Here is a 115,343-nt window from a genome sequence, read left to right on the forward strand (position 1 = left end):
TCGGGGAGAAAAAAGCACCCGTCACCGAAGCTCCGAAGATGAACGGGGTTACCATCATGTACGAAGACGACGATGTGATCGTGATCGAGAAAGCGTCCGGCCTGCTCTCGATTGCAACGGAGAAAGAAACGGAGCAGTTGACCGCCTACCGCCAGTTGATGGACCACGTGCGACGAGACAACCCGCAGAATCGAATCTTCGTCGTCCACCGTCTGGACCGTGATACATCCGGTGTCATGATGTTCGCGAAAAGCCAAGAGATGAAAGAAAAACTGCAAGACACCTGGAACGAGAGCGTCCAAGAGCGGACGTACATCGCCTTGGTCGAAGGCCAAGTGAAACGCAAGGAAGGCACGATTTCCTCCTGGCTGAAAGAAACCAAGACCCTCATGGTCTATTCCAGCCCGACCCCGAACGGCGGGCAGCACGCGGTGACGCATTACAAGCTGTTGAAAGCCAACAAGAACTACTCGTTGCTTGAGGTGAACTTGGAAACGGGCCGCAAGAACCAAATCCGGGTCCATATGCAAGACATCGGCCACCCGATCGTGAACGACAAGAAGTACGGCGCGAAGGGCAAGTCGATTGCGCGACTTGGTCTGCACGCCCGAGTTCTGGCATTCGTGCATCCGAGAACGGAGAAACTGATGCGCTTCGAAACGAGCATCCCGAAGATGTTCATGGGGCCGTTTCGGGAATAGTGTGCTAATATATCCCAAAAAGGGTACAAAGACTAATTAAGATTAGTCTTTGTACCCTTTTTGGGTTGTGTTAACTATTGATCGAGCCGGACGAGGACTTCTCCAATTGAAGCTTAATTTTCTGATTCCCTACAGAAATTTCTACAAATGATCCAAGTGGCATTTTCTCTCTCCACGAACTGAAGCTTCCTTCCCATGCATGACCATTGGTATTCGAAACCATTTCAGTATCGAAAGAATATGTTTTTCCCTGTAGGTCAGCAATGGAAAAATCTTTACGAGAAAGAGCTTTACCGGAACCATCCATGAAAACGGTAAGACCATTGCTATCCAAGGTAGCTTTTTCAACACGTACTGTGCTTCCGTCCATCATCATTGCTTCAATAGGCTGCGTTAGAACATAACTCGTGCTCTGTTCTTCTGTTGCTTCGCTACGGTGGTCAGTGAGTCTGAATGAGACAACAACAAGAAGAACAAGCAAGGCCATCATAGGAAGAAATAAGTACTTCCTTTTCAAAAGAGCACCCCCTAGGGAAACTAGTGAACATCAGTGTACCATATTTTGTAAGATAAATAAATAACATATTTTGTGTTGAAGAGAAGAACAACGAAAAAGTCGATGACACACAGTATGACTTTAATTCCTTGTATGTTTTTTACGCAAAGCGTATTCAGTGAATTAAGCTATTTCCCAAAATATAGTTGACAGTTTTCCAGTCGATTGATAATATTTGGAATACCAACCAATGTTGGATATTTTTTACAAAACGGAGGAATATGGAAATGAAAAAGAAAGTCATGACTCTTGCTCTGATCGCCACCATGATGGGGACTACCACTGCGTCGTTTGCAACTGGTATTGGCAATGGAAACACAATAGCATCGAACCTTACAGCAGATGAACAATCCTTTGCTACCAAGCAAGGTTTCGGTTTCACTGCACAAGAATTTTTGAGCCCGAATGTACAAGCATTCGTTAAAGAAACGAAGAAACAAAGCGATGCACGTACGGCCCTGTACAACAAAATCAAAAACGATCCGGACTTTGAATTGATCGCTGACAACGGAAATGGTCTCTTCGCTTACACCTATTCCAAAAATGTGAAGACCGATGCTGACCGTGATCGCTTCTTCAAAAAGGCAAATAGCCTGACCGCACAGTCCCAAACGGTTGAGAAGTGGCAGAATACCGGTCTCTACACCCCGACTGACACGAGCAAAGGGTATATTGAAACCCACTTTACAGATACGGTTACTGACACAGATTTCGGCTCTCCGGAAAAGTTGACCGCAAATGGTTACGGTACGGTTCAATATTTCAAGAGTGGTGGTAGCTACACCTATTGGGATACTCTCTCGTCGATTACGGATACCCTGAATATTACCTATGATAGTGTAGCAAGTACGTCCAGCGTTGCTGTGACCGGTGGTGGTAGTTTGACCGGCCCGAGTGGCAGCGGAACAGTAACGTTTAGCTCGACAAAGACCCCGACTGTTGCATCCATCAGCATTAAATGGCCGGATAAAGGTACCTACAACTACTACAACAAATCGTATGGTGATTTCGTTGTATCCGCTCCGAATATCACGAACTATGAACACAGTGCGAGCTCGATCGCAACGGTAGGCGGCAACCATATTTCTGCAAATGCATACGCATCGACCAGCATCTGGTAGAAAGATATTTTTTGATTGAAAATCTTTTTAACAAAACTAACATACTGCTGCTTCATCTTGCAGCAGTATGTTAGTTTATTTTGATAGGGGTGTATGACGATGTACAGAAAAAAGGGAATAACCGTTGCTGCATCTGTGGCATTCATAGCTATGCTAGGGACTGGATTTGCCCTTAAGGATTCTCTTTTCCCGGCTTATGCAGAGATGAGTGACGTGGATGTTAATTTGACCTCGACTTCTATAGAATCTACGATTGTCAACCGAGAACTTGTAAAAAAACTAGTGGGTATGTCCTACTATGAGAACCAAATCCCGATTCAGTTCAGCAACATTGGACTTTCTGACTCTTCTGTTAATTTGTATACTTTATATTGGACGTTGGATATTATGGACCAGCTTGGACAACCATTACCTGTCAGTGAATTGGAGAAGTTTACTCAAGACTTGAATATTTCAAAGAAAACGGAAAGCATTCCGGAAGTGATGCGGAATAATTACCAAGCTGGTATTGCTAATCGCTTAGAACTCGGTGATAGTGACAAGGGAAAGTATGTAGATGAACTGATGGGTCATTATGATGACGTGGATCATCTATTCTATTTTTCCAGCAAAGACGAAGATGTTACAGGAAAGTTGAGCACAACTCTTGAAGTTATTTCAACCTTAAAAACGATGGGTATACCCCTTGATAAAAAGCAAGAAATTGTAGATAAATGCCTACAGCTCTATAACAATGATGAGAATTTTCCTGAGCATAAACCGATCGAGTCCATGGGGAAGGGGGCAGTACTGATTTCGATTTTGAAAGAACTTGGATATACTGCAAGCGATTTTAAAGGTCAGCTCGTAGATCGAAGTAATTGGCTCACGGAGCTCAACCAGAATCCTACAGGATACATACACCCAAGTGACATGTCCGCTATTCTTTATGTACACGAAATGATCACAGTCAACGAGTTTTTCGGTACGTCTTATCAAGTTCCAAAAGCAATGCTGGATGACTCCTTGCGAAATAGTAGTTATGACAAAGATGGCAAAGAGTTTATTGTTGAACCATTAATTGTTTCTAAGGCGATGGCTGTTTACAAAAAATTCGATTACCCATTTCCTTTTCTCGATCAAGTTAAAGCCTATGTAAAAGATATGTCCTCTACTGGCTATAACAAAAATGGAGTCGTATCTGAGAATATGCGAGAAAATTATTACGGAATTGCATTAGCTAAAAAGTTTGGCTATGCATTTGACGAAAAAGCAATGACTCATTTTCTTGAAAATACCTACCAGACTCAGGTAGAAGAGAACAGTTCAATCAGTGGATATAACAAACTGGATAACATCTATTGTCTGGTATTAAGTTACCAAGCCATGGGGATGGAGCTGAAAGATACCAGTATAATCTCTCAGGCAGTAGTTCGTTATTTGCAAGACTATGATGTTGTGGATCCTACGAAATACGGTGAAAGTTTGAATACTTTCGATACGGGTTTCAAGATTTTGTCCTTGCTGCATGAGAAAATACCGACGGATCTAAATAAAAAGACTGTCGAGTTAATAGAAAGTCTAGACAATGATCAGCAAATCTACAACACGATGAAGGTGAACAAAGTATATAATCTGATCAATTGTGTTGGGTATGAGAACCAACATTCAAAGGAGATAATTTCGAAGGTAATGGAAACGTTGAATAAATTGAAAATTGAGGGGGCCTACAAATCAAAAGTTGCTGCTGATTTGCCCGATATCGTCTCCACGTGCGAGGCAGTGCAAGTTCTTAAGAGTCGAAATCAATTCAATGATGTGCAACGGCAGGAAGTAAGGGAATACTTGAAATCTATTTTCCCGTCAAGTGATTCTACTGATTCAAACAGTAACGCAACAACATGGCCAAATCTGATGCAGCTCTATTATGAGTGTTTGCTGTCTTCCTATTAAAAGGAGGGGATGGGGAATGGTGAAGACGAAACTATCATTCCTAACAATATTAGGTACCGCACTCGTGTTTGTGCTGATCGTGGGAACTAGTGCATGGACAGTCTTTGCATTTTCCAAGGATGGGAAAGAAATGACTGCTCAGAACATGGAAATCAGAAGATACCTTGGTCTCGATCAGAACGAGTACAAGGAATTTACAGGGAAAGGTGTAACAGTAGCCATTCTTGACTCTGGAATTGAGTTTCATAATGACATTCCTAGAGACAAAGTCGTATTATTTAAGGATTTTGTAAAAGGTCAGGAAGCTCCGTATGATGATTATGGGCACGGTACATTTATTGCTGGGATCATCGGAGCCAATGGAAAGCTAAAGGGTTTGGCTGAGAATAGCAAACTTGTTGTGGCTAAAGTTCTAGACGAAAATGGAAAAACAGATGCGAAAACCTTACAAAAGGGGATAGAATGGATCATCGACAACAAAGAAAAACAGAACATAAGAGTTGTGAATATTTCCATAGGAATGGATTCCAGTTATTTCAACTTAAATGTAGACGAAGACCCTATTTATAAGGACTTAAAAATACTCAGGGATATGGGGACAGTTATTATTTGTTCAGCAGGAAATGATGGGCCAAAAGAGAATACGATCTTATATCCTGCGCTCAGTCAAGACGTAATAACTGTCGGTTCCGTGAATGCACAGCGGACGATGGAACATGAGGATGATACAATATCTGTTACTTCAAGTCGGGGGTCCTCCGATTTGCAACCCAATAAACCAGATCTTGTCGCGATGGGGGTCGATGTGACATCTCTGGATTTCCGGAAACGTGACGGTTTGACCACCGATTCTGGATCCTCTTACTCAGCAGCAATCGTTTCGGGAGTGGCCGCGGTACTAATAGAGAAGTACCCTGAAAACTCTGCGTCTTCAGTAGAAATGATAATTAGAAATAGCGTTACGACAGTGCATAGTGCTGAGTCACCAAGTCAAGGACATGGAGAAATATATTTTGCTGACCGTAGATAATATATCAAATTCAAAAAAAGCACCGGGTATCATTGACTCCGGTGCTTTTTTTGATGGTTATAGAAACTAAAGAGTGTGCTGATAGTGCTTGTTCCACTCTTCCCAACGTTGCCATGGCCATTCCATTGGGATGTCGTTGAGGATCGAAGACAGGATGTCCAGATGCACATGCCACCCTGCCATGAACGAGGCGAGTGCATCGGGTTTATCGAAGGTGTGCGTCAAGACCAGCAGGGTGCCGTCCTCCGTCGCTTCCAACTCCCAGCGGACCACGGTGGCTTTTTCGTCGCCTTCGTTACACCACGTGTACACCAGCAAGTTCGGGGCTTCTGCGTGTTGTACAACGCCGAGCATCACAGAGTCTGTGTTCTGAAACCGCAGCTCGTACTTCCCACCGGCAACCAGCTCAACGTCTGCCTTTGCCAACCATTGCACCAACTTCTCCGGGTCGGTAAGCACCGCCCAGACTAGCTCCACCGGGTGCTTCAATTTCCGTTCAAACCGCACCACATACTGCTCGCCAACTTTCTCCAACATACCTTCCACGTATGACTCCTCCTCTGCGCTATCTCAATAGTACCGCAAGCGCAACTAAAAAAGACAGTGGCCGCCGAAGCGTCCCACTGTCTCTTTTTCCAATCCTATACCAGCGAAATCTTGTACTCCCGCATCCAAGCGTCCACTTGAATGATGTGGTCGTAGTAATTCTTCTCCGACATGAAGCCCGAACCCACCGGCCCGTCGTAGTACGCCATCTTGCGGACTTGCTCGCGGTCGTACAAGTCGAAGATCGGCGACGAGCTGTCCTCCACGATTTCACGCACTTTCGCCCGCACACCGTTGATGTAATTCGGGTTGTGCGTCACAGGATACGCAGTCTTGCGTCTGCGGACGACATCCTCCGGCAACACATGCGAGAACGCATCGCGCAGCAAGCCTTTTTCCACGCCGCCGTGGAACTTCATCTCCCACGGCACGTTCCACATGTACTCCACCAGTCGGTAGTCGCAGAACGGCACGCGCACTTCCAGAGACGCCGCCATACTCATGCGGTCTTTGCGGTCGAGCATGTAGGAGAGGAAGCGGGTGATGTTCAGGTAAAAAATCTCCCGAGTCCGCGCATCTTCTGCCGATTCGCCCGCCAGACGCGGGACTTCGCTGAGCGCCTGTTGGTAACGCTCCGCTTTGTACTCCGCCAAATTCATCCGTGCCAGCACATCGCCACGCATCGAATCATAGATGTTGCCCCCACCGAGCGCCATCCACGGGAACGTATTCACATTGCGCATCTCCTGCACGTAGTACCACGGATACCCGCCGAACACTTCGTCCGCCGATTCACCGGATAGAGCGACGGTGACGTCCGGCTTCATTCGTTTGAACAGGGTGTACAGCGAAGTCTCGATATCTCCCGTCGCCGGCAAGTCGCGGGCGCGCATCGGCTCGTAGATGTCTTGAAGCAACTCCGGCGAGTCGAGCAAGATGATGTGGTGGTTCGTCTCGGACGAGTCCGCCACTTTTTTCGCCCACGGGGCGTCGAGGTCGCGGTGCAGGGGGTTGGCTTTGAAGTCGCGGTCTTCGTCCACGAATTGCAGGGAGTAGGTGTCGAGCTGACGACCCTCTTCACGGAACGCACGAGCTGCAATCGCCGAGACACCGCTGGAATCGAGACCGCCCGAAAGCATCGTGGAGATCGGAACATCGGACACGAGTTGGCGGGTGACAGCATCCTCCAACAGTTCTCGTACTTGCTGGACAGTCGTCGCGTAATCCGCCGTATGCTCCCGGCTTTCCAACTTCCAATATTGGGTGACCCGCACACCATTGCGAGTGACGAGGAGCGTATGCCCCGGCAAAAGTTCAGACACGCCGCGATACACACCATGCCCCGGCGTGCGGAAAACTCCCATGCTGAGCAACTCCGTCAAACCGTCTTGATCCAACTCCGGCTTGACGAGCGGATTGGCCAACAGCGCTTTGATCTCCGACCCGAACAGGAACGAACTCCCGCGCTGTGCATAGAACATCGGCTTCACCCCGAGGTGGTCACGTCCGAGGAACAACGTCTGCTCGTTCTCATCCCAAATTGCAAACGCGAAGATCCCGTTGAATTTCTCCACACAAGCCGGACCCCATTCGATGTAAGAACGCAGCAGCACCTCCGTATCCGAACGCGATTCAAACACATGCCCCCGCGTCTCCAACTCCTGGCGCAGTTCGCGGAAGTTGTACAGCTCGCCGTTGTATGTAATCGCGTACGTGCGTTCACCCAACTTGCGCACCATCGGCTGAACCCCGCCGTTCGGGTCGATGACGATCAGACGGCGGTGCGCCAAACCCACGCGCGGTGCCAACCAGACGCCGCCTGCATCCGGCCCGCGACGTTTCAGCGTGTCGGCCATTGCTTCTACCAAAGTTCCTTGCTCCGTCAAATCACGTTGCCAATCCAACCAACCGGTGATTCCGCACATTTAGATCGATCTCCCTTCGAAAGTAACCGGATATTCTTTGACCGCTGTGAAAAGCGGGTAGGGCGTCGGCTCGATTTTGGTACCCTCCACGAGGGCGATGTTGCCCAATCGTCTCAAAATCGTCTCCAACGCAATCTGCGCTTCCAATCTCGCAAGCGGTGCCCCGAGACAGAAGTGGTTCCCGAATCCAAACGTGATGTGCGCATTCGGATGGCGGGTCGGATCGAACACATCCGGATGGGCAAACTTCGCGCCGTCACGGTTCGCCGACGCCATCCAGACGTTGACCAACTGGCCCTCGCGAATCACTTGCCCGCGAAGTTCCACATCCATCGTGGCCCGACGGGTGAGACGCGGGACGGAGGGGTAGAAGCGCAGCGTTTCTTCCACAAAGCCCGGGATGAGATGCGGTTCTTCCAGCAGACGCTCTTGGAACTGCGGTTGCTCGCTCAACACGCGAACCATCGCGGTGATGAGGTTCGTCGTCGTCTCGTGCCCGGCGACCAGCAACGTGGTCAAAAAGCGCAGAATCTGATCTTCATCCAACACCTGCTTCTCGGCATTCGCATACCAGAGCACCGAGATCAAATCTTCCGTCGGCTGTTCCTTGCGCATCTGCAAGTGCTGGCGGAAGTAGTCGTTCAACGTGTCACGGGCATGGAGACGCTGTGCCTGCACGCGTTTGTAGGTCTCTTCGGAACTGTCGGTCACTCCCGTAACCAGCGTGTCGGACAGTTCCTTGAAATACAGGCGGTCTGTCGTCGGAATCCCGAGCAGTTCCGCGATGACCATCACCGGCAACGGAGCCGCGACGTCGTACACGGTGTTCATGCGACCTTGCTCCTGCACCGCATCGAGCAAAAAATTCAGAATCTCGTAGATGCGCGGTGCCACATCGGCAACCGCTTTCGGTGTGAACACGCCGTTCACCAACTCGCGAAAATCTTGGTGACGCGGCGGATCAACGGTGATGATGTTTTCCGTATTGGTGTTGTCGCGGTTGAAATTGGACGAGAAGGTCTTCGGGTCTTTCAAGATGCGAACGCAATCTTCGTAGAGAAACGCGTCCCACGTTCCGTAGGTCTCGTCGAATCGCAACGGCGTGTTCTCGCGCAGCGTTTTCAAGATCGGAAACGGGTTCGCCCGCTTCTCTTCGGTGTTAAACTCCTCAAGCGGCGGGATGAAACTGGCACCGCGTGTTTGGGCTACTTGTTTCGATTCCATGAAATTGTCTTCCTCCTCCTACAACGATAATGGATTACATTTTTATTTTTATTATAAGTTTCGTGTCCCTAATTACAACCGACAGAATCCGGCGAAATGTCGAATAAACAACAGATTTCCTCAATCTGTCGAGCAACTGCGAAATAAACAACAGATAGACACCATGTTGATTTTGCGATATAAGAGTAGGTATTCACTTTGACAGACCCGACAGGAGGACGGAACTTTGGAAGAAAAACTCGACGCCCGCATCAAACGCTCTCGCCAACTCTTGCGCGAAGCTTTGGTCACCTTAATTGAAGAAAAAGGATACGAACGCCTCACCGTCCGCGACATCACCGACCGAGCGGCGCTCAACCGCTCGACGTTTTACCTGCACTACCAAGACAAGGAAGACTTGCTCCGCCAAACGGCCAAGGAAGTGTTGGACGAACTGCGCGCCTGCTTTCAAACCCCCGAGCCGATTCCGCTGAAGGACGACATCTCGCCGACGCTGATCTCCCTCTTCGAACACGTCGAGCAGAACGGCGACTTCTATCAGGTGATGCTCAGCGAGAAAGGCTTCCCGCGTTTCCAGTTCTATCTGGAAAAAGTCATGATCGACTCGCTCAAGGGACGCCAAGACCTGCTGCAACCGCAAGGGGAGTTGGCGGTGCCGTTCGATTTTTTCCTGCATTACATCGCCTCGGCACACACGGGGATGATCGCGTGGTGGCTTGGGCAAGACAGGCCGTACTCGCCGAAATACATGGCGACCCAATTGACCCGCCTCATTCGTTCCACCGCCCAAGCGTTGCGATAAAAAAGCAAAGTCTTCCAACTTGTAGTCCACAGGTTTACAATGAAGTTGACGGCAATACGAGGGGAGTGGAAAGGATGGTTGAAAAATTTTCTGTGCCGATCCCGACTCATGAGGCAGAACGAACGATTCGCGTCTACCTGCCGAAAAGCTACGAAGCGGGAGACAGGCGCTATCCGGTTCTCTATGCGCATGACGGGCAAAACCTCTTTCACGATGCAGACGCAACGGGTGGAGTGTCTCTGGGCTTGGAAGCGTATTTTGATACGCACGGCGTGGAGATGATCGTCGTCGGCATCGACTCCGTACCGGGCGAACAGCGAATTATCGACTATTATGCGTGGGCACACGGGGAGTTCAGTCAGCGCATCTTGGGAGAGGCGTGTACGTTGCCCGCCAAGGGAGAAGCGTACATCGACTTCATCGTGCAGGACTTGAAACCGTTGATCGACCGGAAGTATCGGACTCTTGAAAACTCGACGGCGATGGCGGGGATTTCGTCAGGCGGTTCGATTTCGATGTATGCGGCCTGTGCGTACCCGCACATTTTCAAACGGATCGCCGGGTTTTCCAATGCGTTTTACCGCAACCAAGAAGGCATAGAGGACTTCGTGCGGGACTCCGACTTGTCGCTTCTGGAAAACGTCTACTTGGATTGTGGAGCGCAGGAAGGCAAGGGCGAGGAGGAGATCGCGCAGATCTTCCTCGGCTCGAACCGATCTGTCTACGAGATCTTGAAACAGAAGTTCCCACAGGCAAGATTCCGAGTGGTGGAGGACGGGGAGCACAGCTATGAGCATTTCAAAAAACGTGCTCCGGAAGTGTTGGCCTCTTTGTTTGAGGACATCCTGTGAGTGGATGAAAAAAGGAGGACCTCAAAGCCCATGAAAATCGGGTTTCGCACGATCAAAACGGCAGTGGGCAGCGCACTGTCCATCTATGTCGCTTCCTATCTTGGATTGGAGTTCTACTCGTTTGCCGGAATCTTGACGATGCTCTGCTTGCGGGAGACGGTGAAGCGTTCCTTTCGCGATGCGTGGGAGCGCTTCGTTGCGTGCTTGATCGGGATCGCCTTTGCGGTGCTCGCGTTTCACCTGTTCGGGTTCCACCCGTGGGTCATCGGGCTGATCTTGCTGTTCCTCATCCCGACGTCGGTGATGTTGAAAGTGCAAGGCAGCGTCCTCACCGCGTGTGTCATCATCCTGCATATGTTCATGTCGGAGCACGTCGGCGTGTCGATGGTGCTCAACGAATTGAAACTGGTCGCCGTCGGGATCGGAGCGGCGTTGTTGATGAATTCCTACATGCCAAACCGCGAGAAAGAACTGGTGCGGCTGCAAAAGCAAATCGAGGGAAACTTCAAGAGCATTTTTCAACAGATTGCACGCTTCTTGCGGGAGGGTGCGACCGATTGGGAAGGGCGCGAGATCACGGAAACGGTGGACATCTTGCGCGATGCGTTGAAGCTGGCGTTGGAGGATATTGAAAACCACGTGCTCCGCGAGGAGACCGGCTATTATGCGTACTTCCTCATGCGCAGTCGCCAGTTTGAGATCATCCAGCGGATTATGCTGACCCTCTCGCCCTTGGAAGGCTCCTACGAACAAGGCCGTCAGATCGCCGACTACCTTGACGAGATGTCGGTCCACATCGCCCCCGGTACGCGGGAGATGACCCAAGGCCGCCTCGACTCCTTGGCCCGCCTCCAAGACGAGTTCAAAAAAGCAGACCTGCCCCAGAACCGGCATGAGTTTGAGAATCGCGCCGCCCTCTTGCACTTCATTCATGACATGGAACGATATTTGAAGATCAAGCAGAAGTGGTTGATTCGGGACAAGCGGTAGACGTCTGTGACGAAGATGTGAAAAGAGACCCCCTTCGCGAAGAAGTGGGGTCTTTTTTTGTTGGGCACAAAGAAAAATCAAATTCTTCTCCCCCATACTGAAGTCAACACCCCAACACAACCAAAAACCTCTAAGGAGTGACGAATACATGAAACCGAAACAATGGGTCCCTTGGATCATCCGCCTGGGCAGCGTCGCCCTCGTCTCCGTCTTGACGGGGCAGATCACGACGGCGAACGTCAACCATAACGACAATCAAACTGCGATCAACGAAAAAGAAAATGTCAACGGAAATCAAAGCACACCCGATCCCAACGGCTCGACGATCGACGACGGTTTGAACGGCACCGACGGCTACATCGGCGGCGATGACAGGACCATCGATCCCGGTCAAAACTTTGGAAGCAACAACTCCCAAGGCTCGTCCGGCTTCACCCGACCGAACCGAGGCGGAGGCAACAACACCCGTACGCACGGGTCTTGAGAAAAAGGAGGCAGACCGACATGACCCAACAGAATTTTTCCTTTCGCGCCATGAACACCAACGTGGAAATCTGCTTCCTCCCCGCAAATTCTATGGAAGATTCTGAATTCACCGCGCTGATGACCGACGTGCAGTTCCTCTTCGAACAAGTCGAGGACACCTGCTCCCGCTTCCGTCCCGACAGCGAGTTGTCCCGCCTCAACGAAATGGCGGCGCAAACCAATCGGGCGGAGAACTGGTTCCCCGTCTCGACGTTGCTCTGCGACCTCCTCATCGCAGCGGAGGAAGCCTACCACGACACAGACGGAATCTTCAACCCCGGTCTGCTTCGCCATCTGCAAACGGCAGGCTACGATCTTTCCTTTGAAAAGCTCCAACCGCAACCCATGAAAAAAAGCGAAGCCCTGCTCACCGCACCCGGTCTTCCTTTTCACCTGAACGCCAAACACAAAACGATCTCCCTCCAACCTCACGCCCAACTCGATTTAGGAGGCATCGCCAAAGGTTGGACCGTTGACCGTGCCGTCGCACATCTGCGCCGATTCGGAGCCGGATTCGTCAATGCAGGCGGTGACTTGCGCGTCTTCGGTCAAACGAAGGAACCGTGGAACATCGGAGTTGAGGACCCGTTCGCACCTGACCGGGACGTTGCGAGCTTGCAGATGTCATCGGGGGCTCTGGCGACTTCCTCCACCGTCAAACGCCGCTGGCAGCAGGGCAGTATCTGGCAACATCACCTGCTCGATTCCACAACCGGCCGTCCGTCCACGTCTGCGATTGCAACGGCCACCGTAACGGCCCCGACCGCCGTCCAAGCAGACGTCTGGGCCAAAACCGTACTGTTTCTCGGCCCCGAACGAGGCGCAGACTTCCTGCGTCGTCGAAACCAACAGGGCGTCGTCGTCCACCACACTCGAAACGTGCAATTTGTAAAATAAGGAGGTCTCCCCGTGAACACGATACTTTCGTTCTACCACGTCAGCTTGCCCGCTTGGGTTGACGCTTGGACCTTAACTCGGTCGGCGGGCATCGGCGGCTACGTGCTGCTGACCCTCTCCGTGCTCGTCGGTCTCTACCAATCCATCCGCACCAAACAGGGCAAACCGGCTCCGATCGCCGCTGCCGCCCACGTCTCGATGGCGCGCTGGTCGCTGTATCTGGTGCTGGTCCACCTGATCTTGCTCGCGTTTGACAGCTATTCGAACTACTCGTGGTCCGAACTGCTCATCCCGTTCACCTCGCATTTGGAACCGATCCCGATGGCATTTGGCATCATCGCGGGCTACCTGCTTCTCTTCACAATGGTCACCACCGAATTGCGAACCAAAATCGGACAGAAAGCATGGAAGAAACTCCACATGGCAAGCCCGATTCTCTACCTGCTCTCCACCGTCCACGGCATCGCAAACGGCACCGACACCGGTTCGTACCTCCCGATGTACATCGCAAGCAGCCTCAGCGTCATCCTCATGCTCGTCATCCGCTTCGGCTTCGCAGGCAAATCCAAAAAAACCGCAGAAGCCTCATAAAAAGAGACGCATTCCCTCACGAAGGGAACGCGTCTTTTTTTGCTAGAGTCATTTAGACGACAACTTCTTCGACCACCACAGGACGCAACGCCTTCGTTTCATCTACATACACAAACGCATCGTACCTTTCCGCCATATTCGACGGCACATAATTCCCGCGCTCATACTCAGGGTAGTAGACCACGCCAATCGCACGATGCCCGACGGTGGTTTGGAACAGGGGATTCTCCGGCCCGAGGAAGAGAATTTGGTTGTGAGCTCCTGCTCTGTGCATCAAGTCTTCCCAGGAATTATGGATCGCTTTGGGGACGGGCATCACTTGCAGGGGAGCGCCCCATTCGCGAGCGGCGATGACCGTGCCGCGGTGAGTACCGAATCCGATCGCATAGCAGTTTTCGCGCCCGTATTGCTCGCGGACCAACTGCCCGACGTTGACCATGCCTTCGCTTGCCATATCGGTCGCCCGTGCATCGCCGATGTGCGTGTTGTGCTCCCAGATGATCGCTTTCGCCCCCGTGCCGTGGAAGCGCATCAACTGGTTCAACGCCTCGACCATATGCGTATCGCGGATGTTCCACGAGTCGTTGCCGCCGCGCACCATCGAGCGGTAGTAGCGCTCCGCATTCACCGCGACCATCGCGTTCAACTCGGCACTCAACTCCGCTTCGCTCTCCACTCGTCCGTTGAAACGGCGCTCTTGCAACGAAGTCAGGAGTTTGACGACTTCCTCCTCGCACGTTTCATGCAGATACGCCGCCGCCATGCCATACGTCTGTCCTTCGCGCGAGTAGGGCTCGAAGCAGGCGAACGCACGCTTCGCTTTGAACAGCTCGGGGGAGTTCGTCTCCTCCAGATACTTCAAGACTTCCTCCATCGACTCCCACAGGCTGTACATATCCAGTCCGTAGAAGCCTACGCGTTTTGATTCGTCGCGGTTCGCATTGAACCCGCGCATCCACTTCCCGAGTTCCATCACTTCTTGGTTCGCCCACATCCACGTCGGCCAGCGGTTGAAGGCACCGACAGCTTCGCGCACGGAACCGGGTGCGCCGGAGGTGTTTTTTACGTATTGGTTGAGGCTGTAGCAAGAGGGCCAGTCGCCTTCGACGCCGATGAAGTTGAACCCCTTGCGTTCGATGAGGCGCTTACTCAGCTCCATCCGCAAGCTGTAAAACTCCGAAGTCCCGTGCGACGCTTCGCCCAGCATCACGATCTGCGCATCTCCAATTGCATCCACCAACTCATCGAGATCGTCGTGCGAGTCGAGACGGAGGGAGTGGTTGCGAATTTCTTCAACGATGTCGTGTTTGTTCATTCTGCATCCCTGTCTTTCCATTTGAATTGACAGTGAAAGTATGTCCGTTCCGTGCTACAATCCATGTACTTGGAAATGTTGGGAGGCATCAACATGATGACGTACCGACTGGAGCGTTTTTTGCCGAAGATCGAAGCGTTGCCCGCTCACGGCAAGCTGCGGCAGGAGGACTTGTTGACGCCGGCGTTTCGACTTCAACAGCAGGGAAGTGTGGAGATCTACTACGCCCCGCACAACGACTACATCAACACGGCGGCCAAAGTCTGCATCGTCGGCATCACGCCGGGCTGGCAGCAGATGGAGCTCTCGTTTCGTCAGGTGCGCGATGACCTGCAAGCCCAAACCTTCTCCCTCGACGAGATCGCCCGCCGCGCCAAGGAAGTTGCCGGACTTGCAGGCACGATGCGCAAGAACGTCATCGAGATGCTGGACGACCTCGGGCTTCCTGAAAAAGTGGGCGTCCCAACGGCAGCCCACCTTTTTTCAGACCGGCGCGACTTGCTGCATACCACGTCGCTGATCCACGACCCCGTGTTCGTCAAAGGCCGCAACTACACCGGACACACACCGCAGATTGCGTCGACTCCCATCTTGAAAACCTACGCCTATGAGAAGTTTCCGCATGAATGGAAGCAACTCACGCACAACCCGCTCCTCATCCCGTTAGGAAAAAGCGTCGCGGACATTCTCGCGACCCTCATCGACGAGGGCGTGCTCGATCGGGAGCGCTGTCTGCTCGGTTTTCCCCACCCCTCAGGCGCCAACGGGCATCGTAAGACGCAATTTGCGCAGGTCAAAGAACAGTTACAGATTCAACTAGAGACTTTTTTTCTGCGAGATTGCAAAGTATAATGATGCCAGTATGATGGGAGGAAGATCAGTGAGGAAGCAACGGATCTTGTTCATTGGCGCAGGACGAATGGCGGAAGCGATTTTTGCCGGTGTATTGCGTACACAGAAGGACTACATAGAGGAGATCGTCGTCGCGAACCGCTCAGACCTTGCGCGGCTTCACGCGATGCGCGACCAATACGGCGTCAGCGTCACCACCGATTGGCGAGACGCTGTTGCCAAAGCGGATGTCGTGTTGCTTGCGATGCCGCCGCAGAACCATCGCGATGTGCTGACTCAACTCGCACCCTACATCAAGGGCCAGTTGGTGATGACCGTCGCCGCCGGGATTGGAATCGGACTGCTTGAAGAAACGCTTCCCGCAGGCACGCCCGTCGTCTGGATCATGCCGAACACCGCAGCGGGCATCGGAGAGTCGATCACCCTGTTCACCTGCGGACGACACGTCGAGGACAAGCAGCGCGACGTGCTGAACATGGTCCTCGCAGGAATCGGCGAAGCGGTAGAATGCACAGAACAACAAGTACACGATCTCACCGCCATTACCGGCAGTGCTCCGGCGTTTCTCTATCGAATGGTCGAGGAGCTGGAACTTTCGGCACAAGGATACGGCATGGCACCGGAAACAGCGCGCCGCATGGTCGCCCAGATGATCTACGGATCGGCGGCGATGCTGAAAACGGGCGCAGACCCTGCCGATTTGCGAGACAGTGTGACAACGCCGGGCGGTGCGACGGCAGCGGGGCTTCGCGTGATGGACGAGCGTCGTTTTTCTGAAATGATGCAAGGTGCAGTCGAAGCCACCAATGCCCGCGCCCGCGAGATGGCGAACGAATAAACGAGGAGGCTCAACCGACACCATGAGCGACCAAGACAAAAACATTGATATGATGCGCAAACTCGTCGAAGCCAAGAAAGCCAAGAGCGCAGGCCAACGCGGCCTCGGACGCGCCGACAAAGACATTCAGGCCAAAGCGATGAAAGTCACCAAGCAACATAAAAAAGGCGGACTCTTCGACGGCAAATAAGCCGCATCAGAAGCCCGCAGGCACACCGAAAAACGGAGAGCAGAGAAGATGGAGGCGAGTGTCATGAAAAATATTTTTTCCGGGATTCAACCCAGTGGCATGATTACGCTGGGCAACTACTTGGGTGCGATGAAGCAGTTCCTCGCGTTGCAAGAGCAAGAGAATTGCTTTTTCTGTATCGTCAACCAGCATGCGATCACCCTCCCGCAAGACCCGGCCGACCTGCGTCGCAACACCCGCAGTCTCGCGGCGCTGTACGTCGCCATCGGCCTCGATCCGGAAAAAGTCGTCCTGTTCGTTCAGTCCGACGTTGCGGCGCACGTCAAACTCGGCTGGATCATGCAGACGATTTCCTACGTCGGCGAACTGGAACGCATGACTCAGTTCAAAGACAAAGCACGCGGTCGTGAAGAGTCGATCCCGGCAGGTCTCTTGACCTATCCGCCGTTGATGGCTGCCGACATCTTGCTTTACCAGACGGACGTCGTGCCGGTCGGCGACGACCAGAAGCAACACATCGAGTTGACCCGCGACTTGGCACAGCGTTTCAACAACCGCTTCGGCGAAGTGTTCACCATCCCGGACATCCAACTGCCAAGCGTTGGCGGACGCATCATGTCCTTGCAAGAGCCGACGAAAAAAATGTCCAAGTCCGACCCGAACCAGCAGTCGTTCCTGTCGCTACTCGATTCGGAAGCGGACATCGTGAAGAAAATCAAGCGCGCGCAAACGGACTCCGACAACGCGATCCGCTTTGACAAAGAAAACAAACCGGGCATCTCGAACCTGCTCTCCATCTACTCGCTGCTTGCAGGCCGCAAGTTGGAGGAGATCGAAGCCGAGTACTCCGGCAAGACCTACGGCGCGCTCAAGGGCGACCTCGCCGAGCTCGTCCTCTCCGAACTGAAACCGATCCAAGAGCGCTACCACAACCTCGTCGAATCGTCCCAACTCGACGACATCCTCGACGCAGGTGCCGCCAAAGCGAACGAAGTCGCCAACGCCACCCTCGACAAAGTCGAACAAGCTGTCGGCCTCAGCCGCAAGTAAAAAAAACCTCGGCACCGTCTGGTGACCGAGGTTTTTCTTTTTACTTAATCCGCTCCAACGGCCAGCAATGCGTCACGATCTCCTTCGCAAAGTACGCCTTCGGACCTTCCAACGGCTGGGGCAGACCTGCCGCTTCAAACAGTTGGTTCTCCTGAATCTCCACCTCTGCATGCTGCAACGGCCACTTCCCATGCTCAATATCTCCACGGAACACAGACCCTTGCTCATCAGTCGAGAACAGAGAGAAGCGCTCCGTCAACCATGCATGAAGCGACCCCGCCTCCGCCATAAACACATCGGACGTCGGACGGTACGTACACGAGAAGTTCGCCGCCGGACCGTCGCCCCCGCGCACATTGTGGAATTCAAACACCCCGTCATTTTCCTCCAACGAGATACTCGCATCGTAATAGGGCAGATGGTACATCAACTTCGCCATCACCGACCCCAACCAAGAGTCGGCATCAATGCTGAAGAAATACACCCCCGGACGACCGTCCACCACCACATACGTCCGCAAATTCAACTCGCCAAAGTGCATCGAGAGAAAGTCCGGCTCAAGACGCAGTCGAATCCGCTTCATATAAAAAGGCACCACCGAGACGTACGCTCGACCTTCATACACGTCCAACTCCATCCCCTTGGGAATGTGCGGACGCAACGCCTCCGGGTCGAACGCATAATGCAAGAAGCACAGATTCTCCCAATCCTGCAACATCGTCCACGGCTTGTGCCGTTCGACGTCACCCTCGGTAAATGTCCCGTTAAATTCCTGATCAACTTCACGACTCATCGGGTATCTCTCCCCATTTTCAACGTAAAATACTTACAAATTGATCTTATCACAACATTCACTTCTAATGGTACAATGGAAATACCACCCAGAAAAAGGAGAGGATACATATGAAGAAAACCGCTCTCGTCCTTGGCGGCACCCGCTTTTTTGGCAAGCATCTCGTAGAATCCTTGTTGGAACAGGGCATCGACGTCACCGTCGCAACCCGCGGTCAAAGCGAGGACTCCTTCGGTGATCGTGTTACGCGTCTGACCGTCGACCGCCTCGACCGCGACTCGCTCGCGTCCGCTCTGGAAGGCAAGTCCTACGACCTCGTTTACGACCAGATCTGCTACGGCCCGACCGATGCGCAAAACGCCGTCGATGTCCTGAGCGGCAAAGTCGGCCGTTATGTATTTACGTCGACCCTGTCCGTCTACGATGCAACCGGAGAGATTTGGTCCGAATCAGGCTTCGCCCCGTGCACCTACGATATCAAATACGGCCCGTACACCGAGTTTTCGTACACCGAAGGCAAACGCCTCGCCGAAGCCGTGTTCTTCCAAAAAGCGGACTTCCCCGTCGTCGCCGTCCGCATCCCGATCGTCGTCGGGCTCGACGACTACACCCGCCGTCTGCACTTCCACGTCGAGCATGTCGCTCAAGAAGTTGCGTTTGAGATGCCGAACCTCGATGCGGAAATGAACTTCATCACCTCGCAAGAAGCGGGCAACTTCATCGCTTGGTGCGGAACGGCCGACATCAAGGGCCCGGTCAACGCCTGTGCCAACGGCACGATTGCCATGCGCGACCTGCTCGCCCTGATCGAAGAGACCACCGGCAAAAAAGCACTCGTCCAAGCGGGTGCCGAGGGCTCTCCCTATGGAGTCCCGACCACGTGGGCGATGAACACCGCCAAAGCGCAAAACGCCGGCTACACCTTCACCAACTTGAACGACTGGCTCCCGCAACTCGTGCGCGACCTCGCCGCCGGGAAGTAAAAAGCAAAGCCCTCGTCCGCATGACGGACGGGGGCTTTTTTTTCCTCCTCTTCCACATGGGTTTGGTGATTTCAGGGAATCACAATAGGTACTATCTACCCGAGGAGGAGCGACCGATGAGAAGATCGTTGACGACGCTTTCGGCGATGTTGATCGCCTTGACCACGCTGTACGTCCCGGCCTCCACAACGCACGCGGCCGTGCCGACCCAGCAACCGCCCGTTGAAATTCGCGACTTCGCCGTCGCCGAGCCGACCGGGGGAAGCAACGCTCCCGGCTATCGCAAACGCGACGAAGTGCCCGCCAAATACAAATGGAACCTTCAAAGCATCTACCCGTCCCAATCCGCTTGGGAGCAAGACTGCAAAAAAGTCGAAGCCCTGCTCCGCGACTTCGGCCGCTATCGGGGCCACTTGAAAAATCCCGCGCAAGTCAAAGCGATGCTCGACAACTACGCCGTGCTCAGCCGCGTGTTTGACAAAGTCCACGTCTACGCCAAGCTGAGTTTTGACACCAACACGGGCGACTCCAAACTCCAAGCCTTAAACGAACGCGCCGAAAAACTCGCCACCCTCGTCGGCGAGAAAACCTCTTGGGTGATGCCGGAACTCTGTGCGATTTCGGAAGGGGAGGTCAAGACAATTTTTGCCGACCCGAAGCTCGCCGCCTACAAGCCGTTCCTCGAAGACGCGCTGAAAACCAAACCGCACACCCTCTCCCAAGAGATGGAGTCTGTCCTCGCGCAAACGCACCCTCTGGCGAAGGCTCCTGAGAAAATCTACACGATGTTGCAAAAAGACATCCTCTTTCCCACCCTTCGCACCAAGGACGGACACGATATCCATCTGACGCCCGGCAATTATTCGGCGATCATGCAACAGGACGACCGCGAGCTTCGCAAGAACGCGTATGAACTCTACAACCGCGTGATTGAGCATTACCAAGACACGTACTCCTCCACGTTCTCTGCCGAAGTGCAAGCCAACAACTTCGCCGCCCGCGTTCACAAGTACGACTCCGCGCTGGAAGCCAGCCTCATACCCAACGGCATCCCGACCGACGTGTACGACCAACTGCTGAACACCGTACACAAAAACCTGCCCCTGCTCCAACGCTACATGGACTTGAAACGCCAACTGCTCGGCCTCGACCAACTCCACGTCTACGATCTCTACCTGCCCATCTCGTCGCATGACCAACGCTACATCCCGTTTGAAGAAGCAAAAGGCATGGTGCTCGAAGGGCTCAAACCGCTGGGCGACGACTATGTGGACGTTTTGAAAAAAGCGTTCGACTCCAACTGGATCGACGTCTACTCCACAGAAGACAAGCGGGGCGGAGGCTACCAGTGGGGATGTTATGACACCCATCCGTTCGTGCTGTTGAACTACCAAGGGCATTATGACGATGTCTCGACGGTGGCGCATGAACTGGGGCATGCGATGCAGTCGTACTATACCCAGCAGAAGCAGCCGTATCTCTATTCCGGTTATCCGATCTTCACGGCGGAAGTGGCGTCGACGATGAATGAGACGTTGATGTTCAAGTCGCTGTACAAGCACGCGACGACCCGAGATGACAAGCTCTACCTCCTGCACCAATACCTCGAAACGTTCGTCGGCACGCTGTTCCGCCAAGCGCAGTTTGCGGAATTCGAGAAGATCGCCCATGAGAAGGAGCAGAAGGGAGAAGCGTTGACCGCCGAAACCCTCAAAGCTCTCTACCTCGACATTCACAAAAAGTACTTCGGCAACACGCTCGTCGCCGATCCGGAAGTGGGCATGCAATGGTCGAGGGTGCCGCACTTCTACTACGGTTTTTACGTGTACCAATACGCGACGAGCTTTGCGGCGTCCACAGCGCTTGCCAAACAAGTACTGGAAGAGGGGCAACCGGCGGTTGCGCGCATCCGCGAAAACTTCCTCGCCGCCGGTTCCTCCAAGCCCCCGCTCCAAATCCTCAAGGACGCCGGCGTCGACATGTCCACGCCCAAGCCCATTGAGCAAGCGATGAAAGTCTTCGAAGAACAGTTGAACGAAATGGAGAAACTCATCAAAGAAAAAAAGAAATAGACGAGCTGTATGAACGCAGAACGCATTTGAAAAAAGGCGATTGAGCACAAGCGCTCAATCGCCTTTTATCTGGGGAAGTTGATGCCGTTGATCTTGGAAAAGTTCAATCCATGCTTGAAGCACGGGGGACTTGGCTTTGCGTTTCGGGTAGATCAAGTAGGCGTTGCGGGTGGGAATGGGCTGACGGGGACGGAAGGGTAGTTTTTTCACAATGCCTTGCGCTTCCAAGTCGTCGGCGATGTGTTGAAGCAGGAACCCGATGCCTTCTCCCGCACGAATGGCATGAACCAGCAACTGTGTATCATCCACTTGAAACCCATGCAGAAACCCCGTCCCGACCTCCGAGTCGTACCACTCCGAGAACGGCGAGCCCCAGTTCATGAAGAGAAACGGCAGGTCGGGCAAAATCTCCGGCGGTATCACATCCACCCCCGGATCAAAGTCCGGCGGGCCGACCAACACGATGGAGTCCCGATACAACGGTTGTACCTCAATCTCCGGATGATGCGGCGGCAAATACACCAGCCCGAGATCGATCAGCCCGTCGAACATCCGCCGCGCGATATCATCGGAGTGCCCCGTTATCGTGCGCAACGCCACTTCAGGATGGCGTCTGCGAAACTCAAACAGCAACGGATACAACGTAAATTGCCAGATCGAACTGAGCGCCCCCACCGTGAAGCGTTCATCGAATTTGCCTTGCAAGTACGTCGACAATTCCCCCTCGCGCAGCAGATCGAGCGCCCGTTGCAAGTAAGGCTGCAACGTAAGTCCTGCGGGCGTCAACTCCACACGGCGCGAATCGCGTGTGAACAACGGCTTGCCGATTGTTTCTTCCAAGAGCTTGATGCGCGTGGTAATTGTCGACTGCGCGACATGGAGTTGCTCTGCGGCGCGGGTGAAGCTTTTCGTCTGGGCGATGGCGAGAAAAGCGCGGATCTGGTCGAGTTCCATGAACGGGTGGGAAGCCTCCTTGAATCAAGTTTTTGAATAGAACCTATTCAATAGTTTCGTTTTACGAATGGACTCTCCTCCTTGTACGATGGGAGGCGAGGTGATGCATCATGGGTTTGAAGCCCCTTTCATGGATTCGCAGTTTTCCGCAGGGGATACCGTTGACGCTGGTGAACATCCTGCTGATGTCGCTCGGTTTTTATGCGCTGATTCCGTATCTTTCGTACTACTTGACGCATAGTTTAGGATGGACGGCTTTTTTAGCGGGCGTGTTGTTGATGACACGGCAGCTCAGCCAGCAAGGTCTGACGTTTTTGACCGGGATGGTGGGAGATCGGCTCGGCTATAAGCGGTTGATGGTCTGGGGGATGGTCGTGCGCGGCATCGGGTTTGCGATGTTCGGGTTGACCGACCATCCGATCGGATTGATCGCTGCGGCGGCGGTGTCCGGGTTCGGCGGAGCGATGTTCGAGCCGACGCGCGATGCGGTGCTGACGGCGCTTTCGGAACCTGCCGACCTCAGTCGGGTCTATGCAGCCCGCAAAGTTTTTGCACAAGCAGGGCTTGCGCTGTCCGCTCCGCTGAGCGCACTGCTGATCAACCTCGACTTCCGCCTGTTGTCGTTTGCGTGCGGCTTGTTGTTTTTCGGGGCGGCGTTGCTCACCCAGATTCGCATGCCGTCCGTGTATGCGCAGAGCAAGCCGTTGCCGTTCCTCTCGATGTGGAGGATCGTGCTTCGTGATAAACCGTTTTTGTTGTTCGTCCTCCTCATGTGCGGTCATTACTTCATGTCGATGCAGTCTTTTTTGACGATTCCGATGCAGGTCATCGCCATCACGGGCGACGTGCGGGCCGTGTCGCTGGTCAATCTGATCATGGCGTGTCTGATCATGCTCTTGCAAGTTCCCGTCAACCGCCGTCTGCGCGGGGTCGAGCTTCTCACACAGATGCGCATCGGGCTTGCGTGTACGGCATCCGGCTTGGTGGTGCTGGGATTTGCGCACGGGTTGCCGCTGTTCTTGGTCGGATTTCTGATCTTCTCGCTGGGGACGATGATCGTGGAACCTGCAAGTTCGGAGTTGACCGCGCGATTGGCGGATCAGGAAGTGTACGGCACCTACTTCGGTGTTGCGTCTGTTGCCATGGCGCTCGGCGGCGGGTTCAGTCAAGGTGCAGGCGGGTGGTTGTTCCAAACGGGAGGAGATCTCGGGTTTCCGATGCTTGTCTTTGTCTGCGGAGGAGGAGCTGGATTGTTGGCGATTCTGGGGATTGGCTTGCTTGCTCGAAATCTTCAGTCAAGAGGCTCCTTTTTCGAACATAGTTTGCTATGATGGGAGATGCGGTTAAGCTGTAGACGGGAAGGAGTTGTAGATCACCATGATCGACGTATTCGTCTACGGGTCGGTGCTCGCGGGCGAGCGGAACCACCACCATATCGCCCCGTTTTTGAAAGCGGTCCAACCGGGATCGGTACGCGGCCGGTTGTATGACACCGGCAACGGGTATCCGGCCCTCATCCTCGACGACGTGAACGGCTATGAAGTTGTCGGCGAGTGGTACCTGATCACGGGCGCCGGATTGAAAAAGTTCGACGAACTCGAGGAGTATTTCGGCCCGAGCCACGCGGACAATGAGTACGAACGGGTGCATGTGAAAGACATGAGCCATCATCGTTCCGGCTGGGTGTACGTCTGGACGGACGACCGAGGCTGTCAGGAGGTCACCAGTGGTTCGTGGCGCAAACATCTGGGACGCGAGTAGAGCACGACCGGGCAAGCGATTTCAGAGCGGCCCGCAATGAAAAAAGTCACGACCTGCAAGACAGGGTCGTGACTTTTTTTACTAGATGAGTTTCGAGAGTTGCCCGATGTCGCGCACAGTTACGGCGACTTCCTCAAGGGCTGCCGCGATCTCTTGCGTGGCGGCCGATTGGGTGCGAACTTTGCCCTCCGCTTCGTGGATCAAGGTTTGCACTTGGGAGAACAGCGTGTGGATGTTCTCAAGGGTCGTGCGCACATTGGTGATCGACTTGGCGGTCTCTTCGGAGAGCTTCTGCATTTCCTTGGCGACGACGGAGAAGGAACGGCCTTGCTCCCCGGCGCGCGCCGATTCGATCAGGGCGTTGAGCGAGATGAGGCGGGAGCGGTCGGCGATGTTTTTGATCAAATTCCCGACGTTGTCGATCTTCTTGATCTCGTCGTTCGTTTGGGTCACGGTCTGGAGCAGCAACGCCATGAAGTCGGACAGGCCGCCCGCGTTGTCGGCGATGTCGTGACCGGACGTGCCGATCTGCTCAAATGCGCTGTCGAGGTCTTGCAGCGACTCTTGCAGCGTGTGCTCGTTTTCCACACCCAGCGAGATGCCGATACAGCCCCCCTCGACGGGAATCGCGGTCGTCTGGCAGATGACGCCGTAGACTTCACGCGGAACCAAGCGTGAAATTTTTTCCTGATTCTGAATGACGAGAGCCGGCGTGCCTCCGGGGGTCAGGGCATCGCCCGGCCTGATCGGGATGTCAAAGCGTCCGTGGATGTCGAAGATCAGAAATTTCTCGTGGTCGGTCGCCCAGATGGCGAGGTCTTGCTTCACGAGCAATTCGGGCAAGTATTTTGCGATATGGAGATAGGAGTCCAACGTATTCATGAGAGTAAAATCCTCCTTGGTTATAAAACATAATATACAAGTAGTAAGTGTTTCTATAATTATTTGAAGAAATCCTCTTTTTATATGATTCAAATCTACATAGATTCTCATGATCCGCACCAAACCCAAGCCCATTCCATAGACTGCTCACAAGAAAGGGCATTTGCCTACTACCAGGGGGGAGTATCTGTGGAACTGACGCTCTCGCATTGGATCTACCTCGCCGTTGTGTTGTTGGTCATCCTCGGGATGTTTTTGCGTCGGGGTGTGATCGCCGTCTGTGTGGCGGGGACGGTTTTGATCGGTTGGGTGTACAAGGGCTCGTTCATCGCGGCGGGCCAGACGCTGTTCACGGCGAATTTGACGGCGGGCAAGGCGCTTTTTGACATCATTTTGATCATTGCGCTGATGATCGCCCTGCTACGTATGATGGAGAAGATCGGCGCCGATTATCTGTTGATGAAGCCGATTGGCAAACTGTTCAAAGGCCCGACGGGTGCCTATTGGGGCATCGGGGCGGTCAAGGGATTGCTCTCTGCGTTTCTCTGGCCGACTCCGGCGACGATGACCGTCGGTCCGATGCTCATCCCCGGCGCGTTGCGGGCCGGATTGCCGCTGGTCGGGATCGCGGCGGCGATGAATTTGTTCGGGCACGGTATCGCGCTCTCCGGTGACTTTGTCATTCAAGGCGCTCCGAAATTGACCGGGCAAGCGGCGGGCGTTTCCGTGTCTGACATGATCTCCGCTTCGATTCCGCTCGTAATCGTGACGGGCGTCATCGCAACCGGGCTTTCGTTCTGGCAATTGCGTCGCGATATGAAAAAAGGTCTGCTCGTCGCCGAAGTGCAAGAAGCGGAAGTCGAACGCACACAATTCTCGCTCGTCGCGAGAATTTCCGCAGGGCTCGTCCCGCTGTCGTTCCTCGCAGTTATCGTCACCACGATTTGGATGTCCCTGCGCGGCGGAGATGCGACGGCGATGATCGGCGGAGTCGGGCTGATGCTCTTGGTGTTGATGGCACTGGGGGAGTACCGCTTCCAAGCGCACAAAGTCTTAATGGAAGTGTTGCAAGAAGGCTTCAAGTTCTCGATCAAAATCTTCGCACCGGTCATCCCGATTGCGGCGTTTTTCTTTCTCGGGTCGCCTGAGATTTCACCGCTTGTGCTGGGAGATGGAGCACCGGGCTTCTTGTTTGATCTCGGCAAGGCACTTTCGACCGTCGTTCCGCTCTCGGCCGTCCCGGTCGCGATCATCATCGTTCTTGTCGGCATCATCGCGGGGCTGGACGGTTCCGGCTTCTCCGGTCTCGTCATGATCGGGACGCTCGCTCAAGCGCTGGGCACACCGGCTGGCGTCGACATCGCCGTGCTGGCAGCACTCGGTCAGATGGCTTCGATTTGGAGCGGCGGCGGCACGCTGGTCCCCTGGGGCGTACTGGACATCGCCGGGGTGACGGGCATTGATCCGGAGTCGTTAACGAGGCGAAACTTCCTGCCCGTCATGACAGGTTTGCTCGCTGCAACGGTCGTCGCGATCTTCCTCATGTAAAACACACAGATAGAGAATCGATCCACGCACATCAGTGGACGATTCTCTTTTTTAAATTATCTTCACACATGGAGCATAAGTTCATGCTAAAATAGCAGTGTAATCGAAGTAGTTTAATAATATGCCTTTGGGGGGTGCATTACTTGTTATTCAAAAAACGCTCGTTACACACCTTGCTCGCCGTGACACTCGCGTTGCCGGTACCGGCGATGCTGTTCGGGGCTCAAGCGGCGTACGCAGAGAATGCGAACGATCCGGCTCCGGTCATCGCAGCAAAAGTGGTGAATGAGAACGCAGGCAAAAAAGTATTGTTCGACAACTCGCACGGGGAGACGTCGGGCGCGGCGGACTGGGTCATCGACGGTGGCTTCTCCGACTTCGGGAATGCGCTGGCGAATGCCGGTTTCTATGTGAAGGAACTGCGCAAAACCACGCCGATCACGCTGGCAGACTTGCAACCGTACGACGTCTTCGTCGTGGCGGAAGCACAATTCCCGTTCAAACCGGCGGAACAACAAGCGTTGCTGGACTACGTAAACCAAGGCGGTTCGGTCTTCTTCGTCGCCGACCACTACAACGCAGACCGCAACAAAAACCGTTGGGACGGTTCGGAAGTCTTCAACGGCTATCGTCGCGGTGCGTGGAGCAACCCGGCGAAAGGCATGGGAGTCGAAGAAGCCGCATCGGCAGCAATGCAAGGGGTGCAAAGCTCCGATTGGCTCGCGCAGAACTTCGGCGTTCGCTTCCGTTATAATGCACTGGGCGACATCAACGCTACGAACATCGTCGCACCGGACCAAGCGTTCGGGATCACGACGGGGGTATCTGCGGTCGCGATGCACGCAGGCTCGACGATTGCGATCACCGACCCGACCAAAGCAAAAGGTCTCGTCTACCTGCCGAAAACCAACGAATCTTGGGCAAGTGCAGTTGACCAAGGCGTGTACAACGGCGGCGGTGTAGCTGAGGGCGCGTTCTCCGCCATTTCCAAGGTAGGGCTTGGCAAGGCCGCTTTCATCGGGGACTCCTCTCCGATTGAAGACGCGTCTCCGAAGTACCTTCGCGAAGAAAACGGCAAGACCAAGACAACGTATGACGGCTGGAAAGAAGTCGACGATGCGAAATACTTCACCAACCTCGTCAACTGGCTTGCGAAAAAGGAAAGCTACACCGCACTGAACCAAGTGCCGGGTCTGCAACTCGACCAACCGACGCAATTGCTGGCGATGGAAAACCCGGTCACCTCGACCGAACCGCAAGCAGAACCGTGGGCAGCGCCTGACGCAGGCTACAAATGGTGGGATTCTTCCACCTACAAACCGGGTTCCTACGGCACGACCTCTGTCGTCAACCCTCCGGCGGGCAACCCGGCGTACTCCACCGTACACCAAGCGGTCTTGCCGAATGCACAGGACTTCCAAGTGCGCGTCGTCGCGGACAACTTGACTCCGTTCGCGACCCTCAGCAACTTTAACCTCGGCATCTACTTGACCGGCGGTACGCAAATCGGTCAAGTGCAAAATGCGGACGGCACCTGGCCGACTGCATACGGCTACAGCTCTTCGTTCTCGCTGACGGCCGACTCGCTCGGTCACGCGACCAAAGACCTGACCGTCCGCGTCAAATCGGGCTCCACAGGTGCTGCGAACCTGCGCTTCCGCCAAGGTTCCAACGCTCTGAAAACCGAAGCGGTTACCTTGGGCAACGTTCCGGCTGAGCCGCTCCCGAAGGACAAACCGCCGGTTCCGGCAACCGTTTCGATCTCGGCAGCACGCGCAGGCGGCGCGAACCAACTGGTCACCGTCGAAGGCATCGTGACCACCGCTCCGGGCGCATTCGGTGGACAAGCGTTCTACATGCAAGATGCAACGGGTGGCGTCTACGTGTTCCAAAACACGGCAGGCTTCCAAGTTGGGGACAAAATCTCCATCTCCGCTACGACTTCTCTCTACAACACCGAACTGGAACTCTCCGATCCGATCAACATCGAAAAAATCGGCACGGCAGACGTCCCGGCTCCGGTCGTGGTCCCGGCTCTCAATGACCAGAACCAAGGCCAACTCGTCACCCTCCAAGCTGTGACGATCAAAAACATCATCACCGCAGCTCCGACGGGCTCCTTCGAGTTCGACGCTGTGAACGCAAACGGCTCAACTCATGTGCGTGTAGATGCTCGCACGGGTCTGACCCTCTCCGCATTCCCGTTCAAGGAAGGCCAAGTCGTCACTCTGAACGGCATCTCTGCGATCTTCAAAGGCGTGTACCAACTGAAACCGCGCGGTCTGTCCGACTTCGCCATCGTCGATACCACCGCACCGGTGACCTCGATGACGGTCAACGCAACGCCGAAGCAATCCGGCTGGTACAACCAAGATGTAGAAGCAACTCTGACGGCAACCGATGACTCCGGCGTGGATCATATCGAATACGCGCTGACTCCGGATGCTTGGCAGACCTACACCGGTCCGATCTCGTTCACCACGGAAGGCAAGAACTTCTTCCAAGTGCGTGCAGTAGACGTGTACGGCAACGTAGAAGCTCCGCAAGACCTCGTGATCGACGTGGACAAAACCGCTCCGACCGTCGACGCGCAAGCAGACAAAGCAGCAAACGAAAACGGTTGGTACAACGAAGACCTGAAAATCAACATGCAGGCGGCAGACGGCCAATCGCAGATCGATCGCACCGAATACCGCGTCAACGGCGGTGAGTGGCAAGTGGTGAACGGCAACGCGTACACGCTCTCCGTAGGCGACGAAGGCACGACCACGGTCGATGTCCGTTCCGTTGACTTTGCAGAGAACGTCTCGGACGTGAAATCGGTCATCGTGCAAATCGACCGTTCCGCTCCGACGATCTCGCTGACCCAAGACGGCGCGGCGATCCATGACGTGCTCGCAGACGGCAAGTTCTCGTTCAACTTGAACGCGACCGATGCTGTCTCCGGCGTGAAAGTCCAGACGCTGACCCTCGACGACCAAGGAATCAACTCGGGCGTTGAATTCGACGCTTCCACGCTCGCAATCGGCGTACACACCGTTCGTGCAACGGCGGTCGACGCAGCGGGCAACACCACCGGCGTTTCCTACACCTTCCTCATCAGCACAGACTTGAACACCGTGCAAAACCTGCTCAAGAAACTGGCTGTCAACGGGGAAGTGAAAAACGGCGGCATCCAGCAATCGCTCACCGCGAAGCTGAACACCGTACAATTCTTTGTCGCGAAGGGCAAGCCGGATCAAGCTGCGAAGCAACTGCAAGACCTGCAAGGCACCTTGACCAACTACGCGAACAACGGCAACGTCTCCAAGCATGCGGCAGATCTGTTGAACGCAAACCTCAACTACCTGCTGACCCACGAAATTAAATAATCATTGAAAAAAGAGGCCGAATCCCTTGTGGGACAAGGCCTCTTTTTTTGTAGGGAATTCTAAAATTCATTACAAAATTCGATTTGATTCGACAGGAAAGGATGGTAGAATAGAAGTCGTTAAAGTATTTCAATTATATGAAGTGCTATCATGGGGGAACAAAAATGAGAATGTTTCGTGGAAAAGCTTTACCGATTTTGTTAGCGCTGACGGTCGCGGCACCGGTGCAATCCTTCTGGTTGACTCCGTCCGCCCACGCAGAGGGTCCGACCGATGCGGCTCCGTACCTCAACGCGAAAGTCGTCAATGACAACGCGGGCAAGAAAGTATTGTTCGACAACTCGCACGGCGAAACGTCCGGCGCGGCCGACTGGGTCATCGACGGCGGCTTCTCCGATTTCGGCAACGCGTTGGCGAACGCAGGCTTCTATGTAAAAGAACTGCGCAAGAGCACGCCGATCACGTTGGCCGATCTGCAACCGTATGACGTGTTCGTCGTCGCGGAAGCACAGTTCCCGTTTAAACCGGCCGAACAACAAGCGATCCTCGACTACGTAAACCAAGGCGGCTCGATCTTCTTCGTCGCCGACCATTACAACGCCGACCGCAACAAAAACCGCTGGGACGGCTCGGAAGTCTTCAACGGCTACCGTCGCGGCGCATGGGCCGATCCGGCGAAAGGCATGACCACGGAAGAAGCAAATTCGGCTGCCATGACCGGCGTTCAGAGTTCCGACTGGTTGGCGAACAACTTCGGTGTCCGCTTCCGCTACAATGCTCTCGGCGACATCAACGCGAACAACATCGTGGCGCCGGAGCAAGCGTTTGGAATTACGCAGGGCGTTACCGCCGTCGCGATGCATGCGGGCGCAACGCTTGCGATTACGGACCCAAACAAAGCCAAAGGTCTCGTCTACCTCCCGACCACCAACGAAAAATGGGCCAGCGCAGTTGACCAAGGCGTCTACAACGGCGGCGGCGTGGCAGAAGGTGCCTTCTCTGCAATCTCCAAAGTAGGTCTTGGCAAGGCAGCTTTCATCGGGGACTCCTCTCCGATCGAAGACGCAACGCCGAAGTACCTGAAGGAAGAAAACGGCGGGACCAAGACGACCTACGATGGGTGGAAGGAAGTGGACGACGCGCTCTACTTCACCAACCTCGTGAACTGGCTTGGGAAAAAGGAAAGCTACACGTCGTTGTCAGAAGTTGCGGGTTTGGAGTTGGATCAACCGACGCCGACACTGCCGATGGAAGACCCGGCGACTTCGACCGAACCGCAAGCTGAACCTTGGGCGGCACCGAGTGCAGGCTACAAGTGGTGGGATGCTTCTACGTACAAGCCGGGATCTTACGGCTCAACCGTTGCAGCGCCTGTCGTTGCGACCTACTCCACGACGCACCAAGCAACTCTGCCGAATGCAGAGGACTTCCAAATTCGCATCGTCGTCGATAACATGATTCCGTATTCCACGCTGAGCAATTTCAGCTTGGGCATTTATCTGACCGGGGGTACCCAAGTCGGGTACGTGAACACCGACGGAACGTGGCCGGCAGCACCGGGCTATAGTTCTCCGTTCTCGGTGACGGCAGATTCGACGGGACACGGAACCAAAGACTTGTCCATCCGCATCAAGGCGAACACGATTGGTTCAGCGTCGATGCGTTTGAAACAAGGGAGCAACAACTTGAAAACCGAAGCGGTCAACATCGACAACGTTCCGGCTGAACCGCTTCCGGAGATCGCACAACCGGCGCTTCCGGACAAAATCTCCATCTCGGCGGCACGTGCCAAGGGCGAGAACCAACTGGTGACCGTCGAAGGCGTCGTCACGACCGCTCCGGGCAGCTTCGGCGGCCAAGCGTTCTATATGCAGGATGCAACGGGCGGCGTGTATGTGTTCCAAAGCACCACGGGCTTCCAAGTCGGGGACATCGTTTCTGTAACCGCAGGTACGTCCCTTTACAACAACGAATTGGAACTTGCTTCCCCGACGAAAATCGAGAAGACCGGCACGGCGGAAGTTCCTGCTCCGGCTGTCGTTACCTCGCTTAGCAACGACAACCAAGGTCAACTCGTCACGTTGAAAGACGCAAGTATTTCGAATATCATCGCAGCGACACCGACCGGCTCGTTTGAGTTCGACGCAACGACCGCCAACGGTGTGACCCACGTCCGTGTGGACGCACGCACCGGTTTGGTACAGACGGCATTCCCGTACACAGACGGTCAAAAAGTCGACATCACCGGCATCTCCGCGATTTTCAAAGATGCATTCCAACTGAAACCGCGCGGCCTGACCGATTTCACAGCAGTGACCACCCCGGTGGACCCGACGATCCCGGTAGATCCGACCCCGGTAGACCCGACGATCCCAGTAGACCCAACGATCCCGGTAGATCCGACCCCGGTAGACCCAACTCCGGTAGACCCAACTCCGGTAGACCCAACTCCGGTACCGTCTAAACCGACTCCGGTACCGCAAGAGGACAAATTGGTCACCAAGGGTGAGGGCAAAGCCGTCATCAACGAAACCAAGTTCGAGCAAGTCATCACCGAAGCCTTGAAAAGCGGCAACAAAGTCACCGTCGACCTCACCGGCCAAGGCAACCTGACCGAACTCAATGCCAAAGCATTCCAAGCTCTGCTCGACCAACATTCCGAATCGGTCCTGCAACTCAAGACCGACGTTGCAACCGTTTCGCTCCCGGCTGCTGACGTCAAAAAAGCGATCGAGAAACTCGGCCTCGCGCTCGACAACTCGAAAGTCTCCGTCAACGTCACCAAATTGGACGAGACTGCTGCTCTCGACGCAACCGCCAAACTGAACAAGTCCGCACTCTCGCTCATGAACCCGTTCTCCATCCAAGTCTCCGTCGCAGGTACAGACGGCAAGTCTGTCAACCTCGACCAAGTCTTCAAACCGACCGTAACCCTGCCGTCCACCGCTTCCACCGTGGCAAGCACCCACCTCGCAGGCGTCATGATCGACCCGAAAACCAAGGACGTGTACCCGGTTCCGACCCTGTTCAACACCGCAGACGGTTCCGTCCAAGCGACCTTCCAAAAGCAAAACAGCAACTTCATCTACACCGTCGTCCAAAACGACACCTCGTTCGCAGACGTCGCAGCCGATTCCTACGCATTGAATGCGATCAACACCCTCGCAAACAAATTCGTCGTCTCCGGCGTCTCCGACACAACGTTCGAACCGAACGCTCAAATTAACCGCGCCGACTTCGCCACCCTGCTGGTGCGCGCACTCGGCATTGCACCGAGCACCGCCTCTTCGACGTTCAAGGACGTCGCAGGCGACTCCTACTACGCAGCAAACGTGGAAACCGCTCGTGAACTCGGCCTGATCGCCGGCTACGAAGACGGAACCTTCCGCCCGAACCAAGAGATCTCCCGTGAAGAGATGGCCGTCATGATCTACCGCGCCCTGCAACTGACCGGCACCGCGCAAGACCTGACCGACACTCAGAAGACGCAGAACCTCGCGAACTTCCAAGACAACGGCACCATCTCCGACTGGGCGAAGGAAGCGGCAGCGTATGCGATCTCTGCAGGCATCATCCAAGGCACCGATGCAGGCCGGTTCTCTCCGAACCAGCAAGCAGACCGCGCCCAGAGCGCAACGATTCTGTTCCGCACGCTTTCGACCATGAATTACCTCAATTAGTGAAAAAAAACCTCTCCCGATTTTGGGGGAGGTTTTTTTTGTTTGCAACAGATACTATCCCCATCCTGATACCCGCATGGAGGTGCTTGAGAGAGTGAAGTTGCTACGGCTCGCTACATCGGCGTTGCTTGCTCTGACGCTGACCGTCCCGCTGATTCCCACTGCCGCTGTTCACGCAGAGGGCCCGAACGATCCGGCGCCCGTCATCAACCCGAAAGTCACCAACGAGAACAACGGCAAGAAAATCCTCTTTGACAACACGCACGGCCAGACGGCCGGAGCGGCAGACTGGGTCATCGACGGAGGCTTCTCCGATTTTGCCAACGGTCTTGCGGGCGCAGGGTACACGGTCACAGAACTGCGCAAAACCACTCCGATCACGCTCGCCGATCTCCAACCCTATGACGTGTTTATCATCGGCGAAGCGAACAACCCTTACAAAGTATCGGAACAGCAAGCCATGATCCAATACGTGCAAGGCGGCGGCTCGATCTTCTTCATCGCCGACCACTACAACGCGGACCGCAACAAAAACCGCTGGGATGCCTCTGAAGTCATGAACGGCTTCCGACGCGGCGCTTGGGACGATCCGGCGAAAGGCATGAGCACGGAGGAACGCAACTCGGCACCGATGCAAAACGTGCAGAGTTCCGACTGGCTCGCAACGAACTTCGGCGTGCGATTCCGCTACAACGCGCTGGGCGATATCGACGCGACGAACATCGTCCCGCCCGCGCAATCGTTCGGGATCACGCAGGGCGTTGGAGCTGTCGCCATGCACGCAGGTGCCACCCTGGCCATTATCGATCCGAAAAAAGCAAAGGGTCTCGTCTACTTGCCGCAAACCAACCAATCGTGGGCGAATGCAGTTGACCAAGGCGTCTATTCGGGCGGCGGTGTACCGGAGGGTCCGTTCTCTGCCATCGCCAAAGTAGGAGGGGGCAAGGCCGCATTTATCGGCGACTCCTCTCCCATCGAAGACGCGACACCGAAGTACGTCCGCGAAGAAAACGGCAAAGCAAAAACCACCTACGACGGGTGGAAAGAGGCGAACGACGCCACCTACTTCGTCAACTTGGTGAACTGGCTTGCGAAAAAAGAAACCTACACCTCCCTCGACCAAGTCGCAGGGCTTCAACTCGACCAGCCGACGGCGTTGCTCCCCATCGAGACTCCGCAGCAGACGACCGAACCGGCTGCCGAACCGTGGGCCCCGCCTGAGTCGGGTTATAAATGGTACGATCCGACGACTTTCAAAGCGGGCTCCTACGGCTCCTCGCAAGCGCCGGCCGTCAACCCGACATACTCGACCGTCAAGCAAGCCACTCTGCCGAACAACGGGCAGGAGTTCCCGATTCGTATCGTTGCCGACTCCCTCACGCCGGGCGCGACGCTCAGCAATTTCAACATCGGCATCTATCTCACGGGCGGGACGCAGATCGGCATGGTCCAAAACCCGGACGGCACCTATCCGACCAGTTATGGATACAGCCCGTCGTTCTCGCTGACAGCAGACGGATTTGGACATGCGACCCGCGATCTGACCGTCAAACTCAAACCGGGCTCAACCGGAACCGCATCTCTGCGTCTGCGCCAAGGTTCCAACGCGCTCAAAACCGAGACCGTCACGCTGGGTGACGTTCCGGCAGAAGCACTGCCCAAAGACCAACCGCCGATCCCGGCGAAAGTTACGATTGCCGAAGCGCGCAAATCGGCGGCGAACTCGATCGTCACCGTCGAAGGTGTGATTACGACCCAACCGGGCATCTTCGGCAACCAAGCGTTCTATCTCCAAGACGACACAGGCGGCTTGTACGTGTTCCAAAACACGGCGGGCTTCAACGCGGGGGACCGTGTGCAGATTTCGGCTCCCATCGTGCCGTACAACAACGAACTCGAACTCTCCACCCCGATTCATATGGAAAAAACGGGCACAGCCAACCTGCCCGCCCGAACGGTCATCACCGCGCTGAATGACCAGAACCAAGGCCAACAAGTCACCTTGCAAAACGTCATCATCAAAAACATCGTTTCTGCTGCGCCGACAGGGTCGTTCGAATTCGACGCCGTGAACGCGGCAGGTGAGACCAACCATGTCCGAGTCGATGCTCGTACAGGACTTACGCAAACGGCGTTCCCGTACAGCGAAGGTCAAATGGTCAACGTCTCCGGCGTATCTTCCATCTACAAAACGGGCTATCTCTTGCGCGTGACCTCGCCCAACGACTTTGAACGAGTCGACTCGACTCCGCCGGTCACCGCGTTTGGGCTCTCCGGCACGCCGAGTGCAAACGGCTGGTTCCGCCAAGACGTCACCGTCACGCTGACCCCCACAGACGACGAAAGCGGCGTCGCTCGCACGGAGTACCAACTGACTCCGGGTGAAGCGTTCACGCCGTACACAGCTCCCATCGTCCTGAGCGGGGAAGGTACGACGACCGTCTCGTATCGCTCCGTCGACAACAAAGGCAACGTCGAAGCGTCCAAAACCATCACCGTCAAAATTGACAAGACCGCACCGACCCTGACGCTGGAACAAAACGGCGGCCCTGCGGTACACAACGTCATGATCGACGGAACGGTTGGATTCAAGCTGACAGGCACAGACACCGGCTCCGGTGTTGCGTCCCAAACCCTGTTGCTCGACGACACCAAGCTCACTTCGATCTCGGAGACGAGTGCGATGCAACTGGGTCTTGGCGCACACCGCGTCTCGGCGACCGTCACAGACAACGCGGGCAACGTCGCCGAGCAAAACGTCACGTTCCTGATCGAAACCAGCATCCCGACGATCAAGAATCTCACGGCGCAGCTCCAAAACCAAAACGAGATCAAAAACCAAGGCATCCGCACTTCCATCGACGCCAAGTTGGACACCGCCCAAAAGTTCCTCGACAAAGGGGACAAAACCCAAGCAGCCCAACACCTGCAACAACTGAAGGACGACTTGAACAACAACGCCGCCAACGGCAACGTCACGCCAAACGCCGCGAAGATCCTGAACGCCAACATCGACTATCTGCTCAGCCGCTAGTTACAAAAAACGACCGCGTGCCTCCACGCACGCGGTCGTTTTTCTGCTGTGCGATTTGCTGGACAATTCCGGCAGGTAACTGTACATTGAGAGTATTCAAATTTCGTTACATAGATGGAGGAACTTTCATGTCCGCAAACACCGTCGAAAAATTCAACGCGCTCGTCAAGCGCATGAAGCAAATCGAAGAAGCAACCGCCGTCCTGATCTGGGACTTGCGCACAGGCGCTCCGAAAAAAGGCGTTGAGCAACGCTCCGAAGTCATCGGAATGCTCTCCGGTGACGTCTTCAAACTGAGCATCTCCGAAGAGATGGGCCAATACCTGGAAGTCCTGACCCAATCGGACGTCATGGAGTCCCTCGACGAGATCACCCGCGAGTCCGTGCTTGAACGCAAGAAGGAATACGATCGCTCGCTTAAGATCCCGCCGCAGAAGTACCAAGACTACGTCATCCTCACCGCCAAAGCCGAGTACGCATGGCAAGAAGCGAAAGCCAACAACGACTTCGACTCGTTCCGTCCGTACTTGGAAGAGATCGTCGCTACGCTTGGCGAGTTCATCGAACTGTGGGGCTATGGCAAGGACAAGTACGACACGCTGCTCGACCAATACGAGCCGGGCATGACCGTCGCCAAAATCGACGAGATCTTCCTCCCGCTGCGTGAGCGCACCGTCGCTCTCGTCAAACTCATCGCCGACAAGGAACAAGTTCGTCGCGACTTCCTCAACCAAGCCTTCCCGAAAGCAGACCAGCGCGAATTCTGCGAGTTCATCTTGCGCCAACTCGGCTATGATTTCGAAGCGGGTCGCCTCGATGAAAGCTCGCACCCGTTTGCGATCGGCCTCAACCCGGGCGACGTTCGCGTCACCACCCGATTCCGTGCGGACGACATGCAATCTTCGCTGTTTGGCACGATCCACGAGTGCGGTCATGCGATGTACGAACAGAACATCTCCGGCGACCTCGTCAACACCTACCTCGCGACGGGCGCATCGATGGGCATTCATGAATCGCAATCGCGTTTCTGGGAGAACATGATTGGCAGAAGCCTTGAATTCTGGAATCGGTACTACCAAGACCTCACCGAGCGTTTCCCGGAGCAGTTCGCGGGCGTTTCCGTCGAGGAATTCTATCGTGCGATCAACCTCGTCGAGCCGTCTCTGATTCGTGTCGACGCAGACGAATTGACCTACAACCTGCACATCATGATCCGCTACGAGATGGAGAAAGACCTGATCAACGGCGTGATTACCGTCGCCGACCTCCCGCGCATCTGGAATGAGAAAATGGAGGAGTACCTCGGCGTCCGTCCGGACAACGACACCAACGGCGTTCTGCAAGACATCCACTGGGCGGGCGGCGCGTTTGGATACTTCGCGACTTATTCGCTCGGCAACATCTACGCGGCACAATTGGAAGCGGCGATCTCCCGCGAGATCCCGAAATACAAGGAACTCGTCGCAGCGGGCGACCTGACCGAACTCAAAGCGTGGCTGACCGATAAAGTGTATCGTCACGGTAAAGCACTTAAACCGGCAGAGATCATTTACCGCGCTACCGGCGAAGAAATCAACGCGAAATACCTGATCCAATACCTCGAAAGTAAGTACCAATCCATTTACAAAATCTAACAAGTTGTTTGACAAATTGGGGAATCACTGGTATCATGAGAAATGTCTAGCAGACAGCCATTTGCCAATCTTGCTTCAACGGATGCTTGAAACAGAATTGTGAACAAGTGGTAACACCGCGTTCACATAGAACGCGCAGGAGGTATTTGAACATGCAACAAGGTACTGTAAAATGGTTCAACGCTGAAAAAGGCTACGGTTTCATCTCCGTTGAAGGCGGCGAAGACGTCTTCGTACACTACTCCGCAATCCAAGGCGATGGCTTCAAGACCCTCGAAGAAGGCCAAACCGTGAACTTCGATATTGTACAAGGCAACCGTGGCGCTCAAGCTGCGAACGTCACCAAAGCGTAAGCTTAACGCAAACCTTCTAAAGGTCTTCGGGCAACCGAAGACCTTTTTTAATACGCAGTTCATAGAAAAAGGGACGCGATCCTCCGAGGAGGGGTGCGTCCCTTTTTTGCATCTTACGGCCAGGTGTAGAGGTGGGTGAAGCTCATGCCTTGGGAAGAGCCGTAGTTGTAAGGCACGTGGTAGCGGTCGTTGTTGTGGGAGTCGATCAGCGCGTTGGCACCCGCTTGGACGATGATCGTGACATGGTCATACGTGCCGTTCCAATCCCAGTCGTAGTTGACGATGTCGCCGACCATCAGTTGGGAGTAGTCGGTGTAGGCGATGCCGCGCGACGTGTTGCGTGCCCAATCGCGCAGGCCTTGGTTGTTGACCCAGGCGTACGTCCACGCATCGTCTGCGGTGGAGCCGCCGTTGTTGCGGTAGTACCAAGACCCGTCGTCCGGTTGGCCGCCGGCGCGCAGGGATTGCGACACGAAGTTCGCACAGTCGCCGCCGACCGAGTTGAAGTTTTTGTACCCGCTGTTGTAGGAAGACCAATAGGTATCTGCGTAGTTCGCAGCCGCTTGGTGGTTGTACGTCCATGAGTAGAGCGTGTACGGTTGCGAAGTAGCTCCCGGTTGGTTCAAAGACGTCGGTTGGTAAGAGTCGAGCGGGCTTGCTTTCGGTGCAACATAGTCCGGGGACTTGGTAAGGCCCGGGCCTTCGTCATAGGAGTCCGCTTGAATCGACCAGTTGTTGCCGTCGTTGCTCAGGGTCACGTCATGCCAAGTGCCGAACTTCGAGGTGATCTCGCCGTTCGGGCCTTTGGCGACGAGGGTTTCGGTATGGTCGTCGTTGAACGGAATCCAGACGATCTCCATCTCGTCGTACGCTTTGACGGTCGCCGTCTTGCCGTTGACGGTGGTGTCGGCGATGCTCGGCGTGGACTTGATCGAGACGATCTTGCCCGGCCAAGTGGCTTGCAGTTGTTTGCGCAGCCCTTGCACGCGTTGTTGCTCATGCGCTTTCAGCTTCGAAGAAGCAACGTTGTAGTGCATGTCCAACGCATCGCCGGCAATGAAGTTGCTTCCTTGCAAAGCGGCGGAACGATCGACCAGTGTGGCTTTGACCACATCGGCCGGAGACAGACTCGCAGCGGACGCAGAGCCGGCCGTTGCAGCGGTACCCAGAACGGCACCTGCGACGAGCACTGCCAGAAGTGCTTTTTTCATAAACCAGACCTCCCAGTATTTGAGAATCATTTCTAGTATGGGACTATTTTAATTTATAAAAGATAGAATTGTCAATGTGCCGTTTTTACTTAATAACTGACTTTTGGCATATGTTTTTTTCTACTAAAGGTAGTACGATAGACGTAGTTCGATACTCAAATTTGAATAGTAAGATTGGAGGCTTCTTCACATGAGTCAACCGAAAATGCCCAATCGAGGGCTGATCATCTTCGCGATGGCGCTGGGGATGTTCATGGCTTCGTTGGACAACACGATCGTTTCCACGGCGATGCCGACGGTCGTCTCCGAACTCGGGCGGCTGGACATCTTCTCATGGGTCTTCTCCGCGTACTTGCTGACCTCCACCACGTTTATCCCGATCTTCGGTAAGCTCGCAGACCTGTATGGCAAGAAACAATTCTACTTGTTCGGCGTCGCGGTCTTCGTACTCGGCTCCTTGCTCTCCGGCATGGCAGAGTCGATGAACCAACTGATTGCGTTCCGCGCCTTGCAAGGCTTCGGGGCGGCGGCGATGATGCCGATCACGTACGCGATGCTCTACGAATCGTTCCCCAAGGAACAACGGGGCAAGATGCAGGGCATTTTCTCGGCGATCTTCGGTCTCTCCTCCGCGATTGGACCGACGATTGGCGGCTACTTCACAGATTACCTCTCCTGGCACTGGATCTTCTACGTCAACATTCCCATCGGTTTGTTCGCCTTCCTCATCATCCTCGGCCTCTACAAAAACATCAAGGTTCGCGATACCTCCCAAAAAATTGTCATCGACTACCTCGGCTCTTTCACCCTGACCCTTTCCATCTTGTCTCTCATGTACGCATTGGCTTCTGCAGGTCGTCAGTACGAGTGGGGCTCTTGGCAGATCGTCTCGCTGCTGTCCGCAGCCGTCGTTCTGCTCATCGTCTTCCTGTTCGTTGAAAAACGGGCCAAGGACCCGATCATCCCGCTCTACCTGTTCCGCAAAAACGGCGTTGTTTCGTCGAACTTCACGGCGTTCCTCATGGGAGCGGTGTTGCTCGGAGCTTCGTCCTACATTCCGCTGTTCATCCAAGGGGTTATCGGCGGCTCCGCATCCAAAGCGGGCGACTTGGTGACTCCGATGATGTTCGGTCTCATCTTCGGCTCCGGCGCTTGCGGTGCGTTGATGCAACGCATGCCGTACCGTCCGATCCAAATCGGCGCTTCGCTCGTCATGATTGTGGGCGCTTGGATGCTGTCTCAATTGAATGTAGACACGTCGAACTCGTATGTCGTCTACGCGATGATCGTGTTGGGTCTGGGCCTTGGGCCGCTGTTCCCGATTCCGATTGCGATGATGCAAGGTTCGGTAAACGAAGACCAAGTATCGATTGCGTCTTCGCTGATCACCTTCTTCCGCAACATCGGGATGGCGATGGGCATTTCCTTCCTCTCGATCATCGTCAACACCAAACTGTCCAACACGACCGATGCCGCGTTCCAGAACGCAACGCTTCCGCCGCAACAGCTCGCTCTGCTCAAAGACCCGCACTCGATCTTCTCGGAGCAAGGCCGTCAGATGATTCCGGCAGATATCTTCCACAAACTCCAAGTCGCGCTGAGCGACGGAGTCGATCTGGTCTTCTGGGCGTGTCTGTTCATCGCCGTCGGCTGTCTGATCTTGGGCTTCGTTGCGGGGAACCACTCCGAACTGAGCTACCAAAAGCGCAAAGCCGCTAAGCAACAAGGCAGCCAATCGATGTGAGAGAAGGACGAACTCCGGTACCGCTGTTGATCCTCGGCCTGCTATGCTCCGAGGACCTGCACCCCTACGAAGTGGCGCAGATTCTCAAGGAGCGGTCGATGGAGCGGGTGGTCAAGCTCAACATCGGGACGATCTACTACAACTTCGAGATGTTGCTCAAACGGGGCGACATCGCGGTGAAGGAAGTCGTCCATGACAGCCGTCGTCCGGACAAAACCGTCTACCGCATCACCGAGCAAGGACGGGAACGCTTTCAAGAGCTGTTGAAAAAGCAGTTCGAGAATGAAACCACGCAGTACCACCCGCTGTATCCGGCGCTGTTGCTGGCGCGATACGGGGAGGAAGCGGTGATCCGCAAATCCCTGCTCAAACGCCGCAAACAGCTCGCCAAGCAGATGGACCATCTGTCTCAGGAGATGTCCCGCACGGACGACCACGCCCATTGGAGCCTGGTCCACATCTTGAAAAACGGATGGTTGCACTACCAAACGGAGTTGGAATGGCTGGACGCTTTTTTGCAAGAACTGGACGAGAAACGCATCTAACCCGAGGTAGAAAAAAGGACGCCCCCACGCGGGAGGCGTCCTTTTTTTCGTACAGGTGTTACGCTTGAGCTTGTTGGGTTTCTTTCTTGTGTTGACGGCGGAAGAACAGTTCGTACATCACCGGCACGATGACCAAGGTCAGCAGGGTCGCCGTGGTCAAACCGCCGATGACGACGACCGCGAGACCGCGCGAGATCAAGTTGCCTTCTGCCGCGGTGAACGCCAGCGGGAGCAACGCGCAGATCGTGGCAAACGCCGTCATGATGATCGGGCGCAGACGAGTCTTGCCCGCTTCGATCAGCGCTTGGCGAATCGGCATGCCTTCGTCGCGGTTCTGACCCACGCGGTCGACGAGAACGATGGCGTTGGTGACGACGATCCCGATCAGCATCAGCACACCGATCATCGCGGAGATCGAGACCGGCTCGCCCGTCAAGTAGAGACCGATCAGGGCCCCCGTCGGGACGAACAGCAGCGAGGTCAAGATGACGAACGGAATTCGTGCTTGGCCGAATGTGAACAGCATGACGAGGTAGACGAGACCGACCGCGATGCCCATCGCGAGGCCGAGTTGTTGGAACGTCTTCGTCGTTTCGTCAGAGCCGCCGCCCGCCGTCAGCGAGACGCCGTCGGGGAGCTTGACGTTGTTTTTGACGTCATTTTGCACATCGGTGGAGACTTGTTGGACATTGGTTCCTTCGACGGTCGCCGAGACGCGGGCGAAAATTTTGCCGTCGTTTTTCTGAATCGCCGAGACGGTGCTGACTTGCTCAACCGTGGCGATGTCTTTGAGTTTCACGATGCCTTTGGTGCCAAACAGGGTGAGGTCTTCGAGTTCCGACTTCGAGGCGAGCGGTTTGTCGTAGGACAGTTGGACCGAGCGGTCCTGACCGTCGAGTTCCAGCGTGCCGATGGAGACCGGTCGGGTCTGGTCGGCGGTGAGGCCGAGGACCGTGTAGCCGGAAACGCCGGCGGCCGTCGCTTTGTCGTTGTCGATTTTGATGACCCATTGGGTTTGCATCTCTTGCATGTTGGACTTGATGTAGCTGAGTTCCGAGTGTTTCTTGAGTTGATCTTGAACCAACTGGGAGGCTTCAAGCAGTTTGCTTTGGTCGTTGGAGTAGAGGTCGATGTCCACGTTGTTGTTCGACGGCGGACCGCCGGAGGACATCTCTTGGACGGTGATCGTCGCTTTGTCTGACGTTTTGTTGACGATCGCTTTGATGTTCTCGTTGAGCGCTTTGACTTCGGCGGTGGTGTCTGCCGTTTCGTTCAGCGAGATGTAGTATTGGAACGTGTTTTCCTTTTTCAAGCCGGTTTGGAAGTCGCGGGAGCCGATGCCTGCGAAGACGCTTTTGATCGTGTCTTTGCGATCGCGGAGCATTTTTTCCACGTCGAGCGAGACTTCGTTGGTCTTGTCGATGACGGTGGAAGCCGGCAGGGCGACGTTTGCGATGATCGTTTTTTGCTTCTCGTTGGGCAGGAACACGAAACCGAGTTTGCCGGCCAGTGCGAAGGAGCCGAGGAGAAGCGGGATGCAGATGACGAAGACGAGCCATTTTTTGCGAAGCGAGGCTTCGATGACGCGACCGTACCAGGCTTGGAGGGCGCCTTCGCGCTCTTCATGCTTGAGTTTGGAGAACGAGAAGTTCGCCAGCACCGGAGTCAGCGTGATCGAGACGATCAGCGACGCGATCAGAGCGAAGACGATGGTCAGCGCAAACGGCAGGAAAAACTCGCCGGTGATGCCGCCGACGAATCCGAGCGGAAGGAACACAACGATCGTCGTCAGCGTCGACGAGGTGATCGCTTTGAGCATTTCGCTGGTTGCGGCGAGGGTGAGTTGTTTTTTATCGAGAAGTTCCGGGTTGTGCTTGATGCGGCGGAAGATGTTCTCGATGACGACGATGGAGTCGTCGACGACCCGCCCGACCGCGACCGCCATGCCGCCAAGCGTCATGATGTTCAAGGTGATGTTCGCTTGGGCGAGGAAGATCGAGGACACCAAGAGAGACAGCGGAATCGAGAGCACGGCGATGATCGTCGCGCGAATGTTGCGCAGGAACAGCAAGACGGCGAGCGATGCGAACAGGGCTCCGAGGAGTCCTTCACGGATCAGCGAAGAGACCGATTTTTTGATGCCGTCTGCTTGGTCGAATACGATGGAGTAGTCGATTTTGTCGTTGTACTTGTCGAGGACCGTATAGGCCTGATCGACGACGTTGACGGTGTTCGCATCTTGCTTTTTGGTTAATGCAAGCGCGATGGCGTCTTTGTCATTGAAACGCGTGATCTCCGGACGGGAGGTCTGCGTTTGGATGGTGGCGATGTCTTTGAGCAAGACGGGGGCGGGAGCACCTGCGCCCATCGGAGCTGCCGTCGCCGTCGGGACATCGAGTTTCAAATTCTCAAGTTCCGCCATCGTGGCGATTTTTTGATCCACGCGAATCGGGATCAGGATCGAGTCATTGACCACCGACCCGGCCGGCATGGAAAGGAACTTGCCTTTGATCGTCTCTTGAATCTTCGAGAGCATGAGGCCGTGCTTCAAAGCCTCCGCCTTGTTGACTTGAATGTTGACGAGTTGCGTTTCCGTCCCGCCAATCGAAACCGAGTTCACACCCGGAATCTTCTCGAGCTCCGGCTGGATGTCTTCAAGCACAGCTTGTGCATTCTGCCCGTTCTTGGCAAAAACCGCTGCATTGAGCACCGGGAACGAGCCGAACGAGAACCGCTGCACCTCCGGCTCGACCTTCTCCGGCAACTGCGCGTTGCGCATGAGGGTCTCCACCTGTTGCGTGACATCGTCCATTTGGGTCCCGATCGGGAACTCCAATTGAATCAACGCCATCGATTCAAACGATTGCGAGGACATCTTGTCGAGTCCGCTCACAGTCTTCAATTGCTTTTCAAGAACGCTGGTGACTTGCCGCTCCACATCTTCCGGCGAAGCGCCCGGATAGACGGCTGAAATCGACAATTGCGGAAACTCGATGTTCGGCAACAAATCGACCTTGAGCGTCTGGAATGAGAAGAGCCCGCCCACGATCAACAAAAACGAAAGTATGAAGATCGCCACAGGATTCTTCAACGAAATGCGGGTCAAAAAGTTCATGTCTCTGGTTCCACCCTCTCCTGAACTGTAGTACTATGTGTATAGTCACATATCGAAAGGCAACACTATCTTAGCATCCCTGTGACAACACTGCAATCATTTTGTATAATGTTTGTACACGAAATAGATGGAGAGGATTGCCAAGATGGCTCTACGATACGCAGTGCTCGGCTTGCTGTCCAAGGAACCTCTGACAGGCTACGACTTGGCACAAAAGTTCCAAACGAACATCTCTCATTTCTGGAACGCGCACCACACCCAAATCTACCGCGAACTGCAGAAACTGGAGAAAGAAGCGCTCGTCTCCTACCACCTCGTCGAACAACACGACCGCCCGGACAAAAAAGTCTACTCCCTGACCGACGACGGACTTCGCGAACTGCTCGGCTGGATGGCCGAAGCCCCCAAACCGCCCTCCATGAAAAATGAAAACCTGCTTCGCGTCTCCCTGTTCCATCTCATCCCGTCCCAACAGGCGATTCAATACCTCGAAGCCTCACGCGAAAGCCACGTCCAAATTCTCGAAGCAATGAAAAAATGGGGCACCCAACATCTTGGGAGCCCCGAACTTCCGCCCAGCCGCGACCTGATCGGAGAGACCCTGACGCTCGACTTCGGCATGCGCTTCATCCAGACGTGGATTGACTGGTGTGACCAAGCAATCCGCATGTTCCGCTCTCTCCCCGAATAGCGTAGTAGAGGACAAACTCGCAAGGGGGTGGGCGGACGTGCAACAATTGTTTCTTGCCTTGGAAATTTTGCTGGTCTCGGCCATTTTATCGGTGGACAACGCGCTGGTGATCGGCTTGGCGACCCGCCATCTCCCAAGCAATCTGCGTCAGAAGGCGATCTTCTGGGGCACGATGGGAGCGGTCGGCTTGCGTATCGTGTTGTCGCTCGTCGCTGTGATCTTGCTTAGCACACCGTATTTGAAATTGATCGGCGGTCTCTTCCTGCTCTATATTGCATTCAAGATGCTCGGCGACCACCAACAGATGAAAGACATGCGCCGGGGCGGCGGTTTGCTCCACGCGGTGTACGTCATCGTGATCGCCGATTTGGTCGTATCGGTGGACAACGTGCTGGCGATCGTCGGGATTTCCAAGGGCAACATGTGGCTCTTGCTGTTTGGCATCGCCGTCTCGATCCCGTGCATCCTCTGGGGCAGCGGGCTGATTGTCCGCTTGCTCACACGCTACCCGTGGCTGATGTACGCCGGGGTCGCCGTGTTGACCTGGACCGGATGCACGATGATCTTGGAGGAGAAAGTCGTCGCGTCCTTCGTCGAACCGCTGTCGTTGCCGGCCTACAGCTTCCACTTGGTCTCGGTCATTGCGACTTCGCTCGCCGGTTTCTGGACATCGAGACGCATCGCCGCTTAATTGGACAGGGTGACGTTGAACGGCTTGCAAGTTCCCTCATGCTCGGTGCAAACTTCAAATTGCACCGTGACGAGTCGGGCTGTGCGCAACGCGAACGTCACGACCTTCGTCGCACCGGGACCCACTTCGATCGCATCGTGTACGTCGAGGCCGATCGGTTGTGGAGCGTCCGGTGCGAATTTTATTGTGAAGTGCTCCGCGGTCGTTGCGTTGTTGTTGGTCAGGCCGAGGTTGTAGACGTAGGTGATCGTCGAGCCGGTCTCGACACGGGACACTTGCTTGAACGAGACTTCCGACGCAGACGTGGACAACGCCGCGACGGTCATCGCCACAGCGAGGAGGAGGAGCAGCGTTGCAACTCCAATCTTCGCGACCCGCGTTGGGTTGTCCGGCGTGAACAGATGTTGAAGAAAACCATACGGACAGACATTCTGACAAAACTTCGAGCGCAACTTCCACAACAACGACCCTAAAAACAAACACAGCACCACAAAAAACGCCAGCGCCATCGGCGACTGACCGTACAGAATTCCATGCAGAGCCAAGCGCGGTTCATCGAAGTACGAGATCAGCGTAAACGCGATCAACGGCGTCAACACGACGGCAACGGGCTTGTCGAGACGGCGTTTTTCCAGCGCACGCAACGCTTTTGAAACGGTGTTGTGCGGACAGAGCGTCGAGCAGAACAACCGCGCCCGAAACGTAGACAGACCTATGACCAGAAAGACGAGCAGCAAAATCGTCAAGAGCAGCGGCAACGGCTGGTCAAACGACAAGCGCTTCGTCATCCAATAATAGTGTCCACCTTGAATGTCCAATCGAAACAAATTCAGATACGGAACGATGAAAAAAAGTCCAACGATCCACCAACCGATGTTCTTGCGCAAGTTCACGAGTGAGGGTCTCCTTTCCGGGCACTCTATCCGTGGGAGGTGTTGACGATGATACGTGATGTGATCGTGGTACAGGACGCCAAAGGTCAAGAGTTGGAGTACGGGGTGGAAGCGCTCTTGGAAATGAACGACCAAAGTTATGTACTGCTCGTCAACGAGGAAGACACGCTGCTCATGAAGGTCGAAGGAGAAGGCGAGCAACAAGAACTCGTCGGCATCCCGGAACCGTATGTGCTGGAATCCTTGCTCGATGCCTACTCCATCGCCGTCGAAGCGGCCCCGGCAGAGGGCGAAGAGTAACCTCCGAAAAAAGAAGCCGTTCGGTGCCGCGCGCACCGGGCGGCTTTTTTTTCAACGCTTGCCAAACGGGTGAAAGCGCGGGAGGTTGCCCATCTGTTCGCCGTATGCGGTGACTTCCGCCAAGGCGCGTTCTTCGGCTTGGATGCGTACCCGCAGAACGATTGCGTTCAAGAGCGAGAACACCAGCGCGGTGATCGGTGCTCCAAACGCGAGCGGCAGCGTGAGCAATTCGACGGCGACCACCGTGTAGTTCGGGTGTTTCATGAATCGGTAGGGACCGCGCCGCACCGGTTCACTGCCGGGCAGGACGAAGATCCGCGTGTTCCAGAACTTCCCGAGCGAACTCAGAATCCACACGCGCAACACTTGGGCGAGGAGGAACAGAGAGAACGGCAAGAGGTACGGCGGTTGGTCCAGCCGCTCTCGTTCCAACACCTCTGCGACCAGGGAGACAAAAAACGTCGCATGCAACAGCACGATCCATCGGTAATGTTCAGCGCCCACTTCAAATCCACCAATCGCCCGCATGTAATGCGCGTTGCGGCGGGCGACGGCGAGTTCGAGGAAACGCTCGGCGAGGACGAAGGAGAAGATCAACAGAAACCAAGTCACCATTGGAGAACCACCTGCTCACAGGAGAAGCCGGGGCCAAGAGAGAGAACGAGGCCGTGCTCTCCGGGTTGATGGGAATCTTGCAGTTCTTGAGCGAGCACGAACAGGACGGTGCACGACGACATGTTGCCGTGCGTGCGCAAGATGTCGCGCGAGTGGCGGAGCATCTCGTCCGGCAATTGCAGTGCTTCTTGGTACGCTTGCAAAACTTTCATGCCGCCGGGGTGCGCGATGAACCTCGTGAGGTCTGCGCGGCCGAGCCCCTTTTCGTGAAGGAACGTCTCGATCTGTGGGCGAATTTTCGATTCGACGATCGAGGGGATGTCTTTGGAAAAAATCACTTTCAGACCTTCCTCTTGCACATCCCAGCCCATAATGTCCATCGTGTCGGGCCAGATCGTCGAGTGCGAGCCGAGCACGCGGGGCGCACCCTCCGTGAGGGCAGGGTGTTTTTTGGCTGCTTCGTCACCGAGGAGCAGGACGGCGGCACAACCGTCGGCGAACAGGGAAGTGGCGATGAGGTTGCTTTTCGAACGGTCGCCGTGCAGGAACGTCAACCCGCACAGTTCGAGGGCGCAGACCAGCACTTTTTCTTGCGGATGTGCGAGGGCGAAATCGTAGCCGCGGGCGATACCTGCCGTGCCGCCTGCACAACCAAGACCCCAAATCGGTGTACGCTTGAGGTTGGGACGCAACCCGAGTGCGTTGAAGAGGTGAGCGTCGAGACTTGGAGTTGCGAGACCGGTGGAGGAGACGAACACGAGATGGTCGATGTCCTCCGGGGCGAGGTTGGCGTTTTGCAGACATTGGGAGATGGCGCTCTCGGCGAGTTGGACGGCGTGGGTGATGTAGAGTGCGTTTTTGTCAGCGAAGGAGTGCGGATGTTCGAACCACTCCATCGGTGTGGCAAAGTGGCGACGTTCGATCTGAGCCGATTCAAAGACGGCAAGCAAGCGGTCGATATCGCGAAACGCATCGCCAAACAAGCGGCGGGCGAACTCCCGGCATTGGTCTTGGGTGATGAGATGTTCAGGAACAGCGGTTCCGATTCCGGCGATGACTGGCACGGGGAAATCCTCTCCTCAATTTTCCAGTTGTTGAGGGTAGTATGCAAAAAACCCACCGATTGTATGTACCGGCGGGTTTTCTTTGAAAGGAGTCCTAGTTCTGGAGCACGGTGAAGAGCTCCTCTTGCGACATCCCTTTTTTGAACGTATACGATTTGGGTTTGATCTGCGTATCGATCCCGCGCTCTGTCAGCGCTTGACCGAATGCCGCCTCATCGGTGATCAGACCTTTTTCCTTCAAGAAACCCGTCAACTCACTCAACGGAGCTCCGTCTTGCAACGTGAATTCAAGCGTCTCCTGAGTTGCCGGAGTTTTGGCATCCTTGGTTGCGGTCGTCCCGGCCGTCGAAGTTGCATCGGTCGGATTCCCGCCCTGTACATTCTCTTCATACTGCTGTTCCGTCATCACCACATAGCCTTTCGCTTTGGCTTCCGCTACGAGGTCCCCCGACCCGAAGCCCCAAAAAGCCAGCGTGACGAGTACGGTCACGACCGAGCCGAGCACGCCTCCAAACAGCAGACGATTCCACTCGCGGAACCGGGTTTGCACCGCGTCGATATGGTGCAATTGCCACTCCTCTCGGTAGTAGGCAAACGTCATCACACAGGCGACTTTCTTCACACGAAAGCGCACCGTGAACAAGCTCTGCCCCATCGGGGTCTGTCCGGAACGGATCACTTTTCCATTCACGGCACCCTCGATCAGCAGACGTTCCAATTCCAGATCGTCATCCGGCAATTCCTGAATCCCTTCGCGCAAAAACGCAACCTGCTTGTCCGAAAATAACCCCATCGGCAGGTCCGGGCATCCGAGGTCTTGCATGGCGGTTCGCAACGGTTTGCCAACCGTGTCTTTCAACAAGTCGATGGTTGTCATCTCTTCATCCCCCCAACTACACAATACGACAGAGAGCGACATGTTCTGTGGGTACATCTCTATAAAAAAAGGAAGTGACCCGAAAGCCACTTCCTTTTTCAACGCACATCTTAGACTTCGGTGGTGTACGGCATCAGTGCGACGACGCGGGAGTTCTTGATCGCGACGGTCACAGCGCGCTGGTGAGCTGCGCAGTTGCCGGTGATGCGGCGCGGCAGAATTTTGCCACGCTCGGAAACGTAACGGCCGAGACGACCGATGTCTTTGTAGTCAATGTGGTTCACTTTGTCTACGCAGAAGTTGCAGACTTTGCGGCGCTTGCCGCGACGCTTTTTGTTAAAACCGCCGCGCGGTTCACGATGTTCACGTTGTTCACGTTGTTCAGCCATGATTCGTTCCTCCTCGTTGGTTCGGAATTTGGGATTACTGTTCTTTGACGGTGGTCAGGTAGCGAAGCACGTTTTCGTCGATCTTGAGCAGGCGCTCAAGTTCAGCCGGAGTCGTGGTGTTCGCTTCGAAGTTCAGCAAAGCGTAGAACCCTTCACGGTTCTTGTTGATCTCGTATGCGAGACGACGCTTACCAAGCTTCGTGGTCGGAAGAACAGTGCCGCCTTCCTTCGCAACGACGCCTTCGTATTTCTCGATCGCTGCATCGCGAGCAGCTTCTTCGAGGTCCGCTTTCAGGACCAGCATAGTTTCATAGGCTCTCATCGTTAGCCCTCCTTTTGGACTTTGGCCCCGTATAGGAGCAAGGTAAAAACACAAAACCTAGTATATCAACGATCTCGCAATAGTGCAAGTCCCCATTTTCTGAAGAGGTCAGTTGTCAGACCTCTTACCCTCGTGTTACATTATATAAGGAAATAATACCTGTTCGAAAATCGTAAGCGCTTACATCTAAGGAGGCCGCCATGAGCAAGACGACGATCCGTACCTTGAATTTGAAGAATTTCACCCATGGTAACAGTGAAGAACGTGCCCGCTTTGCAGAGGAGTTTACTGCCGGTCTGATGGACTGCGGCTTTATCATCCTCGAAGGCCACGGGATCGACCCGAACCTGATTGGCAAGAATTACACCAACATCGAAGCACTCTTCGGTCAAGATCTGGAAACCAAGAGCAAGTACGGCAACATCTCCGGCGGCCAGCGCGGATACACCGGATTTGGCAAAGAACATGCGAAGAACCGCAAAGTCGGCGACCTCAAGGAATTCTGGCACGTCGGACAAGAGTTGCCGAAGGGCCATGCACTCTATGAAGACTATCCGGAGAACGTCTGGCCGGAGCAGATCCCGACCTTCCGCAAAGACTCGCTGTCGTTCTACCGTGAATTGGAGCGCGTCGCACGCAACATGCTGGAAGCGCTGGCGATTCAATTCGATCTGCGCCAAAACTTCTTCTCCGACATGATTCACGAAGGCAACTCCGTGCTGCGTATGATCCACTACCCGGCGCTTGAGCCGCACATGGACCCGGAAGCCGTTCGTGCCGCCGAGCATGAAGACATCAACTTGATCACCCTGCTCTGCTCTGCGACCGCATCCGGTCTGGAACTGCTGACCCGCGACGGCGAATGGTTGCCGATTGAAGCAGAGGAAAACCAAATCATCGTCGATGCAGGGGACATGCTCTCCCGCATCACCAACGAAGTCATCCCGGCGACCACGCACCGCGTTGTCAACCCGAAAGGCGAGAACACCTCTCGCTACTCGATGCCGTTCTTCGTCCATCCGTACTCTTCCTGTGTGCTCGACGTCATCCCGTCCTGCGTCACCGAAGAAAACCCGCAAAAATACCCGGCCATCACCGCAGGCGACTTCCTGTACCAACGCCTCGTGGAAATCGGCCTGATCAAAAAGTAGTTTTATATAGAAGAAACAAAAAAACCACGCCCCCTTCGTCATGAGGAGGGGCGTGGTTTTTTGCGTATTTTGGTGCTATTTGTATTGTTTCAAGGATTGGCGAAGGGTTTGCTCACAGATGCGGTTTTGGATGAAAGCCAGGATGAGTTCGTTTTTGGATTCGTGTTTTTTCATAAGGGCAACACTCCTCGTTTGTTCTTCTTGGTAGCAGTCTATGCCCATTTTTGCTAGATTATACGTACAGAATTCGGACGGGAGTGTCAAAATGGGTCGGTGTCGCAAAGTTCAATGAGTTCCTAGGATGGTAAAATTTTGATATACTCTTTCTATAAAAGTGCTTAGTTTGGGGGGCGAGGGTAATATCACGTATTTCGGATACCTATGCGATTCGGAATGGGGCTTGGCAGTTTGGGAGTGCCTCACAAGATTTCGCATCGAAAGTGTCGCGGTTGAAAGGTCTGCAGGCACAGACGTTAGAGGGTGCCTTCGCTTGGAAGGGAAGTGCAGCCCTAAAGTTTGCCGCCGTTTCTGATCTGATGTATGAGGACCTCCGCACGGCAGGGACGATTTTTGAACGGATCGCGGGGACGTTGAATACATTGGCGGCGCAGTTGGATCAAGTCAACCATTTGATTCAACAGTCGGAGAGTCTGCAGGGGGAGATCAATCACTTGCATCACTGCATCAACAGTACCGACGACCCGAACCAAAAAGCGTCGTACCGCAGTGAACTGCAATACTATCTTAACCGACGAGCCGCACTCATCGCCGAATCGGAAGAGATTGAACGACGAGCCAACAAAAGTGCCGAAGATGACTTCGCTGATCTTGGAAATATGGTGGAGAACTTGCATTGCTTTCGATCATATGACGGACATATTGTCATTGATCCTGAAGCTCCAATCACTGGGCTTTCAAAAGGGATTGGTAATGCAGGTGCTATTTTAGATGGGGAAAAAAGCATTACAAATGGATTGAATGGCTTTGGCGTATATCGAGTTCGTAGTGCTTCCAGGGACTATATCCTTGTGAAAAACGGTCACTTGGAAGGGATTCAAGGAACTCGTTACTACCTTTCAAATGCTCAGAACTATCCCCAAGTTATGAAATTCGCTGATCCTAAAGTAGCAACAGTTGAAGCCATGAAAGATCTAAAAGGATGGGGAACTCGTCTCGGATATCTCAGTATTGCATACGAAACGGGAGACCATTTGATAGAAAATATTCAAGAGGGAAAAAGTACAAGCCATATCGTTGCAGAAGCTACTGTGGATGTTGCGGTCGGTACTGTTTCCATGGCAACGGCCACTTACACGGGGGCGGTAGTCGGCACGATGATTGGAGGCCCACTTGGTACGATCGTGGGAGCGGCTGTGGGTGGAATTACAGGGTATTTGCTCTCTCAAGTAACGGACGGCACCTATGTGGAGGGCAAGTCAATCGGTGATCACTTGAAAGACTCTTTGGAAGAGGGAATTGATGCTGTAGGAAATCTAACAAAATGCGGGTGGGATGCTACTTGCCATGTGTTCGACTGAGGAGGGGTATGATTGAACGGGAAGATTCGATCTGATGACTTTATAGCATTTTTGAACTGGTCTGTTCCGCTTTCCTCTTTGCGAAGAAGCGTGCTGTTTCTCTTGGTTTTGTTTGTCGATATTTTCATGTTGTTGCCAATCTATATGGACCCATATGTAGAAATCTACCGAAACATTTTGCTGCCCCCGATCGCTATCATACATCTCTATGCCTTCTGGATCGTGGTTTCTCCTATCAAGCGCCAGATTGCCTCACGAATGTACATCGGTGTATTTGCCTCCTTTGTATCACTGGGGTATCTCGTATTAATTCAGAAGTTTCTCTACTCAATGGCGGGTCTTCGTTCACCACTCTACGCTATTGGAGTTGTACTGGGAGCTGCGATAGCTTTGATTGGGATGATACGCTACCTCGTTGGCAAGGTAGAAAACGAAACGTTTTTCTCCGGTAAAAATAAAGGAATGTCTGTCATTTCTCTTGCCAGCTCGTTGGGCGTGGTACTTGGTCATGTAACGCTGGGGATTTATCGCTCGCAGGTCGCTTATATGTGGGCGGCTGCTTTTTACGGGTTGAGTATTGCCATGATGTTTCTCGCGGTCGTCATGATCTATCGCTACATTCTAATCCGGCGACACCCGGAGTTGTTCATCCCTGAAAAATAATGCAAAGGAGTTAGCCTCATGACTCAACAAGTAGAAACCGATTACCTTCCGCTTGGAACCATCGTTCGGTTGCACAAAGGCACAAAGCGACTGATGATCTACGGACGTTGTCTACAAAAAGAAGAAACACATGAAGAATTCGACTACGTAGGGGTACCCTACCCGGAAGGTTACCTCAACCCTGAGAAAACCTTCGTCTTCAACCACTCCGCGATCGAAGAGGTCATCCACCTCGGTTTCGTAGACGAAGAAGAAGTGATCGCTCAAGAAATGTTCCAACGTCACCGCAAACTCATCATTGAAGTGGAAGCGTAAGTAGTCGAGTAAGATTCCCAAGGAGGCCCCACCCATGATCGAAGTTATCTATCACCCGACCTGCAGCAAGAGCAAGAAAACTCGCGAGATTTTTGCGAATACGGAAACGGTGGAGCGCAACTTGGAAGAAAACATGCTCTCCGCCGACGAAATCCTCGACATCGCCCGCACTCTGGGGCTGAAAGTTCAGGACTTGCTCCGCCCGAACTCTCCGGTCTACCAAGAGCGCCATGAGGAACTCTACGCCATGGACGAGCAAGCCCTGGCAGAACTGATCGCGACAGAACCGACGCTGGTCAAACGTCCGATTGTGAAAACCGGCAACGAACTGATCGTCGGACTCAATGAGGAAAAATTTGCGGCATTGACCCAAACACCTCGCGCATAAGATCATAGAATTGTATACGAAAACGTCGAAAAGTCACCGCAAGGTGGCTTTTTTGTTCGACATATTTCCGGGGAAATAGAGAATTGAGATACCCGATGTGACAAATTCCGTGTATACTGGGGTTGCCTTTATTTTGGACGTGGAAAGGTTGAGATCGTTGACGAAAGCGAGGGAAACGGTGCGTAAGTTCTCGTTATTTGCGCTAACTTGGCCGATTTTTATCGAAATAACACTGCAGATGTTGATGGGCAACGCCGATACGCTGATGCTCAGTCACTACTCAGATGATGCAGTCGCTGCCGTCGGGGTCGCCAACCAGTTGTTGGGGATCGTCATTGTTTTGTATGGTTTTGTCGCGATGGGGTCGGGGATTGTCGTCTCGCAGTTTCTAGGAGCCAAGGAACCGAAAAAAGCGTCGGAAGTCGCCGTCGTCGCCATCGCCGTCAACTTGATATTTGGTGTGTTTTTGAGTGCGGTCCTGTTCCTGTTTGGGGATACGTTCATGCGCTGGATGGGCCTGCCGCCGGAGTTGAACGACTTCGCGATGCAGTTCACGCATATCGTCGGCGGGTTTTCGTTTATCGGGGCCGTGATGATGACCATCGGGTCGATCATTCGCAGCCACGGTTTTACACGCGATGCGATGTATGTGACCATCGGGATGAACATCTTGAATGTGGTCGGGAACTACTTCATGTTGTTCGGCCCGTTCGATCTGCCGGTTCTGGGCGTTACCGGGGTTTCGATCTCAACAACGGTTGCGCGTACGGTCGGGTTGGTCGCCATCGCGATTTTGTTGTATAAGCGTGTCAACGGCGACTTGCCGTTTAGATCTCTGTTCAATTTCCCTCGCTATGCGCTCGCCAGCATCTTGCGCATCGGCATTCCGGCGGCGGGGGAGAACTTGTCGTACAACGCGTCGCAGGTTTTGATCACGTTCTTCATCTCGTCGCTTGGCACAGCAGCCTTGACGACGAAGGTGTACACGCAGAACATCATGATGTTTGTCTTTCTGTTCGCCATTGCCGTCGGGCAAGCAACGCAGATTATGGTCGGGCATTACGTCGGAGCCGGGCAGAAGGAAGACGCCTACCGCGCTTGTCTGCGCAGTTTGAAGCTGTCGATCGTCGTCGCGATTGTGATGGCGGCAATCTTCTCCCTCTTCCGTCACCAGTTGATGGGTTTGTTCACCACCGACTCATCGATCATCGAATTGGGTTCGAAACTGATCCTCATGACGTTGATCATCGAACCCGGTCGGACGTTCAACCTCGTCATCATCGCGTCTCTTCGTGCGGCGGGGGATGCGAAGTTCCCTGTGTACATGGGCATTCTGTCGATGTGGGGCATTTCCGCCGGGTTGTCCTACTTGCTCGGGATTCACTACGGGATGGGGCTGCTCGGCATGTGGATTGCGTTTGCAGCCGACGAATGGTTCCGCGGTCTGTTCATGCTCTGGCGCTGGCGGACTCGCAAATGGGAGCAGATGAGTTTCGTGCCTTCCTCTTCAGAGAAATCGCATGAGAAAATAGAAGCAGCCGTAACGCAGGCATAAGCGTTTTGATCGGAGGTTTGCAGATGATCGACAACAAAAGGTTGGCGGAAATCTTACTTCCATACGGCACGGTGCAAGCAGGTCATTCCCCGTTGGGGGAATGGCCTGTTCGTCGTTCCGGGCAATGGCAAATCCCGCTGGATGAGCAGTCCGTCCTGCTCGTCCCGGAAGCAAGTCTCCCTCCTACTGTTGGAGACTTGCTTGAGTTGCTGGTAGACAAGCAGGGCGGAGAGCGGGAACACGTGCAACGCTGGTTGGCGGGCACGGACGATCTCGACGCCTCAACCCTCGCTTCGCTTCTTGAAAAAATGGGCTGGCCGACATCCGTCGGAGCCCATGTCATCGCCATCGAGCGCGACTCTGGAACTCATGAACAGGGCGAGTTGGTTGACGCGGTCGAGATGTTACGTGAACTCGTGAGCGTCGAGGAGTGCGTGATTGCGACAGATGGCAAGAATAGAATCTACCTCTTGGTGCCGAACCATTTGCGAAATCACCGACATGTGCAGGCGGCGACAGAGTCGCAGTCCTCACCGGAGCGTGAGGAGGGCGTTTTTTCAGAGGAGCTTTCGGGATGGTTGGATACGCTGGGGGCTGAGCTGTTTTCGTTGTTCCGCGCCGGGTTTTCTGCACCCGTTTCAAATGGGACGAGCTTGCCGGATGCACGGCGACAAGCGACGTTTGCGCTTGAAGCCGGACGTCTCTATCAAAGCAAAGAGCGGGTACACGACTTCCGACGCCTCGGACTTTCGCGGTTGTTTCACGGGTTGTCGGCAGAAATTCAAGCGCAGTTTCTGCAGGAAGTCATGCCTGACGAAGTCTTCACGATGCTTTCTCCTGAGCTTCGCGAGACGGTCTTCGCATTTCTCGAACACGGACAGCAGGCGGCGGAAACGGCCCGTTCGCTATACATACACCGCAACACGTTGCAATACCGGCTCGACCGCATCGCAGAGCTGACCGGCTTTGACGTTCGGAAACCGCTGCAGGCGTGGACGCTTTGGGTCGCGCTGACACTGCGTCGGGCAACTTGAACAAAAGGAACGAGCAGGTTTTGTTGAACGTGCCCAATAGTAGGAAGAACCTGTACAAGATACACTAGAAGTATCAAATACATGGCTCAAGGAGTGAACTCCCTCATGGCACGCGTAGAACTCAAACACGTATATAAGCGCTACACCGGCGACGTCGTCGCGGTCAAAGACTTCCACCTCGATATCGAAGACAAGGAATTCGTCGTCATGGTCGGCCCGTCCGGTTGCGGGAAATCGACCACCCTCCGCATGATCGCAGGTCTGGAGGAAATCTCCGACGGCGAACTGTGGATTGGCGACCGCGTCGTCAACGACGTTCACCCGAAGGACCGCGACATCGCGATGGTTTTCCAAAACTACGCGCTGTACCCGCACATGAACATCTACGACAACATGGCGTTCGGTCTGAAACTGCGCAAAATCGACAAAAAGGAAATCGACCGTCGCGTTCGTGAAGCGGCGAAGATCCTCGACATCGAGCATCTGCTCGACCGCAAACCGAAGGCGCTCTCCGGCGGTCAACGCCAGCGTGTCGCTCTCGGCCGTGCCATCGTCCGCGAACCGCAAGTCTTCCTCATGGACGAACCGCTCTCCAACTTGGATGCGAAACTTCGCGTGCAAATGCGCGCAGAGATCGCGAAACTGCACCAACGTCTGCAAACCACCGTCATCTACGTTACCCATGACCAAACCGAAGCGATGACGATGGGCGACCGCATCGTCGTCATGAAGGACGGGATCATCCAACAAGTCGGCACGCCGCAAGAAATCTACAACCACCCGAACAACATCTTCGTCGCATCTTTCATCGGCTCTCCGTCGATGAACTTCGTCCGCGGCGAACTTTCCGAAGAGGGCGGCGCTCTGTTCTTCCGTGCACCGGGCCTCAACGTGAAACTTCCGGAAGGTCGCAACGCGATCTTGCGTGAAGCGGGTGTCGTCGGCAAGTCGGTCGTGCTCGGCATTCGTCCGGAGCACATCCACGACGAGCCGGTGTTCTTGGAAACCTTCCCGGATTCCAAAGTCGATGCAAGTGTCGAAGTGGTTGAGAACTTGGGTTCCGAATCATACGTCTACCTGCAAGTCGCGGGCCAATCGGTCGTCGCACGCGTAGCAGCTCGCTCCGAAGTCAAGCCGGGCATGAACTTCACCCTCGCGCTCGACATCGACAAAATCCACATCTTCAACGCTGAAACCGAGCAGACGATTTTCTAATCGCACACTCAGAGTCACTCCCCCTTGACGGAGGGGTGACTCTTTTTCATGCAAAGCCCAACAAAGGGAGATGACCATGACTGATATTCAACCGAAACCGTATTTGATCGACTCTGTTATCGGCAACGGACGCATCCTCGCGTGCTTGACTTCCACGGGGGAACTGGTTCGTGCGTTCTGGCCGACCATCGACTATGCCCAACATATCAACAAAACGCAAGCCGTACTCCGTCTCAATGGCGCTTCCGACCTGCATACTTTGAACGGGGATTCGTTCCAGCACGAGCAACGCTACGTGCAGGACACCAATGTGGTCGAGACGACCTACAACTCGGCGCCACTGCCGCTTGGAGTCGTTTCTTATGATTTCGTTGCAACAGACCTCGACGTGATCGTTCGCCAGTACCTCGTCACCAACAACGGAAGTGATGCGTTGGAAGTCGATTTGGTGTACATCACCGACTTTCATATGGAAGAGAGCCCGATTTACCAATCGGTACTTTATGACAACCAAACGCATGCGATCGGTCATTACCGCCGCAAGTATTGGGCGCTGATCGGCGGGGCGGACCGTCCGTTTGGGTTCCAAGTGGGCAATGTGGCTCACAATTTGCAGACGCGTCGTTTGAACGGGTACGGCGGAGCTTCGACTGCGCTTGGTTCGGACGGTGCGCAAGTGTTCACGGCGACGGTACAACCGGGAGAAACGGTTGAATTCCCGATCTTCATCGCCTTTGGACACAACCGTGACGAAGCGAGTGCTGCGCTGACCTCCGCTCGTGAAATCGGTGCAAACGCTCTGCGTCAACAATCTGAGCAAGCGGCGCAGGACTTCCTCGCTCGCGGACGTCAGATTTCAACAGGCATCGAGGGCGTCGATCTCATGTACCGCCGCTCGTTGTTGGTCTTCTCGCTGATGGCAGACTCTGTCTACGGCGGTTTGATTGCGGCACCGGAATTTGATCCGTTCTATACCCGTTGCGGAGGCTATGGCTATTGCTGGGGCCGCGATGCGGGCTATATCACAACGGCGATCGACATGGCGGGCTACCACGACATCGGCCGCAAGTTCTACGAATGGGCGATGAAAGCTCAAGACCCGGACGGTTCATGGGACCACCGCCATTATATGAATGGAGACCTCGCACCGGCTTGGGGCTACCAAGCGGACGAGCCGGCTTCGATTCTCTGGGGCATGTGGCAACACTTCCTGATCACCGGCGACGAAGAGTTCCTTCGCATTTGCTACCATTCGATGGAACGCGGTGCCGACCATCTGCTGTCCACGCTTGCAGACAACGGCATGCCGAAACCGAGCATGGACCTCTGGGAAGAACGCTTCGCTCAACACACGTACTCTTCGGCTGCCGTATCCGCTTCGCTGTTTGCTGTCTCCGAAGCTGCCAAACACCTCGGACACGAGGAAAAAGCGGCACAGTACGCGACGGCCGCAGAATCGATTCGCGGCGAAGTCGAGAAGTTGTTCAACGAAGACAAACAAAGCTGGTACCGCGGGATCAACCTGTTCGTTCAACCGCAAGTCTACAACGAACGCAAAGAAGCGGGCGATGGCGTTCACATCGTGCAGGATGAGCATGGGTACGACCGGTTCGTAGCAGACTATGATACAATTGTAGATGCTTCCTTGCTCGGTATGTCTTACCCGTTTGCGTTGTTTGATGCAGAGCATCCGTCTGTGACGGCGACGGCGCAAGCTGTTCGTGAACTCTGCACGCAAAAGGGCGTCGGCGGCATCCGTCGATACGAAGACGACCACTATGCAGGCGGCAACCCGTGGGTGCTCTGCTCCCTGTGGTTGGCTCTGGATGCAAACCGTCGCAACGACGCTGCAACGGTGACGGAAGTGCTCGAATGGGTGCTCGACAACCAGACGACGACCGGCCTCTTGCCGGAGCAAGTTGACAAAAATCACGGCGGCCCGGGTTGGGTCGTGCCGCTGACTTGGTCGCATGCGATGTACGTGCTGACGGTGTTGGAGCATTTCGGGAAGTAAGAAACAACGCCACATGGACGAAGAACCCATGTGGCGTCTTTTACATAGGGAGGTACGGAGAATGATGCGCAAATGGATTGGTTTGGACGTTGGCGGCACCACGATCAAGGGCGCGGCAGTGCTCGAGGACGGGACGATCGTCTATAAGGAGGAACGCCCGACAGAATCTGAGCAAGGCACCGAGCACATGCTCAATCGCATGGCAGAGTTCACCCGCGATCTCGCAAGTCTTGCGGGTTGGTCGTTTGATGACGTCGCAGGGGTTGGCGTGGGAGTTCCGGCGTTCATCGACTTCGAAACCGGATTCGTAGAACGTGCGGTCAACCTCGGCTGGTACGACGTAGCTCTCGTCGACGAATTGAAAAAGCGACTCGGAGACCATGTCCCGGTCGCCATCGAGAACGACGCCAACGCAGCGGGTCTGGGCGAAACGTGGGCGGGCGGCGGCAAAGGCTTCGCAGACGCTCTGTTTGTCACGCTTGGGACCGGCGTTGGAGGCGGTCTGCTCGTAGACGGCAAGATCGTTCACGGAGCAAACGGCATGGCGGGCGAGATCGGCCACATCACCATCGACCCGAACGGCCGCCGTTGCAACTGCGGTCGAATCGGCTGCTTGGAAACGATCTCGTCGGCCACCGGCATCGTCGCCGCAGCGCAAGAACGTGTCGCGGGAGAGAGCACAACTCTCAAAAACGAAGAAACGCTGAGCACACGCGTAGTGTTTGAACATGCTGAACGTGGAGACCGTGTTGCGCAAGAAGTCGTTTCCTACGCAATCGATCGTCTCGGTTTCGCCTTGGCGAACATCGGTTGCACGCTGAACCCGCAAGTAATCGTCGTTGGCGGCGGTGTCGCAGCGGCGGGGGAGGCGTTGCTCAACCAACTCAAGGACGCATTCGCTCGTTACGCATTGCCGCGGGTAACGGCCGGCACCGCGATCCGTCTCGCCGAGCTTGGCAACGACGCTGGCGTGATCGGCGCGGCGCTCCTGCAAGTTCGCAACTAACCAATGGCAGAGCGGACGTCCACTCGCAAACAGCTGCGTGAGGAACGGGCGGCACTGATGAAGCGCAACGACTTCAACCCGACGGTGCGGGCGCACATTCGCGAGCGCGATGGAGAACGGTGCGTGCTTTGCGGACGACCCGGACGCGAAGTTCATCACATCCTCCCGCGCGCGCAGGGAGGCTTGGGAACGGCGGACAACGGAATTTGCCTCGACAGTTCCTGCCACCACCAAGCCCATCGTCAGCCCCCTGTCGAAAAGCAACTTCATCGCTTTCGGGAACGAATCCTGCTCCCGTATTACAGTCTGTCTCATCCGTCGCAACATGTATCGGTTGAGAGGATTGAAGAACTGCGGGCTTTGCAGGAAGCGGGGCATTTGAGTTTGCTTCCTCCGCGCATACCTAAGTAAGGAGAGGATCACCATGAGAAACGAAATCGGATTGATGGAAGAGAACCTTGACAACCTCATCGGGCAGCAACTCCATCTCGAGATCAACGACCACGGGGTGTTCGACTACGACATCGTCAAACTCTTCACCCTCAACAACACCCGCTACGTGCTGGCAGAACGCATCTCCGACGAGCGCGAAGGCTATCTGATGAAACTTGACGACCTCGGCGACGACTGGTACACCCTGCTCGACATCGTAGACGATGCCGAGTGGGAAATCGCACGCGAGGCTTCCGGATACACGAAAGTCCTCCACCGCTAATCATCGAAACATCACGAAAAAAGGGAATGGGCCCCTAGAGGCTCATTCCCTTTTCTCGTTTCGCTAACACAACCACTTCAATCAGTTCTCCCAGCGTCGACACACCGCGCGCCAACGCTTGATTGACGAAACAAGACCACAACTCGGCTGTCATCTGGGCATCTCCATCAGCCGTGTGCCGCCCGCGAACGGGGATTTCGTAGAGCGCGAGCAGATCATCCAGCGTGTAGGACGAAAGTTCCGGATGCAGCCAGCAGGCGACGTCTACCGTGTCGATGACACGATGGGGGAGGTGGGCTTTGTATGTTTTTTTGAGCCCCGCGTTCAGGAAACGCATGTCGTGCCCGGCATGGTGCGCGATCAGAACGGCATCGTGGACGAACTGCAAGAACAGAAGCATCACCTCGCGCAAGGGCGGAGCACTCGCCACGTCCTCATCACGAAGTCCCGTCAACTCGACGACATGCGGGGGAATCGATTGAGCGGGATCGGGACGCACCAGGGAATGCATCCTTTTTTCCCGCACGATGTTCCCCAGCACTTCGACGGCGCCGACGGAGAGCAGCGCGTCGTTGCCGGGTTGGAACCCGGTCGTCTCCGTATCCACGACAACAAACCGCACTTCCGTCAAAGGCATCTCCCACGCCGCTTTGTTCCTCGCCTCCCGGATCGTATGTCGGAAGAGGGCTTGGGAGCTCATTTCCTCGTGCGAGGTGGACGCAAACAGCTCTTGCAACGGAGTTCGAACAAAACGGTGGAAGAACCCGAACTTATTCTGCTCCATGCCGGCTCCCTCCTCACTTCGGCTTTACAAAGTACTTCGCGGTCCGCTTCTGCAACGCCCGCACCGTTTTCAAGACGACTTTCAGATGCAACGCTTCTCCCGACGGCAACTTATCAGGACTGACATAGTTCTCCCACAGGCGAAGATGATGCAGATATTCGTAGGCATCCAAAACCGGGCGTGCCGTTTCGGCCGTCCAGATGCCGCGCAGAACCAACTCCGCGATTCGCTCACCTGTATTCGTCTGCTCAATGCCATGGGCAATCGCCCAGAGACGAACGGCGTTGACGAGCGGCAGGTACCCGCCTTCTTTGAGATGTAGCCGACCGACGTGATCTCCCCACCGTTCAATGCGGAAGCGGTCCCAAAAGTCGAGACCTGTTTTGGTGGACAGGCCGTTGTCGGCGACTTGCCATTTGAGAAACTCCATCTGTGGAATGCGTTCCACCAACCAACCTCGCAATTCTCTCGCCAGCGACTCCTCTCCATAGATCGGACGCAGGTCTGACGCGATCAAGAGATGCCGCGTGTGGCTCCAATCCGGGTAATCCGCATACTTTTGGAACTGTTCGTGCCATTCTTCGACCGTCCCGTTCCAACGCGTGTTCGCCGCCATGACGAACCCCGAGCAGAAGGGATACCCGATCTCCTCCAGCCGTGCGTTCCCGATCTCCCCCACCTGTTGAAAAAACGACCGTTCCTTCGTCCGGCCGTCCTCATCCCTCGCGAGGCTTCGGTAGACGAGCGCGTTGTCTTGGTCGGGGTGCAAGGTCAACTCGCGACGACCGCCGCTGCCGAGCAGCAACCAGCAAAAAGGGGCCGGCGGTGTGCCGAGGCCCTTTTTTTCTGCGTCGTGGAGGGCGAAGTCGAGAGCGCGGCGCATGAGCAAGTCGTGCCAGAGGTTGACGGAGGCGCAGACTTCGGCCATCGCCATCCCGCGCAACGACCACCGTTCCGCGACGTCGGCCATGCTTTCGCGGGTACGGCGGAGGTCGTGAAGACTCTCCGCCGATTCAATGCTTTGGCGAATCCAAGTCCAGGTGTACACCCGATCCAGTTGCATCGCCGATCACTCCCCGTTCGGTTACTTGACTTTCAGATACTCACCACCGTGCGGCAACTGCTCGGGGTAGCCGGACGCGCCGTGTTCGGAAACGTCGAGGCCGATGATCTCTTCTTCACGAGAGATGCGCAGGCCGACGATTTTTTTGATGGCATAGAGGACGAGGAACGAAGCGATGAAAACGAATGCGAAGGAAGCAACCAGTCCGAGCGCTTGCACGCCCAGTTGTGAAAACCCTCCGCCGTAGAACAGGCCCGGTTTGCCGACGCCCAATTTTTCCACAAGGTCGGGTGCGGCGAAGAAACCGGTGGACAGCGTGCCCCAGATCCCGGCCACACCGTGTACGGAGAAAGCGCCGACCGGGTCGTCAACTTTGGCCACACGGTCGAAGAACAACACCGAGAAGACCATGAACGTACCTGCGATCGCTCCGATGACAACGGCTGCCCACGGTTTGACATAGGCGCAAGACGCGGTGATCGCGACGAGAGCTGCGAGGACCCCGTTGAGCATGTAGCCGATGTCCGGTTTTTTCAGAACGATCCACGCGGTGAGCAGAGCGGCGACGGCACCGGCAGACGCGGCGAGGTTGGTCGTCATCGCCACGTAGGGGAAAAACGTGCCTTGCGCCATGAACGTCGAACCTGCATTGAAGCCAAACCAACCAAACCAGAGGATGATGACGCCAAGCACGGCATAGACGGTATTGTGACCCGGAATCAAGTTGGTCGTGCCGTCCTTGTTGTATTTGCCGATGCGCGGACCGAGCAACATCGCGCCAACCAGTGCGGCGACACCGCCTTGTAAGTGAACGACGGTGGAACCGGCGAAGTCTTGCATGCCCAGTTTACTGAGCCAACCGCCGCCCCAGACCCAGTGGGCGATGACCGGATAGATCAACCCGATGAACAGAGAGCCGAACACGAAGTAGACGATCAGTTTTGCACGTTCGGCGATCCCGCCCCACATGATGGCAAGCGACACGCCTGCGAATACGACTTGGAACATGAACTTGGCGCCCATCGGAACGTCTGCGAACGAGAGCGACGAGAACACGTTGCCGATGTTGTCATCCGATGTGTCGAGGAAGAATCCGTGTACGCCAATCCATGAATTGCCGTCTCCAAACGAGAAGGCAAACCCGACCGCCCAGAAGACCAGCGTTGCGATGGCGAAGCTCAGGACGTTTTTCCCGGCGATGTGTCCGGCGTTTTTCATCCGGGTGACACCGGCTTCAAGTAGTGCAAATCCTGCTTGCATCAAGAACACCAAGACGGCTGCGACCAGTACCCAGACTGCGTCGACTGCTTGGATGGCGTCTTTTACGGTCGGGTCGTCGGCGAATGCTGCACTTGGGATCGTCAACCCCGCGGTGGCCAGCGCGAGCCCCCATCTCCATTTTTTCAAGTCAATCACGCTCCTCGATGAGATGATGAAAAGTTCGTGTTATATAAGCTAACATCATTTGTTGGACTCATTGTATGCGGAAGTTCTAGAATGTTCAAATAATTAGAAAGGTGTAGGGGAGGTTGAGGTGTGGACGTAACCGTTTTCACTTTCATTTCCGCTTTTTCGCATAAAAATACATCCGGCCCCTCGTGGAGAGAGGCCGGATGTACATTGGCTTGCATGTTTAGTTGGTTTTTGAGCGGAACGACAGGGAGAGGTCGAGCGTGTGATGCACAGGATCGAACGCCGCGATGTCACTGCTTCCGTTGCCGTCGAAGTCGGTGGCAAACGCGGTGTGATCGCCGCTTGCCCACGGGCCGTAGAGGTTGTCGTGCGCTTTGAGTTGGTAGTTGCCCGTGTTGTCGAGCACTTGCCAGAGACCGCTCTCCGGGTCGTAGAGAGTGACGTCGGCAAGCCCGTCATGATTCACATCTCCGGTGAGCACTTGCGAGCTTTTTTTCAGATCGTTGAGCGTGGTTTGGAAGGTGTCGCCCCAAGATGCGTTGTTGTTGGACGTGTAGCTCATGATCCGCAGAGAGTTCACGTCTTGGCTGTAGATCAGCACATCATCCCGTTTGTCTCCGTTGAAGTCGGCAGAGCGAATGACGGCATCCAGCGGAATGTCCGAAATTTTGCGCAGGTCGGCGAAGCGGCCGTTGGAGTTCCAGACCGACCAGAGTTCACCGCCGCGACGCAGCAACAAGTCAGGGTGGGAGTCTCCATTGAGATCGGCTGTTTGTATGACATCGAATCCGCCTTGCAAGAGGCCGATCGTTTCGGCTTGTCCGAAGTTCGTTCCGGTGGAGGGGAACAGTCGGAGAGTGCCGTTGGCTTTGTCGTAGGCGATGAGGTCTTGCAGCGAATCGCCGTTCACATCTCCAAGCAGGAATTGCTCAGAGGGAGCAAACGTCGTCTTCAACCACTCCCTGGGAGCGGGTTGCGTGCGATTGCGCGGCCATTTGTAGTTTCCGGTGAACACTTGGACACGGTTTTTGTCATGCAGGACGATGTCGGCGTTGGGATTGCCGCTGACGTGCCCGACCATGATGTCAGACGACTGTGTGCCCAGTGGCAATTCGATGCGATGGGCCGGCGAAAAGGGGAGGACGTCATAGAGCGACTCCCACTGGAATCCGCGGTCTCGGAATCCCTCTACTAATAAATGCAAGTTGGATGGGTCGGTTGCTTTGTAGCGGTATTCAGGGAGTCCATTGCGAATTTGCGGTTTGCCATCGGCTCCAAGAACTCGTTCGAGGAACGGGAATTCAAGGAACGGATGGTAGTACATCGCACCTAGACCGCGAAACGTAGGCAAGCGGTCGAGAACGGCGGTGACGCTGTTGCGGTCTGTGATGTACTTCAGGGGAGCCGGGATATAAGCGGAACCGAGTGTCGGGCTTCCAAACGTATTCTGCGTTTCGTAAACTGTCATGTCTTTGAAGGAACGCAACGAGCGGTAGTCCGGTTGGTAGAGCACGCCCATGTAGGAGCGGAACACTTCCTCTTGTTCACGGTTGTCGTGGTAATGCGGCGATTCCCAGAAGCCGGGTACGAAGCCCGCTTTTTCAAAAGCAGCGAGAGAGCTCTGAATCTTATCGGATGCATATTCGGCTGTGGTCGTCTCGACGGCCCCCTCGACGTCAAATTCAAAGCCTGTCCCCGAGTCTTGGTAGTTGTCGGGGCGTTTGGCGTCTCCGTACTGGTGGGTGTAGCCGTGCATGCCGAGCACTGCTCCGTGGTTTTGGGCATCCCGGAGCAAAGCGGTAAATTGTTTGACAGTTTCGTCCGGGTTGGGGTCGTCAATTCCTTTTTCATACCAAGTTCCGTCAGGCTGAATGTGTTTGGAGCGGGCGATGGTTGCGACATGGAACGGGACGTTCTGACTTTCCAGATATTCGAAAATGGCGCGCAGCTTTCCGAGGTCGTCAAGCGTCTCGTAAGACCCGCCGGGACCGACATCTTCCAATCTCAACATCGCATGGTGCTTGTCTTGATTTGGAAACGCGTTGGTTTCGGTCGGCAGATGCAACGGAGCGAACACGACGGCGGCAAACAAAACGCCGAGTAGAATTTTTTTCATCTAAGAATCCCCTCTGCTGGTACTTCTCCTCTACCACTTTGCCTAGAAAGTGGGTTTTCGTCAAGATTTCAATGTTGGAAATTATGTGTCGTAAGAGAACAGACACATTTTAAAATAGACAAAATTTTTGTTCAAATACGGTTGACTCTAAATATTGTGTCTATTATACTAGCGTTGCACCACCAGAGAATAAGGGGTCATTTAATACGGGAGGCGATGAGATGAAGAAAAACAAGAAAAAGCACGTCGCAGCAGGTGTCGCATCAGCACTGATGGCAAGCACACTGTTGACGGGTAACGTGTTTGCAGCTCCGACGACTGACGCAGAACAACAGGTTGCATCGGTAGTTCAGGCAGACAATCATGGCGATATCGATATGAACATCGTCAATGAAGATAAACTTCTTGATTCTTTGATCAAACAAGGTCTTGTCTCGCAAGACGCTACGCAAGAAGCAAAGCAAGCAGCTCTTCAGTCTTACATCCAACTCAAGAGCAAGACTGACTTTGACGTGAAAGAGAACGATCCGTTCGCTGCTCAAGTCAAAGCACAAGATGCTGCGAAACAATCGCAGTTCAAAGGCTTCAACAACGGCCTGCTCAACGGCAACGGCAACAAAAACGGCCATTACAAAAAACAGCCGGACCCGGTTCAAGAAACCGCCTACACCGGTGCTGTTCGCAAGTCGAAAGTTCTCGTTCTCTCTGTAGAATTTTCTGACTTTGCACACAACCAAATCAAGCCGGGCGAGTCTGACAACTACTACTCCGACTACACCCTGCAACACTACGAAGACATGATCTTCGGCGACAACGGCGTAACCGGCCCGCACGGCGAGAACCTCGTTTCGCAACGTCAATTCTACCTGCAACAATCGGGCGGTACCTTCACCGTTGACGGGAAAGCGTACGGCTGGCTGAAAGTTCCGCACTCTGCAGCGTACTACGGTGCAGACAACCCGAAGGGCGGTCATGACAACGTAGCTCCGGGCGGCTCCAAGACGTTCGTGAAGGACGTGTACAACGCAGCGAAAGCGGCGGGCATTCCGCTGCAAGACTACGACCTCGAAGATCCGCACGATCTCGATGGCGACGGCATCACGAACGAGCCGGACGGCCTCGTTGACTCCCTGATGCTGATCCACTCCGGCATGGGCCAAGAAGCGGGCGGCGGCGTACAAGGCAACAACGCGATCTGGTCGCACCGTTCTGCAGTCTTCTACGATCCGGACGGTCTGGGCAAAGGTCTGCCGGGCTTCTATGACTACATGGTCATGCCGGAAGACGGCGCAACCGGCGTCTTCTCTCACGAATTCGGTCACAACCTCGGCCTGCCGGACGAGTACGACACCGTCTACTCCGGCACGGGCGAAGCGATCGGCTACTGGTCGATCATGGCATCCGGCTCTTGGGCGGGCGACATCCCGGGCGCAGAACCGACCGGCTTCTCTCCGTATGCTAAGGAATACTTCCAAGCAACTCTGGGCGGCAACTGGGCTTCTCAGAAAGTTGTAAACTGGTCTGACATCTCCACCAAAGGTTCGCAGTTCCTGCTCGACCAAGCGAACTCTCCGAACGGCCAGAACTACACCCAACTGCGCGTCAACCTGCCGCAGAAAAAATCCCCGATCCTCGCTCCGCTTTCCGGCGCGCACGATTTCTGGGGCGGCCAAGGCGATAGTGTTGAACGCAACATGGTCACCTCGCTTGACCTGACCGGCAAGACCCAAGCAGCTCTGAACTTCGATACCTGGTACAACATCGAAGACCAGTGGGACTTCGGCTTCGTCCAAGTTTCCACCGACAACGGTTCTTCTTGGAAGTCTCTTTCCAACGCAAACACCCGTTCTGACGTCAACCCGTCGTCCTTCCCGAACATCATCTCTTCCGTTCCGGGCTTCACGGGTCAATCGAACGGCTGGCAGAACGAATCCTTCGACCTGTCCCAATACGCAGGTCAGAAGATCCAACTGCGTTTCCGCTATGCAACCGACAGCGGCACCAACTACGATGGTTTCTTCGTCGACAATGTAAAAGTCACCGCAGACGGCCAAACTCTGCTCTCCGATGACGGCGACCAAGCAACCGATTCCTTCACCTACAACGGCTTTACGAAAAACGACGGCAACAAATACACCGACCACTACTACCTGATGGAATGGCGTAACCAAGCCGGTGTGGACAAAGGTCTTGCTCACATCCGCCGCGGCGCTTCCCTGATGTCTTACGATCCGGGCCTCGTCGTCTGGTACGTGGACGGTTCCTACTCCGACAACTGGACGGGCGTTCACCCGGGCGACGGTTTCCTCGGAGTCGTCGACGCGCACCTCGGCCAAAAGATGGTCTGGGACTTCGGTGCAACCGCATCTTCCCGCTACCAAGTAGCAGACGCTGCCTTCGGTCTGGCTCCGACCTCCGGTCTGAACCTGAACTACCCGGGCATCCAAACGTTGCTCTACCCGAGCCAACCGGCTCAATCGCTGTTTGACGACAGCAACTCGTACAAGAACACCTTCATGCCGGATGCAGGTCGCGCTTTGACTTCCTACGGTTTGAAAGTTCGTGTCAACGGTGCTGCAGGCGACAAATCGGTCGGCGCAGTCGTACTCTACAAATAATTCCAAAAAAAGACTCTCTCAGCTCCTGAGAGAGTTCTTTTTGTTGACTTGGTAGCCCAACTAATTTATAGAATGTGTAAAAAAATGTTGGGTTATGTCGAAAATCCAAGTATAATGGAAATATTATTAGCTGACACACATGGGGAGGGCGTTACCTTGACGATTACAGTGATCGGGACCGTTTTCGTAGACATCAAAGGCTATGCAAACGCCAAGATCAATGCGGAGTGCAAGAACGTAGGGGATATCGAGTTCGTGAGCGGCGGGGTTGGCCGCAACGTGGCAGAGGCCATTGCACGTGCAGGTGGTCAAGTAGAATTCCTGTCTTCTGTCGACGTAACGTCGCAAGGAGATGCGGTGCTGGCAGGTCTTCAAGAGATCGGCATCAGCACCAACCGCGTGGTGAAAGCGGATCGCGGCATGGGGATGTGGCTTGCAGTACTCGATCATGACGGAGATTTGGCGGCTTCGATTTCGCAGAAGCCGAACTTGCAACCGCTGGAAACGCTCCTGGAAACGCAGGGCGAAGAGATCGTCAAGAACACAGACGCCATCGTCATCGAGTTTGACCTCGCCGAGCGCGTCGTCAACAAGATTTTTGGCTGGGCGAAACAATACGGCAAGCCGGTCTACGGCATCGTTGGCAACTTAGATGTTTTGATGCAACGCAAGTCGATGATCAACGAACTGAACCTGTTCATTTGCAACAAGGCGGAAGCGGAGGAGTTCTTGGGCCTCACGCTGACTTCGCCGGAGGAATGCAAGATGGCAGCCCGTCAATTGACAATGGGCGGCCTGCAGACCGCTGTCATCACCATGGGTGAACACGGCAGCGTGTTCTACGACCGTCTGCACAACGAGTTCGGCTATGTGCCGTGCGAGTCGGTGCAGGTGGTAGACACGACGGGTGCGGGAGATTCGTTCTTCTCCGGCACGGTGTACGGTTTGGCGAACGGGTTTGGTTTGCAACAAGCGGTGGAGTGCGGTACGAACCTCGCCGCGTGGACGATCTCGTCGAAAGCGAACGTAGATCCGGAAATTCAGGTGAAAGTCCAGAATAACCCGTTGTTTCAACGTGCGCGCGTTCTGAATTAGAGGGCGGCCCAACCAGACCAGACCAGCATAAGTTCGACGCCACCTTGGTATCTTAACTGTGTGAGAGTACCATGTGGAAGGGGAATGGAATCATGACCAACCATCGCATTCACAAGGACAAGGCGTACACGTTGTTCGAACTGTCCGATCGCACCGGAATGAGAGTGGCTGAACTTCAAGAGCTGGTACATCGCGGCAAGCTTGCTTCTCATTATACTGACGACACCGAAGTCATCAACGGCAAGGACTTCCTCGAACTCGCGGAGAGCATCGAGCAAGACCAAAGCGATTTTCATCACTTTGAGTAAGCAAAGACCGCCCGGAGCGAGAAACGGGCGGTTTTTTTGCGCCCTTTTTAGCAGGAAAAGCATGAAAAAAAGAGCCCGTCAGTGGACGGACTCCTGTTCGTGTTCTTGTTGGTCTTGTGCTTTCAAACGGATGACGCCTTTGACCCCGCGGTCGACGATGCGGTTTTCGATGAGGGGGAGGACTCTGCGGGTGTCGTGTCCGGAGTTTTGCTCCAAGATCACGACCGCTTCAGGGTGTACTTCCGCGATGATCGCGATATGCCCCCAACCTCCGCCGCGCGTGCGGTCGTAGAGCAACATGTCGTCCGCTTGCGGTACCGTTGTGCCGTTTTCATATGCGACGAAATACTGCCGATGCGACGCCCAACTCCCGACGTCCTTGTTCTCCGCCACGCCCTCCCAGATGTCATACGCTCCGGGGCCGGAGTTATGAAACGGAAACGTCATGGGAAAAAGCGACGTATAAAAACGCTCCGCGTACTCGACGCACTGCGGACCGTGACGTGTGTCGATGCCCTTGTACGAATACAGACCATCTTCCAAAGGTTGCACCGCCCCGTTCGAAACCACTTCCAAAACGGTCGGCACCTTTTTCTGAAACGCGAATGGCGAAGCAACCGCCAGCATCCCCACAAACAAAAACAACCAAATGCGTCGCATCGGCAGAATTCCTCCCAGCACGTACGTCGTGCGTAGTCTCGTACATACAGTCGGAGGTAGTGTCTGCCATGTTACAACTTTTTATGAAAATCCTGTGCAAAGGGATCAGATGTGCTGTTTCAACAAAGCAATCACCTTGTCAAGTTGGTTGACGACGAACAATTCCACGGTGCCGTCGGACAGCTCCACTCGCAAGCGCTTGCGCAGGCCGCCGCCAAACAGGTCCTGCAAGTCGACCGATTTGATTTCATGAATCTCCACGCTCCAGTTCTGCCCCAAGAAGTTCGAGTCAAACTGATGCGCGACAAACGACAGCTTGTGGCTGGTCAGGTACAACTTGCCACCCACCGACCGAAACGCGTTCTGCGTCCGATTCGCCAGACATGACCACAATGTCTGCTCTCCTGCACTCGTCCAAACATCTTCCATGCAATAACTGCTCCTCAATTGTTAAATGGTTTGCGTGACAACTACCTCAGGTATTATCACACGAAACTCATTCATTTGCAATTGACAAATCACTGAATTTTTTAGTTAAACAAAACTCTCAAAACTTCAGGAGCCGCTTTGCCTTTGCGGGTCTCGATGTCCATCGTGACCGAGGTAACCACAGCGTCTGCACAGAGTTCGCCATGCTGGTTCGAGATCTCTTGTTTCAAGGAATACGAGGTGTTGCCCATGCGTTCGGGGAAGGTTTTAATCGTCAAAACGTCGCCTTGCTTGCATTCCTTACGATAATTAATGTTGATGTTAACGGTGACCGTTTGGATGCCCAGTTCGGTGAACGCATCGTAGTGCAGCCCGTTCACTTCGTACCATTCCTCACGACCCCATTCGAGGTATTCGAGATACTTGGCATTGTTCACATGCCCGTTGACGTCAATCTCCGTAGAACGGACAATAATATCGAGAGTTACTTCTCTTTGGATGTTTTGCATTGTGATCAACCTCCTCTCCTTATCCTACCATGAATGTCGGAGAGAGGTTGCGAATAGGATGGCGTAGGGGGGAGACTTGCCGATGAAAAGTTTGCGTGCCTATCTGACACTTCCAATCTGTCTCTTGATTCTCCTCGGGAGTTTGGGAGTGTCCTACTATGTCTACAAAGACACGGGACATGTCGTTCAGACTCCGAACGGAGATGAAGCGAATCCGCTGTCGTTCATGAGTGCCGCCGAATACCAGCGCGCCGAGGACTACTCGCGAATCAAAGATGCCCTTTATTTTGCAGGACAAGGCTTCCACTGGGTCGTGCTTCTGTTCGTGCTGGCAGCGGGGCTCTCGGCGAAGATGCGCGACCGTGCCACGCGGATTTTTAGATCTTCGTCCCTTGGGCAGGTCACCGTCTACACGGTGCTGTTTCAGATCGTGGTCACGTTGATCGAGATGCCGCTCGATTGGTACCGCCATGTCGTCGACGTCAACTACGGGGTCTCGAACATGACTGCGGAGGCTTGGTTCCAAGACAACTTGATCTCGCTTGGCGTCGACACCGTGATGACGATTCCGGTGATTTGGCTTGCCTGGCTGTTTTTGAAAAAAAGCCCCCGCCGTTGGTGGCTCTGGATGTGGATGGTGTCGATTCCGCTGACGGCGTTTGTCATCGTGATCCAACCGATCGTGGTCGACCCGCTCTACAATGATTTCCGACCGTTGCAGAACCAAGAGCTCAAAACGAAAATTCTCAACCTCGCCCACCAAGCGGACATCCCGAGCGACGACGTCTACGAAGTGGATATGTCGAAGAAAACCAACGCCCTCAACGCCTATGTCAACGGCATCGGGCCGAGCGCTCGAATTGTGCTGTGGGATACGACGTTGCAGAAGTTAAACGACGACGAGATCGTGTTCATCATGGGGCACGAGATGGGCCATTACGTGAAACATCATATCTTATGGGGCTTTGCGGGGACGGTGGCCGGGACGTTTGTGATGGTCTATCTGATCGCCGTTACATTCCGCCGCATCGTGCGCTGGATGGGCGAGCATTGGCACATCGAGCACGTGCACGATCTGTCGGCGGTGCCGGTCGGGTTGTTGCTGATCTCCGTGATTTCATTTGCTTCGTCTCCGCTGGAGAACTATGTGGAGCGGTACTACGAACATTCGGCAGACTCCTATGCCGTTGAAGTCACCGACAACCCGGAGTCGGGCATCCACAGTTTTCAAAAACTCGCCCGCCTGAGCCTCTCCGACCCGAACCCGCCTGAGATCGTTAAGTTTTTCCGCTACACGCACCCGACGATTTCGGAGCGGATCGAATACCTCGAAGAGCAGGAGAAAAAGCAGTGAGCATGGAAAAAACACCTCATCCGCACTAGGGCGGGTGAGGTGTTTTTTCATGAGCGGGTGAAGTTTTGATGGTGTTTTTAGAAATGGGGGGTTCGGGAGATGTGGGTTGTAACGGGAGCGGCTGTGGTGAGTGGGTTGGTTGATTTGTTCTGTATCGCGAAAGGGTGGTCGAAAGCTCGTTACTTGTGGAAGCCGGGGACGATGGTGCTTGTGATCTTCCTTGCCGTCTGGGGTGCGAATTTGTCGGGGCATGAGGTTTCGGCTTCGCAGGGATGGTTGATTGCGGGACTTCTGCTGTCTTTGGTGGGGGATGTTTTTTTGGTACTGCCAAGCGACCGCTTCATCGCGGGGTTGGCGTCTTTTCTCCTCGCGCACTTCTTTTATATCGCGGCGTTTCCGCAAGCGGTGGATGCACAGGGAAGCGGTTGGTGGGTCGCAGGCGTGCTCGTTTTGTTTGGCATCGGATATTTCGCCGTTCTTCGTCGCGGGGTTCTGAAATCGGGCGGGTACGGGCTGCTCGCGGCGGTGGTTCTCTATATTCTGGTGATTCTCGCGATGGTCTGGCGGGCGTGGCTGTCTGGACAGGGATTGATCCTCGCAGGGGCCGGTTTTTTCATGGTCTCAGACTCCATTTTGGCATGGAACCGTTTTGTAAAACCGTCGCTATTGGCGGAAGTTTCGGTCATGGCAACGTACTTTGCCGCACAAATCGTACTTGCGTGGAGCGTCTCCCTCATTTAAGACTATCTCCCTATGGTCTTTAACAATGATCAATAGTAGACTGAAAATCTACCAAACTATCAGTCTAGTTGGAGGGAGAGAGTGTACCGATGCAATTGCGTCAAGGACTCAAGCGGACGGCCGCTTGGGCATTGAGCCTCACGCTCATCTTCGGAACCTCGGGGGTCGTGATTCAACCAGCGTCTGCTGCCACTGCGCAGATTTACTCCTGGCCGACCATCCTCAGTTCGACCGAGTCGCCGAAGATGATCGTGACCAAGGGCGTCACCTACCAGAAATTCAGCTACCAAACGAGTTCAGGACCGCTTGTCCTGAACGAGACGTGGACAGACCTCAGCGACCCGAACGTCTCCGTGCGCCCCGTACTCGCGCACGACACGTTGGAGAGTGATCGAAACGAGACCACTCTTGAGATGGCGAAACGCACCGGAGCCGTGGCCGGCACCAACGGGGACTACTATGAAATCTCAGCATCCGGCATGGCGCTTGGCATGTCGACGCAGAACGGCAACTTGATTCACAGCCCGTCCGACGCCGCGGTGCTTGGCATCACGCAAGACAACAAAGTGCAGATCGGGAAGTACACGTTCACAGGTCAGATTACAGCTGCGAACAACCAAGCCAGTGCTCTGTCGGGCTTGAACGTCCACCCGACTTCATATTCGAACGGGTTGCTTCTGATGACGCGCGACCTCGGCTACTGGGAGATGTTGACCAATGCGACCGTCGTCGTCTTGGAGCGGATGCCGGACGGCGGGGAGTACAAAGTTCACGACATCTTGCCCGCTCAGACCGTCATGGAATTGCCGTATCCTGGCTATGTGAAGCTGATTGCACAGGGTTCCGACGCCATTTCATTTGTAACGGGCAACATGAAACCTGGCGACACCGTCAAGATGACATACGGCACCAACCCGGACTCTTCCAAACTCAAATTCTCGATTGGCGGCGGTCCGATTCTGCTCAAGGGCGGTACGTCGTACAACGATCCGGTGAAGCCGGACAACACGCCGAATTACAAAGGGCCGCTGACCGGCGTGGGCATCACGTCCGACGGGCAACACATGTTGCAAGTCACCGTCGACGGACGATCCAACGAGTCGATCGGATTGACATTCTCGCAGATGGCGAACTACTTCGCCGCTCGAGGCATCTCCGATGCGATGTTGCTGGACGGCGGCGGTTCCACAGACATGGTCGTGCGCCAACCCGGAGACACGACGGCGTCTGTGGCAAACGACCCGTCAGACGGCTATGAACGCCGAGTCGCCAACGGGCTGTTCGTTTTCAGCACCTCAGCTCCGGGCAAAGCCACCTACGTCACGTCCAACGACGGCCAAGCCGTAGAACTTTTCAAAACCATGACGAAAAAAATCTCCTCCTACGTGCGCGATGAGAATTACAATCCGCTCCCGAACGAATCTGTCTCCTACAAGGTCGAACCGACGACGCTCGGCACGATTTCTGCAGACGGCACGTTCACCGCAGGCAACACCGGCGGAAGCGGCACAATACGCGCAACGGCAACGAACGGAGCGACGACTTCTGTGCCTGTGACGGTGTTCGACCAAGTGGACACCTTGCAGATCTCGCCGTCCGTGCTCGACTTGGGCAATGGCGAGACACAAAGCTTCACCGTCTCGGGAACGTTCCGAGGCTCGAAGTTCGCCATGAAGCCGGAGTGGGTGAAATTCAGCACGTCGGACGCTGCACTTGGCACCGTGGATGCCCAAGGCCTCTTCACAGCCGGTGCGAAAAACGGCACGGTCACAGTGACCGCCGCCGTGGGCAACGTAACCGCCCGCGCAACTCTTGGCGTGGGCTATGTCACCAAAACGCTGAATTCGATGGCCAACAGCGGAGAGTGGTTGCTCAGCACTCGTTGGGGCAATGTCGGCGCTCTGAGTTCGACTTCGAGTCAAGTTCACGGTGACAACGCGGCGTCTCTGACGGCGAATTATTCGTTCCCGGCGGGAAGCGGGCTGAAACAGTTCGTGTTCTATCCCAAAGATGCGTTGGCAATTCCCGGCCCGAACGAACTCGCGACCGTCAACCCGATCGGCGTGGGGGCTTGGGTGTATGGAGACAACTCCAACTTGAAGATGATCGCGTCGTTTGAACGACCGGACGGCACGACGATTCAAGCGACCAACCAACCTCGAATCAATTTTAACGGGTGGAAGTTTGTGACGTTCCGCTTGCCGGACACGGCGAAGTTCCCGTTGAAACTCGACTTCCTCGACATCGTGGCAGAGAGTCCCGCGTCTGATGTACACGGCTCGCTGGCGTTCAGCACGTTGCAATCTGTGTATGCGGCACGCACGTATGCAGAGCGTCAACCCGCCCCGACCCCGACGGTCGTCACGTTTGCAGACATCCAAAACCATTGGGGTCGCTCGACGATCGAGCAACTGGCGACGAAGGGCGTCATCAGCGGCAAAGATTCGCAGCACTTCGATCCGGAAGGCAACTTGACCCGTGCCGAAGCGGTCACATTGCTCGTCCGTGCGCTCGGTCTGCAACCGCAACCTGAATTGACGGCGTCGTTCACCGACGTTTCAAAGGACGCTTGGTATGCAGGAAACGTGGGAGCGGCGGTCAAAGCGGGCATCGCCACAGGCATTGGCAACGGGCAGTTTGCACCGGAAAACCTCGTGGACCGCAACCAAGCGGCGGCGATGATCTACAACGCCCTGCACTACAAAGGCAAGACCCCGACCGGCGGCACACCGCTTGTCTTCCAAGATGCAAACCTCATCGCGTCGTGGGCGAAAGACAAAGTCGACGCCCTCACGGCGGCGAAACTTTTGAACGGCAACGGAGACGGCACGCTGTCCCCGACCAAGAACACGTCGCGCGCAGAGTCTGCCGTGATGATTCTGAATATGATGAAATACGCGGGACTGCTCAATTGAGCAAGCCGTCTGAGTAAAAAAGCACAGCTCCGCGAGGGAGCTGTGCTTTTTTTTCTATGCTTAGGAAACCCGGAACAGGTATTGGAGGTACTTCCCGATCGAATCGCGGGGCTTGCCTTGCGCCGGGGACATATGTCCATTCATACCGGGCAGAACGTTGACTTCGATGATCGTACCGCCCGTCTCGCGCATTGAAACTCCGATGTCGGGGGTACGGATGTCGAGACCCGCGACGTCGAGACCGAGGGCGCGGGCGGCTTGCAGGCAAATTTCGGCGTTCTCTGCACAGAGTTCGTCGGTGCGGTCGATGTTCATGCCGCCGGTGTATTCGTTGCCGTTCTTGCGCAGGTAGACTTGCTCACCTCGGGCGGGGATGCTGTTCTCATCATGCCCTTGTGCGGCTAGGATGCGTTGCACTTCCTCGTCGAGTTGGACGCAGAGCATCGGTTTGAACTCGTCCTTGTCCGCCGTGCGGGCAGGGTCGGCGTTGAGAGTGTGAATCAAGTCGCGTACGGTGGTGTGTCCATCTCCTACGATCTGCGGCGGAACGTTTTCTAACACGCCGACAATTTCTCCGTCGATGACCAAGACGCGATAGTCGCGGCCCGTGACTTGTCGTTGGACGAGCAAGTCACGCCCGTGTACGAGGCCGTCCTGAATCGCTTGTTCCAAGTCTTGCGGGGTGCGCACGTCCATCGTGATCCCGACGCCGCGGTTGGTGTCGACCGGTTTGACGACGACGGTGCCGAAGCGCTCCAGAAAGACAAGAGCTTCCGGCGTGAGGGACGTGACGGAGATTTCCTCCGGAACCGGCAGATCGTGACGCTGCAAAAGCGTGGAGCAGACGCGCTTGTTTTTGGTGATCAGACCGGCGACGGCAGGCAGGCGGTGAGAGCGGGTTTTGTTCACGATGATCGTGCGTTCGCCGTTGGAGAGTTCCAAGAAATCCTCTTCGCCGGCTACCAACAGATCGCAGGACAATCCAAGTTCGAGAGCTCGCTGTGTAATTAATTTATTATGCAGATTCTTCATGGATGCACCTCTAGTTAGTAAGGAATATTGAATGGACACTACCTAAAAATATAAATGAGAAAAGTTCTCACTGTCAAGGGTGGCAAAAAATCGAGAAAGCGGATATACTAAGGAAAGAGTTACTAATTTTCCCACCACGACCGAAGGAGTGATGTTAAGATGGCAAACGCTATTGTCATGCATGTAAAAAAGTATCGTGAGGTTGCAGACATCCTCTAATTTCGGATTCTGGTGTGGTTAGGGGATGCCTCTGTGACCGATTGTCGTGTTTGATCAATCTGTCACATCTCTCAGGAGGAATCCCAATTGAATTTTACAAACCTGCAAGCTCTGGGTTGGAACGAAACTTTCATGGAGCACTTCGCTCCGTTTGCAAGCAACGCTGAATTTACGGTGGCCCGTGTGGCCCTCGAACATAAACATCTCTATCGCGTCTATTCCGAACACGGCGACATGCTCGCCTCCGTCTCGGGCAAGATGCGGCATACCGCGTTTGGACGGGAGGATTACCCGGCGGTTGGCGACTGGGTTGTGATCGCCGCTCGTCCCGAAGAGGGCAAAGCGACGATTCACGGCATCTTGCCGCGCTTCTCCAAGTTCTCCCGCAAAGTCGCGGGCAACACGACCGAGGAGCAAATCGTGGCGGCGAACGTCAACACGGTATTTCTCGTGATGGCGCTCAACAACGACTTCAACATCCGTCGACTGGAACGATATCTGGTCGCAGCGTGGGAGAGCGGAGCGAATCCGGTCGTGATCTTGACCAAGATGGACCTCTGTGACGATCTGGAGGAGAAAATCTCCGAAGTCGAGAGCGTGGCGTTCGGCGTGCCGATTCACGCAACCTCGTCGGAGTTGAACCAAGGCATGGAGCAATTGGCTCCGTACGTAGGCGTTGGCAAGACGGTGGCACTGCTCGGTTCGTCAGGCGTTGGCAAGTCCACGCTGGTCAATCGCTTGTGCGGCGAGGAACGGATGGCCACAGGCGGTGTCCGCGAAGGAGACGACCGCGGGAAGCACACGACGACCTACCGCGAGTTGATCCGCATGCCGCAGGGCGGGTTGTTGATCGACACGCCGGGGATGCGCGAGTTGCAACTCTGGGAGTCGGATGAGAGTTCGCTGACCGGCAGCTTCTCCGACGTCGAGGAGATCGCCGAGAGTTGCTTCTACCGCGACTGTGAGCACCGCAAGGAGCCGGGTTGCGCCGTCCAGCAAGCGATTGCCGACGGCACGCTCAGCAACGACCGCTACCAAAGCTACGTCAAGTTGCAAAAGGAACTCGCGTACCTCGAACGCAAGAACGACATCCGCGCCCAACTCGCAGAGAAGGAACGCTGGAAGAAGATCGGCGCCGCAGGACGAGCGAATGCACGGAAAAAGTCCAGATAGTGCAAAAAAAAGACCCTCACCCGGAAACGGGGAGGGTCTTTTTTCTAGACATTTATTAAAACGGTTTGTTCGCCATGAGGTAGCCGATGGCACCGAACAGGGCGACGGCGGTGATGATGACACAAGCGTTTTCAAAGCGAAGTTTGGACATCTCGTCACGAGCAAACACTTTGTTCGTGGCGACGATGGAGTTCATGCGGCCGAGGATGACTTTTTTGACGATGAGGAAAATGAGGGCGTAGATCAGCATCGACACCAGCAACCACATTTGCAACAGGATCTGCCAACCGGCCGCCCAGATCATCGCAACGGCGGAAACCCACAGGGTGATGTCGGCTGCGCGGTCGATTTTTTTGTAAGGGCTGAGGAATTTCTGGACTTGCTCGACGGTTTTGAGCGTCGGGATATAGAACAGCACGCCGAGTTTCACCAGCACGGCGAGCAAATGGAAGACCAAGATGATATAAAACAGAGTCATGTACCCACTCTCCTCTCTCTACTCTCTATCTTACTTCATTTCGCACAAAAAAAGCAGACGGTAGAATCCGCCTGCTTCACTTTTTTTGCTACAAATTTAGCTTGTTCAAAAACTGCTTCGTCCGCTCGTGCTTCGCCGCACCGAAGATTTCCGCCGGAGGTCCTTGCTCCACGACGACACCTCCGTCGATGAACACGACTTTGTCTGCCACGTCCTCGGCAAACTTCATCTCATGCGTCACGACGACCATCGTCATGCCTTCTTGGGCGAGTTCCTTCATAACCTTCAAGACTTCTCCGACCAACTCGGGGTCGAGGGCTGAGGTAGGCTCGTCGAACAGCAAGACTTTGGGGTCCATCGCCATGGCGCGGGCGATCCCGACGCGCTGTTGCTGGCCGCCGGAGAGTTGGTGCGGGTACATGTCGGCGCGATCGGCCAAGCCGACTTTTTCCAAGAGGTGTTGGGCTTTCTCACGGGCTTCGGCCTTGCTGCGACCGAGGACGGTGATCTGGCCTTCCATGAGATTCTCCAGCGCGGTTTTGTGCGGGAAGAGGTTGTAGCTTTGGAACACCATGCCCGTTTCGCGGCGCAGGGCGAGGACTTCGCTTTTGGGAACCGACTTGTCGGGGGAGAACTCCAACGTGCGCGTGCCCAGCTCAACCGTGCCGGACGTGGGCATCTCCAACAGATTCAAACAGCGCAAAAGCGTCGTCTTGCCGGAACCGGACGGGCCGATGATGACGACCGTTTCGCCACCTTGGACCTCAAGGTCGATGCCTTTGAGGATGTGCAGGTGGTCGAACGATTTGTGCAGGTTGCGAATTTCTATCATGCCTGTTCCTCCTTACTTCGCCACGTGGCGGGAGAAGCGAACTTCCAACCAGCTTTGCAGCCACGACAGGACGGTGGAGAACAGCAGGTAGATCACGGCCGCTTCGGAATACAAAACCAACGGTTCATACGTCATCGCCGTAATCTGTTGCGCCACGCGGAACATCTCCGTCATCGTGATCGCGGCTGCCAGCGACGTGTCTTTGACCAACGAGATGAAGGAGTTGGCGAGCGGCGGGACGGCGACGCGGGTCGCTTGCGGAATGATGATGCGGCGCAGAGCTTGGCGATAAGTCATGCCGATCGAGTACGCCGCTTCCCATTGCCCGCGCGGAACCGATTGGATCGCGGCGCGGATGATCTCCGAACCGTAGGCGCCGACCGACAGGGTGAAGCCGATCACCGCAGAGGGAAACGCGGCGAGTGTGACGCCGATCGACGGGAGCCCATAAAAAATAATGAACAATTGCACGAGCAAGGGCGTCCCGCGAATGATCCACACATAAAAGGAAGCGATCCCGGAGAGAACGCGATTCCCCGACAGCCGGGCCAGCGCCGTCAACAACGCTAGCAGCAGGCCCAGCACGAAGGAGATGATCGCAAGAGGTACGGTGAACTCGACTCCGGCTTTGAGAAGCGGCCAGAACGAGGTGCTCAAAATATCGAGGATGCGTTGGGTACGGTCATCCATAGCGTCTCCGTCCCTTACTTGGAGACGTCAGCGCCGAAGTATTTTTGCGAGATCTTGAGGTAGGTGCCGTCCGATTTGATGTCGGTGAGCGCTTTGTTGACCGCGTCGACCAGTTCTTTGCTGTCTTTGCGGAACATCATGCCGTTTTTCGCGCCGTCCGCTTGCTCGTCAACTTTCTTGAGCGGGAGGTCCGGTTTTTGCTTCATCAGGTCGAGGTAGGAGAGGCCGTCGTTGACGGTTGCTTCCACGCGCTTCGAGACCAGCATGTCGATGGCCTGGTTGAAGCCTTCTACGCCGACGATCTCCGCACCGTTTTGCTTCGCGATGTCGGTCAGGTTGGAGGTGAGGGATTGCGCTGCTTTTTTCCCTTTCAGGTCGGCGAACGACTTGATGTCGGTGTTGTCTTTGGAGGTGACGAGAACGGCTTTGGAGACGATGTACGGGTCGGAGAAGTCGTACTTCTCTTGACGGTCCGGGCGGATGCCGACTTCGTTGGCGATCATGTCGAAGCGCTTGGCATCAAGACCTGCGAACATGCCGTCCCATTGGGTTTCGACGTATTGAGCTTTGACGCCGATGCGCTTCGCCACTTCGTTGGCGACTTCGATGTCGAAGCCGGTGAGGCTGCCGTCTTGGGCGTGGAACGTGTACGGTGCGTAGGTGCCTTCGGTGCCGATCTTGAGTACGCCGGCGGATTTGACTTGGTCGAGCAGGTTTTTGGAAGCGGTCGTGTCGCCCGTTTTGGTGCCGTTGTCAGACGTACCGCATGCGGTCAAGGTGAGGGAAAGTGCCAATACGGAAGTCGCGAGAAGTGCGAATTTTTTCTTCATTCTGATCTATCTCCTAGTTTTCAAATTGGATTTATGGAAATGATGTTTATGATCCTAGAGAATCGAATAGACTTTGTCAATATCTTCACCTGAAAAAATGGCAAAGATGTAAGAGGGAGCACACTCAGAATATGGAAGTTGAAGGAAATGGGAGAAGGTTGTTTAACCTGTAGATAAATGTGAGATGCAAATTTTATTTTATCATGGAAACAGGCCGTCTGTCGCCTTGAAGTCACGACAAGCACCGGCGGACGTGGTAGACTGGGTGAATTAGGAAGTGTGAGGGAGGAACCGGAGTGAAGATTGTGGACTTGGCCACCGCCAGCCGGCGGGCTGAACAACTCTGCCAAGAGCACGGCTTGGAACTGCTTGAGCAAAAAGACATCCCCTACGGCCGTCAATTCAAAGTGCGCACCGGAGGTTCCACTGCGCAGCTCAACATCTATTTCGGGAAAAAAGGGTTGAAGCTCGTGGTTCAAGGCGGAGACAACGCGACCAAAGCGGCGCTGGAAGAAGTGACCGCCGCGATGGAGGGACGGAGCGCGGGTGTTGCGTCCGGGGCTGTGAAGAAGGAGAAAAAAGCGCTCCCCGAAGTGACCGCCGTGTACGACGAACCTTGGATCGGGACGGACGAGAGTGGGAAGGGGGACTTTTTTGGCCCTCTAGTGACAGCGGGGGTTATCGTCGATCCCGAGGCTGTGCCGCTTTTGCAATCCCTTGGCGTAGACGACAGCAAGAAGATCACCGACAAAAAAATCCCCGGCATGGCCGAGGAGATTCGCAAGATTTGTTTCGGGAAGTACAAAGTCTTGCAAATCAACCCGGCGAAGTACAACGAGTTGTACGGTAAGATGAAGAACTTGAACGTGTTGCTGGCGTGGACTCATGCGGCGGTTATCGAAGACCTGCTAGAGAAGCATGACGTGAAACTCGCCATCGCGGATAAGTTTGGCGACGAGAAGTACATTAACGACAAACTGAAGACCAAGGGCAAGGGCATCCATCTGATCCAAGTCCCTAAGGCGGAACAAAACATCGCGGTCGCCGCCGCTTCGATTCTGGCGCGTGATGCACTGCTGAAGTGGAGCAATGGGGCTAAAAAGCAATATGGACTCACCCTGCCAAAAGGGGCGTCCTCACTCGTTATCCAAGCGGGGAAGTCCTACGTCAAAGAACACGGTAAGGATGCACTCGTCAACGTGGCGAAACTGCATTTTAAGACGACGGAGGACGTTTTGCTGTAGTGGAAGTGCCGACCAACTAAAAAGGCAAGCAACTGGTAGGAGTCAGTGGTTGCTTGCCTTTTCTACAAGTATCGCACAAAAGGTTATCTTAGGAGCCTTCGGTTGAAAAGATGACTAGCTTCCATCGAGATAAATAACACGAGCAAAAGTATGCCAACGGAAATAATAATTAAGTCTATTTTCTTATTATCAATATACTTAGTAATGGAACTATAGAGTGTCAGTCCAAGAATGCCCCCAACAGTATTTGTAATTACATCTGTTATATCTGTCGCTCCAATAGCGAAGATATATTGAATCAATTCAGCAGTAATGCTAAAAAGCAGTACGGAATAAAACTTAGGTAATAATCTAATTTTTTTGAAGTTTACATTCAGAAGCAAACCCAAAGGAATGAAGAATACTACATTGAATATCATTTCTCCGAAATTAATGCTACCGTCTACCTTTGAAGGAGCAGCAAATGGAACCAAGTTAAGGCTTCTATGGTGATAATCAAGTACTGACGAAATATGGAATGATAATTTGAATAACACTAACCAGATTAGTAGCACTACATATAAAGCTAGCAATCCTCTAGATACTATTTTTCCCATACAATCTCCTCTTATCCTTTTTTTTTACTAAGTATATCAAAAGTATATCCGATGTCCTAGTTGGCTTTATTCAACTAGCAAAACGAACGTAATAAAAGGACTAGCGCACAAAATGGCTTGTCCTGTTGTCTTGCGTGGATATGCCGTTGGGGGAAGACTTTTGGTGTCAACATAAAGGAATTCCCGCAGTCTGGAAGGAACCCTTTGTATGCATGTGGGAAGGGGGACTTTTTTGGCCCTCTAGTGACAGCTGGGGTCATCGTCGACCCGGAGGCAGTGCCGCTTTTGCAATCGCTTGGCGTGGACGACAGCAAGAAGATCACCGAAAAAAAAATCCCCGGTATGGCCGAGGAGATTCGCAAGATTTGTTTCGGGAAGTACAAAGTCTTGCAGATAAACCCGGCGAAGTACAACGAGCTGTACGGCAAGATGAAGAACTTGAACGTGTTGCTCGCATGGACGCATGCCGCCGTCATCGAAGACCTACTCGAAAAGCAAGACGTGAAGCTCGCCATCGCCGATAAGTTCGGCGACGAAAAGTACATCAACGACAAACTGAAGACCAAAGGCCAAGCGATCCGCCTCATCCAAGTTCCGAAGGCGGAGCAGAACATCGCGGTGGCTGCTGCTTCGATTCAGGCAAGGGATACACTGCTGAAGTGGAGCAACGGCGCGAAAAAGACCTACGGTCTCACACTCCCCAAGGGAGCTTCCTCCCTCGTAATCCAAGCGGGCAAGTCTTACGTCAAAGAACATGGCAAGGACGCACTCGCCAATGTGGCGAAACTGCATTTCAAGACGACGGAAGACGTTCTTCGTTTAGAAAGAAGTACCCCAGAAAATTGATGGGGTACTTTTTTAGTGTAAATTGCGCTTGTTATTATTTATTTTGGGGATGACAAAGCATATGATTTGGTGGTCACCATCTAAAATCATAATTAGGATCTTTATACAGTTTTTGCCTGAATGCATATATCTCTTTAAGATACCATTGCTTAAAATCAGGCTTTAGATTAGGGAGATAGTTTTCTAGAATCATTGAAGAAGATTCGATAATAAAACCTATAGTCAATGCTATGTTAGAGTTAAGTTTTTGAATACTACGAAGACTTCTAATCTCTAGATGCCCAGTAGTAGGATCTGACCATATTTTTCGTAATATGTTTGAAGCATGTGATACTTGAGAAAAACTAGGATATAAAGTGGAGTACCATTCATATCTATCTAATTCTTTAGATAACGAAGCTAAATTTTTTGGTCCTTCAAAAAGAGAATACCAGTTTGGCGGTCGGTTTCTATTTGCCTTTTTTGCCCGCAGATATTCATTATAAACCAATTGATAACGTTGAGATTCTAACCCAGCCTGCTTCTCTTTTATTAGATTGTCTAAATTTGAGTCGTTTCCCATAGTCTCTTTGTAATCGTCACTTCTATAAATTTTTAATTCAGAAACTGTATCTGCTACAATATATGATTTGCATCTTTTTTCAGTATCCTTTGTGATAACGAACTCTAATCCTAAGAATGCCTCAAATGCACTTCTTAGGAGAACATCGGAGGGATCTGCGACTCCCTGATGTAAAAGTACTTGGGTAGCATCTGCCATCTCTAATATATGTCTATAAAAGAGAGGAGGTATTGTTTCATAATATTCATTGACTCCTTTTTCCATCAAGCCTGAAAAAATGTGTGTTCCATAATTTATGCATGACTCCAATACAGATGCCGCTTTATCAAGATGAAGTATTAATGATTTAGGCATATCTCTAGTTAGTAAGCAGTCATGAGGAGTGTCCATAGATTTTCACTCTTTTCTTTTGTCGTATATTCACTAGGGATATTCTAACATGGGATATCGAAAGTTCTAAACGTTTCTTATCACTCGGTCGTCCTTTTATATAAATTTGCAAATAGAGTAATGGGACTGTTTGTATGAATCGGGAAAAGGGGACTTTTTTTGCCCTCTCGTGACAGCGGGGGTCATCGTCGACCCGGAGGCTGTGCCGCTTTTGCAATCGCTTGGCGTAGACGACAGCAAGAAGATCACCGATAAAAAAATCCCCGGCATGGCCGAGGAGATTCGCAAGATTTGTTTTGGCAAATACAAAGTCTTGCAGATCAACCCGGCGAAGTACAACGAGTTGTACGGCAAGATGAAGAACTTGAACGTGTTGCTGGCGTGGACTCATGCGGCGGTCATCGAAGACTTGCTCGAAAAACAAGACGTGAAGCTCGCCATCGCCGATAAGTTCGGGGATGAGAAGTACATAAACGACAAGCTCAAAACCAGAGGCAAAGGCATCCACCTCATCCAAGTCCCTAAAGCCGAACAAAACATCGCGGTCGCCGCTGCCTCCATTCTCGCCCGCGACGCTCTGCTCAAATGGAGCAACGGCGCGAAAAAGACCTACGGGCTTACATTACCAAAGGGTGCGTCTTCCCTCGTCATCCAAGCGGGCAAATCGTACGTAAAAGAACACGGCAAGGACGCCCTCGTCAACGTGGCGAAATTGCATTTCAAAACAACAGAAGACGTCCTTCGATAAGCAGGAAGTCATAAAATTGAAAGGGCAAGCACCGAGGAACATACATTCGGATGCTTGCTCTTTTTGGTATCTCGTCTAGGAGCGATCTCCGGCGCTAAAATTGTACAGGAGTCAACCTCCCGGAAAAAGATCCATAAGGGTAAAGTTGGATTTGATAAATGTAAATTGGAATGATTACGACGATCTCTTCTCGCTCAAGTTCATTTTTGTTATAATTGTCAGAAACGCTGAAAATTCTGGAAGGTCCCATTACAATGGCAATTGACGACAAGGACAGAGTTGGTGAAAAAGTCAGATCATATAGAGAAGCACGGGGCTGGAGCCAAAAGGAGCTTGCTGAAAAGGCGGAACTGTCACCTTCAACGATCAGCAAGGTAGAAGGCGACGTTTTTACTCCTACTCCAGATACTATACAACGAATCGCTGACGCCCTTGGTGTCAAGCTAAGTGAACTCATTGACATTGGAGCATCGGCAGAATTAGAAGCCGTCGTTCAGATTGAACTTATGAAAATCTTCGTAGAACGCAAGGAATACCAAGACGCTCTTGGAGTTATAGATCACCTGAACAAACGAACCGATCTTGCCGAACACCAGCGGATCGATTTGACTTTGGCCCACGCAGATTGCTTGATTCAAACGGGTAAGAACCGTGCTGCTATCGACCTGCTTCAAGACTTACGGCAAGTCTTAGAGACGAAGAGAACTGATGAATATATACTTGCAACTGTCCTCAACAAATTGGGAACGGCTTATTTTACCGAACTCAGCATTGCAGACGCATACGCGCACTACATCCGTGCTCACCAGATCACAAAGTCGTTTCCCGTTGTTGACGAACTTACGGCGAAGGTCGCGTTCAATATGGGGCAAGTCTATTCTTGGATGCGTAATCCCGTTGATGCCCAGTTCTTCTTGCAAATCGCAGAAAAATACTTTAGAGATATATCGGATCATAAGAAGCTCGCTGACACCCTCTTTGCAAACGGGCTGGTCTTTCAAGAGTTGAATCAACTCGATCGTGCAGAACGGTATCTGCGTGAAGCGTTGGCTTTGTATTGCTCGCAGAACTTCTTGGTTCTTGCACAGCGAGTCAAGTATCAATTGGCCTCTCGTGTGACATCCAAGATGGAGCCAGAGGTGGGTATCCAGGAGTTGAACGAATGCGCTAAGATGTTCCAGCAATTCGACGATATGCCTAGATTCATTTATACCCATGCGACAATCGCGGAAATTCACCTTGAAGTAGACAACCTAGAGTTGGCCGGCGAACACTTGCAAACAGCTTTCGAGGCATTTCCGTCCGAAGACTACGCGACCAGCACGAACAATGCCTATCTGTTCCGTGTGAATGCGAAATGCTTACTTCGAACCGGAGCATACGAAAAATCACTTGAATATTCATTTAAATCCAGCGGGTTCTATAGTAAAATGGGTGTACAACGAGAAGCGGCAGATTCGCTGGAGATCGCAGTCCATGCCTATGAACTTCTGGGTGACAAGGACAAAGCACTTGAACTTGGTAAGCAGGTTCGTGACATGTTACGTGATTCTCTCGATAAGTCGTTTTTCAAAGAGGGGGTATAAGTTCATGAGAAAAGTCTTCTTCGGGTTTAGTCTCGTCGTCGTGCTTGCAACATTGGTTGTAGGCAGCGTAGGAAACAGCAACACCAAGGTAGCGACCAATATGGGTCCTGATCCTATGGGCATTCAAGCTATGAATAGCACTACGGTTTAACGATTCCTCCAAGACCATAACGTCTCAGTTTATCCCTAGCATTGGCTAGGGATTTTTTGTGTGCATCATCATGAATCGCGAATGATTCTGTTACATTGAAGTTCATCATTTATTATTGCGGTGCCTCCCATTAACATATCGGTATAAGCGGTTAGGCCTTAGATATAAAAGCTGATTGTTTGATTGGAATACCGTTTTACCATGAAGAGGGGGCATCTAGAATGTCATTGGGTAGCAAGATCAAGGAACTTCGAATCAAGAAGGGTTTGACGCAGAGTGACTTAGGTTCTGGACTTGTAACGCCAAGCATGATCAGCCAGATTGAATCGGACAAGGCTAACCCGTCTTACAAAGTATTAGAAGCCATTGCCGAACGGTTGGAAGAACCTCTGGAATACTTGCTTGTCGATCTCGAAAGCCAACTCGAACATCATACGGCGCACAAGGTCGCAAAGGCCCTCATTTCTTCGGGAGCCTATGATCGCGCTGTCGATCTTCTAACGGTGGTTGTACAGAATCCCGCATCGAATCTGAATCTGGTGGACGTAAAGAATGATCTTGGGAAGTGCCTACTTGAACTCAACCGTCACGACGAAGCATGTGGTGTTTTGAATGAAGCTGTTGAGTTTGCCATTGAGAAGTTGCTATTCCAACGCGCCATAACCGCTCTGAACATCTTGGGGATTTTGGAGCATCGTCGCAAGAAGCACCATAGGGCGATTTACTACTGGAGGAAGGGGTACGATCTCTTCCCGCAAATGCCCGCACCTGAGCCGTTTCTACAGGGTGAGTTGCTGAACAATCTTGGGTCGATTCATCACGATCTTGGGGAGGCACATGACGCACTCAGCTACTATCAAGAAGCCAAAAGCCTCCTGGCTGATACAGACAACTTGGAGCAGATTGGCAACACCTATCTTGGGCTTGCTAGCTTCCGTCAGACAAGAGAGTACGACCTTGCTACGGAATATGCCGGTTATGCTGTCGCGCTTTTCGAATCTGTCAGGAACATGAAGCTGGCGATTGAAGTCAAAAGAAACTTTGCCACGATGAACCAAAATGTGCAGGCACATGTAAAGGTACTGGAAAGCCTTGAAGAATGCCTAGAGCAATGCAAGACTTTACGTTTCAAGGATGAAGCAGCGACGATCTACGGCGATATTGCGTTGCTCCACATCCAACGAAGCCAACCGCATTTGAGCCTGAAAGCGGTCGAGGAAGGTCTTGAGGTTTCTACCGTTGGATCAGCCACAGCTGCAAGGCTGTTCAAGATCAAGGGATTGGCACTTGCTAACTTGGATATGCACGTTGAAGCAATTCGTGCGTTTGAAAATGCGGTAGCGCTTTTCAAAAGTCACAACATGAACGCTGAATTGACGGAGTGCTATTCGTTGTTAGCGGAAGTACACCAAAAGGCAGGGGACGTGAAGACTGCCTACGATTGCTTGTACAGGATGCGGCAGGTCTTACAAGAGAGCCTAAAAGATCGTGGATTTGTCATCACAGCGTGACAGCGAATTGTTCCTGGCTCTGGGCTGTTTCTGGAACGCTAATAAGTAAAGATCGAGTTGTTGACTTAGGGCGATTACGGATTCATCTCCGAGATCGCCCGTTTTTTCATACGCCAATACCATTTGTTTTCGTAATCGATTGATCGTGGTTTCGATGTTTGTAAATTCCTCCACACAGTACACCTCGTCGCCATAGATGCTCAAAAAAGGAGGTAGCAGTCAGAAATACCTGCTACCTCAATGAATGCCATTGGCTATTTTCATTCATCGCTTCCGCATCGAGCTTGGCTAGAACTTGTGCATTAGACAATGACATTTGGGAGGTCATCCAAAATGAGCATAATTCGCAACAACGTGCGTCTTCGCTCCTCTGAATGAGTTGAAGGACATCCAATTTTCGCTCCCTACCCCGTTTCCCCAAGTAGAAGCTCCGGTAGCTGGATGCCCTTACAAGGGGATATTAGCAAGGATTAGACACAGTAACAACGGTTTAATTATATGGGTGGTAAATCATGTTCCGTTCACGTATCTGAGAATGATTAGCAAGCAAGGGCCCTGATTAATAAAGGTGTTGTGTATTAGTGAGACCAAACATATCAGGCGAAATCTAATAGAAGACCAAATGAACAAAGAAGACGAAAAATGTGATTCCCTGTGGGTCTCAATTTTTTGTTATATGATTTTTAAAATAATATTCGTCTGCGCTTCTTGTGGCCAGAGTCGGGAAGGAACCTCGCAATGGCAGTCGAACCTTTCTGCAAAGGAGTGTGAATTATGGTATTGCGGCGGATTGTGGCCATTTGCGCGATTGTGGTATTAATCGGGTTCTTTATTGCATTCCTCATGGAGATTTTTAAATTAAAGAATGACCCGTTTCGAAAGTGTGTAGAAAAGACTGGGTATGTTAGATCACAGTGTGAGCAGATTTATAAGTGGAATTTGAATAATCCCGATAATAGAATACCGATACCATAGGGAAAGTAGCACACTGTATTACTCAGATCATTAAGAAGAGGAGACGTCCTGATGAATTTTACAGAAATTACAAAAATGGAAGCAATACAGAAACTGAGCTGGTACAAAGAAACTAGTGAGGAAATATTCAAGTTGCTAGATCAGTTCAGAAAAGCTACTGGTAATGAACAACAAGTGATTAAAGGAAGTATCGAAGAAAGGTATTCCTCTGTAAAACTGGAAGTAAAAGAGTACTATAACTTGTTATCTAAAGCATCGACTGTTAAGAACTATATCGCCGAGGCCTTGTTCTGGCCCGCAATTCAGGACATCTATGTCCACATATCCAGTGTGGCTAAAAATAGAGTGGGCAGTGATAAGTTCGTGTCGGCTGTTTATGACATAGGAAGTTATGCCGGATACTGGTTGGGGGTTCTCTAAAATACAAAAAGTAAGTGAAAATGCAGAGAAGTGCCCAGAATTTTAACATGTTTTTGTGTTCCTCTAAATCGATGCAATCAGAATTGGAATTTACAAGCACCATCATCGGCAAGGCGGATGACGGTAAATGGGTACTGTTTGTATGAATCTGCAAAGGGGGACTTTTTGGGTCCCTTGGTAACAGCGGGAGTCATCGTCGACCCCGAATCTGTGCCTCTGTTGCAATCCCTCGGCGTGGACGACAGCAAGAGATCACCGACAAAAAAATCCCCGGCATGGCCGAGGAGATTCGCAAGATTTGTTTCGGGAAGTACAAAGTCTTGCAGATCAACCCGGCGAAGTACAACGAGTTGTACGGCAAGATGAAGAACTTGAACGTGTTGCTGGCGTGGACGCATGCCGCCGTCATCGAGGACCTGCTCGAAAAACAAGACGTCAAACTCGCCATCGCGGATAAGTTCGGTGACGAGAAATACATAAACGACAAGCTCAAAACCAAGGGCAAGGGCATCCACCTGATCCAAGTCCCGAAGGCGGAGCAAAACATCGCCGTTGCCGCTGCCTCCATCCTCGCGCGCGATGCCCTGCTCAAATGGAGCAACGGCGCGAAAAAGCAGTATGGTCTCATCCTGCCCAAAGGGGCTTCCTCCTTGGGCATCCAAGCAGGCAAATCCTATGTCCAAGAACACGGCAAAGACGCGCTTTCAAACGTAGCAAAATTGCATTTCAAGACGACGGAAGAAGTCTTAAAGTAAGAACAAGATCATCGTGCAATCGAGAAAAGGCAAGCGTTTCGCGGAGAATCCGTAGACGCTTGCCTTTTCATATCCATTCATGAATCTATGGACTAGGTGTGGTCGATATCACTCATCGCCATTTCTGGTGAGTACCTACGAAGATGATTTTTGTTACAGTAATTATTATGTTTTGATTCTTATAAAATAAATGATATAGTTATCAGTATGTTGTTACTATATTTGAAAGGGTGATTGTGGATATACTCGTAAGTCATTAAATATTTGCAGTCAAGAATAGGAGTGGAGTATATTGTCAATTTATAAGAGACAGCATCGCACCTTGCTCGGGATTGTAGCTCTGGTGTTCATGTTGATGGTGAACATGGTCTTGCTGCCTGCTGGAGTCGCCTCGGCTGCAGAAGTGCAAAAAAATGTCGTCACGAAAGTTGTGGCCGGGGACTCATTCGGTGCAGTCATCAAATCGGATGGTACTGTTTGGACATGGGGTCTAAATTACTTTGGGAATTTGGGAGATGGAACGACAAGGAACCATAACACCCCTGTGCAAGTTTCAGGTTTGACCGATGTGTCAGCGGTTGCGAGTGGAAATGGTTATACACTCGCGTTGAAATCAGATGGAACTGTTTGGACATGGGGGTGGAATACATATGGTCAACTGGGGGATGGTACCACCGAAACTCGGTTGACTCCGGTGAAAGTCCTCAGATTGAAGGATGTTGTCGCGATTTCAAGTGGGTGGGATACTTCATTTGCACTTAAGTCAGACGGAACTGTCTGGGCATGGGGAAGTAACAACTACGGTCAGTTGGGGATTGGAACACAATCGAACCTTGCGAATCCTGTTCCAGTCCAAGTCGTAGGTTTGGATCATGTCACTTCTATTGACAGCGGATTTAACTTTTCGCTGGCAGTCAAATCAGATGGAACCGTTTGGGCTTGGGGATCCAACTCCATTGGTCAACTGGGGGATGGTACGAAAACAGATCGTAACGCTCCCGTGCAAGTTGCGGAATTGACAAATGTTATTTCAGTTTCTGCTGGAGCCGCACATTCGTTAGCCCTCAAGTCTGATCGAACCGTCTGGGCATGGGGAGGCAGTGAAAGTGATCAGGGAGAGTACGGATCTACTTCGGTGCAAGTTCAAGGATTAGAAGGTGTAACTGCTATAGAGGCGGGTTTAGGGAGGTTCATGTGTATCAAGTCGGATGGAACCGTCTGGAAGTGGGGGTCTCCTGATCAGGGGCATGGGTATAATTGGATCCCTACCCGCGCATATGAAGCACCTGTTGACACAACAGCTTTCTCTGCATCAGAATACTCCATGTTTTTACGATCAAACGGAACCCTGTGGATTGATGGGTATGGCTACCTAGGTGAAAGCTCTTACGACTCACGTCTAATGCCATATTTTGATTCGATTGATTTTTCCGCAACGGCTTCGAGTTCAACAACGGTCGATTTGACGTATGATACCAACGTCCAAGTTACGAAATTTGTTGTGAAGAGAGGAACAGAGGTAATTTCTTGTCCCCAAGTGGGAGCAAACCTATGGTGTCAAGATGAGGGTCTGACGCCGGGAACGCCTTACACGTATACGGTGGAGGCTTATACGAATGACAACTTTTTGATCGACAGCCAAAAACGGACAGTGACGCCGGGCGGAATTCAGGTTCCGAAACTGACGATGGAAGCAGATCATCCCAGCGTTTCCGCTGGAAGTTCCTTCACGACGGGTGTGAAGATCGAACTCGCCAAAGACATTTTTGCCGAAGATGTCACGATCACCTACGACCCGACGCTGTTTTCGTTTGATGGAGCCGAAACGGCCGGCGCAGGTCTGAAGATCTACCAACAGAGCGAAACATGGCCCGGAATGATTCGCTTCGTCGTCGCCAGCCAGGGAGCACAGTATGGACTCCAAGATACGGCATCCCTGTTGAATTTGACTTGGAAAGCGAAGACTACAGCGGGTAAAGGCACTTTCGCAATCTCGCAGGCGCTGGTTGCAAATTCAAAGGGCGAAGAGATTGTGCCCACGACTGGAAGTATTGAAATCAACGTGCTTGCAGGGGGGACTGACGTAAATCTTGACGGACGAACCAGCCTCGGAGACTTGGCGATCGCAAGCTATCAGTTCGGCATGGAGAAATCGAGTTGGCTTTACCCGAAAGCAGACGTTGATCAAAATGAAGAGATCAACGATGTTGACTTGAGCGCGATTGTAGATGCCATTTTTGCAAGTGCGAACAAGTAGTGTTAAAAGGTGCATCTTTTACAAGATACACCATTTTTAAAGTGTGGATCAGTTGCCGGTACATTTAGTATGAATCGGGAAAAGGGGACTTTTTTTGCCCGCTAGTGACAGCGGGGGTCATCGTCGATCCCGAGGCTGTGCCGCTTTTGCAATCGCTTGGTGTAGACGACAGCAAGAAGATCACCGATAAAAAAATCCCCGGCATGGCCGAGGAGATTCGGAAGAGTTGTTTCGGCAAGTACAAAGTCTTGCAGGTCAACCCGGCGAAGTACAACGAGTTGTACGGCAAGATGAAGAACCTGAACGTGTTGCTGGCGTGGACGCATGCGGCGGTCATCGAAGACCTGCTCGATCCACCTCATCCAAATTGAAAGGGCAAGCACCGAGGAACATACATTCGGATGCTTGCTCTTTTTGTACAAGAAACGAGTAGAATAGCTATACATCGAGAACGTCCGTTTTTAGTCGGGCTGTCGGCTGGTAATTATACGATAAAATAAATATTAAATTAAACAATAAAATAAGATACTATTAACTCGTGGAGTGCAAGTTGTCAAAACTCTTGCCAAACGTCACTCACACTACGTCTTAGACATACATCCTAGTACATTTTATGTAAAGGAGGATGGTTCAAATGGAAAACATGTTCGATCTTGACATTCAAGTGACTATGATTGGGGATATCGTGGATATTAGTCCCCCTCCATCGAATTCAATGGTTGATACCTGTTTGCTTTGCCCCACTCGATACGACTGCGCTTAAATCATTTTACAAATAAATAATTCAATGAATCGTATTGAATATTCAATCGATTCGTGATATTTTATTTGTATGGTCGATTCGATTGGGAGACTCCCTGATGAATCGGACTCAGCTACAAGCAGAATTTGAGGAGGGTGTTTTCATGGAAAATATGTTTGATCTCGACGTGGTTGTAACGAAACCCGAAAGAGCATTGGCACCTGTTGAAGACCCCTACTACACAGGGGTATTGTGCACAATCTTATGCTCTGCTGTTTGCGGCTGGTAATCGCTTTTAAAACGTGTCAAAGCAGCGACAGAAGAAGTGGCAGGAAGGAAGCTCATCATGGCTTCCTTTTTTTGCGCCCTAAAACAGAAGAGGGCGAGGTAAAATAGAGATCAAAAAAGCATTTATGGCGATTGCAAAGCATCGCATACTCAATTGGTAGACAAAGGAGCAAAATACATATGAAAGTTCTCGAAACGGATCGACTCAACCTGCGCCGTCAAACGGCCGAGGATGCGGCATTTATGTTGGAACTGTGGAACGATTCGTCATGGATACAAAACATCGGCGATACCGGCGTGAGAACCGTGGAGGATGCACGCAGTCGAATCGTAAACGGGGCAGTAGAGATGTACGAAAAATTGGGCTATGGCTTCTACTTGGTCGAGTTACAGGACGGCGGCATCCCGCTTGGCATCTGCGGCTTCGCAAAACGAGACTTTTTAGAAGAGCCGGATGTCGGATTCGCTTTTCTGCCTCGCTACTGGGGCCAGGGCTACGCGTATGAGGCGGCTTCTGCTGTGATGGAATATGGGAAATCTGTTTTGGGTTTTACCCGGATTGCAGCGTTTACGTCAGAAAAAAACGAACCGTCGGGCAAACTGCTGGAAAAACTGGGTCTGCAGTTTGAGAAGCTGATTCCGTACCCGGGCAGTGACGAAATGGTTCGCTTGTATTCCGTAGACGTCTAAAATTACAGGATGGTATGGCAAAAAGGGATCTGCAACAAATCTGCAGATCCCTTTCCTCGGTTTACGAGGTAGCTGTCAGCAACACTTCGGCTCACAGGCGGACATCTTCAGGCACTTGATCTTGCCATCCTTGCATTCGAAACCTTCGAACGTGCAGCAATCGGTCTTGATCTCGTCGACTTCGAAGTATTCAAAGCAGACGTTGTCGAGGCTGACACACTCGCAATCGCCTTTCAGCATTTGGATCAGGCATTCACGTTGCTCACGGTCCAGGATCAGTTCCATTTTGACCTTCTTGATCTTCGGTTTATGCGCCACGGGCAAATTCCCTCTTTTCATCGGTTTTGAGCATTCGTAACGCTCACACCCACACTGTACGCCCACGCACTCCGGGTGGTGTCAGTCCCTCTAAATCATCCCTGTGAAGGGCAAGCGAAGCGCATTGATATTATATTTATTTACTGTAAAATATCAAGGAATGAGATTTGTTATATTCTACTTGTTTTAAAACTTTTCATGTGTTATATTCTGGAATAAATCTTACTTTGTTCAGGAGGTAACATGAAAACGTTTATGACGAAACTTTTGGTTGCGGGCGTGGTTGTCTTCGGGCTCGCAGGTACTCATGCGGCGTTTGCGGATTCGACTGTGGACGGAACGACGCAATACACGGCGAATCTCATTCCGGTGATGACGAGTTACACATCTCCGTCCGGGAGCGTGGATTCGAGCGATAGTTCGGGTGCTTCGGGAGGCGAGTACCCTTGGAAAGCGTTTGACGGATACACAATGTACAAGGATGTAAATACGGGTGTCTACCACGGATGGGGAACCCATAGCACAAAAGGTTATTTGGGCTATCAATTTCCCTCTCCGAAAAAGGTTGCTAAATATGTAATTTATGCAGGTAATCCTTCGACCACCCTTGCGATCTTGCCGAAAACGTGGACGTTTGAAGGTACGAACGATAACGGTACTACGTGGAATGTGCTTGATTCTAGGTCCGGCATTACATGGAGTGCTACCGACATCAAATCGTTTACTTTTAATAACACAACGGCTTACATTAAGTATCGAATCAACGTTACCGCTAACGGCGGTTCGACCGGCAACATTGTGAATTTGACCATTCCGGAACTGCAGATGATGGAACTGGCGGTCACCGCTCCGACGGCACCGACGCTTTCCGGAACGGCGGAGAATACTGTGGATCATCTGTCTTGGAACTCCGTGAACGAAGCAACCAGTTACAACGTTCTGCGCTCCACCATTGCGGGCGGGCCGTACACCACGATTGCGACGGGTGTGACGGGCACGACGTTTGACGACACCACAGTAACCAACGACACCACGTATTACTACGAAGTCGTCGGGACGAACATGGCCGGAACCGGCGCTGCGTCGAACGAAGTGACGCTGACACCGCACCTTTCCACCGTGAATCTGCTTCAGAACCCGAGCTTCGAGCTGTACACGGGTACGAACAACGTAGCCGATCTTTGGACTCCCTACTACAGCGTCGGCTTGACAGCAGACCAGTACGGCTTTGACCATGTGCTGAGCCCGGTCAGCGAGGGAAGCTATTCGCAGAAACTGTACGCGAACGGCCTGGCTTCGAACCAGTCGGTGGAAGTGTACCAATCGGTAACGATGCAACCGAACAAACCGTACAGCCTGACCGCCGATTTCAAAGTCGAGAATCTGGTCAACGCGTCCGTTTACCTGTGGGTGGACTTCTACAACAGCGACACGGTCGTTGACCCGACCTCGTACCTCGCTAACGACAAGCAAGAGCACTACATCAAGATCGACGCCAACGGGTTCTATCAACTCGTGTTGCCAAACAATCTTCCCAACACGCCGGCGACAACCGCCGGGATGCGCGTCTACGCGATCATTCGCGGCAACGCCGACAACGCATCCGGCACGGTCTACGTCGACAACATGAAGCTGTTCCAATAAATAACACCTGAGGCGCTTGCGCAAGTTGTACAAACTACGACAAAAAATAATAAATCACGAACAAGTAAGCCACCACTTTAGAAAAGTCAGGAACCAAAAGACCTAGTAGGAGAACGATTTGTCCGACACCCAGTTGCGGATTCGTCGTTCTCCCCATGAAGAAAGTGGTTAAAAACAATGTGAGAAACGCAACGGCAAATCTCGTTTGGAGATCCATCATGCCATACCTTCTTTTGCGATTTGACTTGAAAGTATAGTAGTATATGCGAGAAGACAAGCAACTGCGGCAGGCAGTGGCTTGTCTTTTTTGTTGCGGGCAATAGCCGTTCCAAGAGTCTCTCAACTGGCATGTACTGTAGAGAGATTCTTGGAAAGGAGGTTAGGTCGAATGCCGCAAGTTAATTTTCAAATCGGCGCTTGCTACGGGCTTTCGGTTGCAGGTCAGACGATGGGGTCGTTCCGCGTCTTCAACGGGAAAGTGGTTGCCGAAGACATCAACTCCGTCACGATCAAGTATATGGGTCAAAACACAAAAGTCACGCGACGCACGATCCGCAGAAGCGACATCATGAAAGCCGTAAAGCTGTAAGCTTGTAGGGCGTGTCTAAAAAGGAGTTTAGGTATCATCATGGCAACCATTACCCAAAGAGCTCAAAGCTTGCTCAAGTCATTGCCCAAGTCCAACAAGTTCAGATTCGTCTATTTCGGTGACAGCTGGTTTGATTGGGGAAGGACGAGAGCAGAGGCAATCACTCGCTATCAGATTTTTCTGGGGGCGTTGGAGACGGCGGCGAGACAAAAGCCGAAACCGCTGTTCATCTTGCTTGGCGGAGATGTGGTGTTCACCGGCGCGGAGCAACACTATCAATACCTCACACAGAAATTGAATCAATTTATGAACACGTACAAAATTCCCGTGTTTATCGCGCCCGGCAATCACGAGCGAACCGGTACGAACGGCTCGTTGGATTTGTACCGAAAGTACATTTCTGCGAGATTGAACTACCGAGTTGATGCACCTCGATTGCGCGTCATCATGTTAAACGATATTGGACCGGGAACGGCAATCAGCGGAAACTACACGAATTATTACGGTTTTGAACAGTCGGGAGCAGCCCTTGCTACGTTCAAGACCAATTTGAACTCAACGCCCGCGAACAGCAAAGTGGTTGTGGTCATGCACGTACCGCCGCGAACAGGGACCTGGACGCGCACCAACGGTTCAACCTTCACTTTGACCAAGGATGACGGGTTCCCCATCGGGACTCCGAAGAACCGGGACTTTCTCAATACTCTGAGACAGAATCGAAACAAAGTGCAAAAAGTCTTGGTGGGCCATGTTCACGATTATGCGACCAGTAAGATTGATGGTATCCCCTACATCTTGGAAGGGCAGGGCGGCGCAGTGATCGGTCAAAACAGCATCGTGCTGTTTGAAGTGAACAACGGAATCGTCTCCTCACCCAAGCGAATTCCGATTACACGGAGCACCCAAACCCCTACCAAAGTGTTCGTCAATCAATCAACGCTCCCAAACCCTTGATGGCCTCACAATAAAGGAATGAGTTTCAGCAAGAGATCAACTTCTTGCCTCCAATACCCTTCGTGGGAGGGGACTTCTTGTAGCATCAGGCCCGTGATGACCGAGAAATAGCAGAACAATGTGAATTGCAGGGAAGCAAACTACTTGGTATGTTTGAGGAAACGAGATTTGCGAAGGAGCCTGTATGACATGAACGAGTTCTCAGTACGAAACGTGAGACTTCGGGAGATACTTGAGACGGACCTACCGCTTTTTTTCGAGAATCAGTTGAACGCAACTGCCAATCACATGGCTGCTTTCACTGCCAAGGACCCCGGAGATCGGACGGCATTCGATGCTCATTGGCGCAAGATCATGAGCGACGAGACGGTCACGAACAGAACGATTGTCTGCGGGGAGACTGTCATCGGCAATGTTCTGTGTTTTGAACAATTCGGACAGACAGAAATCTCCTACTGGCTGGGCAAGGACTATTGGGGCAAAGGAATCGCCACGGAGGCGCTCACTCAGTTCTTGAATCACATCCAGACACGACGCCCCCTCTATGCTCGTGCTGCCCAAGACAACCTCGCATCGATACGGGTTCTACAGAAGTGCGGATTCCAAATCTGCGGGGAGGACAAAGGCTTTTCGAATGCACGGGGCCGGGACGTGGAGGAGTTTATTTTCAAAAAAAACGAGTGACCCTGTTCAACGGGTCACTCGTTTTTTCTATTGCTTTTCCAACGCGAGCTTGAAACCGAACACAATCAGAACCGCACCCGTGACCCGCTCCAGCCAGTTTTGCACGGTTGGCGATTGCAGCCACTTGCGAAGGTAGTTGATGAAATACACGTAGGCCAGATACCAGACGATCGATAGGACCGCGTAACTTGCACCCATGAAAAAGAGCTGCTTGGCCGTGCCGATCTCGGGGACAACAAATTGCGGCAAGAAGGTCAGGAAAAACACCGCCATTTTGGGATTCAAGACGTTGGAGAAAAGACCCTGTCTGTACGTGGTCCAGACACTCGCACGACCAATCGAGTTTGCAAGAGGCAGGGCCGCGGTCGAATCAGCTCCAACGGCGACCTCTGCGAGTCCTTGCCGATGCGCTTGCTGCTTGCTCCGTCGGGTGGCCCAGATGGCGGTACTTCCTAAGTAGACCAGATATAACGCCCCGATGTACTTGACGATCAGAAACGCCATGGCAGATTTCATCAAAATTGCAGAAAGCCCCACTGTCGCGGCAATCGTGTGTACCACAACCCCCGTACACAGCCCGAATACCAAAAAAGTGCCGGACTTTCGCCCGGATGCGAGTGTCGTCTTGGTTGTGAGTGCAGTATCGACTCCCGGAGTGATGACAAGGACTATGGACAGCAGTAAAAAAGTGAGATATTGATGCACGCTGGATGGCTCCTTCCACCTTTTTTTACGAGATCAAGCTCAATTGCCAAGTGACGCCGAATCGATCTGCGACCCAGCCGAACTTTTTACTGAAAGGATAGGGAGCCAACGGCATCAAAATGCTACCGTCCCTCGATAATTTCTCAAACGCCCTGTCGATTTCTTCTTCCGTATCGCAAGTAACATACAACGAGATAGAAGGCGTGAACGTAAACCCGTGATTCACGAAACTATCAATGCACATAAACTCTTGTCCGTTTAATGTGAAGATCGCATGTTTCACCGAACCCTCAGCGCCGGCTTCGTTTGCGCCATACCGAGAGATGCTGGTGATTTCAGATTTGTCGAAGATCGAGATGTAAAAATTCATCGCCTCTTCCGCTTTACCTTCAAACATGAAAAACGTTGTGATTTGCATGGGAACGAGCTCCTTGGTCGCATTTGTATTCCTTATTATAGCAGATGTAAAAACGAGCCACCCACATCAATGGGTCGCTCGTTTTTAGTAGGCGGGCTATTGCTTGCTCAGCGTTCTCCGGTCCTTGTTCTGCGGGGGTTGTTCCAGCCAACCGTGCTTGATCATCAGTTTGGCGCCTTCCAGAGAATAGGCGGTGGTTTCCGCCATCATACGGGTGTAGATCGCCCCGAGATCAGTCCTCTGAGAGGCGGCCAGAGAGGCTGCGTAGTTCCCAAAACCGGCGCTGCAAAGGGACGTAATCTGAAAACACATCAACTTATCTGAAAAGGGCGCTTCTTGCGATTCCGTCACATCGCCGATCCAAGTGGAGGGTTGCAGGACATTGTCTTCCAGTAAATGCTTGGCTAACAGTTCAATGTGATGTTGTGCAGTTTTCTTGCCTTTCCAAGCGAAGTCCCGCACTTCTTGTCGTTGTGCCGTTTGAGCAAATCCCAGGAGCAAGGCAAACCCGATCAAATTCGTTTCCGTGTTCATGCCCATGTGTGAGATCTCAATCGCATTTAAAGGTCTATGCGTGCCAAACATGTGAGAGAGAAACGACTCATCTTGGATGAACTCTACTTTTTCCGGCTTTGCAATCATCGGGGAGCGAACAAATACCCCTTTTCTGAGCATGACTTCGCTCGTTTTGTTGTAGAGGTACGATGCTTTATGCAGGGTGACGGTAAAAAAGTCCCGCACGTCTTTTCGAGCGGAGACGGACAAGGAGACCGCAGCCGCAGCCATGCCAAGCCGAGACATGTGTTTCAGATAACGCAAGGTAAAAATATCAGGGTACAACCCCGGCGCACCGGAGTTCCAGTCCTTATCGGTAAATCCAATCGGAATCGGGATTTTTTCATGTGTAAAAATGGTTTCGACAGTTTGGATGGCGTTCTCTGTGATCTGGAGCGCCGTCTGTTGAAGTTGTTTGATGGCAGGGTCTTCACAGACGTTGATGAAATGAAGCAAGACACAGCGAATCATCGTATCCGTTTGATACGTCGTCCAGAGGACGGCCATTTCAGACGAAGTAAGACCGGGGTTGTGGGAAATCTGCAAGTGAATCATCCTTTATTTGAACTTTTGTTGCCTTGTTTAGATTTTGTCTGTCGGGGTGTCTTTATTCCATGTATGGATTATCGGTGGGGGCCTCATCCGGCAACGCCTCTTTTTTTTCTACGCAAGCACTCACCTTTTCTAACACATACTAACAGACGAAAGGGGGTGTCGAGATGGGTGAATGGGCAAAGTCCGGCCTTGTGCTCCTGACCTCTGTTTCGTGGTTGGTCGCCTATTGGATCTTCGGGGACCACAAACGGTGGCGGGAATACTACGCGACAGCTCTGTTCATTTGTATGTGGGATTTTATTTCTACGATTTTGACGTTTCACTACGGCTTGTGGCGGTTTGAGAGAACGATGATCTCACCGTCGCATGTTCAAGCTGACTTTTCGATTGTGTTCACGCACTTGTTGCCGATGGGGATGCTCATTCCCGCTCGATACCCCTATAAGTCCGGATGGTGGAAGCAGGGCTGGTTTCTGCTGTTCTTTTTGGCTGTGAATTCGGGTTTGGAAGCGATTTTCCATGCGGCGCACCTCATCTCGTACTACCACGGCTGGAACTATGCATGGTCGGTCGCTCTCTGGGGGATGATGATCCTCGCGATCCGCATCCATTACACGCACCCGATTTGGGCGTGGGTTTTCAATATTGCGATGACGGCGTTCATAATCTGGCATTTTAAAATCCCGATTCCATCTCTTACTTGACGTGACACCTATAGGTTTCATATAATCGATGTGACACCTCCGGGTGTCACATACATCTAGGAGGGGTTTCTCAATGGAAGACATTTCGAAAGTAGTTGTATTCAACGCACCGCTTGAAAAAGTATGGAAAGCCGTTTCCACCGCAGAAGGCATTGCTTCTTGGTTCATGCCGAACGACCTGCAAGCGGAGATGGGCTATGAATTTACATTTGATGCAGGTCAATTCGGGATGTCCCCGTGCAAAATCACCGAACTCGACCCGCCCCATCTGATCGGATTTGACTGGGGCAAAGACTGGCACCTGCAATTTCAATTGAAAGACCTTGACGGCAAAACGGAATTCCACCTGATCCACTCCGGCTGGGGCGAGGACAAAGTTACGGAAACCGGTGCTCCGCACACAGTGATTCGCGGCGTGATGGACCAAGGCTGGGGCGAACTGGAGAAACTGCGTGCCGTTGTAGAAGCGTAATGTCGTCAGCGGCGAAGGTTGATGTCTTTCAAGCGGTAGCCGATCCGACGCGTCGCACGTTATTGAAACTACTTGGCAAACAGGAACTCTCCGTGGCGCAGATGACCGGGCATTTCTCCATCTCGCGCACGGCTGTCAACAAGCACTTGCACATCCTGTCGCAAGCCGGCCTCGTCTCCCACCACAAAGTCGGACGAGAGACCCGGTATCAACTCCAACCGGACAAGCTGCGCGAGTTGCAGAACTGGGTGAACTATTTCGAGCAGTTCTGGGACAACAAACTGGCGATGCTCAAGTTTCTCGTGGAGCAGGACGACGAGAGTGAGCCCGTTTTTCCTCCCTTGCGTTTGGTGGACCGCGAAAAGGAATAGGACGTCTAAATAAAAGGAAGCCCTCACGAGGGGCTTCCTTTTTTCTTGAAGAACGATGCGACAAACAGGCGCGTGAGGACGTTGCAGAACAGGATGATTTCAAAGCTTAGAGACATTCTCCAGCTCACGAGATGAACCAAGTGCGTATAGCGCTCAATCACGACTGCGATGGCCGCGATTCCGGCTGAGAAGAGCACGGTGTACAGAGCTTTCACCCATTTGGGTTTCGCTTCGGGGAAGTAGAGCATGAAAACCACAGCCAGTGACGGGTAGAGGAGAAAGTGCAACGTGAAATTCATACGTGTGGCATGCGGAAATTCTCGGTATGGATACTCGATCAGACCAAATTGGACGACCAAGATATCGAACAACCAGGTGAATGTCTGCATGGACATGAAGACGAGGTGCATTTCCCGTGTTCGGCTCTTGGGAGTTAGCCGCCAGAGCGCAACGGGGATCACAACCCAGAGGGAGACGAGAATCCAGAATTCCTTGCTCATGTCGTCGTCTCTCCAGAGCGGGTAAACCACTGATAGTAACGGCGGCACAGGTAAAACGTCCCGGTGAGCGAGAGGAACGTCCAATACCATCGCCATTCGTTGTAGGCGATCAGGTCGGTGTAGTGTTCGAGGAGCACTTCGATCAGGGTAATGACGGACGAGATCAAAGCATAGTAGAGCAACTTTCGCCACGTCGAGCCCGCTTGCGGATAATAGAGGTTAAAAAACACGGAGATCGCCGGGTACACGAAGTACTCAAACGTAAACGAGGTGTTGTTCGCGGCACTCATTTCCCGAACGGGATATTGCAACCAATCTCGATTCACCGCGACCAACCCCAATCCCCACGTCAAGAGTTGCGTGAAGAAAAAACAAACCAAAGCTCCGCGCCATTGCGAACGGGGAACGAATAAGCACAGCGCGAGAACGGTGAGAAACCAAGCACTGATCAAGATCGTAACTTCTATGGACATCTCGGGCTCACTCCCTCAGGACGGGTATGTAGAGAAAGTATTCCCAAAAGGAAAAAAGACCCCGCCATCGGGCAAGGGCTTTTTTATGGACAGGGTGTTAAACTATCGTGTGATTTCATCTGTACCTGCGTATTCACGAAGTAAATCAGGTATTGTGGAAGTACTTTCACACAATGGAGGTTCACCTGATGAAGAGAAGACACTTGGTTTCCTTGCTGCTTACGGCGGTTCTGCCGCTGACGTTCGTGCAATCGGCGGGGGCGTTCACCAACACTTCGACACGCACGATGTACGTGAAGCAAGAGATTCAAAACGCGAACTCGTTCTACACCGACCTCACGCTCAAAAACGCGAAGTACGCCGACATGGAAGCGTCGCCGTTTGCGTTCTACCGGGCGACCAACCATCTCTACTATGCAGACCTTGACACGGGCGTGATCCCCGTCCCGTCGCAGTGGAAGACAACTTCCAACGTCCAAACGTGGCTGTCGGGGGACTTCCATACGCAGAATGTGGGCTTTTTGGACAATGACAACGGCAAGGTTGTATTCGACCTCAACGATTTCGATGAGTCGTACATCGGGCCTTTTTATTGGGACCTCTTGCGCTACACGACGAGTCTGTTCCTCATGAAGCCCGAATTGGGGACGTCGCTCAGCGATTCGGACATTCGAGATGTGGCGAGCACCTTCCTCTCCACCTACCAGACCACGCTCAGCTCCGTCAACGGCAACAGCAACGAGAAGGACCTCTACCTCGACAAAGCGGCGCTCACAGGGTTTATGGACGATCAGATCGCGTCTGTGCAGAGCAAATACAGCACCTCGACGTTGCTAAGCAAATGGACGAGTCTGCAAAACGGAGTCCGCCGCTTCAACTTCGCCAACCCGGACCTCGGCGTTCCGACGGCAACCGATCGAGCTGAAGTCGGTTCCTACTTCGGGATCAAAGACCAAGCGGTGCGGCTGAATTCCGGTCTCGGCTCGCAAGGGGTGAAAAAATACTACTTGCTGGTGGAAGGCCCGACCTCTTCACAGGATGACGATGTGATTCTGGAAGTCAAAGAAGAACGCCTGCCGAGCCTCTTCCACGTTCACACCGTATCGCAAAGCCTGTACACGTCGCAATTCTCAAACCACGGCACCCGAACTTCCACCGCGAACAAAGCGCTGCTCAACCATGTGGACAACTACGCCGGCTCTCTGCAAAGCGCAACGCGCACGTACTATGTGCACCGCATCTCTCCTTGGAAGAAAGGATTCGACCCGGCCGATTTCAAGAGCAAGTCCGACCTGACCGAATTCGCAAAAGCATCCGCCCAAGCCCTCGCCTATGCGCACGCACGATCGGACCGCGACTACAACTCGACGTACGTTTCGTACAACTTTGAAGACGGGGCCTTGCAAGCGATCGCTCTCTGGCCGCAATTCAAAACCACCGTCTCCCAGTTGGCGGAGAACTACGCCGCGCAAGTGCAAGCGGATTACAACTCCTTCGTCGGACTTGTGAACAGCGGGCAATTGCCGTAGATCGAAAGCAGACCACCGTCCCGAGAGGGCACGGTGGTTTTTTGTGCAAGGTGGGTACGTTATGGAAGGGGGGAATCAGGATGAAGAGCATTCAAGACCCAGAGAAAATCAAGCAGGTGGGCGAGTATTACAAGACCATCGAGGAAGCCAATCATGAATATCAACACTATTGGATGCAGCACACGTTTCTCCATTGGGATTTCTGGACTTCTGTGTGTTTTTCGCTGATCCCGTGGCTGATCTGGTTCAGGTTGCGCAAAAAAGAATCGACTGCACGGTATCTGTTCGTCGGGTTCTTCGTCATCATCGTTTCGTGCTGGTTTGATTTCATCGGTGTCTGTTTGGGGAGATGGTTCTATACGGGCAAGGTCATGCCGACGATTCCATCTTACATCCCGTGGGATATGAGTTTGATGCCCGTCACGGTGATGTTGATGATCCAATTCAAACCGCAGATGTCTCTTTGGCTGAAAGCAGCCCTGTTTGCCTGTCTCGCTTCATTTGTGGGAGAGCCTTTGTTTAGCTGGTTGGGGCTCTATGTGCCGGTCAAATGGAACTACTTCTTCTCGTTGCCGATCTACGGATTGATCTATCTCGTCTCCCATTGGCTTTCCAAACGAAAAAGTTTTCAATAAAAAGGGAAGCCCCACGAGGAGCTTCCTTTTTGCATTAGAACCCGATTCGGGTGTTCATCGCTTCAAACTGCTCGTCGATTTCGTCACGATTCAGGCGCAGGGCGCGCTCCGACATGCCGAAGCCGATCTCGAGATCGCCTCGTGCAAAGCCTTGGAAGACGGCGTCTGCAAATTCATCGAGCGGAGCGCCGAACGTGTGCAAGCCGGGGCCGCCGAGGTCGGTGTTGACAGCGGGCGGGGCCACTTCGATGATGTTGACGTTTTGGTTCTTGGCTTGGAAACGCGTGCTCATCGTGAAGGAATGCAACGCCGCTTTGGTCGCGCTGTAGATCGGAGCGGCAGCCATCGGGGTGAACGCAAGCCCGGATGTGACGTTGATGAGGGTCGCGTTGTCTTTGCCTGCCAAGAACGGCAGGAACAGCAGGGTGAGATGCACCGGCGCATCGAAGTTCGCGGCGATTTCCTGTTGGTAGTAGCTCCAGTCCTCTTGAGCGTCGATCAACTTCACGCGCTGTTGGATGCCTGCGTTGTTGACGAGGACGTTGAGGTTGGGATGTTCCGTTCGTACCCATTCGAGGAGTGCTGCGCGCTCGGAAGCCACCGAGACATCGCAGACGCGAGTATGTAGTTCCGGGAATTTCTCCTTGGCTTCGCGAAGTTTCTCTTCGCGACGACCGCAGACGATGACGGTGTTACCCGCTTTCAAAAAACGCTCCGCCAATGCGTAGCCGATGCCGGATGCACCGCCGGTGATCAAAATGGTGTTGCCGGAAAGATTGAAGCTCATGTGAAGGTCCTCCCTTTAGGTAGATGTCACTTATAGTATACTGTACAAGGGTTGGAAAAGGAAAAACGAGGAAAGTCGGTCGTGAAGAGGTACATTTTTTCAAGGAAAAAATGACGTATTTTTTACCCTCTCGCGGGGTTTCTCTGTTAAACTAGTCTGAGGTCTATTTTTTGTAGGAGGAACACGGACAAGATGAGTATCTTAAACGTTAACGATATCGGGCACGGCTTTGGTGCCCGCACCCTGTTTTCCAATGTAAACTTCCGTCTGCTCAACGGTGAGCACGTCGGTCTCGTAGGAGCCAACGGCGCGGGGAAATCCACGCTGATGAACATCCTCACCGGCAAACTGCAAGCCGACAACGGCAAACTCGAATGGTCGAACCGCGCGACGGTCGGCTATCTCGACCAGCATGCGTCGCTCCAACCGGGCATGACGATGCGCGATGTTTTGAATGATGCGTTCAAACCGCTGTTCGATATGGAAAAGGAACTCGGCGAGATCGGGATGCAACTTGCCGAGCCGGATGCCGATTATGACAAACTGCTCGCCGATATGGGCGAGATCCAAGACCGTCTCGACAACTCCGGTTTTTATATGATCGACGCCAAAGTGGAGGAAGTCGCCAAGGGCCTCGGCCTCACCGCCGTCGGTCTCGACCGTGACGTCGCCGACCTCTCCGGGGGGCAACGAACCAAAACTCTGCTTGCGAAACTGCTGCTGGAACAACCGAACGTCCTGCTGCTCGACGAGCCGACCAACCATCTGGACGTTGAGCACATCGAATGGCTGACCACGTATCTGCAGAACTACCCGTATGCGTTCATGCTGATCTCCCATGACGTCGAATTCATGGACCAAGTCGTCAACATCATCTACCATCTCGAAGGCGGCAAACTCTCCCGCTACGCCGGCAACTACGAGAAGTTCGTAGAAGTCTACTTGGCGAAACGCGCCCAGCAAGAGAACGCCTTCGAACGCCAACAAGACGAGATTCGCCGCATGGAAAGCTTCATCCAACGCAACAAGGCACGCGCTTCGACTTCGGGTCGTGCGAAGTCCCGTCAGAAGATGCTCGACAAAATCGACCGCCTCGAAAAACCGATCGAATACCCGCGTCCGTCGTTCCGCTTCGAAGAGACCCGTCTGTCTTCGAAACTGGTCTTTGAAGCGAAGGACCTCGTGATCGGCTACGACCGTCCGTTGCTCCCGCCGCTGACGTTCAAACTGGAGCGCGGTGAGAAAATCGCCATCACCGGGATGAACGGCATGGGCAAATCGACCCTGATGAAAACGATCCTCGGCAACATCCCGGCTCTCTCCGGCCAAGTGGAACGCGGCGATTATCTCACCCCGATCTTCTTCGAGCAGGAAATTGAACCGGCTCCGGGCTTGACCGCTCTGGACGATGTCTGGAACGCATTCCCGCATATGCAAAACCAAGACGTTCGCGCCAACCTCGCCCGTTGCGGCCTCGGCAACGAACACATCACGTCGAAGTTGACCGCGCTGTCCGGCGGTGAGCACGCGAAAGTTCGTCTGTGCAAGCTGATGCTGACGGCGTCGAACTGGATTCTGTTTGACGAGCCGACCAACCACTTGGATGTCGCGGCGAAGGAAGAATTGGCGAAGACTCTGCAAAACTACCGCGGCACCGTTCTGATCGTCTGCCACGAACCGGAATTCTACAAAGACTGGGTCACCCAAGTCTGGAACGTGGAAGACTGGGCCAAAGCATCGGTTCGCTAAGGAGGAGTCTCACATGTCTGACCGCGACCACGTGCTTTCGATGTTCGACTCGCTCTCGGAGGACGACCAAGCGTTTATGGTGCGTCTCTTGGAAGCGAAAGTCCGCTCGAACACGTCGCCTCTTGCTTATGTGGAAGAGATGATGTCGTACAAGTATGCGGGCCAAGAGGACGATGCCTACGTCTACACGATGGAGGTCCGTCCCGAAATTTCCAACCGCTACGGGATGCTGCACGGCGGCATCCTCAGCACGTTCATCGACACTTGCATGGGCGGAACTTGCTTTCGAGTCAACGGCGTCGATACGCGCACGGTGACCCTCGACTTGCACGTTCGATTCCTCAAGGAAGCCAAAAACGGCCGCCTCACCTGCAAGACGCGCATTCAGAAAAACGGCCGCACCGTCACCGTGCTCGAATCGAGCGTGTACGATGAGCAAGGCAAGATCATCGGCAGTGCGACCGGCTCGTTCTTTAAAATCGCCAAGTAAGTTGACATAAGGCAGGGAACTTCTGGGAACTATTACCTCGGGAATTGTTCAGACAATTTCTTGTATATTTGTGTACGATTTGTTACACTATAGACACAAAATCGTCACAACTTCTTCCCGAGGGGGATTCTCATTTATGTTCGGTTTCTTGGCATCGTTGTTGTTCGTCGTGGCTTGTGCCCTGGCTGTCTATTTCGTCTACATCCCGGTAACCCGCTGTGAAGCTTGCAAGGAAGCGGGACTGCTGGCCGGTATAGAGGAAGAAACCACGACCATCGCGTAAGAACTCACACAGGGAGGGCCGCCCGCGGCTCCTCCCTTTTTTTGCTAGGAGAGACGTTATGAATTTCGACAGCCTGTATGACACCCAACTCGTGCTCGACCGACGCATTCTTGAGGAACACGGACTGACGGTTGAGGAGATTTTCCCCAAAAAGCTCTTGGCGCTGCAAGTCGAACTCTGTGAGCTCGCCAATGAGACGCGCTGTTTCAAGTATTGGAGCCAAAAGGGGTCTGCGCCCAAAGCACGGGTTCTGGAAGAGTTCGTAGACGCCTTGCATTTCGTCTTGGGGCTGGGACTTGATCTCGGTTATCGCGACGTGCCGATCCCCGCGAGTGTCTCGTCCGTTTCAGAGCCTGTCAGCGAGCGTGAATTGACGATGCAGTTCCAGACCCTCCTGACGCACTGTGTCGCGCTCTGTGCGCCCAGCAGAGGCGCTTATGCGACGCTTTTTGCTGAACTGCTCGCGTTGGGGAAGATGCTTGGCTTTTCCGAGCAAGAAATCCAAGACGCGTACCTCGAAAAAAATAAAAAAAACCACCTCCGTCAAAATGAGGGATATTAGCACTTCCCTCGGGCAATCCTGAAAAATGTTCGTTTACAACACCCTCACGATGAGATACAATGAGGGCAACAAAACGACTGATAATCATTCTCAATGGATGAAACGACGAGGTGGTCACATGCGTGTGAATCGCATAGCAGGATTGGTTCGGGAAAAGGCTTGGGCCATCGGATATTACCGAGATCCGCAACCGATTCTGGACTGCATGGAACACGTGCTGTCTCAGTGGGATTTTCAAGCTGAGGTGGACGTCTTGGTCACAAATTGGCAAGGAAACGGCTGTCACGTACATACCAAGGTACTTGTCAAAATTGGTTCCGAAGTGTATCCTGTAATATTGTCGGAGACTTGCGAGCCAGACGTGCTCGCGTTTACCCCAAATGACGTCATCTACCTCCTCGCGGCTGTCGTCGAAGAGACGGAAGAGGAGTTGTCAAAACTGACGACAGCGGGTGCACAGATCACCGATTCTGTCGCATGGTTGCTCCAGCAGATGGAGCAGACCGAGGCTTTACACGATACCAACACCATTTACGAAACAAGGGAGTAGATAACAGATATGGCACGTACCACTGGTCCGAAACACAAAGTTTGCCGTCAAGTTGGCCAAGCCCTTTGCGGCTCCCCGAAATGCCCGGTTCACAAGCGTCCGTACCCGCCGGGTCAACATGGTCCGACCAAGCGTAAGAAAGTTTCCGAATACGGCGTTCAGCTGCAAGAGAAGCAAAAGCTGAAGTTCATCTACGGCGTTCTCGAAAAGCAATTCCGCGCGTACTACGAAGAAGCTGCTCGTCAGAAGGGCATCACGGGTGAGAACTTGCTTCGCATCCTGAACTCCCGTCTCGACTACCTCGTGTACCAAGCGGGCTTTGCACGCACCCTCGCAGGCGCTCGTCAGCTCGTCAACCACGGCCACGTGCTCGTCAACGGCTCCAAGGTCGACATCCCGTCGTTCCAAGTTCGCCCGGGCAACGTGATCTCGCTGCGCGAGAAGTCCCGCGATGTAACCATCGTCAAGGAATCTCTTGAACTGGCTCCGGCTCGTCCGGGCTACCTCGACTGGAACGAGAACGAGCAAACCGCAACGTACGCTCGTCTCCCGCACCGTGAAGAGATGCCGCAAACCGTTCAAGAACATCTCATCATCGAATTCTACTCCCGTTAATCGATACGGGTTCTGTCAAAAAACGCCGTGTCTTCCATTTGGAAGCGCGGCGTTTTTTCGTTCCTCTTTATGCTAGAATAGAAGCATTCGAAGTGAGGTGTCCCTTTTGTCAGAAATACGTGGAGAACGTGTAAAACCGACCAGCGGCCTCGCCATCACGTCGGTGGTGTTGGGCGGGTGTACGCTGCTCGCTGCCATCGTTCCGTTTCTCAATTTCATCTGCCTCTTGACCGGACCGGTCGGCATCGTCCTCGGGGCGTTGGCGATCCGTCAAGTGAAGAACAGAGCGGAAGAGATGAAAGGCGGCGGCTTGGCGTTGACCGGGCTGTTGTTGAACGTGGCGGGTACGGCACTGACCATTTTGGTGCTGGTCTTGGTGTTTGCAGCACTTGGCTAAAACACAATGAATCCGGGGAGAAATCATCCCCGGATTTTTTTCTAAAAAAGTTTGAAGGGTTCTGTCGATAGCTCTCGTCGGTATAGGTGCGAGAACGCAATCAAGGAAGGAGGGGCCCCGCCGGATGCACGAAGCAAGCGATTTGGAATGGATCAAAAAAGTTCTGGCAGGCGATGAATCCTGCTATCGCTTGCTGGTGGAGCGGTATCAGGCCCTTGTCTATACGATTGCTCTGCGCATGGTGCGCGATCGCACCGAAGCGGAAGACATCGCACAGGATGTGTTTCTGAAAGCCTACCGCACGCTGGCAGATTTCCGAGAAGAAGCGAGTTTCAAGACGTGGGTCTGCAAGATCGCCACGAACCGCTGCATCGACTGGAAACGCAAGCACGGGACACGGCAAGAGCGGACGGCGCAAGTCGAAGAGGCTGCGTGGATTCCCGATCCGAACGGCGAACGCCCGGAGCAAGCCTTGATCCGGCGAGAGACCCAATCGGAAGTCAGGCGTGTGATTGAAGAGATGCCGGAAAAGTACCGGAGTATTCTCGTCATGTATCACTTCCAAAACATGAGCTACCAAGACATCGCAGACAATCAAGAGATTTCGCCGCGCACGGTGGAGACCCGGTTGTATCGGGCCAAGCAGATGATGCGCACGGCACTGAGAGGAGGGGGAGCGGATGAACACGCACTTGAGCGGGAACCTGTTGTTCAAGTATCTGGAGGACGACC

Annotated in this window: 114 protein-coding genes and 2 pseudogenes (3 of these 116 cut by a window edge); 78 read left to right on the forward strand and 38 right to left on the reverse strand. The window is 53.4% G+C overall.

Going from position 1 to position 115,343, the window contains the following annotated elements:
• Positions 1–701, forward strand: the 3' portion of a protein-coding gene (locus JJB07_RS04890) for an RluA family pseudouridine synthase (protein WP_236587613.1). The gene continues 256 nt to the left of window position 1, outside the view; 701 of the gene's 957 nt are visible here — the last part of the coding sequence; the start codon falls outside the window, past its left edge; the stop codon is at positions 699–701.
• A 70-nt stretch (positions 702–771) separates the two neighbouring features.
• On the opposite strand, the gene JJB07_RS04895 is transcribed toward JJB07_RS04890, so the two are convergent.
• Positions 772–1,218 carry a hypothetical protein gene (locus JJB07_RS04895; RefSeq protein WP_201631637.1) on the reverse strand — a complete coding sequence of 149 codons (447 nt, stop codon included), beginning with the start codon at positions 1,216–1,218 and terminating at the stop codon, positions 772–774.
• A gap of 266 nt (positions 1,219–1,484) precedes the next feature.
• Between JJB07_RS04895 and JJB07_RS04900 the strand changes: the two genes are divergently transcribed.
• The 3 genes from JJB07_RS04900 to JJB07_RS04910 all read left to right on the forward strand — a co-directional run bounded on the left by JJB07_RS04900 (position 1,485) and on the right by JJB07_RS04910 (position 5,340).
• Positions 1,485–2,378 carry a hypothetical protein gene (locus JJB07_RS04900; RefSeq protein WP_201631639.1) on the forward strand — a complete coding sequence of 298 codons (894 nt, stop codon included), beginning with the start codon at positions 1,485–1,487 and terminating at the stop codon, positions 2,376–2,378.
• Between the two features lie 99 nt (positions 2,379–2,477).
• The gene (locus JJB07_RS04905) at positions 2,478–4,310 is read left to right on the forward strand and encodes a hypothetical protein (protein ID WP_201631642.1); all 1,833 of its coding nucleotides are present in this window, start codon (positions 2,478–2,480) and stop codon (positions 4,308–4,310) included.
• 16 nt (positions 4,311–4,326) lie between these two features.
• Positions 4,327–5,340: a S8 family serine peptidase gene (locus JJB07_RS04910; RefSeq protein WP_201631644.1), complete on the forward strand. Its 1,014-nt coding sequence runs from the start codon at positions 4,327–4,329 to the stop codon at positions 5,338–5,340.
• 66 nt (positions 5,341–5,406) lie between these two features.
• On the opposite strand, the gene JJB07_RS04915 is transcribed toward JJB07_RS04910, so the two are convergent.
• The 3 genes from JJB07_RS04915 to JJB07_RS04925 form a co-directional block, all read right to left on the reverse strand.
• Complete coding sequence (locus JJB07_RS04915; protein WP_236587778.1) at positions 5,407–5,877, reverse strand: SRPBCC family protein; 471 nt, start codon at positions 5,875–5,877, stop codon at positions 5,407–5,409.
• A gap of 104 nt (positions 5,878–5,981) precedes the next feature.
• On the reverse strand, positions 5,982–7,811 hold the full coding sequence (asnB, locus tag JJB07_RS04920; protein WP_201631650.1) for an asparagine synthase (glutamine-hydrolyzing): 1,830 nt from the start codon (positions 7,809–7,811) through the stop codon (positions 5,982–5,984).
• Complete coding sequence (locus tag JJB07_RS04925) at positions 7,812–9,035, reverse strand: cytochrome P450 (RefSeq protein WP_201631653.1); 1,224 nt, start codon at positions 9,033–9,035, stop codon at positions 7,812–7,814.
• A 226-nt stretch (positions 9,036–9,261) separates the two neighbouring features.
• On the opposite strand from JJB07_RS04925, the gene JJB07_RS04930 reads away from it, so the two are divergent.
• The 6 genes from JJB07_RS04930 (at position 9,262) to JJB07_RS04955 (ending at position 13,691) form a co-directional block, all read left to right on the forward strand.
• On the forward strand, positions 9,262–9,837 hold the full coding sequence (locus tag JJB07_RS04930; protein WP_201631655.1) for a TetR/AcrR family transcriptional regulator: 576 nt from the start codon (positions 9,262–9,264) through the stop codon (positions 9,835–9,837).
• Positions 9,838–9,911: 74 nt separating this feature from the next.
• On the forward strand, positions 9,912–10,688 hold the full coding sequence (locus JJB07_RS04935; protein ID WP_201631658.1) for an alpha/beta hydrolase: 777 nt from the start codon (positions 9,912–9,914) through the stop codon (positions 10,686–10,688).
• Between the two features lie 30 nt (positions 10,689–10,718).
• Positions 10,719–11,678 (forward strand): aromatic acid exporter family protein, encoded by a 960-nt coding sequence (locus tag JJB07_RS04940; RefSeq protein ID WP_201631661.1) that lies wholly within the window; start codon positions 10,719–10,721, stop codon positions 11,676–11,678.
• A gap of 148 nt (positions 11,679–11,826) precedes the next feature.
• The gene (locus tag JJB07_RS04945) at positions 11,827–12,162 is read left to right on the forward strand and encodes a hypothetical protein (RefSeq protein ID WP_201631664.1); all 336 of its coding nucleotides are present in this window, start codon (positions 11,827–11,829) and stop codon (positions 12,160–12,162) included.
• A 20-nt stretch (positions 12,163–12,182) separates the two neighbouring features.
• Positions 12,183–13,100: an FAD:protein FMN transferase gene (locus tag JJB07_RS04950; RefSeq protein ID WP_201631667.1), complete on the forward strand. Its 918-nt coding sequence runs from the start codon at positions 12,183–12,185 to the stop codon at positions 13,098–13,100.
• A gap of 12 nt (positions 13,101–13,112) precedes the next feature.
• Positions 13,113–13,691 (forward strand): ferric reductase-like transmembrane domain-containing protein, encoded by a 579-nt coding sequence (locus tag JJB07_RS04955; RefSeq protein WP_201631669.1) that lies wholly within the window; start codon positions 13,113–13,115, stop codon positions 13,689–13,691.
• Positions 13,692–13,743: 52 nt separating this feature from the next.
• Here the strand turns inward: JJB07_RS04955 and JJB07_RS04960 are convergent, their stop codons facing one another.
• The gene (locus tag JJB07_RS04960) at positions 13,744–15,006 is read right to left on the reverse strand and encodes an erythromycin esterase family protein (protein WP_201631672.1); all 1,263 of its coding nucleotides are present in this window, start codon (positions 15,004–15,006) and stop codon (positions 13,744–13,746) included.
• A gap of 93 nt (positions 15,007–15,099) precedes the next feature.
• Between JJB07_RS04960 and JJB07_RS04965 the strand changes: the two genes are divergently transcribed.
• From JJB07_RS04965 to trpS, 4 genes are all read left to right on the forward strand, one after another.
• A complete protein-coding gene (locus tag JJB07_RS04965) occupies positions 15,100–15,858 on the forward strand; it encodes a hypothetical protein (RefSeq protein WP_201631675.1) in 759 nt (252 codons plus the stop codon).
• A 28-nt stretch (positions 15,859–15,886) separates the two neighbouring features.
• Complete coding sequence (gene proC / locus JJB07_RS04970; protein WP_347338315.1) at positions 15,887–16,696, forward strand: pyrroline-5-carboxylate reductase; 810 nt, start codon at positions 15,887–15,889, stop codon at positions 16,694–16,696.
• A gap of 22 nt (positions 16,697–16,718) precedes the next feature.
• Positions 16,719–16,886 carry a hypothetical protein gene (locus tag JJB07_RS04975; RefSeq protein WP_201631680.1) on the forward strand — a complete coding sequence of 56 codons (168 nt, stop codon included), beginning with the start codon at positions 16,719–16,721 and terminating at the stop codon, positions 16,884–16,886.
• Between the two features lie 63 nt (positions 16,887–16,949).
• Complete coding sequence (trpS, locus tag JJB07_RS04980; RefSeq protein WP_201631683.1) at positions 16,950–17,936, forward strand: tryptophan--tRNA ligase; 987 nt, start codon at positions 16,950–16,952, stop codon at positions 17,934–17,936.
• Between the two features lie 40 nt (positions 17,937–17,976).
• Here trpS and JJB07_RS04985 read toward each other — a convergent pair whose 3' ends face one another.
• Entirely contained in the window at positions 17,977–18,729 is a 753-nt protein-coding gene (locus JJB07_RS04985; RefSeq protein ID WP_201631686.1) for a YqjF family protein, read from the reverse strand.
• Positions 18,730–18,839: 110 nt separating this feature from the next.
• On the opposite strand from JJB07_RS04985, the gene JJB07_RS04990 reads away from it, so the two are divergent.
• Both JJB07_RS04990 and pepF read left to right on the forward strand, forming a co-directional pair.
• The gene (locus JJB07_RS04990; RefSeq protein WP_201631688.1) at positions 18,840–19,712 is read left to right on the forward strand and encodes an NAD-dependent epimerase/dehydratase family protein; all 873 of its coding nucleotides are present in this window, start codon (positions 18,840–18,842) and stop codon (positions 19,710–19,712) included.
• A 116-nt stretch (positions 19,713–19,828) separates the two neighbouring features.
• Positions 19,829–21,784: an oligoendopeptidase F gene (gene pepF, locus JJB07_RS04995; RefSeq protein WP_201631691.1), complete on the forward strand. Its 1,956-nt coding sequence runs from the start codon at positions 19,829–19,831 to the stop codon at positions 21,782–21,784.
• A 54-nt stretch (positions 21,785–21,838) separates the two neighbouring features.
• On the opposite strand, the gene JJB07_RS05000 is transcribed toward pepF, so the two are convergent.
• On the reverse strand, positions 21,839–22,738 hold the full coding sequence (locus JJB07_RS05000; protein WP_201631694.1) for a LysR family transcriptional regulator: 900 nt from the start codon (positions 22,736–22,738) through the stop codon (positions 21,839–21,841).
• Positions 22,739–22,848: 110 nt separating this feature from the next.
• Here JJB07_RS05000 and JJB07_RS05005 point away from each other — a divergent pair, with 110 nt between their 5' ends.
• A complete protein-coding gene (locus JJB07_RS05005; protein WP_201631697.1) occupies positions 22,849–24,069 on the forward strand; it encodes an MFS transporter in 1,221 nt (406 codons plus the stop codon).
• Positions 24,070–24,115: 46 nt separating this feature from the next.
• Positions 24,116–24,499, forward strand: a complete 384-nt coding sequence (locus JJB07_RS05010) for a gamma-glutamylcyclotransferase family protein (RefSeq protein ID WP_201631699.1) — start codon at positions 24,116–24,118, stop codon at positions 24,497–24,499.
• Positions 24,500–24,580: 81 nt separating this feature from the next.
• Here the strand turns inward: JJB07_RS05010 and JJB07_RS05015 are convergent, their stop codons facing one another.
• The gene (locus JJB07_RS05015) at positions 24,581–25,381 is read right to left on the reverse strand and encodes a methyl-accepting chemotaxis protein (protein ID WP_201631702.1); all 801 of its coding nucleotides are present in this window, start codon (positions 25,379–25,381) and stop codon (positions 24,581–24,583) included.
• Between the two features lie 189 nt (positions 25,382–25,570).
• On the opposite strand from JJB07_RS05015, the gene JJB07_RS05020 reads away from it, so the two are divergent.
• The 6 genes from JJB07_RS05020 to JJB07_RS05045 all read left to right on the forward strand — a co-directional run bounded on the left by JJB07_RS05020 (position 25,571) and on the right by JJB07_RS05045 (position 39,001).
• Entirely contained in the window at positions 25,571–26,929 is a 1,359-nt protein-coding gene (locus JJB07_RS05020) for a hypothetical protein (protein ID WP_201631705.1), read from the forward strand.
• Between the two features lie 143 nt (positions 26,930–27,072).
• Positions 27,073–30,300: an OmpL47-type beta-barrel domain-containing protein gene (locus JJB07_RS05025; RefSeq protein WP_201631708.1), complete on the forward strand. Its 3,228-nt coding sequence runs from the start codon at positions 27,073–27,075 to the stop codon at positions 30,298–30,300.
• 164 nt (positions 30,301–30,464) lie between these two features.
• Positions 30,465–33,980 (forward strand): S-layer homology domain-containing protein, encoded by a 3,516-nt coding sequence (locus JJB07_RS05030; RefSeq protein WP_201631711.1) that lies wholly within the window; start codon positions 30,465–30,467, stop codon positions 33,978–33,980.
• A 94-nt stretch (positions 33,981–34,074) separates the two neighbouring features.
• Positions 34,075–37,014, forward strand: coding sequence for an OmpL47-type beta-barrel domain-containing protein (locus tag JJB07_RS05035; RefSeq protein WP_201631713.1), 2,940 nt, complete (start codon positions 34,075–34,077; stop codon positions 37,012–37,014).
• 128 nt (positions 37,015–37,142) lie between these two features.
• Complete coding sequence (locus tag JJB07_RS05040; protein WP_201631716.1) at positions 37,143–38,648, forward strand: carboxypeptidase M32; 1,506 nt, start codon at positions 37,143–37,145, stop codon at positions 38,646–38,648.
• Between the two features lie 152 nt (positions 38,649–38,800).
• A complete protein-coding gene (locus tag JJB07_RS05045) occupies positions 38,801–39,001 on the forward strand; it encodes a cold-shock protein (RefSeq protein ID WP_201631719.1) in 201 nt (66 codons plus the stop codon).
• Between the two features lie 113 nt (positions 39,002–39,114).
• On the opposite strand, the gene JJB07_RS05050 is transcribed toward JJB07_RS05045, so the two are convergent.
• Positions 39,115–40,212 (reverse strand): amidase domain-containing protein, encoded by a 1,098-nt coding sequence (locus JJB07_RS05050; protein ID WP_201631721.1) that lies wholly within the window; start codon positions 40,210–40,212, stop codon positions 39,115–39,117.
• 190 nt (positions 40,213–40,402) lie between these two features.
• On the opposite strand from JJB07_RS05050, the gene JJB07_RS05055 reads away from it, so the two are divergent.
• Together JJB07_RS05055 and JJB07_RS05060 are read left to right on the forward strand one after the other, a co-directional pair.
• A complete protein-coding gene (locus JJB07_RS05055) occupies positions 40,403–41,956 on the forward strand; it encodes an MDR family MFS transporter (protein WP_201631724.1) in 1,554 nt (517 codons plus the stop codon).
• On the forward strand, positions 41,953–42,501 hold the full coding sequence (locus JJB07_RS05060; RefSeq protein ID WP_201631727.1) for a helix-turn-helix transcriptional regulator: 549 nt from the start codon (positions 41,953–41,955) through the stop codon (positions 42,499–42,501). Before JJB07_RS05055 ends, JJB07_RS05060 begins: the two co-directional genes overlap by 4 nt.
• A gap of 58 nt (positions 42,502–42,559) precedes the next feature.
• Here the strand turns inward: JJB07_RS05060 and JJB07_RS05065 are convergent, their stop codons facing one another.
• Positions 42,560–45,616 (reverse strand): efflux RND transporter permease subunit, encoded by a 3,057-nt coding sequence (locus tag JJB07_RS05065; RefSeq protein WP_201631730.1) that lies wholly within the window; start codon positions 45,614–45,616, stop codon positions 42,560–42,562.
• 145 nt (positions 45,617–45,761) lie between these two features.
• Here JJB07_RS05065 and JJB07_RS05070 point away from each other — a divergent pair, with 145 nt between their 5' ends.
• Complete coding sequence (locus JJB07_RS05070; RefSeq protein WP_201631733.1) at positions 45,762–46,307, forward strand: PadR family transcriptional regulator; 546 nt, start codon at positions 45,762–45,764, stop codon at positions 46,305–46,307.
• A 37-nt stretch (positions 46,308–46,344) separates the two neighbouring features.
• Positions 46,345–46,998 carry a YjbE family putative metal transport protein gene (locus JJB07_RS05075; RefSeq protein ID WP_201631736.1) on the forward strand — a complete coding sequence of 218 codons (654 nt, stop codon included), beginning with the start codon at positions 46,345–46,347 and terminating at the stop codon, positions 46,996–46,998.
• On the opposite strand, the gene JJB07_RS05080 is transcribed toward JJB07_RS05075, so the two are convergent.
• Positions 46,995–47,891 (reverse strand): 4Fe-4S binding protein, encoded by an 897-nt coding sequence (locus JJB07_RS05080; RefSeq protein WP_201631739.1) that lies wholly within the window; start codon positions 47,889–47,891, stop codon positions 46,995–46,997. The genes JJB07_RS05075 and JJB07_RS05080 overlap by 4 nt on opposite strands.
• Before the next feature lie 48 nt (positions 47,892–47,939).
• Here JJB07_RS05080 and JJB07_RS05085 point away from each other — a divergent pair, with 48 nt between their 5' ends.
• Positions 47,940–48,191: a DUF1292 domain-containing protein gene (locus JJB07_RS05085; protein WP_201631742.1), complete on the forward strand. Its 252-nt coding sequence runs from the start codon at positions 47,940–47,942 to the stop codon at positions 48,189–48,191.
• Between the two features lie 51 nt (positions 48,192–48,242).
• Here JJB07_RS05085 and JJB07_RS05090 read toward each other — a convergent pair whose 3' ends face one another.
• The 5 genes from JJB07_RS05090 to rpsF form a co-directional block, all read right to left on the reverse strand.
• Positions 48,243–48,806 carry an isoprenylcysteine carboxyl methyltransferase family protein gene (locus JJB07_RS05090; RefSeq protein WP_201631745.1) on the reverse strand — a complete coding sequence of 188 codons (564 nt, stop codon included), beginning with the start codon at positions 48,804–48,806 and terminating at the stop codon, positions 48,243–48,245.
• Positions 48,800–49,870 (reverse strand): 3-oxoacyl-[acyl-carrier-protein] synthase III C-terminal domain-containing protein, encoded by a 1,071-nt coding sequence (locus JJB07_RS05095; protein WP_201631748.1) that lies wholly within the window; start codon positions 49,868–49,870, stop codon positions 48,800–48,802. The genes JJB07_RS05090 and JJB07_RS05095 overlap by 7 nt, the downstream gene beginning before the upstream one ends.
• A gap of 94 nt (positions 49,871–49,964) precedes the next feature.
• Positions 49,965–50,747 carry an MltG/YceG/YrrL family protein gene (locus tag JJB07_RS05100; RefSeq protein ID WP_201631751.1) on the reverse strand — a complete coding sequence of 261 codons (783 nt, stop codon included), beginning with the start codon at positions 50,745–50,747 and terminating at the stop codon, positions 49,965–49,967.
• A 110-nt stretch (positions 50,748–50,857) separates the two neighbouring features.
• Positions 50,858–51,136, reverse strand: coding sequence for a 30S ribosomal protein S18 (gene rpsR / locus JJB07_RS05105; protein ID WP_201631754.1), 279 nt, complete (start codon positions 51,134–51,136; stop codon positions 50,858–50,860).
• Between the two features lie 34 nt (positions 51,137–51,170).
• Positions 51,171–51,458 carry a 30S ribosomal protein S6 gene (gene rpsF, locus JJB07_RS05110; RefSeq protein ID WP_038084484.1) on the reverse strand — a complete coding sequence of 96 codons (288 nt, stop codon included), beginning with the start codon at positions 51,456–51,458 and terminating at the stop codon, positions 51,171–51,173.
• 200 nt (positions 51,459–51,658) lie between these two features.
• Here rpsF and JJB07_RS05115 point away from each other — a divergent pair, with 200 nt between their 5' ends.
• From JJB07_RS05115 to JJB07_RS05170, 12 genes are all read left to right on the forward strand, one after another.
• The gene (locus JJB07_RS05115) at positions 51,659–52,609 is read left to right on the forward strand and encodes an isopenicillin N synthase family dioxygenase (RefSeq protein WP_201631757.1); all 951 of its coding nucleotides are present in this window, start codon (positions 51,659–51,661) and stop codon (positions 52,607–52,609) included.
• Between the two features lie 449 nt (positions 52,610–53,058).
• The gene (locus JJB07_RS05120; protein WP_201631760.1) at positions 53,059–54,147 is read left to right on the forward strand and encodes a hypothetical protein; all 1,089 of its coding nucleotides are present in this window, start codon (positions 53,059–53,061) and stop codon (positions 54,145–54,147) included.
• A 12-nt stretch (positions 54,148–54,159) separates the two neighbouring features.
• On the forward strand, positions 54,160–54,810 hold the full coding sequence (locus JJB07_RS05125; protein ID WP_201631762.1) for a hypothetical protein: 651 nt from the start codon (positions 54,160–54,162) through the stop codon (positions 54,808–54,810).
• A gap of 18 nt (positions 54,811–54,828) precedes the next feature.
• Positions 54,829–55,125 carry a DUF4176 domain-containing protein gene (locus tag JJB07_RS05130; RefSeq protein ID WP_201631765.1) on the forward strand — a complete coding sequence of 99 codons (297 nt, stop codon included), beginning with the start codon at positions 54,829–54,831 and terminating at the stop codon, positions 55,123–55,125.
• A gap of 34 nt (positions 55,126–55,159) precedes the next feature.
• Complete coding sequence (locus JJB07_RS05135) at positions 55,160–55,513, forward strand: arsenate reductase family protein (RefSeq protein WP_201631767.1); 354 nt, start codon at positions 55,160–55,162, stop codon at positions 55,511–55,513.
• 178 nt (positions 55,514–55,691) lie between these two features.
• The gene (locus JJB07_RS05140; RefSeq protein WP_347338316.1) at positions 55,692–57,068 is read left to right on the forward strand and encodes an MATE family efflux transporter; all 1,377 of its coding nucleotides are present in this window, start codon (positions 55,692–55,694) and stop codon (positions 57,066–57,068) included.
• 23 nt (positions 57,069–57,091) lie between these two features.
• Positions 57,092–58,102 carry a PucR family transcriptional regulator gene (locus JJB07_RS05145; RefSeq protein WP_201631769.1) on the forward strand — a complete coding sequence of 337 codons (1,011 nt, stop codon included), beginning with the start codon at positions 57,092–57,094 and terminating at the stop codon, positions 58,100–58,102.
• A gap of 105 nt (positions 58,103–58,207) precedes the next feature.
• Entirely contained in the window at positions 58,208–59,317 is a 1,110-nt protein-coding gene (locus JJB07_RS05150) for an ABC transporter ATP-binding protein (protein ID WP_201631770.1), read from the forward strand.
• Positions 59,318–59,393: 76 nt separating this feature from the next.
• On the forward strand, positions 59,394–61,331 hold the full coding sequence (locus tag JJB07_RS05155) for a glycoside hydrolase family 15 protein (protein WP_201631772.1): 1,938 nt from the start codon (positions 59,394–59,396) through the stop codon (positions 61,329–61,331).
• Positions 61,332–61,392: 61 nt separating this feature from the next.
• Positions 61,393–62,337: an ROK family glucokinase gene (locus tag JJB07_RS05160; protein WP_201631774.1), complete on the forward strand. Its 945-nt coding sequence runs from the start codon at positions 61,393–61,395 to the stop codon at positions 62,335–62,337.
• Between the two features lie 3 nt (positions 62,338–62,340).
• A complete protein-coding gene (locus JJB07_RS05165) occupies positions 62,341–62,748 on the forward strand; it encodes an HNH endonuclease (protein ID WP_201631775.1) in 408 nt (135 codons plus the stop codon).
• A 13-nt stretch (positions 62,749–62,761) separates the two neighbouring features.
• A complete protein-coding gene (locus JJB07_RS05170; RefSeq protein WP_201631778.1) occupies positions 62,762–63,052 on the forward strand; it encodes a DUF1292 domain-containing protein in 291 nt (96 codons plus the stop codon).
• Between the two features lie 34 nt (positions 63,053–63,086).
• On the opposite strand, the gene JJB07_RS05175 is transcribed toward JJB07_RS05170, so the two are convergent.
• The 4 genes from JJB07_RS05175 to JJB07_RS05190 form a co-directional block, all read right to left on the reverse strand.
• Positions 63,087–63,836, reverse strand: a complete 750-nt coding sequence (locus JJB07_RS05175; protein WP_201631781.1) for an exonuclease domain-containing protein — start codon at positions 63,834–63,836, stop codon at positions 63,087–63,089.
• A gap of 13 nt (positions 63,837–63,849) precedes the next feature.
• Positions 63,850–64,899, reverse strand: coding sequence for a DUF294 nucleotidyltransferase-like domain-containing protein (locus JJB07_RS05180; protein WP_201631784.1), 1,050 nt, complete (start codon positions 64,897–64,899; stop codon positions 63,850–63,852).
• Positions 64,900–64,920: 21 nt separating this feature from the next.
• On the reverse strand, positions 64,921–66,264 hold the full coding sequence (locus JJB07_RS05185) for an ammonium transporter (RefSeq protein WP_236587790.1): 1,344 nt from the start codon (positions 66,262–66,264) through the stop codon (positions 64,921–64,923).
• Between the two features lie 268 nt (positions 66,265–66,532).
• The gene (locus JJB07_RS05190) at positions 66,533–68,428 is read right to left on the reverse strand and encodes a DUF2334 domain-containing protein (protein ID WP_201631789.1); all 1,896 of its coding nucleotides are present in this window, start codon (positions 68,426–68,428) and stop codon (positions 66,533–66,535) included.
• A 221-nt stretch (positions 68,429–68,649) separates the two neighbouring features.
• Between JJB07_RS05190 and JJB07_RS05195 the strand changes: the two genes are divergently transcribed.
• The 3 genes from JJB07_RS05195 to JJB07_RS05205 all read left to right on the forward strand — a co-directional run bounded on the left by JJB07_RS05195 (position 68,650) and on the right by JJB07_RS05205 (position 72,449).
• Positions 68,650–71,046 carry an immune inhibitor A domain-containing protein gene (locus JJB07_RS05195; protein WP_201631792.1) on the forward strand — a complete coding sequence of 799 codons (2,397 nt, stop codon included), beginning with the start codon at positions 68,650–68,652 and terminating at the stop codon, positions 71,044–71,046.
• 156 nt (positions 71,047–71,202) lie between these two features.
• On the forward strand, positions 71,203–72,141 hold the full coding sequence (locus JJB07_RS05200) for a carbohydrate kinase family protein (protein WP_201631795.1): 939 nt from the start codon (positions 71,203–71,205) through the stop codon (positions 72,139–72,141).
• A gap of 92 nt (positions 72,142–72,233) precedes the next feature.
• Positions 72,234–72,449, forward strand: coding sequence for a hypothetical protein (locus JJB07_RS05205; RefSeq protein WP_201631798.1), 216 nt, complete (start codon positions 72,234–72,236; stop codon positions 72,447–72,449).
• A 78-nt stretch (positions 72,450–72,527) separates the two neighbouring features.
• Here the strand turns inward: JJB07_RS05205 and JJB07_RS05210 are convergent, their stop codons facing one another.
• The 3 genes from JJB07_RS05210 to JJB07_RS05220 form a co-directional block, all read right to left on the reverse strand.
• Complete coding sequence (locus tag JJB07_RS05210) at positions 72,528–73,109, reverse strand: CHAP domain-containing protein (RefSeq protein ID WP_201631801.1); 582 nt, start codon at positions 73,107–73,109, stop codon at positions 72,528–72,530.
• 105 nt (positions 73,110–73,214) lie between these two features.
• Positions 73,215–73,538, reverse strand: a complete 324-nt coding sequence (locus JJB07_RS05215; protein WP_201631804.1) for a hypothetical protein — start codon at positions 73,536–73,538, stop codon at positions 73,215–73,217.
• A gap of 101 nt (positions 73,539–73,639) precedes the next feature.
• A complete protein-coding gene (locus tag JJB07_RS05220) occupies positions 73,640–74,047 on the reverse strand; it encodes an acyl-CoA thioesterase (protein ID WP_201631807.1) in 408 nt (135 codons plus the stop codon).
• Positions 74,048–74,129: 82 nt separating this feature from the next.
• On the opposite strand from JJB07_RS05220, the gene JJB07_RS05225 reads away from it, so the two are divergent.
• The 3 genes from JJB07_RS05225 to JJB07_RS05235 all read left to right on the forward strand — a co-directional run bounded on the left by JJB07_RS05225 (position 74,130) and on the right by JJB07_RS05235 (position 79,057).
• A complete protein-coding gene (locus JJB07_RS05225; protein WP_201631809.1) occupies positions 74,130–75,401 on the forward strand; it encodes a M48 family metallopeptidase in 1,272 nt (423 codons plus the stop codon).
• Between the two features lie 99 nt (positions 75,402–75,500).
• Positions 75,501–76,142: a lysoplasmalogenase gene (locus JJB07_RS05230; RefSeq protein ID WP_201631812.1), complete on the forward strand. Its 642-nt coding sequence runs from the start codon at positions 75,501–75,503 to the stop codon at positions 76,140–76,142.
• An 89-nt stretch (positions 76,143–76,231) separates the two neighbouring features.
• On the forward strand, positions 76,232–79,057 hold the full coding sequence (locus JJB07_RS05235) for an S-layer homology domain-containing protein (RefSeq protein ID WP_201631815.1): 2,826 nt from the start codon (positions 76,232–76,234) through the stop codon (positions 79,055–79,057).
• 60 nt (positions 79,058–79,117) lie between these two features.
• On the opposite strand, the gene JJB07_RS05240 is transcribed toward JJB07_RS05235, so the two are convergent.
• Positions 79,118–80,089 (reverse strand): ATP-grasp domain-containing protein, encoded by a 972-nt coding sequence (locus JJB07_RS05240; protein ID WP_201631817.1) that lies wholly within the window; start codon positions 80,087–80,089, stop codon positions 79,118–79,120.
• Positions 80,090–80,440: 351 nt separating this feature from the next.
• On the opposite strand from JJB07_RS05240, the gene rsgA reads away from it, so the two are divergent.
• Positions 80,441–81,481 (forward strand): ribosome small subunit-dependent GTPase A, encoded by a 1,041-nt coding sequence (gene rsgA, locus JJB07_RS05245; protein ID WP_201632752.1) that lies wholly within the window; start codon positions 80,441–80,443, stop codon positions 81,479–81,481.
• 55 nt (positions 81,482–81,536) lie between these two features.
• On the opposite strand, the gene JJB07_RS05250 is transcribed toward rsgA, so the two are convergent.
• The 4 genes from JJB07_RS05250 to JJB07_RS05265 form a co-directional block, all read right to left on the reverse strand.
• A complete protein-coding gene (locus tag JJB07_RS05250) occupies positions 81,537–81,959 on the reverse strand; it encodes a hypothetical protein (RefSeq protein WP_201631820.1) in 423 nt (140 codons plus the stop codon).
• A gap of 88 nt (positions 81,960–82,047) precedes the next feature.
• Positions 82,048–82,791, reverse strand: coding sequence for an amino acid ABC transporter ATP-binding protein (locus JJB07_RS05255; protein WP_201631821.1), 744 nt, complete (start codon positions 82,789–82,791; stop codon positions 82,048–82,050).
• A gap of 12 nt (positions 82,792–82,803) precedes the next feature.
• Positions 82,804–83,481 (reverse strand): amino acid ABC transporter permease, encoded by a 678-nt coding sequence (locus JJB07_RS05260; protein WP_201631823.1) that lies wholly within the window; start codon positions 83,479–83,481, stop codon positions 82,804–82,806.
• A 14-nt stretch (positions 83,482–83,495) separates the two neighbouring features.
• Complete coding sequence (locus JJB07_RS05265) at positions 83,496–84,311, reverse strand: amino acid ABC transporter substrate-binding protein (protein ID WP_201631825.1); 816 nt, start codon at positions 84,309–84,311, stop codon at positions 83,496–83,498.
• A 296-nt stretch (positions 84,312–84,607) separates the two neighbouring features.
• Between JJB07_RS05265 and rnhC (JJB07_RS05270) the strand changes: the two genes are divergently transcribed.
• Complete coding sequence (gene rnhC, locus JJB07_RS05270) at positions 84,608–85,555, forward strand: ribonuclease HIII (RefSeq protein WP_201631827.1); 948 nt, start codon at positions 84,608–84,610, stop codon at positions 85,553–85,555.
• A gap of 83 nt (positions 85,556–85,638) precedes the next feature.
• On the opposite strand, the gene JJB07_RS05275 is transcribed toward rnhC (JJB07_RS05270), so the two are convergent.
• Positions 85,639–86,151: a VanZ family protein gene (locus tag JJB07_RS05275; protein ID WP_201631828.1), complete on the reverse strand. Its 513-nt coding sequence runs from the start codon at positions 86,149–86,151 to the stop codon at positions 85,639–85,641.
• Between the two features lie 204 nt (positions 86,152–86,355).
• On the opposite strand from JJB07_RS05275, the gene rnhC (JJB07_RS05280) reads away from it, so the two are divergent.
• Positions 86,356–86,997 (forward strand): ribonuclease HIII, encoded by a 642-nt coding sequence (gene rnhC, locus JJB07_RS05280; RefSeq protein ID WP_236587615.1) that lies wholly within the window; start codon positions 86,356–86,358, stop codon positions 86,995–86,997.
• Positions 86,998–87,070: 73 nt separating this feature from the next.
• Here the strand turns inward: rnhC (JJB07_RS05280) and JJB07_RS05285 are convergent, their stop codons facing one another.
• Positions 87,071–87,949, reverse strand: coding sequence for a DUF5677 domain-containing protein (locus JJB07_RS05285; RefSeq protein ID WP_201631834.1), 879 nt, complete (start codon positions 87,947–87,949; stop codon positions 87,071–87,073).
• A 130-nt stretch (positions 87,950–88,079) separates the two neighbouring features.
• On the opposite strand from JJB07_RS05285, the gene rnhC (JJB07_RS05290) reads away from it, so the two are divergent.
• The 4 genes from rnhC (JJB07_RS05290) (at position 88,080) to JJB07_RS05305 (ending at position 91,945) form a co-directional block, all read left to right on the forward strand.
• Positions 88,080–88,697 carry a ribonuclease HIII gene (gene rnhC / locus JJB07_RS05290; RefSeq protein WP_236587616.1) on the forward strand — a complete coding sequence of 206 codons (618 nt, stop codon included), beginning with the start codon at positions 88,080–88,082 and terminating at the stop codon, positions 88,695–88,697.
• Between the two features lie 254 nt (positions 88,698–88,951).
• Entirely contained in the window at positions 88,952–90,283 is a 1,332-nt protein-coding gene (locus tag JJB07_RS05295) for a helix-turn-helix domain-containing protein (protein WP_201631853.1), read from the forward strand.
• A gap of 4 nt (positions 90,284–90,287) precedes the next feature.
• Positions 90,288–90,434 carry a hypothetical protein gene (locus tag JJB07_RS05300; protein ID WP_201631856.1) on the forward strand — a complete coding sequence of 49 codons (147 nt, stop codon included), beginning with the start codon at positions 90,288–90,290 and terminating at the stop codon, positions 90,432–90,434.
• Positions 90,435–90,655: 221 nt separating this feature from the next.
• Positions 90,656–91,945 carry a helix-turn-helix domain-containing protein gene (locus JJB07_RS05305; protein WP_201631858.1) on the forward strand — a complete coding sequence of 430 codons (1,290 nt, stop codon included), beginning with the start codon at positions 90,656–90,658 and terminating at the stop codon, positions 91,943–91,945.
• Here the strand turns inward: JJB07_RS05305 and JJB07_RS05310 are convergent.
• A complete protein-coding gene (locus JJB07_RS05310) occupies positions 91,913–92,128 on the reverse strand; it encodes an aspartyl-phosphate phosphatase Spo0E family protein (RefSeq protein ID WP_347338323.1) in 216 nt (71 codons plus the stop codon). The two genes, JJB07_RS05305 and JJB07_RS05310, sit on opposite strands and share 33 nt — an antisense overlap.
• Before the next feature lie 843 nt (positions 92,129–92,971).
• Here JJB07_RS05310 and JJB07_RS05315 point away from each other — a divergent pair.
• The 6 genes and pseudogenes from JJB07_RS05315 (at position 92,972) to JJB07_RS05345 (ending at position 98,072) form a co-directional block, all read left to right on the forward strand.
• Positions 92,972–93,340 carry a hypothetical protein gene (locus JJB07_RS05315; RefSeq protein WP_201631861.1) on the forward strand — a complete coding sequence of 123 codons (369 nt, stop codon included), beginning with the start codon at positions 92,972–92,974 and terminating at the stop codon, positions 93,338–93,340.
• A gap of 117 nt (positions 93,341–93,457) precedes the next feature.
• Positions 93,458–94,095: pseudogene (gene rnhC, locus JJB07_RS05325) on the forward strand (ribonuclease HIII).
• A 292-nt stretch (positions 94,096–94,387) separates the two neighbouring features.
• Positions 94,388–96,352, forward strand: a complete 1,965-nt coding sequence (locus JJB07_RS05330) for an RCC1 domain-containing protein (protein WP_201631870.1) — start codon at positions 94,388–94,390, stop codon at positions 96,350–96,352.
• A gap of 83 nt (positions 96,353–96,435) precedes the next feature.
• Positions 96,436–96,723: pseudogene (locus JJB07_RS05335) on the forward strand (ribonuclease H family protein); the annotation flags it as partial.
• Positions 96,724–97,266: 543 nt separating this feature from the next.
• Positions 97,267–97,383: an FDLD family class I lanthipeptide gene (locus tag JJB07_RS24480; protein WP_430727214.1), complete on the forward strand. Its 117-nt coding sequence runs from the start codon at positions 97,267–97,269 to the stop codon at positions 97,381–97,383.
• A gap of 179 nt (positions 97,384–97,562) precedes the next feature.
• The gene (locus JJB07_RS05345; RefSeq protein ID WP_201631879.1) at positions 97,563–98,072 is read left to right on the forward strand and encodes a GNAT family N-acetyltransferase; all 510 of its coding nucleotides are present in this window, start codon (positions 97,563–97,565) and stop codon (positions 98,070–98,072) included.
• A gap of 75 nt (positions 98,073–98,147) precedes the next feature.
• On the opposite strand, the gene JJB07_RS05350 is transcribed toward JJB07_RS05345, so the two are convergent.
• On the reverse strand, positions 98,148–98,390 hold the full coding sequence (locus JJB07_RS05350) for a hypothetical protein (protein ID WP_201631881.1): 243 nt from the start codon (positions 98,388–98,390) through the stop codon (positions 98,148–98,150).
• 243 nt (positions 98,391–98,633) lie between these two features.
• Here JJB07_RS05350 and JJB07_RS05355 point away from each other — a divergent pair, with 243 nt between their 5' ends.
• The 4 genes from JJB07_RS05355 to JJB07_RS05370 all read left to right on the forward strand — a co-directional run bounded on the left by JJB07_RS05355 (position 98,634) and on the right by JJB07_RS05370 (position 102,261).
• Positions 98,634–100,034: a hypothetical protein gene (locus JJB07_RS05355; RefSeq protein ID WP_201631884.1), complete on the forward strand. Its 1,401-nt coding sequence runs from the start codon at positions 98,634–98,636 to the stop codon at positions 100,032–100,034.
• Between the two features lie 388 nt (positions 100,035–100,422).
• Positions 100,423–100,623 (forward strand): hypothetical protein, encoded by a 201-nt coding sequence (locus JJB07_RS05360; protein WP_201631887.1) that lies wholly within the window; start codon positions 100,423–100,425, stop codon positions 100,621–100,623.
• 39 nt (positions 100,624–100,662) lie between these two features.
• A complete protein-coding gene (locus JJB07_RS05365; RefSeq protein ID WP_201631890.1) occupies positions 100,663–101,577 on the forward strand; it encodes a metallophosphoesterase family protein in 915 nt (304 codons plus the stop codon).
• A 189-nt stretch (positions 101,578–101,766) separates the two neighbouring features.
• Entirely contained in the window at positions 101,767–102,261 is a 495-nt protein-coding gene (locus tag JJB07_RS05370; protein ID WP_201631893.1) for a GNAT family N-acetyltransferase, read from the forward strand.
• Between the two features lie 27 nt (positions 102,262–102,288).
• Here the strand turns inward: JJB07_RS05370 and JJB07_RS05375 are convergent, their stop codons facing one another.
• From JJB07_RS05375 to JJB07_RS05385, 3 genes are read right to left on the reverse strand one after another with little or no spacing between them, the layout of a single operon-like run.
• Positions 102,289–102,966: a LysE family transporter gene (locus tag JJB07_RS05375; protein WP_201631896.1), complete on the reverse strand. Its 678-nt coding sequence runs from the start codon at positions 102,964–102,966 to the stop codon at positions 102,289–102,291.
• Between the two features lie 25 nt (positions 102,967–102,991).
• On the reverse strand, positions 102,992–103,420 hold the full coding sequence (locus tag JJB07_RS05380; RefSeq protein ID WP_430727215.1) for a VOC family protein: 429 nt from the start codon (positions 103,418–103,420) through the stop codon (positions 102,992–102,994).
• A gap of 60 nt (positions 103,421–103,480) precedes the next feature.
• Positions 103,481–104,485: a DUF3231 family protein gene (locus JJB07_RS05385; RefSeq protein ID WP_201631902.1), complete on the reverse strand. Its 1,005-nt coding sequence runs from the start codon at positions 104,483–104,485 to the stop codon at positions 103,481–103,483.
• Positions 104,486–104,658: 173 nt separating this feature from the next.
• On the opposite strand from JJB07_RS05385, the gene JJB07_RS05390 reads away from it, so the two are divergent.
• The 3 genes from JJB07_RS05390 to JJB07_RS05400 all read left to right on the forward strand — a co-directional run bounded on the left by JJB07_RS05390 (position 104,659) and on the right by JJB07_RS05400 (position 106,041).
• Complete coding sequence (locus JJB07_RS05390) at positions 104,659–105,198, forward strand: CBO0543 family protein (protein WP_201631904.1); 540 nt, start codon at positions 104,659–104,661, stop codon at positions 105,196–105,198.
• 73 nt (positions 105,199–105,271) lie between these two features.
• Positions 105,272–105,670 carry an SRPBCC family protein gene (locus JJB07_RS05395; protein ID WP_201631907.1) on the forward strand — a complete coding sequence of 133 codons (399 nt, stop codon included), beginning with the start codon at positions 105,272–105,274 and terminating at the stop codon, positions 105,668–105,670.
• Positions 105,670–106,041, forward strand: coding sequence for an ArsR/SmtB family transcription factor (locus tag JJB07_RS05400; protein WP_201631909.1), 372 nt, complete (start codon positions 105,670–105,672; stop codon positions 106,039–106,041). The genes JJB07_RS05395 and JJB07_RS05400 overlap by 1 nt, the downstream gene beginning before the upstream one ends.
• 23 nt (positions 106,042–106,064) lie before the next feature.
• Here the strand turns inward: JJB07_RS05400 and JJB07_RS05405 are convergent, their stop codons facing one another.
• Together JJB07_RS05405 and JJB07_RS05410 are read right to left on the reverse strand one after the other, a co-directional pair.
• Positions 106,065–106,541 carry a CBO0543 family protein gene (locus tag JJB07_RS05405; protein ID WP_201631911.1) on the reverse strand — a complete coding sequence of 159 codons (477 nt, stop codon included), beginning with the start codon at positions 106,539–106,541 and terminating at the stop codon, positions 106,065–106,067.
• Positions 106,538–107,014 (reverse strand): CBO0543 family protein, encoded by a 477-nt coding sequence (locus JJB07_RS05410; protein WP_201631912.1) that lies wholly within the window; start codon positions 107,012–107,014, stop codon positions 106,538–106,540. Before JJB07_RS05410 ends, JJB07_RS05405 begins: the two co-directional genes overlap by 4 nt.
• 188 nt (positions 107,015–107,202) lie before the next feature.
• On the opposite strand from JJB07_RS05410, the gene JJB07_RS05415 reads away from it, so the two are divergent.
• Together JJB07_RS05415 and JJB07_RS05420 are read left to right on the forward strand one after the other, a co-directional pair.
• A complete protein-coding gene (locus tag JJB07_RS05415) occupies positions 107,203–108,543 on the forward strand; it encodes a DUF2252 family protein (RefSeq protein WP_201631914.1) in 1,341 nt (446 codons plus the stop codon).
• Between the two features lie 80 nt (positions 108,544–108,623).
• The gene (locus JJB07_RS05420) at positions 108,624–109,178 is read left to right on the forward strand and encodes a CBO0543 family protein (RefSeq protein WP_201631915.1); all 555 of its coding nucleotides are present in this window, start codon (positions 108,624–108,626) and stop codon (positions 109,176–109,178) included.
• Positions 109,179–109,212: 34 nt separating this feature from the next.
• Here JJB07_RS05420 and JJB07_RS05425 read toward each other — a convergent pair whose 3' ends face one another.
• Positions 109,213–109,965: an SDR family oxidoreductase gene (locus tag JJB07_RS05425; RefSeq protein WP_201631917.1), complete on the reverse strand. Its 753-nt coding sequence runs from the start codon at positions 109,963–109,965 to the stop codon at positions 109,213–109,215.
• 192 nt (positions 109,966–110,157) lie between these two features.
• Between JJB07_RS05425 and JJB07_RS05430 the strand changes: the two genes are divergently transcribed.
• Entirely contained in the window at positions 110,158–111,714 is a 1,557-nt protein-coding gene (locus JJB07_RS05430; protein ID WP_201631919.1) for an ABC-F family ATP-binding cassette domain-containing protein, read from the forward strand.
• A 13-nt stretch (positions 111,715–111,727) separates the two neighbouring features.
• Positions 111,728–112,204 carry a PaaI family thioesterase gene (locus JJB07_RS05435; RefSeq protein ID WP_201631922.1) on the forward strand — a complete coding sequence of 159 codons (477 nt, stop codon included), beginning with the start codon at positions 111,728–111,730 and terminating at the stop codon, positions 112,202–112,204.
• A 136-nt stretch (positions 112,205–112,340) separates the two neighbouring features.
• Positions 112,341–112,487: a hypothetical protein gene (locus JJB07_RS05440; RefSeq protein WP_201631925.1), complete on the forward strand. Its 147-nt coding sequence runs from the start codon at positions 112,341–112,343 to the stop codon at positions 112,485–112,487.
• Positions 112,488–112,545: 58 nt separating this feature from the next.
• Entirely contained in the window at positions 112,546–113,049 is a 504-nt protein-coding gene (locus JJB07_RS05445; protein WP_201631927.1) for a dUTP diphosphatase, read from the forward strand.
• 124 nt (positions 113,050–113,173) lie between these two features.
• On the forward strand, positions 113,174–113,599 hold the full coding sequence (locus tag JJB07_RS05450) for a hypothetical protein (RefSeq protein ID WP_201631929.1): 426 nt from the start codon (positions 113,174–113,176) through the stop codon (positions 113,597–113,599).
• A 9-nt stretch (positions 113,600–113,608) separates the two neighbouring features.
• Positions 113,609–114,214 (forward strand): 30S ribosomal protein S4, encoded by a 606-nt coding sequence (gene rpsD / locus JJB07_RS05455; protein WP_201631931.1) that lies wholly within the window; start codon positions 113,609–113,611, stop codon positions 114,212–114,214.
• 106 nt (positions 114,215–114,320) lie between these two features.
• Positions 114,321–114,611, forward strand: coding sequence for a DUF4190 domain-containing protein (locus JJB07_RS05460; RefSeq protein ID WP_201631933.1), 291 nt, complete (start codon positions 114,321–114,323; stop codon positions 114,609–114,611).
• Between the two features lie 124 nt (positions 114,612–114,735).
• Positions 114,736–115,343: the 5' portion of an RNA polymerase sigma factor gene (locus JJB07_RS05465; RefSeq protein WP_201631934.1), read on the forward strand. It continues 13 nt past the right edge of the window; 608 of the gene's 621 nt are visible here — the first part of the coding sequence; its start codon is at positions 114,736–114,738; the stop codon falls past the right edge of the window.
• A protein-coding gene (locus JJB07_RS05470) for an anti-sigma factor family protein (protein WP_201631936.1) crosses the window boundary here: on the forward strand, positions 115,292–115,343 show its beginning. 413 nt of this gene lie beyond the right edge of the window; 52 of the gene's 465 nt are visible here — the first part of the coding sequence; the start codon lies at positions 115,292–115,294; the stop codon falls past the right edge of the window. Before JJB07_RS05465 ends, JJB07_RS05470 begins: the two co-directional genes overlap by 65 nt.

Source organism: Tumebacillus amylolyticus (assembly GCF_016722965.1).
GTDB classification, from domain to species: domain Bacteria; phylum Bacillota; class Bacilli; order Tumebacillales; family Tumebacillaceae; genus Tumebacillus; species Tumebacillus amylolyticus.

Coding starts and splice junctions, on each gene's coding strand:
- JJB07_RS04900 (WP_201631639.1), top strand. CDS start 1,485: ATGAAAAAGAAAGTCATGACTCTTGCTCTGATCGCCACCATGATGGGG.
- JJB07_RS04905 (WP_201631642.1), top strand. CDS start 2,478: ATGTACAGAAAAAAGGGAATAACCGTTGCTGCATCTGTGGCATTCATA.
- JJB07_RS04910 (WP_201631644.1), top strand. CDS start 4,327: ATGGTGAAGACGAAACTATCATTCCTAACAATATTAGGTACCGCACTC.
- JJB07_RS04915 (WP_236587778.1), bottom strand. CDS start 5,877: ATGTTGGAGAAAGTTGGCGAGCAGTATGTGGTGCGGTTTGAACGGAAA.
- asnB (WP_201631650.1), bottom strand. CDS start 7,811: ATGTGCGGAATCACCGGTTGGTTGGATTGGCAACGTGATTTGACGGAG.
- JJB07_RS04925 (WP_201631653.1), bottom strand. CDS start 9,035: ATGGAATCGAAACAAGTAGCCCAAACACGCGGTGCCAGTTTCATCCCG.
- JJB07_RS04935 (WP_201631658.1), top strand. CDS start 9,912: ATGGTTGAAAAATTTTCTGTGCCGATCCCGACTCATGAGGCAGAACGA.
- JJB07_RS04940 (WP_201631661.1), top strand. CDS start 10,719: ATGAAAATCGGGTTTCGCACGATCAAAACGGCAGTGGGCAGCGCACTG.
- JJB07_RS04945 (WP_201631664.1), top strand. CDS start 11,827: ATGAAACCGAAACAATGGGTCCCTTGGATCATCCGCCTGGGCAGCGTC.
- JJB07_RS04950 (WP_201631667.1), top strand. CDS start 12,183: ATGACCCAACAGAATTTTTCCTTTCGCGCCATGAACACCAACGTGGAA.
- JJB07_RS04960 (WP_201631672.1), bottom strand. CDS start 15,006: ATGAACAAACACGACATCGTTGAAGAAATTCGCAACCACTCCCTCCGT.
- JJB07_RS04965 (WP_201631675.1), top strand. CDS start 15,100: ATGATGACGTACCGACTGGAGCGTTTTTTGCCGAAGATCGAAGCGTTG.
- JJB07_RS04975 (WP_201631680.1), top strand. CDS start 16,719: ATGAGCGACCAAGACAAAAACATTGATATGATGCGCAAACTCGTCGAA.
- trpS (WP_201631683.1), top strand. CDS start 16,950: ATGAAAAATATTTTTTCCGGGATTCAACCCAGTGGCATGATTACGCTG.
- JJB07_RS04985 (WP_201631686.1), bottom strand. CDS start 18,729: ATGAGTCGTGAAGTTGATCAGGAATTTAACGGGACATTTACCGAGGGT.
- JJB07_RS04990 (WP_201631688.1), top strand. CDS start 18,840: ATGAAGAAAACCGCTCTCGTCCTTGGCGGCACCCGCTTTTTTGGCAAG.
- pepF (WP_201631691.1), top strand. CDS start 19,829: ATGAGAAGATCGTTGACGACGCTTTCGGCGATGTTGATCGCCTTGACC.
- JJB07_RS05000 (WP_201631694.1), bottom strand. CDS start 22,738: ATGGAACTCGACCAGATCCGCGCTTTTCTCGCCATCGCCCAGACGAAA.
- JJB07_RS05005 (WP_201631697.1), top strand. CDS start 22,849: ATGGGTTTGAAGCCCCTTTCATGGATTCGCAGTTTTCCGCAGGGGATA.
- JJB07_RS05010 (WP_201631699.1), top strand. CDS start 24,116: ATGATCGACGTATTCGTCTACGGGTCGGTGCTCGCGGGCGAGCGGAAC.
- JJB07_RS05015 (WP_201631702.1), bottom strand. CDS start 25,381: ATGAATACGTTGGACTCCTATCTCCATATCGCAAAATACTTGCCCGAA.
- JJB07_RS05030 (WP_201631711.1), top strand. CDS start 30,465: ATGAGAATGTTTCGTGGAAAAGCTTTACCGATTTTGTTAGCGCTGACG.
- JJB07_RS05040 (WP_201631716.1), top strand. CDS start 37,143: ATGTCCGCAAACACCGTCGAAAAATTCAACGCGCTCGTCAAGCGCATG.
- JJB07_RS05045 (WP_201631719.1), top strand. CDS start 38,801: ATGCAACAAGGTACTGTAAAATGGTTCAACGCTGAAAAAGGCTACGGT.
- JJB07_RS05050 (WP_201631721.1), bottom strand. CDS start 40,212: ATGAAAAAAGCACTTCTGGCAGTGCTCGTCGCAGGTGCCGTTCTGGGT.
- JJB07_RS05055 (WP_201631724.1), top strand. CDS start 40,403: ATGAGTCAACCGAAAATGCCCAATCGAGGGCTGATCATCTTCGCGATG.
- JJB07_RS05065 (WP_201631730.1), bottom strand. CDS start 45,616: ATGAACTTTTTGACCCGCATTTCGTTGAAGAATCCTGTGGCGATCTTC.
- JJB07_RS05070 (WP_201631733.1), top strand. CDS start 45,762: ATGGCTCTACGATACGCAGTGCTCGGCTTGCTGTCCAAGGAACCTCTG.
- JJB07_RS05085 (WP_201631742.1), top strand. CDS start 47,940: ATGATACGTGATGTGATCGTGGTACAGGACGCCAAAGGTCAAGAGTTG.
- JJB07_RS05090 (WP_201631745.1), bottom strand. CDS start 48,806: ATGGTGACTTGGTTTCTGTTGATCTTCTCCTTCGTCCTCGCCGAGCGT.
- JJB07_RS05100 (WP_201631751.1), bottom strand. CDS start 50,747: ATGACAACCATCGACTTGTTGAAAGACACGGTTGGCAAACCGTTGCGA.
- rpsR (WP_201631754.1), bottom strand. CDS start 51,136: ATGGCTGAACAACGTGAACAACGTGAACATCGTGAACCGCGCGGCGGT.
- rpsF (WP_038084484.1), bottom strand. CDS start 51,458: ATGAGAGCCTATGAAACTATGCTGGTCCTGAAAGCGGACCTCGAAGAA.
- JJB07_RS05115 (WP_201631757.1), top strand. CDS start 51,659: ATGAGCAAGACGACGATCCGTACCTTGAATTTGAAGAATTTCACCCAT.
- JJB07_RS05130 (WP_201631765.1), top strand. CDS start 54,829: ATGACTCAACAAGTAGAAACCGATTACCTTCCGCTTGGAACCATCGTT.
- JJB07_RS05135 (WP_201631767.1), top strand. CDS start 55,160: ATGATCGAAGTTATCTATCACCCGACCTGCAGCAAGAGCAAGAAAACT.
- JJB07_RS05145 (WP_201631769.1), top strand. CDS start 57,092: ATGATCGACAACAAAAGGTTGGCGGAAATCTTACTTCCATACGGCACG.
- JJB07_RS05150 (WP_201631770.1), top strand. CDS start 58,208: ATGGCACGCGTAGAACTCAAACACGTATATAAGCGCTACACCGGCGAC.
- JJB07_RS05155 (WP_201631772.1), top strand. CDS start 59,394: ATGACTGATATTCAACCGAAACCGTATTTGATCGACTCTGTTATCGGC.
- JJB07_RS05160 (WP_201631774.1), top strand. CDS start 61,393: ATGATGCGCAAATGGATTGGTTTGGACGTTGGCGGCACCACGATCAAG.
- JJB07_RS05165 (WP_201631775.1), top strand. CDS start 62,341: ATGGCAGAGCGGACGTCCACTCGCAAACAGCTGCGTGAGGAACGGGCG.
- JJB07_RS05170 (WP_201631778.1), top strand. CDS start 62,762: ATGAGAAACGAAATCGGATTGATGGAAGAGAACCTTGACAACCTCATC.
- JJB07_RS05175 (WP_201631781.1), bottom strand. CDS start 63,836: ATGGAGCAGAATAAGTTCGGGTTCTTCCACCGTTTTGTTCGAACTCCG.
- JJB07_RS05180 (WP_201631784.1), bottom strand. CDS start 64,899: ATGCAACTGGATCGGGTGTACACCTGGACTTGGATTCGCCAAAGCATT.
- JJB07_RS05190 (WP_201631789.1), bottom strand. CDS start 68,428: ATGAAAAAAATTCTACTCGGCGTTTTGTTTGCCGCCGTCGTGTTCGCT.
- JJB07_RS05195 (WP_201631792.1), top strand. CDS start 68,650: ATGAAGAAAAACAAGAAAAAGCACGTCGCAGCAGGTGTCGCATCAGCA.
- JJB07_RS05205 (WP_201631798.1), top strand. CDS start 72,234: ATGACCAACCATCGCATTCACAAGGACAAGGCGTACACGTTGTTCGAA.
- JJB07_RS05210 (WP_201631801.1), bottom strand. CDS start 73,109: ATGCGACGCATTTGGTTGTTTTTGTTTGTGGGGATGCTGGCGGTTGCT.
- JJB07_RS05215 (WP_201631804.1), bottom strand. CDS start 73,538: ATGGAAGATGTTTGGACGAGTGCAGGAGAGCAGACATTGTGGTCATGT.
- JJB07_RS05220 (WP_201631807.1), bottom strand. CDS start 74,047: ATGCAAAACATCCAAAGAGAAGTAACTCTCGATATTATTGTCCGTTCT.
- JJB07_RS05225 (WP_201631809.1), top strand. CDS start 74,130: ATGAAAAGTTTGCGTGCCTATCTGACACTTCCAATCTGTCTCTTGATT.
- JJB07_RS05230 (WP_201631812.1), top strand. CDS start 75,501: ATGTGGGTTGTAACGGGAGCGGCTGTGGTGAGTGGGTTGGTTGATTTG.
- JJB07_RS05235 (WP_201631815.1), top strand. CDS start 76,232: ATGCAATTGCGTCAAGGACTCAAGCGGACGGCCGCTTGGGCATTGAGC.
- JJB07_RS05240 (WP_201631817.1), bottom strand. CDS start 80,089: ATGAAGAATCTGCATAATAAATTAATTACACAGCGAGCTCTCGAACTT.
- rsgA (WP_201632752.1), top strand. CDS start 80,441: ATGGAGCACTTCGCTCCGTTTGCAAGCAACGCTGAATTTACGGTGGCC.
- JJB07_RS05250 (WP_201631820.1), bottom strand. CDS start 81,959: ATGACTCTGTTTTATATCATCTTGGTCTTCCATTTGCTCGCCGTGCTG.
- JJB07_RS05255 (WP_201631821.1), bottom strand. CDS start 82,791: ATGATAGAAATTCGCAACCTGCACAAATCGTTCGACCACCTGCACATC.
- JJB07_RS05260 (WP_201631823.1), bottom strand. CDS start 83,481: ATGGATGACCGTACCCAACGCATCCTCGATATTTTGAGCACCTCGTTC.
- JJB07_RS05265 (WP_201631825.1), bottom strand. CDS start 84,311: ATGAAGAAAAAATTCGCACTTCTCGCGACTTCCGTATTGGCACTTTCC.
- JJB07_RS05275 (WP_201631828.1), bottom strand. CDS start 86,151: ATGGGAAAAATAGTATCTAGAGGATTGCTAGCTTTATATGTAGTGCTA.
- JJB07_RS05285 (WP_201631834.1), bottom strand. CDS start 87,949: ATGGACACTCCTCATGACTGCTTACTAACTAGAGATATGCCTAAATCA.
- JJB07_RS05295 (WP_201631853.1), top strand. CDS start 88,952: ATGGCAATTGACGACAAGGACAGAGTTGGTGAAAAAGTCAGATCATAT.
- JJB07_RS05300 (WP_201631856.1), top strand. CDS start 90,288: ATGAGAAAAGTCTTCTTCGGGTTTAGTCTCGTCGTCGTGCTTGCAACA.
- JJB07_RS05305 (WP_201631858.1), top strand. CDS start 90,656: ATGTCATTGGGTAGCAAGATCAAGGAACTTCGAATCAAGAAGGGTTTG.
- JJB07_RS05315 (WP_201631861.1), top strand. CDS start 92,972: ATGAATTTTACAGAAATTACAAAAATGGAAGCAATACAGAAACTGAGC.
- JJB07_RS24480 (WP_430727214.1), top strand. CDS start 97,267: ATGTTTGATCTCGACGTGGTTGTAACGAAACCCGAAAGAGCATTGGCA.
- JJB07_RS05345 (WP_201631879.1), top strand. CDS start 97,563: ATGAAAGTTCTCGAAACGGATCGACTCAACCTGCGCCGTCAAACGGCC.
- JJB07_RS05355 (WP_201631884.1), top strand. CDS start 98,634: ATGAAAACGTTTATGACGAAACTTTTGGTTGCGGGCGTGGTTGTCTTC.
- JJB07_RS05360 (WP_201631887.1), top strand. CDS start 100,423: ATGCCGCAAGTTAATTTTCAAATCGGCGCTTGCTACGGGCTTTCGGTT.
- JJB07_RS05365 (WP_201631890.1), top strand. CDS start 100,663: ATGGCAACCATTACCCAAAGAGCTCAAAGCTTGCTCAAGTCATTGCCC.
- JJB07_RS05370 (WP_201631893.1), top strand. CDS start 101,767: ATGAACGAGTTCTCAGTACGAAACGTGAGACTTCGGGAGATACTTGAG.
- JJB07_RS05390 (WP_201631904.1), top strand. CDS start 104,659: ATGGGTGAATGGGCAAAGTCCGGCCTTGTGCTCCTGACCTCTGTTTCG.
- JJB07_RS05395 (WP_201631907.1), top strand. CDS start 105,272: ATGGAAGACATTTCGAAAGTAGTTGTATTCAACGCACCGCTTGAAAAA.
- JJB07_RS05400 (WP_201631909.1), top strand. CDS start 105,670: ATGTCGTCAGCGGCGAAGGTTGATGTCTTTCAAGCGGTAGCCGATCCG.
- JJB07_RS05405 (WP_201631911.1), bottom strand. CDS start 106,541: ATGAGCAAGGAATTCTGGATTCTCGTCTCCCTCTGGGTTGTGATCCCC.
- JJB07_RS05410 (WP_201631912.1), bottom strand. CDS start 107,014: ATGTCCATAGAAGTTACGATCTTGATCAGTGCTTGGTTTCTCACCGTT.
- JJB07_RS05415 (WP_201631914.1), top strand. CDS start 107,203: ATGAAGAGAAGACACTTGGTTTCCTTGCTGCTTACGGCGGTTCTGCCG.
- JJB07_RS05420 (WP_201631915.1), top strand. CDS start 108,624: ATGAAGAGCATTCAAGACCCAGAGAAAATCAAGCAGGTGGGCGAGTAT.
- JJB07_RS05425 (WP_201631917.1), bottom strand. CDS start 109,965: ATGAGCTTCAATCTTTCCGGCAACACCATTTTGATCACCGGCGGTGCA.
- JJB07_RS05430 (WP_201631919.1), top strand. CDS start 110,158: ATGAGTATCTTAAACGTTAACGATATCGGGCACGGCTTTGGTGCCCGC.
- JJB07_RS05435 (WP_201631922.1), top strand. CDS start 111,728: ATGTCTGACCGCGACCACGTGCTTTCGATGTTCGACTCGCTCTCGGAG.
- JJB07_RS05440 (WP_201631925.1), top strand. CDS start 112,341: ATGTTCGGTTTCTTGGCATCGTTGTTGTTCGTCGTGGCTTGTGCCCTG.
- JJB07_RS05445 (WP_201631927.1), top strand. CDS start 112,546: ATGAATTTCGACAGCCTGTATGACACCCAACTCGTGCTCGACCGACGC.
- rpsD (WP_201631931.1), top strand. CDS start 113,609: ATGGCACGTACCACTGGTCCGAAACACAAAGTTTGCCGTCAAGTTGGC.